The organism is Enterobacter cloacae complex sp. S1 (assembly GCF_014930525.1).
GTDB lineage: Bacteria > Pseudomonadota > Gammaproteobacteria > Enterobacterales > Enterobacteriaceae > Enterobacter > Enterobacter hormaechei_C.
Genome location: NZ_JADBRE010000027.1, coordinates 1 through 87,955, shown reverse-complemented (window position 1 = coordinate 87,955; position 87,955 = coordinate 1). Strand labels below are relative to the sequence as shown.

The following is an 87,955-nucleotide window of genomic DNA, read 5'->3' as shown; positions in this document are numbered from 1 at the left end:
ATTCAGAAATAAACTATTGCACTTTGTGCTATATAGCGCGCGAATATTGGCGCTGAATTAATTACCTGCGTTGTCAGTTTATGTCAATTTCCACAACACCTCTGGCTTTCTGACAGCACTCTATACAGAAATTTAATTACTCTCTAATGTTACGAATTATATTCGAGTGTGTGATCACGTATTAAAATATTGTTAATATTTTGCCGGGCATATTCGGTACCCGGCAAAAATAAAAATGCTATTTGCGGGTGGCATACCAGCACAATAACGATCCGGCGCACACCATCAATGCCCCTTGCCAGAATGAGAGTGAAAGCGGAGAACTCAGCAGAATAGCCGCCAGTGCGGCGGAAAGAACTGGCGTGAAATAAGAGACAGCCGCAAGCACCGTGACGTTACCGTGAAGAATACCGATATTCCAGGCGGCGTAGCCAAAGCCAAGCGCAACCCCACACATCAATAGCTTCACCACAACCGGGACGCTGAACACCATTTCGGGCTGATCGCTGACGGCATATTTGAGCCACAGGCTCAGGGCGGTCAGCAGGACGAAAAGGGTAATGCCATTTTGCCCTTTGGCATACTTGCTGGTGACGGTGCAGTAGGCGGCCCAGATAAAAGCGCCAGCAAACGCCAGCCCATAACTTAGCGGACTGGTAACGACGTTCTGCATGATGTCATTCAGTTGCAGACCGTTTTCGCCACCTAAAACCCAGCACACCCCCAACAGCGAGATGAGAAGCCCAGGGATCACCCACAGGGTGGTTTTTTGCCCGTTGAACAAAATCGCGAACGCAATCGTCAGGCTTGGCCACAGATAATTGACCATACCGACTTCAATCGCCTGTGAGCGCGTCGCGGCATACCCCAGCGACAGGGCCAGGCACATCTCATAGCTGACAAACAGGATGCTGCCCGCAATGAGATAGCGCGTGGAAAAACGCCGAAGATCGGGAAAACCCACCGTCACCAGACACAACAGCCCGCTGACGGTGTAAATCATCGCCGCGCCGCCCACCGGGCCCAGTCCTTCACTGACGCTGCGGATGAGACCCACCATGGTGCTCCACAGCAATATGGCCGCCAGGCCTGTCAGCGTTGCTCTTTTTCTGTCCATTACCCTGCCAGTCTTCTAAAAATCAAAGGGAAAACTTATAGCATCTATTTGCTACACCTGGCGAATTTTCAATGAGCCTGTTAACCCGAAAGGATTAGCAAATCGTACCGGCAGTGACTATTAAGGGGGCGAAGTCTGGCGACCTTGATTTGACGCAAAAAAAACAGGGGCTTTGCTGTTAGTTTGCGGCGCGAAGTCTTATTAGATAACGAGGACAGCAATGGACGTCAGCCGCAGACAATTTTTTAAAATCTGCGCGGGCGGTATGGCCGGAACAACAGCCGCAATGCTGGGATTCGCTCCCAAAATGGCGCTGGCTCAGGCACGCAACTATAAACTGCTGCGCGCGAAAGAGATCCGTAACACCTGCACATACTGCTCCGTGGGTTGTGGGCTATTAATGTATAGCCTGGGTGATGGCGCAAAGAACGCCAAAGAAGCGATTTATCATATTGAAGGGGACCCGGACCATCCGGTGAGCCGCGGGGCGCTTTGCCCGAAAGGGGCGGGGCTGCTGGACTACGTCCACAGTGAAAACCGTCTGCGCTACCCGGAATATCGTGCGCCGGGCTCTGACAAATGGCAGCGTATCTCCTGGGACGAAGCCTTCTCCCGAATTGCAAAACTGATGAAAGCGGATCGCGACGCCAACTTTATTGAGAAGAACGAGCAGGGCATCACGGTAAACCGCTGGACCTCCACCGGGATGCTGTGTGCCTCTGCGGCAAGTAATGAGACCGGCATGCTGACGCAAAAATTTGTGCGCTCCCTCGGCATGCTGGCGGTTGATAACCAGGCGCGCGTCTGACACGGACCAACGGTAGCAAGTCTTGCTCCAACATTTGGTCGCGGTGCGATGACCAACCACTGGGTTGATATCAAAAACGCTAACGTCGTGGTGGTAATGGGCGGTAACGCCGCTGAAGCCCATCCGGTGGGATTCCGCTGGGCGATGGAAGCAAAAAACAACAACGATGCGACGCTGATCGTCGTCGATCCGCGCTTTACGCGTACGGCATCGGTGGCTGATATCTATGCGCCGATCCGCTCCGGTACGGATATTACGTTCCTTTCCGGCGTGCTGTTGTACCTGATCGAAAATAACAAAATTAACGTGGAATACGTTAAGCATTACACCAATGCCGGCCTGCTGGTACGGGAAGATTTCGCCTTCGAAGATGGCCTCTTCAGCGGCTATGACGCCGGGAAACGTCAGTACGATAAATCGTCCTGGAACTATCAGTTCGACGAAAACGGCTACGCGAAACGCGATGAGACCCTGAGCGATCCGCGCTGCGTGTGGAACTTGCTGAAACAGCACGTTTCCCGCTATACGCCGGACGTGGTGGAAAACATCTGCGGTACGCCGAAAGCGGACTTCCTGAAAGTATGTGAAGTGCTGGCTTCCACCAGTGCCGCCGACAGAACCACTACATTCCTGTACGCGCTGGGCTGGACGCAGCATACCGTGGGCGCGCAGAACATCCGTACCATGGCGATGATCCAGCTGCTGCTCGGCAACATGGGGATGGCCGGTGGCGGCGTGAACGCCCTGCGCGGGCACTCTAACATTCAGGGCTTAACCGACCTCGGCCTGCTGTCGACCAGCCTGCCGGGTTACCTGACCCTGCCGTCCGAGAAGCAGACCGACTGGGAAAGCTGGCTTGACGCCAACACGCCAAAAGCGACGCGTCCGGACCAGGTGAACTACTGGAGTAACTATCCGAAGTTTGCCGTCAGTCTGATGAAATCGTTCTACGGCGACGCGGCGCAGAAAGAGAATGACTGGGGCTTTGAGTGGTTGCCGAAATGGGACCAGGCTTACGATGTCATCAAGTATTTCAACATGATGGATAAGGGCGACGTCACGGGGTATATCTGCCAGGGCTTTAACCCGGTAGCGTCATTCCCGGATAAAAACAAAGTCGTTCGCAGCCTGAGCAAGCTGAAGTACATGGTGGTTATCGATCCGCTGGTCACCGAAACGTCTACGTTCTGGCAGAACCACGGTGAATCAAACGATGTCGATCCGGCAGCGATTCAGACCGAGGTGTTCCGCCTGCCGTCGACCTGCTTTGCGGAAGAGGACGGTTCAATTGCCAACTCTGGCCGCTGGCTACAGTGGCACTGGAAAGGTCAGGATGCGCCCGGCGAAGCGCGTAATGACGGCGAAATTCTGGCCGGGATTTACCATCGTCTGCGCGAGATGTACCGCGCCGAAGGCGGCAAAGGCGCTGAGCCGCTGCTGAAGATGAGCTGGAACTACAAGCAGCCGGATCATCCTGAGTCCGAAGAGGTGGCAAAAGAGAACAACGGCGTGGCGCTGGCCGACCTGTACGATGCCAACGGCAATCTGGTGGCGAAGAAAGGACAGCTGCTCAATAGCTTCGCGCTGTTGCGTGACGACGGTACCACGGCCTCTTCCTGCTGGATCTACACCGGCAGCTGGACGGAGCAGGGTAACCAGATGGCCAATCGCGATAACGCCGATCCGTCAGGCCTGGGCAATACCCTGGGCTGGGCATGGGCGTGGCCGTTGAACCGCCGCGTACTGTACAACCGTGCCTCCGCAGACGTGAACGGTAAGCCGTGGGATCCGAAACGCATGCTGATCGAGTGGAACGGCACGAAGTGGACGGGGAACGATATCCCTGACTTCAACACCGCCGCGCCGGGCAGCAACACCGGGCCGTTTATCATGCAGCCGGAAGGGCTGGGACGTCTGTTTGCTATCGACAAACTGGCGGAAGGGCCGTTCCCGGAACACTACGAGCCGATGGAAACGCCGCTCGGCACTAACCCGCTGCACCCGAATGTGGTCTCCAGTCCGGTGGTACGCATCTATGAAGACGACGTGCTGCGTTTAGGTAAAAAGGACAAGTTCCCGTATGTCGGCACCACCTACCGCCTGACCGAGCATTTCCATACCTGGACCAAGCACGCGCGGCTTAACGCCATCGCGCAGCCGGAACAGTTTGTGGAGATAAGCGAAACCCTGGCGAAGGCGAAAGGCATTGCCAACGGCGATCGCGTGAAGGTCAGCAGCAAGCGCGGCTTTATTCGCGCGGTGGCGGTGGTCACCCGTCGTCTGCAAACGCTGAACGTGCATGGCCAGCAGGTGGAAACCGTCGGTATACCGCTGCACTGGGGCTTTGAAGGGGTAGCGCAGAAGGGCTACATCGCCAATACCCTGACGCCAAACGTCGGCGATTCCAACTCGCAAACGCCGGAGTATAAAGCGTTTCTGGTCAACATCGAGAAAGCGTAAGGAGCGATTAAATGGCGATGGAAACACAAGACATTATTAAACGCTCCGCGACCAACCCGATAACGCCCGCGCCTCGTGCGCGGGATTACAAGGCAGAAGTCGCCAAGCTGATCGATGTCTCCTCCTGCGTGGGCTGTAAGGCCTGCCAGGTGGCCTGCTCGGAGTGGAACGATATTCGCGACGAGGTGGGGCACTGCGTTGGTGTCTATGACAATCCTGCTGATCTGAGCGCCAAGTCCTGGACGGTGATGCGCTTTAGCGAAACCGACCAGAATGGCAAGCTGGAGTGGCTGATCCGTAAAGACGGCTGTATGCACTGTGAAGATCCGGGCTGCCTGAAGGCATGCCCGTCTGCCGGGGCAATCATTCAGTACGCCAACGGGATCGTCGACTTCCAGCAGGATAACTGCATCGGCTGCGGTTACTGTATTGCAGGTTGTCCGTTTAATATCCCGCGCCTCAATAAAGAGGATAACCGGGTCTATAAATGCACGCTGTGCGTCGATCGCGTCAGCGTCGGCCAGGAGCCTGCCTGCGTGAAGACCTGTCCTACCGGGGCGATCCACTTCGGTACCAAAAAAGAGATGCTGGAAGTGGCACAGCAGCGGGTGGATAAGCTCAAAGCGCGCGGCTATGACAAGGCCGGGATTTATAACCCGCAGGGTGTCGGCGGTACGCACGTCATGTATGTTCTGCACCACAATGACCAGCCGGAGCTGTATCACAATCTGCCGAAAGATCCGGCGATCGATACCTCAATCAACCTGTGGAAAGGGGCGCTTAAGCCGCTCTCAGCAGCGGGCTTTATCGCCACCTTTGCCGGGCTGATTTATCACTACATCGGTATCGGACCGAATAAAGAGGTGGATGACGACGAGGAGGAGCATCATGAATAAGTCGAAAATGATAGTGCGCACAAAATTTGTCGATCGCGCCTGTCACTGGACGGTGGTCATCTGCTTCTTCCTGGTGGCAGTATCCGGCATTTCGTTCTTCTTCCCGACGCTACAGTGGCTCACGGAAACCTTCGGGACACCGCAGATGGGACGCATTCTGCATCCGTTCTTCGGCGTGCTGATTTTCGTGGTGCTGATGTTTATGTTCGTGCGTTTCGTTCATCACAACATCCCTGACAAGCAGGATATTCCCTGGATTAAAGGGATTGTTGAGGTTCTGAAAGGCAACGAGCATAAAGTCGCGAAGGTGGGCAAATACAACGCCGGGCAGAAGATGATGTTCTGGACCATCATGAGCATGATTTTCGTGCTGCTGGTAACCGGAGTGATTATCTGGCGTCCGTATTTTGCCCAATATTTCCCGATCCAGGTGGTGCGCTACGCACTGCTGATCCACGCGACCTCGGCCATTATTCTGATCCACGCCATCCTGATCCATATGTATATGGCCTTCTGGGTGAAAGGATCGATTAAAGGCATGATTGAAGGGAAGGTGAGCCGCCGCTGGGCGCAAAAACACCATCCGCGCTGGTATCGGGACGTTGAGCGACTTGAAGCGCAAAAAGAGAGTTCGGAAGGGTTGAAGTAAACCTTGCGCCGTCGGCATTGTCCGGCGGCGCTGCACTTGCGCGGGCAGGAATAACTGCCTGGCAGGCTGGCGTCATGTGTTAGTCAATAAGCGATCAATTGCTGCTATAACATCCTGACGAGCGTTACGTAAATTACAAACAAAGTCTTTTGGATTAATTTTCTGGTTATTAATATTGGTTATCATTGGCGAATAAATCAGAAAGGTTTTAAATTCAATATTTATTCCTGGAGCCAGCTGGCTCTGCCATAGCGGTAGCCTGTTATTTCTCGCGAGGGGTACAATGACGCGAGTGGGGAGATCCTCATAATAATCATCCTGGATAAGCATATAATAAGGAAGCTGGTCCCGCTTTGCCGCAGACGTATTACGATAAACATTAAATTGTCTCAGCATTAAAGCACCCTGAAAAACTCATCATCAGTGATAGTTCCATGTTTCTCCACAAACTCATTCATTGCTCGTATAAATGCACGATCCGCTTCTGATAGCTGATGTGATGGTGTCGAGCCTGGCTTAGCATGGGTTGTAGGCTTTGTTGCTGCTTTAGGTCTGGAAGGGGGCGATTCTGCCGTGCGTTTCATCGGTTTCTCCTTTGTTGGTGCGGTCATTATCAACCGCAGCCAACAAAAAACAATACTGTTTCCCCTGGTAATCTACATTATGCGAGCCGTCTTCCAGTAATATCAAAATTGCTCTGCAATATACCGGAAGGGATATTTTGTAGGCTTCACTTTGCCGATCTTGCGTTTCGGTAAATCCACCTTGTCTACGTGAATTTCTTTATAGGGGATCTGGGAAAGCAGATGCGAAATAATATTCAGTCGCACCCTTTTTTTATCTTCTGAGCGCGCCACAAACCACGGCGCCCAGGCGGTGTCGGTCGCTTTAAACATCGCGTCGCGGGCGAGGGTATACTCATCCCATAGATTGAAAGATTTAATATCCATTGGAGACAGCTTCCAGATATTGCGACCATCATTAATGCGATCGCGCAGGCGGCGCTCCTGCTCTTTTGGCGTTACTTCAAGCCAGTATTTCAACAAAATGATCCCGGCATCGACCATCGCTTTTTCCATTACCGGCGTTCCATCAAGAAATTTTTCGGCCTGCTCCTCGGTACAGAAACCCATGACTCTTTCCACGCCCGCGCGGTTGTACCAGCTGCGGTCAAAAATAACGATTTCCCCGGCAGAGGGCAGATGGGGAACGTAACGCTGAAAATAGAGCTGACTTTTCTCTTTATCGGTGGGGGCCGGTAACGCAACAACGCGAAACACCCGAGGGCTGACGCGTTCGGTGATGGCTTTGATAGCGCCGCCTTTACCGGCGCCGTCTCGCCCTTCAAAAACAATACAGACCTTTAACCCTTTGGCGACCACCCATTGCTGGAGCTTAACCAGTTCAACATGGAGGCGGCGAAGCTCTTGCTCGTACGCTTTGGTTTTGAGCGGCGCGTTTTTAACGACATCATCAACAACACGGGTTTTCTTCTTACTGACCATGGTGGGTCTCCCTTTGTATCCGGTCGCGGGATCGAGGCCGTACTAAGAGTGTAATCGGCCTGAATGAATGGATTAATGTGTCAGAAATCTGATTTGAACTGGTTCACCATACAAGTTTAATCAATAATGCACGCTGCATTTTTTTAACAGTGGTCGCGGTATGAAAAAGACAATTTTTTCGTTAGCACTGGGTACCTTTGGCCTGGGGATGGCTGAGTTTGGCATTATGGGCGTGCTGACCGAGCTGGCTCATGATACGGGCATTTCGATTCCCTCCGCCGGAAATATGATTTCGTTTTACGCTTTTGGCGTGGTGATCGGCGCGCCGATTGTGGCGCTGTTCTCCAGCAAATTTTCGCTGAAAACAACGCTGCTGTTTCTGGTGGCGATGTGCGTCGTCGGTAACGCGCTCTTTACCTTCTCTGACTCCTACGTGGGACTGGCGGCGGGGCGCTTAATCTCTGGTTTCCCGCATGGCGCGATTTTCGGAGTGGGGGCGATAATCCTGTCAAAAATCGCGCCGCCGGGTAAAGTGACGGTCGCTGTGGCCGGGATGATTGCCGGGATGACCGTTGCCAACCTGCTTGGCGTGCCGCTCGGGACGTGGCTGGGACATGAATTTAACTGGCGTTACACCTTCTTTTTGATTGCGGTCTTTGACGCGCTGGTGATCCTGTCTGTTCTGCTGTGGGTGCCTGACATTCACGACACGACAACCACCCGGCTGGCAGAACAATTCCACTTCCTGAAGAAACCGGAACCGTGGCTGATTTTTGCCGCTACGATGTTTGGCAATGCCGGGGTGTTTGCCTGGTTTAGCTTCGTGAAGCCGTTTATGGTCAACCTATCAGGCTTTTCTGAGGGCGTCATGACCGCGATCATGATGCTGATGGGGCTGGGCATGGTGCTGGGAAATGTCTTCAGCGGCAAGCTGTCGTCACGCTTTAGCCCGCTGCGCATTGCTGCCACCACCGACCTGGTGATTGTGGCTTCGCTGCTGGCGTTGTTTGCCTTTGGCGAGCTTAAAACAGCTTCACTGGTCATGGGATTCATCTGTTGCGCCGGGCTGTTTGCGCTCTCTGCGCCTCTGCAAATTCTGCTGCTGCAAAATGCGAAAGGCGGCGAGATGCTGGGGGCCGCAGGCGGGCAAATGGCGTTTAACCTCGGCAGCGCAATTGGCGCCTATTTCGGTGGATTGATGATTACGCTCGGCTTTAGCTGGAGCTATGTCACGCTGCCGGCCGCGATTTTATCCTTCTCTGCGATGACCTCTCTGCTGATGTATGGTTATTTATGTGCCAAAAAGCGTCAGGCCAACGCAGGTGCGCTGGCCTGATTGCACACTTTGCCCGCTGGTCGCGGGCGCAGGAGGGGACTAAACGAATTTCGCCAGCGGGTCAGCGGCGGCAAAAGCGACCGCTTTGTCTGCTGCTGGCGGGTAAATCAGTTCGTTGGTGATGGCGACTTTGATCTTTTTGCCTTCCTCGCGCACGGATTTAACGCGCTGTTCCCAGCCCTCGGTGTATACCGCGCCCCAGCCACCTAAATCCAGACAGGTGACGTAGTTCACCTGACGGTAAGGGTACGGCTCCAGATTTAACAGGCTGGCCGCCGCGTTGTGTCCGGCGAATTTCCCCAGCTGGATCGCGTGCTGGCAGGTCATCAGCGCCGTGTTGCCCGCATCGTCCGTTTTGGCGTGCGCCATATCACCCGTCGCGTAAACCTCCGGATGCGCAGGAACCTGCAACGTGTCGTTGACGATCAGCCGTCCCTGAGTATCGCGTTCCCCGTCAATTTGCAGGCTGAGGAGGTTAGCTTCTACCCCTGCCGTCCACACTACAGTGGCGCTGGCAATGCGCTCTCCGTTTTTCAGCGTTACGCCGCTGGCATCGATGGCTTCAATTTCACTGTTTAAACGCCATTCAACGCCGAGCGCGTTGCTTGCTTCTTCAATTGTGTTACGCAGCGCCTCGCTATAACGCCCGCCGATGGTTGCACCTCTTTCAACTACGATTACTTTAGTCTTTGTATCAGCGCCGAAGCGAGTACGGAGTCGGGCAGGGAGTTCCGTTGCCAGTTCGATGCCGGTAAAGCCGCCGCCACACACGACCACGGTATTACGCTCCGGGGTGGAGGGGCGCGAAACCAGCGAATCAAGATGCTGCTCGAATAATCTGGCGGAGTCGAGTTGGTCGATATCAAAGGCGTATTCAGCCAGACCGGCAACAGGAGGACGTTTAGTCTGGCTACCGGTTGCGAGGATCAGACGTTCCCAGGCGACGTCAGCAATCGCGCCGTTTGAATCGCGATACAAAACGGTTTTAGACGAGGTATCAATACGTTGTGCTTCGCCCGCAATAAAGGCGATACCCAGCTCAGCATACAGTTCGGTCAGCGGCGCGACCATCGTCGACACGTTCTCTTCATAAAAGCGTGGGCGAACGCGCAGCTCCGCAACAGGGGCCAGCACGGCAATGCTGAGGCTATTGTTACCCGCCAGAGCAGAAAGGCGCGCGGCGCTGACCGCAGCCCACATACCGGAAAACCCACTACCCACAATTAAAATCTGCTTTTTCATACTCGATCCTTTAGTGCGTCAGGCTGTATGTCTGACATAACTGCCACTATACTTGTCGGAGTTAACTGCGACAACTTCTTTCTGAGTTAAAAATCGTTATAATGCAGCGAACAATGACCCGGAGTGAGCCATGGCGTTTTACAGTTCTGGTGTGGAATATGGCATTCATAGCCTGATGTGTATGGTGGATGCAAAAGGCAATGAACGTGAGATGAGCGTCCGGGAGATGGCGGCCTTGCAGGGCGTGCCGTACGACTATCTTGGAAAAATCTTCACCCGTTTATCACGCGCGGGGCTGGTCATCAGCACCGAGGGTAAAGGGGGAGGCTTCCGGCTGGCGCGTCCGGCAGAGCTGATCAGCGTGCTGGACGTGGCGCACGCCATCGACGGCGAGAAGAATATGTTTGAGTGTCGGGAAGTGCGTCAGCGCCTGGCGGTGTTTGATGAAACGCCACCTGCCTGGGTCTGTGACGGCCCGTGTGGGATGCGCTCGGTCATGGACAGCGCGCAGCAGCGGATGGAAGAGGAGTTAGGGCGCCATACCATCCTGGATCTGGCGCGGAAGATGTATCGAAAAGCGCCGGACACGTTCCAGATCGAGGTTCAGGAATGGATTTCCGATCGCCGTTCGTCCACGTGAAAAGCCGGGCAGGGCAGAGCCGCTACCCGGCCACCGCGGTTAAGAACGTAAATCAATCACCATACGGCCACGGATCTGGCCCTGTTCCATCTCTTTGAAGATGGCGTTGATATCTTCCAGTGGGCGCATTGTAACTTTCGGTTTCACCTTACCTTCAGCCGCAAACTGGAAGGCTTCGAGCAGATCCTGACGGGTACCCACCAGGGAACCCACTACCTGAATCCCATCCAGGACCAGACGTGGAATATCCAGGCTCATCGCTTCCGGCGGCAGGCCTACAGCCACCACGCGGCCTCCGGCGCGAACTGCGTCAACGGCAGAGTTGAAGGCCGCTTTCGCTACCGCCGTCACCACCGCCGCATGTGCACCGCCGGTTTTCTCCTGAATCACTTTTGCCGCATCTTCACTGCGGGAGTTCACGGTTAAGTCTGCGCCCATGCTGGCAGCGAGCTTCAACTGCTCGTCATTCACGTCAATGGCGATAACTTTCGCATTGAAGACATTTTTGGCGTATTGCAGCGCGAGGTTGCCCAGACCGCCCAGGCCATAGATCGCAATCCACTGGCCGGGTTTGATGTCAGAGACTTTTACCGCTTTGTAGGTGGTGACCCCGGCGCAGGTGATGCTGCTGGCCGCCGCAGAGTCCAGTCCGTCCGGAACTTTAACCGCGTAATCCGCGGTTACGATGCACTCTTCCGCCATGCCGCCGTCAACGGAGTAACCCGCGTTTTTCACGTCACGGCACAGCGTTTCGTTGCCGGTATTACAATATTCACAGTGGCCACAGCCTTCGAAGAACCACGCCACGCTTGCACGATCGCCTACTTTTAGCGACGTGACGCCAGGACCAATCTCTTTGACGATACCAATCCCTTCGTGGCCGAGGATCACCCCGGTTTTGTCGCCAAAATCGCCATTCTTAACATGGAGATCGGTATGGCAAACGCCACAGCACTCCATCTTCAGCAGCGCTTCACCATGTTTGAGCGCGCGTAAGGTTTTTTCTGTGACATTAACCTGATGATCCTGAGTGACAACAGCAGCCTTCATGTGTTTCTCCTTTCATGATGAGTATCTGCATAGCAGGTCTGATTACCCATTAAGGATTAATACTTTGGCGATGTAATGCAAGGTAACCGCAACATAATGTCATTATTTGATGCATTTTCGGATTAAGAAAAGGCTGTACCCCTCATAAATTGGGGTGAAAAACACTAGCCCGGCGACGTCACCGCCGGGCTCAGATTTACAGTTGCGCTTCTATCACCTCAATCTCTTTTCGCCATTGCGCCTGTAACTGCGGTTTTTGATGTTTTGGCTTGCGCGCCAAATCCTCTTCCAGCAGCGTTTCCAGGGCAACCAGGCGTTCGAGCAGATCGTCAGACGCTGAAAAGGGTGCCTTCGATGCGGCCTTCGACGCTTCAGGTACAACCGGACCGGTGTCCTCACGCAGACGCTCAAACGCCGCCTCCGCATCGTGCCATTCGCTCAGCCTGCCGTCCTCAATCAGCCAGAAGCGGTTACAGCTCTGGCTAATTAACTGACGATCGTGGCTCACCAGCAGCACTCCGCCTTCAAACTGTTGCAGCGTTTCCGCCAGCGCCTCTTTGCCTTCCATGTCCAGGTGGTTGGTCGGTTCATCCAGCATCAGCAGGCTATAACGGGCAAGCGTCAGGCCGACGAACAGCAGGCGCGAACGTTCCCCGCCGCTCAGCGTACTGACTTTTTGCCCGTGACGCGCCCACGGGAACCCGGCACTGATGAGCGCCATTTTACGTGTCTGCGGATCTGGCGCGAAAGGCTCCAGCGCATCAAGCAGCGCCGCATCGTCCGGCAACTGGTGCAGCGTCTGGTCGTAGTAGCCGGGTGAGACGCGCGGATGACGCTTAAGCCGCTCGTCCGCGATCTCGTCGCGAAAATGTCGCCAGATAAGCTTCAGCAGCGACGATTTTCCGCAGCCGTTACGACCCACAATCGCCACGCGATCGCCGCTCTTCAGCCGCGCGCTGTCGAGAGTAAACAGGTCTGGCAGACCCGGCGCCGGGGGGACGCCGAGGTGAGTCATTTCCAGCAGGCGGTCGGCCCGAAGAGCGTCCCCGCGCAGGGTTAAGGTCCACGGGCTTCCCGCCGTCAGTTCCGTCTGGGTCTCTTTCAGGCGTTCGACCTGTTTTTCCATCTGCTTAGCCTTACGGGAGAGATCTTCGTTGTCATAGACCTTGCCCCAGGTCGCGAGACGCCGTGCGCTGGCCGTGACGCGGTCGATCTCTTTTTGCTCTGCCTTATGGCGCAACGCATCGCTTTCGTCTTTTGCGTCGAGCGCCAGACGGGCGGCAGTGCAGGGAAGGGCAAAGGCGTGCAGCGTTTTATCGCGCAGGATCCAGCTGCCGTTGGTTACCGCGTCCAGCAGTTGCCTGTCGTGTGAGACCAGCACAAAGCTGCCGGACCAGTTTTGTAGAAACTGCTCCAGCCACAGCAGGGTCGGCAGGTCAAGGTGGTTGCTCGGTTCGTCCAGAAGCAGCAGATCCGGATCGCTTATCAACGCTCGTGCCAGCAGCAACCGCGTATGCTGGCCGCCGCTCAGCGTGGCGGAGGTTAACGCCGTTTCCTGCGTCGTGAAGCCCATTCCGGCCAGCAGCGTCTCGGCTTTCCAGCGCAAACTGTCGCGCTCACCAATCGGCAGCTGCGCCAGCACCGCATCCAGCATGGTCAGGGGATAAAGGGCCTCCGGCAGATGTTGTTCCACGCGCGCCAGCAGGCAATGCCCCGCCAGTGAAACGGTTCCGGCAGCAGGGGACTGCGTCCCGTCGAGGATTTTCAGCAGCGTACTTTTTCCGCAGCCGTTATCACCCAGCAGGCCGATGCGATCGCTTTTTTTCAACGTAAAGGAGAGAGAGTCGAAGAGCGTGCCGAACGCCGTATCAACGCGTAAAGAATGTGCAGTGAGTAAAGTGCTCATTGTTGCTTACCCAGGAGTTACAGGCATGTTTATGCCTCGTCAAACATCGCTGACGATAACTCAGTAAGCCCGAGAGAAGGGATTTCAGGGGTTGGTGTCTTCGCTCAAGCGGAAGTTATCGCAGCACGATACCGATAACGCTTGAGCTGGTGCGATCACCAAATGTATGTGAAACATTGAAAATTTCACAGTACAGCATAATTGGCCTCCTTATATATTCAGTAGGTTAATGGATGAAGGGAGTGTAGCGGGGGAAAATGGGTTTGGCTAGTGGGAGGTACCGTATATTCCCCTCACCCTAACCCTCTCCCCTTTGGGGAGAGGGCTGGGTGAGGGGCAATGCTTAAATCGAAGTACGACGATAGCTACGGTATTCCGGCATCCAGAAGTTATCGTCAATCGCCTGCTGCAACGCATCGGCAGAGGTTTTCACCGCGACGCCTTGCTGCTGCGCCATTTTGCCTACCGCGAAGGCAATTGCGCGGGACACTTTATGAATGTCTTTCAGCTCCGGCAGTACCAGGCCTTCACCGTTATTCACCAGCGGTGAGTGACCTGCCAGCGTTTCGCTCGCGGACATCAGCATTTCGTCGGTGATGCGTGACGCGCCGGAGGCGATAACCCCCAGACCAATACCCGGGAAGATATAGGAGTTATTGCACTGTGCGATGGGATAGAGTTTGTCCTTCCACAGCACCGGATCAAACGGGCTACCGGTCGCGACCAGTGCCTTACCTTCGGTCCAGGCGATGATATCCTGCGGCGTTGCCTCCACGCGTGAAGTCGGGTTAGACAGCGGCATCACGATAGGGCGTTCGCAGTGCTTGTGCATCTCGCGAATAATCTCTTCCGTGAAGAGGCCGGTCTGCCCGGATACGCCGATCAGAATGTCCGGCTTCACGTTGCGCACCACGTCAAGAAGCGAGAGCACTTCGTTATCCGTATCCCAGTTTTTCAGGTTTTCACGCTTCTGCACCAGTTTGGTCTGGAACGGGAGCAGGTTTGGCATACCGTCGGTCAGCAGGCCAAAACGGTCCACCATAAAGACGCGGGAGCGAGCCAGCTCTTCGCTTAAGCCTTCGCGCTGGGTCTGGGCAATAATTTGCTCGGCGATGCCGCAGCCCGCGGAGCCTGCACCCAGGAAGACAATTTTCTGATAGCTGAGCTGGCTGCCTGCCGCACGGCTCGCGGCAATCAGCGTCCCCACGGTCACTGCCGCAGTGCCCTGAATGTCATCGTTGAACGAGCAGATCTCATCGCGGTAGCGGTTCAGCAGCGGCATGGCGTTTTTCTGTGCGAAGTCTTCGAACTGCAACAGCACGTCCGGCCAGCGGTGCTTCACGGCCTGGATGAAATCATCAACAAACTGATAGTACTCGTCGTCGGTAATGCGCGGGTGACGCCAGCCCATGTACAGCGGATCGTTCAGCAGTTGCTGGTTGTTGGTCCCCACGTCCAGCACAACCGGCAGGGTGTAGGCCGGGCTGATCCCGCCGCAGGCGGTATACAGCGAGAGCTTACCGATGGGGATCCCCATCCCACCAATGCCCTGGTCGCCAAGGCCCAGAATACGTTCGCCATCGGTTACCACGATCACCTTGATGTTGTGATTAGGCACGTTTTGCAGAATGTCGTCCATGTTGTGACGGTTCTGATAGGAGATGAACACGCCGCGGGAACGACGGTAGATCTCTGAGAAGCGTTCACACGCCGCGCCGACGGTTGGGGTATAAATGACGGGCATCATCTCTTCGAGATGGTTCTGCACCAGGCGGTAGAAGAGGGTTTCGTTGGTGTCCTGGATATTACGCAGGTAGATGTGCTTATCGATTTCGGTTTTAAAGCCCTGATACTGGATCCAGGCGCGTTCCGCCTGTTCTTCAATGGTTTCAACCACTTCAGGCAGCAGACCCAGCAGGTTAAAGCTGCTGCGCTCTTCCATGCTAAAGGCGCTGCCTTTGTTCAGAAGGGGAAACTCCAGTAAAACCGGACCGGCGTAAGGAATATAAAGGGAACGATGTTTTTTCAGTTTGTTGTCCATGTCACTCACTCTTTTTAAGAAGATCCGTCCCTGACGCTGCTGTTTGTCATCTTTCTGGCCTGTGCTACGGGGTGCGGTCGGGGGGTATTATAAAGGAGCTAAATATTAATTACCGCAACACATAAACAAAAACACCACCGGGGTAACCGATGGTGTTGTGGATTTCGTACTGGAACTTACTTGCCTGCCTGACGTTTCCTGCCGGTGGTGTGGGTCACTTGCGTTTCGCTCCCCTCTTCAATAACCACTTTGCGCTGGTTAGAGAGCTTGTAGTTCAGTCCCAGAATGTGGCGTGCCTGACGGTTCGATTTCATATTAACTCCTCAATCCCGTTGATAGTTTTAAGGACAAGTTTGCTCACGCAAACGAAATGTAACCCCTTAGGTTGCAGATCCAGCTTAGCAGGTTTTTACAAAGGTGCATTTTGCCCGCTAACGACATAGTTGATGGTTTGCTGGTAGATGTCACTGAGGATGTCATTGTCTGTGGCTTCCACCCACCTGGTCAGTTCCATCAAAATGTCATCTTCGGTAACAACACCGTGCTCCGCCTGAAGCCCCTGCGCAATCGCGTTAACGAGTTCGGGTTGTGCTGCTGTGGTATGTGCCGGGTAATAAGTAAACATGCTGCCTCCGTGTCGTTTTCTGTTTAATGTTACGGCGTGCAAATTCGTAATTCGCATTCAGATTGGCAAATATTTTTGCCGTTGTGGTTCAGATTCGTCCTGGAAATAAAAATATCATCTCCCGTAGCACAGAAATAACATTCAGGGTTTCCAGCGGCGTAAATTTGTCGTTTTTTCAAAAGGCATGGGCGTTGGCCAGGAAATCAATTCTACAATGCTGCCCCATGGGGTTTGCCCATAGCAGAAAGCATTACCTTCACCTTGCTCATCCGGAAACGTGAGCGGCTTTGGCGCGGTAAACATCTCCCCGCCAGCAGCGGTGAAAGCGGCTATCGCCTTATCAAAATCATCAACATAAACAGCAAAATGCTGGAGGCCAAAGTCGCTGGCGCGGGTGGGCATTCCCTGTTCAGGGCCATGCATTTCGAAAAGTTCTATGCCGGGTCCGTGGGGCATGACGAGCATGCGAATGGCGTGAATTTTTGTGCCGGGAAATAATTTTAAGGTGTGCTGCTGGGCGGGCTGATCAATATTATCGGTTTGCGCATCGACAGAATGATATAAAACCTGGGCGTCGAAAGCGCGTTCAAAAAATAGGGTGGCTTTTTCAATGTCGGGCACCGTAATACCGATATGGTCGATGCCCCTTACTGAAGATGGCATAGTTAACTCCTGCTATAAAAAATTTAAATATAGCAGGAGATAATCAGGCTATTACCACTTCATTTCGCCGGTATTCACTTTGGCACTCAGTTCCAGCGAACTGGCTTCCGCCAGATTCGGCCACTGTTTTTTCATTGTGTTGATGACGCCGGTTGACGCTTTATCTGCCGTGAGGGCCTGTTCAAACTGCTGTAGATAGCGACGGGTAAAGTCGATAGCGCCGGTACCTGCTGGCGGTGTCCCCAGGTAGTGGCCCGGAATAACGTGTTCGGGCTTAAGGGCTGCCATGCTATCCAGCGTCTGCTGCCACTGTTTGCGGCTTTCCGGCGTTTGGGTATCTGCCGTCCAGACGTGAATGCCCCATGAGACGCCCGTGCCGCCGAGGATGGTTTTTGCGGATGGGATCCAGACATACGCCGCATAGCTCTCAGGCTCTTCAATATTCACTCTCTCACCGTCAATCATAAAGGTGGTTGAGGCAAGCACTTGCGGCACGTAGAGCTGCGTCGGCGCGCCGTCTTTCATCTGTGGCCCCCAGAAGGCGAGCTTCGCGTCTTTTGTGGCCTTGATATGGTCCACCACCTGTTGCGTGGCGACAACTTTGGCATTAGGGAAGGCTTTCACCAGCGGTTGCAGGCCGAAATAGAAATCCGGATCGCCGGAAGTGATCACGATTTTGTTCAGCGTTTTACCGCTGTGGCGAATTTTTTCTACCAGCGCTTCGCCATCTTTCACGCTGAACTGGGCGTCAAACAGTACCGCCTCTTTCGGGCCAGACACCAGGGTGGAAGAAACGGCAAAAATGCCTTTTTCCTGCGGGTTGTACGTATCAACGGTCAACGGCGCGGCAAAGACGGCCGGAGTGAAAAGGGTTGTCAGCAAAGCAAGGCGGGCGATGGTCATGGTCATCTCTCTGTTCTTCAGGAAAGTCTCTATTGTACGGATCTCTTCATTTGCCAGAATTCCTGAAACAGGAGATGCTTAGTTTCATAAATCGAGCAAATGGAGGTCAAAATGGATCGCGTTATTGCTGCCCAGGTGTACAACCGCATCTGTGAGCTGGGGAGTTTAAGCGCGGCGGCGCGGGCGCTGGGGATCTCCCGTCCGATGGTGAGCCGTTATCTGGAGCAGATGGAGAAGTGGGCCGGGGCGCGGCTGGTGAACCGCTCCACCCGCAAGCTGACGCTGACGGCGGCGGGAGAGAAGGTCCTGCAAAAGACGCGTACGCTCTCGCAAATTTCTCAGGAAATTGAAGATCAGTCAGTGAAGGATTTACCCTCAGGCACGCTTCGCGTCGCCTGCGCGCATTTCACTGCGATGCAGATTATCGCTCCGGTGCTGCCCGATCTGTTGCAGCGTTACCCTCAGCTGCGCATTGAGCTGGATGTTAATAACCATCCGGTAAGCCTGGTGGGCGAGCGAATTGACGTGGCGATCCGCATCACCGATAACCCCGAACCGGGCATGATCGCCCGCCGACTGGGAGAGTGTCGGTCCGTACTTTGCGCTTCGCCGCACTACCTTGCCAGCCGGGGCGTTCCAGAGCAGCTGGAGGACTTAGCCCGGCACAACTGCCTGCATTACAGCTTTTTTGCCGGTCAGTCGTGGCGTTTTTTGACGCCCGAAGGGGAGCCGATCACGACGGCGGTCAGCGGCAATCTCAGCGCCAGCATCTCGTCACTGCTGATGGAGGCGGCGATAAACCACTGTGGTATTGCCATGCTGCCCGAGCGCGAGGCGGACGCGGCGCTACGGCAGGGCAGCCTGGTGCCGGTGCTCAGCGCCTTTACGCCAAAACCAATCGGTATTTTTGGTATTTATCAGTCGCGAGACTATCAGCCTGCGGCGCAGCGTGTGTTCCTCGACGCGCTGGCAAACCACCTTGCCACGCGCTCGGACTAATCTGTCTTCCCTGCAAAATGGATTATGCGTCCTATACTTATCCCTTTGTAAGCCAAAAGGAGAGCAAGAATGACGATTCATAAGCACGGTTCAGCACACTGGTCTGGCGACATCAAACGCGGCAAAGGGACGGTCTCAACAGAAAGTGGCGTCCTTAACCAGCAACCTTACGGCTTTAACACCCGCTTCGAGGGCGAAAAAGGGACCAACCCGGAAGAGCTGATTGGCGCAGCGCACGCGGCCTGTTTCTCTATGGCCCTGTCGCTAATGTTGGGCGAAGCGGGTTATACCGCCGATTCCATCGATACCACGGCGGATGTCTCGCTGGATAAAACCGACAGTGGTTTTGCCATCAGCAAAGTGGCGCTGCAAAGCAAGGTGACGGTACCGGGTATCGATCCGCAGCAGTTCGACGGCATTATTCAGAAAGCGAAGGCGGGTTGTCCGGTGTCGCAGCTGTTGAAAGCCGAAATCACGCTGGATTACAAACTGAACTGATATCAGGCCGGGCAAATGCCCGGCTTATTTTTTAACGGTTACGCCAGCAGCGTACGCTTCGGTCTCCGGCTGCGGGCTGAAGCGGCTGCGGCCGTTCGCATCCTTCAGCTGCCAGCGGGCAGCGGTCGCGGAAGTAGCAGCCATCGGGCAGGCGGCGATTACCGGGGAGATCGGTTTTGCGTAATGCCAGATCTTCGTCCAGCGGTTCTCCGGTACGGGGAACGGAGTCAAGCAGCAGCTGCGTATACGGATGCCGTGGCTTGCCCAGCACCTGGTCCGCCGGACCCAGCTCCACGATCTGCCCCAGATACATTACCGCCACCCGGTCGCTCATGTGACGGACCACCGAGACGTTGTGCGAGATCAGCACGTAGGTCAGATTTCGCTGCTGTTGCAGGGCAACCAGCAAATTGAGGATCTGCGCCTGGACGGAAATATCCAGCGCGCTGGTGGGTTCATCCAGCACGATGATGTCCGGATCCGAAGAGAGCGCCCGGGCAATAGCGATGCGCTGGCGCTGTCCGCCCGAAAACGCATGCGGCAGGCGGTCAAGATATTCCGCCCGAATGCCCACCTGCTGCGCCAGCGTCTCAGCCAGCTGACGACGCTCCCGTTCGCTGCGGCGTTGCTGTATCCACACCGGCTCGGTGATGATGCGCCAGACCGGTAAACGCGGGTCGAGGGACGAGAGCGGGTCCTGAAATACCATCTGCATACCGCCTGCCGCATTCGCGCGCTGACAGGCACCGGTACTCGGTTTGAGCATGCCCATCAGCAGCTGCGCCAGCGTGCTCTTTCCACAGCCGGATTCCCCCACAACGCCCAGCGTTTCGCCGCGATGGATCCGGAGATCCATGCCGTTGAGGGCGTGTACCTGCTCCGTCACGCGCCCCAGCCAGTTTTTGCGCGCAGGAAAATTCACATGCACGCTATCCAGTTCCAGCAGTACCTCAGACATGTCGTGTCTCCTGTTGTGGGTACCAGCAGGCAGCCTGCTGGCCTTCTGCGCCCGTGGAAATTAAGCGCGGCGTTTCGCTGCATTTCGCCCCGGCAGCAAAACAGCGTTCGCGAAAGGCACATCCGCGCGGGAGGTGGCTGAGGTTAGGCACCGTGCCGGGAATGGCCGGGAGGATCTCGCGCGGTTCACCATTTTCCGGGGCACACCGCAGCAGGCCAATCGAATAGGGGTGTACAGGATGGTGGATCAAGGTCTGCGTGCTGCCGCTTTCGATCACGCTGCCCGCGTACATAACGTACATCCGGTCACAAAGCTGCGATACCACCGCCATATCGTGACTGATAAACAGCACCGACGTCCCGCTGGCGCGCGCTTTGTGTTTCAGCAGACGCAGCACCTGACGCTGAACGGTCACGTCCAGCGCGGTGGTCGGCTCATCGGCAATGATCAGCTCCGGCTCGCAGGAGAAGGCAAGGGCGATCATCACCCGCTGGCGCATGCCGCCGGAAAGCTCAAACGGATAGCGATCCATCACCTGTGCCGCATCCGGGATTTGCATCTCGCCCAGCAGGGCGATCGCCTTCTGCTGCGCGTCGCGGCGGGAAAGCGACTGATGCTGGCGTATCACCTCCACCATTTGCCTGCCAATCCGGCGCGTGGGGTTGAGCGCCGTCATCGGCTCCTGAAAAATCATCGCCACCCTGGCGCCGCGCCACTGACGAAGCTGTTTTTCCGACGCGTTCAGGACATCTTCCCCGAGGAGCGTGACCCGTCCATGATGAATATGGTAACTGCCTTCCGGCAGCAGGCGCATCGCCAGCATCGCGGTGACCGATTTTCCCGAGCCGGATTCGCCCACCACGCCGACAATTTCACCCCGGCCAATCTCCAGCGAAACGTGGTTGAGCGCGTGGACGTCACCGCGAAAAATGGGGAAGCTCAGGTGCAAATCTTCAATTGATAATACGGAATCACTCATGACTGCTTCCCTCCTGATTTGGGATCCAGCAGGTCGCGAAGACCATCGCCAAACAGATTAAACCCAACTGCCGTGATCAGAATTGCCGCCCCCGGAAACGCGCAGTACCACCACTGGTCAAGCACGTAGTTACGCCCCACGGCCACCATCGCGCCCCATTCGGCGGTGGGCTGCTGCGCGCCTAATCCAATAAAGCCCAGCGTGGCGGCCATCAGAATGGCGCTGCCGATATCCAGCGATGCCTGAACGATCAGCGGCGGCAGGGCGTTACGCAGGATATGCCAGCTGATCAGGTGCCAGCGCGACGCGCCAAAGGTGCGGGCGGCCTGTACGTAGGTGAACTGGCGCACCACCAGCGTTTGCCCGCGTGCCAGCCGCACGTAAAACGGAATGCGTACAATCGCAATCGCCAGCATCGCGTTAAACAGGCTTGGGCCGAGCGCGGCGGCCAGCGCCATCGTCAGCACCAGCGAGGGGATGGAGAGCATAATGTCCATGATACGCATAATGATGGCGTCGCCGCGTCCGCCGAGTACGCCGGACAAACAGCCGAGCAGAGAACCGATGCCGCCCGCAATCACCACCACCGCCAGCCCCGCCGTGATGGACTGCTGGCTGCCCACCAGCACGCGACTGAACAGATCCCGGCCCACCTCATCGGTGCCAAACCAGTGCTGGGCTGAAGGCGCCTGCAATCGCGCGGTCAGATCCAGTGCGTTCGGATCGTGCGGGACTATCCACGGCGACACCACCATCATCAGCAGCATCACGATCATAATCACCCCGCCGATCAGCGTGAGCGGGCTTTTGCGTAACATCCAGAACAGCTTTGCCCAGTTGATGCGCTGTTTGGCGGTGCTGACGGGGACGGGCGTTTCCTGAGTTAACATCATTCGGCACCTCCGCGCCCGATTCGCGGGTCGATCCACAGATACAGCAGATCCACCACCAGATTGACGAAGACATAGGCCAGCGATACCACGACCGCGAAGCCCATGACGGCAGGGAAGTCCAGCGCCTGAATGGAGGTCACCACCCAGGCTCCCATTCCCGGCCAGGCAAACACGGTTTCGGTAAGGACTGCCCCATACAGCAGATCGCCCAGCGCCAGCCCGAGCACGGTAATGGAGGGGATCATGGCGTTGGGTAAGGCGTAGCGCAGCACGATGTACCAGCCCGGCAACCCGCTCGCGCGGGCGGTACGAATATAATCCTCGCTCAGCTGCTCCAGCATCGCGGAACGCACCTGACGCGCCACAATACCCAGATGCACAAAGGCCAGGGTCAGGGAGGGTAGAATCAGATGCTGTAGGGCATTGAAAAACACCTCTCCGTTGCCTTCCAGCAGGGCGTCCAGCAGATAAAAGCCGGTAATGTGGGCAGGCGGATCGAGCCAGTCGTCCAGCCTGCCGCCGCCGGGCAGAATTTGCAGTTGCCCGTAGAACAGAACGATTACCCCCAGTCCCAGCCAGAAGGCAGGCGTCGAGATGCCCGTCATCGCTATCAGTCGCACCAGGTGATCCAGCCAGCGGTTACGGTACACCGCCGATAAAATGCCCAGCGGTACGCCAATCACCAGCGCCAGCAGCAAAGAGCAGAAGGCCAGCTCCAGCGTGGCGGGGAAAAAGGCTTTCAAATCTTCCGCAACGGGGCGACCGGTGCGAATGGAGGTGCCCAGATCGCCGTGCGCCAGCGCCTCTACATAGCGGCCAAACTGAATATAGAGTGGTTGATCCAGCCCCAGCTGCTGGCGGATGCCCTGCACGATTTCATCGCTGGCGCGGTCACCGGCCAGCAGGCGGGCCGGATCGCCGGGGATCAGGTGTGAAATAATAAAAGTAATAATACAGACACCGGCCACCACCAGGATTAACCCCCAGCAGCGCTGGCGCACGATGCTCCAGAACGTCATACACTTCCCCCCGGCGTGGGCCGTTACTTACTCATGGTGGCGATGTTAAAGACCTGCTCAAGCATCGGATTAAAGGTGAAGCCTTTGACCTCTTTGTTCATCGCCAGCTGGTAGTTCTTCTGGAACAGATAAACGTAAGCCGCCTCGTCAATCACCACTTTCTGCGCCTGCTGGTAATCTTTGGTGCGTTCCGCCTGATCGGTGGTTTTCAGTGCCGCCTGCAACAATGCATCGACCTCTTTGTTCTCATAGAATGAGCGGTTACCCGGCAGCCCTTTTTTGTCCGATTCGAACCAGTAGTTCATGAACATGTACGGGTCAGCGAAGTCCGGGCTCCAGTTACCAATCGCAATGTCATAATCACCTTTGCCGACGCGGTCGCGCATGGTGGCGTTCGCCAGTTTCTCGAGCTTGACGTTAATCCCCAGCTTGCCCAGGCTCGCCTGCGTGGAGAGGGCGATAGGCTCCCAGTTCGGGTCGTTATCGGAGTAGAGGAACGTCAGGCTGGCCGGTTTATCGTTGACTTTCTCCAGCGCCGCTTTGGCCTTAGCCTCGTCAAAGCTGTACTGCATGGCGTTCGCATCGAAGCCCCACATGCCCTCCGGGATCGGGCCGCGCATCTGCTTGCCGTTCCCGCTGAGAATGCCTTTCACCATCCCCTGATAATCGGTGGCCCAGGAGACCGCGCGGCGCAAATCCACCTGATTCATCGGAGGCTTACTGTTGTTCAGATAGAGGTAGGTCACCCGCAGGGACGGGTATTCCGCCACGGCCACTTTGCCTTCCTGCTTCAGAGCGGCAAGCTGATCCACCGGCAGGGCGTCGGCGATATCCAGATCGCCACGGGAAAGTTGCAGGCGACGCGAGGCGCTTTCACCGATAATCTTCACCGAGACGCGCTTGAAGTGCGGCTTTTCACCCGGCCAGTGTGGGTTGGGCACCATCACCAGCTGCTGACCTTTGCGCCAGCTTTTCAGCATAAACGGTCCGGAACCCGCGGTGTTTTGCGCCAGGAAACCGCGCGCGTCGTCGGCGGCATTGGCTTTCAGCACCGCCGGGTTGACGATCGACGCGCCGTCATTGGCCAGCGTGTAGAGGAACGGGGCGAACGGCTGGCTGAGGGTGAATTTCACCGTATGCTCATCCACCGCGTCCACTTTCAAATCTTTCGGGAACGCTTCGGAAGGTCCCTGATTAATTTTCAGCAGACGTTCAAACGACAGCTTGACCGCTTCGGCGGTCACCGGCCTGCCGTCGGAGAATTTTGCATTATCTGCCAGGGTGAACGTCCACTCTTTCTGGTCGTCAGACGCCTTCCAGCCCGTCGACAGATCGCCTTCCACCTCCGTGGTGCCAGGCTTGTATTTCACCAGACGCTGGTACGAGGGGTAGGTCACCGTCCAGTCGTTGTTATCGATAGTGACCGCCGGATCCAGCGTTTGCGGATCGGCAGCTTTCCCAATCACCAGCATATCTTTTGGCACCGCCGCCAGCGCGAGAGGGGCGCTCAGGGCGAGCGTAGCGGCAATCAGGGTTGTAAGCAGCGTAGTTTTCATGGCCGGGCTCCAGAATTAGAGTGAGTGTGTGGTCGGATAACAGGCGAACAGGTCATCTAACAGCGGGTAGCTGGCGGCGTTCGGCAGTTCGAAATGCCACCACTCGCTGCTGATGCCCACAAAACCGCCGCCGTACATCACGGCGTTCAGGAGCAGACGATTTCGCTGCGCCTCGGGCGGAACGGAAGGGTGCCAGGCATGAGAACGGTCGTGCATTTCGTCAAACCCGGCGCCCATATCCAGCACGTTGTCGTGTTCATCCATCAGCGTGACGTCAATGGCGGTGCCCCGGCTGTGGTTAGAGCCAATTGCGACATCCACCACGTATTCCGGATTGGGGCAGGCATCCCAGAGTTGCGACTGCGCCTGCTGGGGGCGGTAGGCGTCGTAAACCACCAGCTTCAGACCGGCCAGCGCGGCGATGCTGATCGCTTTCGCCAGCGCGGTGGCGGCATCCGTATGCAACAGGCACGCGGCGTGCTGGTAGATCGGGCGGCCAGTGATGTTATCGGCGGTCGCGTATTTCAGATCGATATGCAGCGTGGGAAAGGTTTTCGCCACATCAATCAGTTGACTCTCTTCAGGCATAGCTCCGCTCCTTTAGCGTTCAAATTGACCAAACTCTTGCTGTAGTTGTCGGTTGATTGCCAGACGTTCCGGCAGCGCATCGCCCAGCGCCTCCACAACGCCCGACAGCAGCAGGTTGAAGAGACAGCTCACCGGCGCCAGCGAATCCCAGAAATGGCCGGTATCGGTCTTCACCTGGAGCAAATCAATCGGGTAATCCCGCGCCCACGGGCACCAGATATCGGTGATCAGCGCCATCGCCAGGCCTTTTTCGCTCGCCACGCGGCAGTACTGGCGGGCAATGGCGGAGTAGGCGCGGGTATCCGTCAGCACGATATACGGGTTAGAAAAGCCGGAGTTAAGCGACTCCACCCAGCTACCGGAGAGCCCTTCGGAATAGCTCACCCGCGGGCGCAGATACTCAAGATGGCTGAAGAACGCATTGGCGATCCCGCGCGTGGACTGGATCCCCAGCACGAAGACGGCGTCGGCATGGGTAAGTTGCTGGACCACCTGCCTGAACGTTTCGCTTTGCGCCAGCTGGTAGACATGGGCAATGGCGTCCACCTCCAGCGACAGGGAGTGCTGAAGACGATCCGACAGCGGCTGTTGCTGCTTCCAGGAGTCGAGACGCTCGTTAATGCCCCAGGGCTGGTGGGGATTGCGCAGGCTTTTTTTGGCGTCGTCCAGGTTGCGATAGCCCAGCTTGCGCAGAAAGCGTCCGACGGTGATCCCGCTGGTGGCTGTGGCCAGCGCCACGCTCTCTGCCGTTTCGAAGGGGATCTGCCCGACGTGCGCCAGCATCCAGCTTGCCACCCGTTTTTCGCTCGGGGTGAGCTGGCTAAAGGTCGCTTCGATACGGCTCAACACCTCAGGTTTGGTCGTCATACCGCCTCGCTGTTAACTGGCTGTCAAAGGCCGGGTTTCTGTTACCGGATTAACAATGCAGGACGCGTGCCATGTTCACATTGCGGCGAAAACGCGCTGTGCAGCAAAGTTAATGCAATATTTGTTTAACAGATGCTCAACATTTGTGCAGCGTAGTTCACTTTTGGTGCAGTGTCCGGCACGAGCGGTATCTATTTGGTGAATACGTCAGCCTCTTCACATTTTTTGGTAAGATGAACGCTCTGTGGATAAGAGAGGGAGCCTCACATGGCGAATTTGCCCTGGCGGGTCAGCGTGCGCCTGATGGCTCTCGCAAAAAAAATAGCGATGGTCATCGGGATCATTGTGCTCGTGCTGCTGGCGGTGCGGGTTTATCTTTCGCAGCAGGGGCCGGCCCTGCATCACTGGCACACCTGGCGGGCTGACGAAATTTCCGTGCAGGAGATGGATAACGCGACCTTCGCAGCGTATGTCGCGCGGGAAAACGCCATCTTCACCGCTCTCGACGCTGAGGTGACGGCGAATGTCACACCCGCAGAGCGCACGCCGCTGAACCGTTATTACCGCCAGAGCCTGGTGTGGCCAGGACACTTTTCCCCGGATGCAAACCGGTCATTCGTGCTGATGCCTGCCGGAAAGCCGCGCGGGGCGGTGGTATTGCTGCACGGTCTGACGGACTCGCCCTACAGCGTCAGGCATCTGGCAGAGAATTATCAACAGCACGGCTTTGTGGCCGTAGTGCCTCGTTTGCCCGGACACGGCACGGCGCCGGGTGCCCTGACAGACGTTGACTGGGAGGCGTGGCTGGCCGCATCGCGCCTTGCGGTTCGTGAAGCGACACGCCTGACGGGGAACGATCTCCCCTTGCATCTGGTGGGCTACTCCAACGGCGGGGCGCTGGCGATGAAATACGCCCTCGACGCTCTTGATGCGCCTGAACTGCGTAAACCTCAGCAGATCGTTTTGCTCTCACCGATGATTGGCGTCACGGCGTTTGCGCGCTTTGCCGGATTCGCCGGGCTACCGGCCATGTTACCGGCGTTTGCCAAAGCCGCGTGGCTCAACATTTCGCCGGAATATAATCCTTATAAATACAATTCGTTCCCGGTGAATGCAGCACGTCAGTCCTGGCTGCTTACCCAGGCGCTGCATGAGCAGATAAACCGCGATGTTCATGATCACAAACTGGCGCAGCTTCCGCCGGTGCTGGCGTTTCAGTCGGTCATGGATTCAACGGTCAGTACCCGCGCCGTGGTCAGCGGGCTGTTTGACCAGCTTCCGGCAAACGGCAGCGAACTGGTAGTTTTTGATATCAACCAGGCCGGGAGTTTCCGTCCACTGTTCAGGCCATCATCCTGGACGGCGGTGGCTGACCTGCTGCCCGGGGCAAAAAGGCGTTACAGTGTCACAATTGTGACCAATGCCAGCCCCGACAGGTTTGATATGGTGGCAAAGACAACGCCTGCGGGTAGCACCCGGGAAACGGTGATGCCGCTGTCGGTCGTGTATCCGCAGGAGGTTTATTCCCTGTCGCATGTTGCTATTCCGTTCCCGCCTGATGACGATCTGTATGGCCGCCATCCTGAGGTGAAAAACCACTACGGTATCAGCCAGGGGACGATAGCCCTGTGGGGAGAAACATCGGTTCTGAGCGTCGGCAAAGATGCGCTGATGCGCGTGACGTCGAATCCGTTCTACGATTATATGCAGACGCGGATCGACAGCCGTATCGGGGATAATTAAGCCCGACGTGGAATAGATTAGGTCACACCGGGGAACTGTGTTAAACAGTACCGTTCAGGCGTATACCCTATACCGGACCCCGTTTCTGTGCTGACAACTCTTATTTATCGAAGCCAGCTGAGCTTAACCTGCACCTCCGCAGCGTTAAGCGCGCTGGTTGAACAGGCCAGGATCCGTAATACGGAGCAGGGCATCTCAGGCATTCTTCTCTCCCGTGGACGTGACGTTCTGCAAATTCTCGAAGGCACGGAACAGCGCGTCGTCGCGCTTTTTAACACCATCCGTGCGGATGACCGGCATACCGGCGTGGTGGAGCTGATGCGCGATTACGGCCCGCGCAGACGTTTCGAAGACGTGGGAATGCTGCTGTTTGACCTGGACGTTCAGACCCCGAAAGCGGTTCTGGCGTCGGTTCTGCATTACAGCAAGCTGGAAAGCTATCTGACTTCTGAGGATCGGGTCTTCAAATTTATTCAGACCTTTATCACCGGCAAAACCGCTATCCCACCCGCTTCGGACTATGAGCCTGATAAATGGACGCTTTCGCGAGAGCGCGCGCCGTTTGGTAAAGGGTTAGGTCTGCTGGCGGGACAGCCCTGCCAGTTTGCGCTGCAACCCATTGTCGAGCCGTCCGAAGGCAAAATCAGTTCTCTCGAAGCGCTTATACGCGGAAACGACGGCGGCAGCCCGGAGCATTTCTTCCGTAGTCTCGATCGTGAACAGATTTACGAAGTCGACCTGCAAACCAAAGCCTGGACCTTTGCGCTGGCGCAAAAGCTCGGCATCGGCAGCCACAAACTGGCGGTGAACCTGCTGCCAATGTCGCTGGTTAACGTGCCGGGCGCGGTAGAGTTCCTGGTAACGCAGATCAAAAAGTACAATCTACAGCCTGAGCAGGTGGTCATTGAAGTCACTGAGAGCGAGATGATTTCCGGCTTTAACCAGTTTAACAGCGCCATTAAACAGCTGCGCGCGGAAGGGGTTGGGCTGGCGATAGATGATTTTGGTTCCGGCTATGCTGGTCTTTCACTGCTCACCCGGTTTCAACCGGATAAGCTCAAAATCGACAGAGAGATCGTCAGCGATATCCACCTGAGCGGGCCCAAGCAGGCGATTGTGAAGTCGATAATCAGCTGCTGCACCGATCTGGAGATTACGCTGGTCGCAGAAGGCATTGAGAAGATAGAAGAGTGGTGCTGGCTTGAATCCGTCGGTATTCGCCGCTTCCAGGGCTTTTTGTTCGCCCGCCCGCAGCTCAATGGCGTAGGTGATATCCACTGGCCCCATCGGGTGGGTTAAGCAAATTTTCCGTCGCCATATTTCCCCGACACCCTGCCTGTGCTTAAATAGCTAAACCGGTTTAACATGATTTAGCTAAGAAGGTGATATGGAGACGATCTGGGTACTTGGCGATGCCGTGGTGGATCTGTTGCCCGACGGAGAGGGCAAACTGCTGCAATGTCCTGGCGGCGCACCGGCCAATGTCGCGGTAGGGGTTGCGCGTCTGGGCGGCAGAAGCGCCTTTATAGGCCGGGTGGGCGACGACCCCTTCGGGCGTTTTATGCAAAAAACGCTTGCGGATGAGCAGGTTAATACAGAATGGCTGCGCCTGGACCCGCAGCATCGCACCTCCACGGTGGTGGTGGATCTCGATAACGACGGTGAACGTTCCTTTACCTTTATGGTTCGCCCGAGCGCTGATTTATTCCTCGACTCTGCCGATCTCCCGCCATTCCGCACCGGGGAGTGGCTGCACGTCTGCTCTATCGCGCTCAGCGCCGAACCCAGCCGTTCCGCGACGTTTCAGGCGATGTCCGCTATCAGACTGGCGGGGGGATTTGTCAGCTTTGACCCCAATATCCGCGCCGATCTCTGGCACGATGAAGTCGAGCTGCGTCAGTGTCTTGAGCGGGCATTAGCCTGTGCAGATGTGGTGAAAATCTCGGTGGAAGAGCTGGCGTTCTTAACCGGAAATGCGCAGGTCCATGAGGGGCTGGCGGCGCTGATGCGCACCTGTCCGGCCAGGCTGGTGCTGGTGACGCAGGGAAAAGAGGGCGTAACCGCCTGGCAGAAAGGCGCGTTGACGCACTATCCTGCATCACCCGTGGAATGCATTGATACCACCGGCGCGGGGGATGCTTTCGTCGCCGGGCTGCTGTTCGGTCTGGCTCGTGATGGCCAGGCCCGTCTTTCAGAGGTCATCACGCTGGCGCAGCGCTGTGGGGCGCTGGCGACAACCGCAAAAGGGGCAATGACCGCGCTGCCTTATCATCACGAACTGTAATTCACCTCTCCAGGCCTCCGGTCGGCGGCCTGAATTGTCGTCTCGATCACACTTACTAAAACGGTTTAGCAAAAAACGTTGCCGATCCAAAATTCAACGGTTTAGTATCATCATCCTAAACCGGTTTAGCAATTTAGCACTTTCACCGATAGTTATTAGGGATGCGACAAAATGTATAAAAAACGCAGACTTGCCGTGATGATAGGCATGCTGGCCGGGAGTACCTCTGTTTTTGCCCAGACGGATATGACACGTATCGAAGCGCGCCTGGCAGCGCTGGAGCAGCGTTTGCAGGAGGCGGAAACCCGCGCGCAGGTTGCTGAAAAGCGCGCCACGGCAGCAGAACAGAAAACACAGCAGCTGGTGGCTGCGCAGCAGGAAGCGCAAACCTCCACACAGGCGGTGGCGCAACGTACCACGGTGCTGGAAGAAAAAGCCGACCGGACAGGCGGTTTTGAATTTCACGGTTACGCCCGTTCCGGCCTGCTGATGAACGACGCGGCCTCCAGCAGCAAAAGCGGCCCTTATCTGACGCCCGCCGGGGAAACGGGCGGGGCCATCGGGCGTCTGGGGAACGAAGCGGATACCTACGTTGAGCTGAATGTTGAGCACAAACAGACGCTGGAGAATGGTGCGACGACGCGCTTTAAGGCGATGCTGGCCGACGGCCAGAAAACCTATAACGACTGGTCGGCAGACAGCAGCGACCTGAACATTCGTCAGGCCTTTGCCGAGCTGGGCAATTTGCCGGACTTTACCGGTGCGCTGAAGGGCAGTACCTTCTGGGCGGGTAAGCGTTTTGACCGCGACAACTTCGACATTCACTGGCTGGATTCCGACGTGGTGTTTCTCGCCGGGACCGGCGGCGGCGTCTACGACGTGAAGTGGAACGATACGCTGCGCAGTAACTTCTCCCTTTATGGCCGTAACTTCGGCAGCGAAGAGGAGATCGACAACAACGTTCAGAACTACATCCTCAGCATGAATCACTTCGCCGGGCCGGTGCAGATGATGGTCAGCGGATTACGGGCAAAAGATAATGACGACCGTAAGGACAGCAACGGCGATCCGATTAAAACCGACGCGGCCAATAACGGGGTACATGCGCTGGTTGGTCTGCATAACGAGAGCTTCTACGGCCTGCGGGAAGGTTCCGCCAAAACGGCGCTGCTTTACGGCCACGGTCTGGGCGCCGAGGTGAAAAGCATTGGTTCAGACGGCGCGCTACTGTCAGAAGCCGATACCTGGCGTTTTGCAAGTTACGGTGTCACGCCGCTGGGCGGTGGCTGGCACATTGCGCCCGCCGTGCTGGCGCAAAGCAGTAAGGACCGCTACGTGAAGGGCGACAGCTATGAGTGGGTCACGCTCAATACGCGTCTGATCAAAGAGGTGACCCAGAATTTCGCCCTCGCGTTCGAGGGCAGCTATCAGTACATGGATTTAAATCCGGAAGGCTACAAGGATCGTAATGCGGTTAACGGTAGCTTCTACAAGCTGACCTTCGCCCCGACGTTGAAGGCGGGCAAAATTGGCGATTTCTTCAGCCGTCCGGAGCTGCGTCTGTTCGCCACCTGGATGGACTGGAGCAGCAAGCTGGATAACTACGCCAGCGATGACGCCTTTGGCAGCAGCGGCTTCAACGCGGGCGGGGAATGGAACTTTGGGGTGCAGATGGAAACCTGGTTTTAACCCTTCACGCTCCCGCATCGCGGGGGCGTTTCGAACACCATAAAAAGAGGTCAGGAAGAGGTATCTATGGATTTTAATCATATTGCGCGCGAGCTTATTCCGCTGCTCGGTGGCAAAGAGAACATTGCCAGCGCGGCACATTGCGCCACGCGCCTTCGTCTGGTGCTGGTCGATGATGCGCTTGCCGACCAGCATGCTATCGGCAAGGTTGAAGGCGTGAAAGGCTGTTTTCGAAACGCCGGGCAGATACAGGTGATCTTCGGCACCGGGGTTGTGAATAAGGTTTACGCCGCGTTTATTCAGGCGGCAGGGATTAGCGAGTCCAGTAAATCGGAAGCGGCGGATATTGCGGCCCGCAAGCTGAACCCGTTCCAGCGTATCGCGCGTCTGCTCTCCAACATCTTCGTGCCGATTATCCCGGCGATCGTGGCCTCGGGTCTGCTGATGGGCCTGCTGGGGATGGTTAAAACCTACGGCTGGGTTAATCCGGATAACGCGCTCTATATCATGCTGGATATGTGCAGCTCGGCGGCGTTTATTATTCTGCCGATCCTGATTGGCTTCACCGCCGCGCGGGAGTTTGGCGGCAACCCGTATCTGGGGGCAACGCTCGGCGGCATCCTGACTCATCCGGCGCTGACCAACGCCTGGGGCGTAGCGTCCGGCTTCCACACCATGAACTTCTTCGGTCTTGAAATCGCCATGATTGGCTATCAGGGAACCGTCTTCCCGGTGCTGCTGGCGGTGTGGTTTATGAGCATTGTGGAAAAACAGCTGCGCCGGGCCATCCCGGATGCGTTAGATCTGATCCTGACGCCGTTCCTGACCGTCATTATCTCCGGCTTCATTGCGCTGTTGATTATTGGCCCGGCGGGACGCGCGCTGGGCGACGGGATCTCCTTCATTCTTAGCACTCTGATTGCCCACGCGGGCTGGCTGGCCGGGCTGCTGTTTGGTGGGCTCTATTCGGTGATTGTCATTACCGGCATTCACCACAGCTTCCACGCCATTGAGGCCGGACTGCTGGGTAATCCGTCGATTGGCGTTAACTTCCTGCTGCCGATCTGGGCGATGGCGAACGTGGCGCAGGGCGGGGCGTGTCTGGCGGTGTGGTTCAAAACCCGCGATGCCAAAATCAAAGCCATTACCTTACCGTCGGCGTTTTCCGCGATGCTGGGCATCACCGAAGCGGCAATTTTTGGCATCAACCTGCGTTTTGTGAAGCCGTTTATCGCGGCGCTGATCGGTGGTGCGGCGGGCGGTGCCTGGGTGGTGTCGGTGCATGTCTACATGACCGCCGTTGGCCTGACGGCGCTTCCCGGCATGGCGATTGTCCAGGCCAGCTCGCTGCTCAACTATATAATCGGCACGGTGATTGCCTTTGGCGTGGCGTTCACCGTCTCTCTGCTGCTGAAATATAAAACGGACTCTGAATAATGACCTTATCTTCCCGCTGGCCTGCCGTGTTGCAGGCCGTTATGCAAGGCCAGCCGCGTGCGCTGGCGGACAGCCACTATCCGCAGTGGCATCCCGCACCGGTGACAGGGCTGATGAACGATCCGAACGGGTTTATCTGGTTTGCCGGGCGCTACCATCTGTTTTATCAGTGGAACCCGCTGGGCTGCGATCATCGCTACAAGTGCTGGGGGCACTGGAGCTCAGCAGATCTGGTGCACTGGCAGCACGAGCCAATGGCGCTGATGCCTGACGAAGAGTATGACCGCAATGGCTGTTACTCCGGCAGCGCCGTGGATAACAACGGCGTGCTGACCCTGTGCTATACCGGCAACGTTAAGTTTGACGATGGCGGCCGCACCGCCTGGCAGTGTCTGGCGGTGCAAAATGACGATGGCACGTTTGCCAAACTGGGACCGGTGTTGCCCCTGCCGGACGGGTACACCGGGCACGTCCGCGATCCGAAAGTATGGTGGCATGACGGGCTGTGGTACATGGTGCTCGGCGCGCAGGATCGACAGCAGCGCGGCAAGGTGCTGCTGTTTACGTCAGCCGATTTACACACCTGGGCGTCCTGCGGCGAAATCGCCGGTCACGGTGTCAACGGACTCACGGACGCGGGCTATATGTGGGAGTGCCCGGATCTGTTTGAGCTTGATGGCACACACGTCTTGATCTGCTGCCCGCAGGGGCTGGCGCGCGAACCGCATCGCTATCTCAACACCTATCCGGCCGTCTGGATGAGCGGGGCATTTGATTATCAAACGCCTGCATTTGCGCACGGCGAGCTGCATGAGCTTGACGCCGGTTTCGAATTTTACGCGCCGCAAACCACGGTGGCAGAAGATGGCCGCCGCATCCTCATCGGCTGGATGGGCGTGCCGGACGGCGAAGAGATGCTCCAGCCTACGCGGGCGCACGGCTGGATCCACCAGATGACCTGTCCTCGCGAGCTGCGCTACCGCGACGGTAAGCTCTGGCAAACCCCGGTCCGTGAGCTGGAAACGCTGCGCGAGGATGAACATCACTGGCAGGGACGCGCCAGCGATGCCCCGGTGCTGGCGGGAGCGAGTCTTGAGTTCGAACTGAGCGCATCGAGCGTGAACGTGGATTTTGCCGGCGCGTTGCGGCTGATTGTGGATGATGAGGGGATCCGTCTGGAACGCGCCAGTCTGAAAACCACAGACACGCTGACCCGCTACTGGCAGGGCAATGTTCATCATTTACGCGTGCTGTGCGACCGTTCCAGCGTCGAAATTTTCATCAATGACGGTGAAGGCGTCATGAGCAGCCGCTATTTTCCTGACCATCCGGCCCAGGTACGCTTCGAAGGTGCGTCCGATATCACATTACGCTACTGGTCGCTGCGCAGCTGCATGATAGAATAGAGGTTTTGGCAGCCGGATCTAAGTCGTTGTGAGAAAAACAAAACGCGTCACCATTAAAGATATCGCGGAGCTCGCGGGGGTATCAAAAGCCACCGCCAGCCTGGTTCTGAACGGCCGCAGCAAAGAGCTTCGGGTGGCGGAGGAGACACGCGAGCGTGTGCTGGCGATTGCCAAAGAACATCATTATCAGCCCAGCATTCACGCCCGTTCGCTGCGGGACAACCGCAGCCACACCATTGGTCTGGTGGTGCCGGAAATCACCAACTACGGGTTTGCCGTTTTTTCTCATGAGCTGGAGACCCTCTGCCGCGAGGCGGGTGTTCAGCTGCTGATCTCCTGTAGCGATGAAAATCCGGGCCAGGAGACGGTGGTGGTCAATAACATGGTGGCCCGCCAGGTGGACGGGCTGATTGTCGCCTCCAGCATGCTCAACGACGCGGACTATCAAAAGCTGAGCGAACAGTTGCCCGTTGTGCTCTTTGACCGTCATATGAACGACAGTTCTCTGCCGCTGGTTCTCACCGATTCGATTACCCCAACCGCCACACTGGTGGCCGACATCGCGCGCCAGCATCCGGATGAGTTCTACTTCCTCGGCGGTCAGCCGCGGCTTTCCCCGACGCGTGACCGTCTGGAAGGGTTTAAGCAGGGGCTGCGTGACGCTGGCGTCGAGTTACGTCCGGAGTGGATCATTCATGGTAATTACCATCCGAGCTCCGGCTACGAAATGTTTGCCGAGCTTTGCGCACGCCTGGGCCGCCCGCCAAAAGCCCTTTTTACCGCCGCCTGCGGTCTGCTGGAAGGGGTGTTGCGCTATATGGGGCAACATAATCTGCTGCAAAGCGATATGCGTCTGGCCAGCTTTGACGATCACTATCTCTATGATTCTCTGACCATTCCTGTCGATACCGTTCGTCAGGATAACCGCCAGCTCGCCTGGCACTGCTTTGATCTGATTGGCAAACTGATTGAAGGGGAAACGCCGGAGCCGATCCAGCGTAAGCTGGATGCCACCCTGCAACGGCGATACAAGGCCGTAGAGAGACAGGGTAACGTCTGAGGGTGACATCAATAACTTTAATTAATTAAAGATTGGATTCAGCCGATAACCAAAGGGAAATTATATCCCTGAGGTGTGTTATGTCGTTGAAAAAATCATCCCTGATTATCCTGTTTTCCCTGCTTTTCTTCTTTGTGGCCAGCACTATCACCAGCGTTGGGCTCATCATTAAAAGTAATACTTCGCTGGATAATGTGAACAAAGAAATTCAGGTGGTTCTGTCCATTATTGATCCCATTAACCACAGCCGAACCCTGCGGGTCAGGGTTATGGAGTATGTGAAAATGGTGGAAGCGGGGGACGCTACCGACCCGTCTGCGAAACTGGCCTCGGTTAAAGAGGCGCTGACCAAAGCCGATAGTGCATATTCGGCGTTTATGGCCTCGCCGCGTTTGCCGGACGAAGCCCCGCTGGTCACTGCCTACCAGGAGGCGTGGCAAAACTACCGTAACCAGGGACTGGCGCCTCTCATCGCCGCTGCCGCCGCTCACGATGTGTCGCGGTTCAACGCTCTTATTCCCGTGGTGTCTCAACTCGATCGCCGATATGAAATTGTGCTCGATCAGGTTCTCTCCGTTCACCAGAAGTACGCCAAAACGCTGAACGAGGATGCGAGCCATAATTTCGTGTCGGGTCTGGTTATTATCGCCTGCATTGCGGTGCTGTTCGTGGTGGTGATCTTCGCCGTCAGCCTGCTGATGAAACGCGTGGTCTTTGCGCCGGTGAACCTGGCGCGCGAGCACTGTCGCCAGATTGCGGCCGGGAAGCTGGACGTACCGGTACCGATCAAGCGTGATTCCGGGAATGAAATCGATCACCTGATGTCCTCGATGGAGCAGATGCGCCAGGCGCTGCTCTCCACCATTTCTCAGGTGCGCGATGCCAGCCACACTGTGACGCATGCGGCGCAGGAAATTGCCTCCGGCAATATCGACCTGGCCTCCCGTACCGAGCAACAGGCTTCGGCCCTGACCCAGACGGCCGCCAGCATGGAAGAGCTGAGCGCGACGGTGGCGAATAACACCGACAACGTTTTCCAGGCTGGTAAGCTGGTGCAGGATGCCGTGAAAAATGCCCATACCGGTGAAGCGGTAACCCGTGAAGTCATCGAAACGATGAATACTATCGCGTCCAATTCGAAGCGTATTGAGGACATCACCAGCGTCATCAACAGCATTGCTTTCCAGACTAATATTCTGGCGCTAAACGCGGCCGTTGAAGCGGCGCGTGCTGGCGCGCAGGGGCGAGGATTTGCCGTGGTAGCAAGTGAAGTGCGCACCCTGGCACAAAAAAGCGCGGTGGCGGCGAAAGATATCGAAAGCCTTATCGCCCAGTCTGTTTCCAGCGTGAAAAACGGTGCACAACTGGTGAATCGTTCGGGAGAGGTGATTGATTCTATTATCAGCTCTGTGAATAAAGTGCATACGCTGATGGAACAGATTTCGGTTGCCTCAGAAGAGCAGAGCCGCGGGATTGGTCAGGTTGGTCAGGCCGTAACGGAGATGGACGGTGTGACCCAGCAGAACGCGGCGCTGGTGCAGCAATCCGCCGCCGCCGCCGCCTCGCTGGAGGAGCAGGCGCAGCAGCTGTCCCAGAGTATCTCGAGCTTTAGTTTGCCTGCTACGGCGTGATGTTCAGAGAGGCTCCTGAGGGAGCCTTTTTAATGTCTGCATGTAGCCGCTGCACAATCTCCTTCAGCCATTACTGTTATCCGTACAAAGCCGCTATGACATAAATTTTATCTTTCCCCGGCAATATTTCTGTTCCTCATCCGTCTACCTCATCAGAGACCATAATCATTCAACATAAACGAGGTACACATGAGAAATTTTGATATGCACGGAAAAGGTCACGGGCGTGGTTTGGGCCGCCATCGTATGGGTAAGGGCATCGTGATTGGCGCAGTCCTGTTCGTGGTGCTTGGCCTGCTGGTCATGTCCCTGTGGAACGCGTTGCTCCCGGCCATCCTGGGGGTTAAAGCCATTGGCTTCTGGCAGGCGCTGGGGATCCTGCTGCTGAGCCGCATTCTTTTCGGTGGGCTGGGTTTCCGTCCTGGTATGTTCGGTGCGCACCGCCGTATGCACGAACAATGGATGAATATGAGCCCCGAACAACGTGAGGCCTTCATTCAGCAGCGTCGGGCGGGATTTGGGCGCCACGGTCATTGCCGGTGGCACGATGGCCGGGATGAAAAGCGAGATGATAACGGTGCGAAAGCGCCGGAAGCCGAGTGAGCGATATGAAAGCCGGTGAGGCGGGGGAATCATTACTGATCTCGGCACTCAATGCCTGCCGCGCGCGGCTAAAAGCCTTCATTCGCGGACGGACTGCGGTTCGTGATGATGTCGATGATATTCTTCAGGAAGTGACCTGGCAGTTGATGAAAGTGGAACAACCGGTCGAGAACGTCGCCGCCTGGCTGTTTCGCGCCGCACGAAATGAGATGATCGACCGGGCGCGAAAAAAGCACGAGGTTTCACTGCCGGGGTACCTGACAGCAGATGACGAAGACTTTCCTGAGCAGGAGATTGCAGAAACGTTATTCGGCGTACCGCAAACGCCGGAGGAAGAGTATCTCAACATGCTGCTATGGGAGGAGTTGGGGCAAGCCCTGTCGGAACTGCCGCCACCTCAGCGCGAGGTGTTTGAAAAAACGGAATTTGAGGGCTACAGCATGAAGATGCTGGCAGAGGAAACAGGCGACAGTGTGCAGGCGTTATTATCCCGCAAACACAAAGCCGTGCGATTTTTGCGTAGTCGCCTCAAGGATATTTATGAAGCGTTGACAGGGCAATAAACTTCGACCACTCTGAAAAACAATATTTTAAAGGGGTCGTTATGCTTCAACGGTTAGCAAAGAAAAAGGTGCTGTTACTCTCTGCTCTGATGGTTACAGGGCTGGTCAGGGCAGAGAAGTCGCTTCCGGATGTGGTGAAGCACTTCAGTGAACAGCAGGACATCAAAATCATCAAGAAAATTGACGCCCCCGGCGGCGCGCCAGCGTGGCTGGGGAAATATCAGGACATGGGCGTGACGCTCTTTCTGACCCCTGACGGAAAGCACGTCGTGTCTGGTTATCTTTATGATGAGAAGGGAACCAACCTCAGCGAGGCCTTTTTCCAGAAAGAGATCTACGCCCCGATGGGCCGCGAGATGTGGAAAAAGCTCAATGCGGCGCATCCCCTGAAAGAGGGCGCGGAGAGTGCCCCGCGCAAAGTCTTCGTCTTTGCCGACCCGTTCTGCCCGTACTGCAAGCAGTTCTGGGCTGAAGCACAGCCGTGGGTGAAGGCTGGCAAGGTTCAGCTCAACACGCTGCTGGTTGCATTTCTTAACCCGAACAGCGGGCGTAACGCCTCCGCGATCCTGAATGCGAAAGATCCGGTGTCGGCCTGGAAAACGTACGAGCTGTCCGGCGGGAAAAAGCTGCCGAAACCTGAAGCTGCGGCTTCCCGGGAAACCGTTGAGATCCTGCAAAATCACCAGACGCTAATGGACAGTCTTGGCGCGAATGCCACACCGGCTATTTATTACCTGAATGAGCAAAACGAACTGCAACAGGTCGTGGGTATGCCAGACGCAAAACAGCTTGAGGCGATGTTCGGGCCGAAGCCGTAAAAGAAAGGCAAAAACAGGACGTTTCTGCCTTTTTTCAGTCAACTACCCCAGCGTCCCCGGAGGTAATTTACTGCCTCCTGCGTCTGCGGCTGGTTAAGATAGTCTTCACGGAACAGGATGGTGCCCTTAACGTCTGGCAGTGAATCGTTGAGGTCGAGCTGTTTTTTCAGCTCCGGTACGCCGCCGTTCACCGTCCAGTCCGGTTCGTTTCTGGAAGGCGCGCCCACTTTGTAGAACGCGATCCCGATATACAGGCGGGTATGGGTCGGTTTCACCACGTCAGCCCACCATTTTGTCAGCACATCGTAACGTGCCGCGTCGCGGGCGAAGGGCCAGTAGATCTGCGGCGCAATGTAATCCAGTAAACCCTGCTGTACCCATTTGCGCGTGTCAGCGTAGGATTCATCATAGGCTGCGGCACCGCGCGTGTCCGAGCCTGCCGGGTCGAAGGAGCGATTGCGCCAGACCCCCGCCGGGCTAACGCCAAATTCGACCTCAGGTTTAGCCTGCTTGATCGCCCTTGAAACCTGCACAATCAACTGCTGCGTATTGTGTCGACGCCAGTCCGCTTTTGACGCAAAACCTTCGCCATAGCGCCTGAAGGTCCAGGCATCATTCAGGGTGGACCCCTGCGTCTCGGTGTAAAAATAGTCATCGAACTGAACGCCGTCGACAGGGTAGTGATTTACCACTTCCATCACCACCTGGGTTATCCAGTCCCGCACGTCGGGAATGCCCGGGTCGAGAACAAAACGATCCCCCGAGGTGCGGATCCACTCCGGATGCTGGACGTACACGCTGGAAGGATGAAGCGACGAGGTGCGGTTAAGCGCGGCGATGGTCGACGGCTTCGTGTTGGTGGAAACGCGGTACGGGTTAAACCAGGCATGAACCTTCATCCCGCGCTTGTGCGCTTCATCCAGCATAAACTGGAGCGGATCGTAACCGGGATCTTCCCCGATAGTCCCCGTCAGGGTATCTGACCACGGCAGTATTTTAGAGGCCCACAGCGCCGTACTGTCCGGTTTTACCTGAAAGAAGACGGTGTTGATCCCAAGTTTTTTCAGCTTATCGAGCTTGTCCGTCAGCGCCCGCTGTTGCTGGGCGATACGCTGGTCCGCGCTACGGCCATTCACCGATGACACAGGAGGCCAGTCGAGACGGGAGACGGTCGCCAGCCAGATCCCGCGCATGGGTTCGTTAGTCTGCTGTAGAGGTTTCGCCTGCGGCAGCGGGGTAACGAGTGATTTGGGTGGTTTGGAAGTGCAACTTACCAGTAAAAGCGCGCAGCCAAGCAGCGCGCCAGTCCGTTTTACGTGTCGCATCATTTGCGTGTTAGCTCCTGGGTGTCCGGCTATCCGTCCAGGGATTAAACGCCGGTTCGTCCTGTTCCCCGTTACCGTCATCGTGAAGTGAGTCGAGGTAGAGGGCTTCAACTTCCGCCCGCGCCCATGGGGTGCGGCGCAGGAACTTCAGACTCGATTTAACACTCGGGTCCTTGCGAAAACAGTTGATTTTGATTCGGTTGCCCAGTTCATTCCAGCCATATCGCGCAACCAGCGCGTTAACCTGCATTTCGAGCGTTACGCCATGCAAAGGATCGTTGGAAATATGTGCTGTCATAGGCGTCCGGTAGTCTCATTTTTTATGGGGATGTGATAAACGCTCAAAGGTTACAAGAAAGCAGGGGACGCGGCAATTTCAGCGTGAGGTTCTTCACCCGTGAAGAGTGAAGAAGATTTTCCGGTTAACGCTATTTTTTAAACAGTTCAGGCGCCCACGGCGTCGGGTCTACCTCCATAAAGGGCGCACGCTCAAAGCGGGACTTCAGCGCCCAGGGCACCGTACAGTCGAAAATCGTTTTGCAGGTGATCCCGTTGCCACGAATGGAGGGGCTGTAGTCCGGCGCCTGAGACGGATCGAGCTGGTGTCCGCGGATCCCCGGCAGATGGGTGATGCTGACATCGCCCTGCATACGGGTGGTCATCGCCCACAGGATGTCGTCGCTGTCGAAAATATCCACATCTTCGTCGACGAGAATAATGTTTTTAAGCTCGGAATAGGTGGCTAACGCAATGAGTGCCGCCTGACCCTGACGCCCTTCGTCAGAGGGCTGGCGTTTTTTCACCTGCAATACGCCAAGAAACTTGCCGCCGCCAGCGGTATGCGCATAGACGTTTTGCAGAAAACCGGGGATGGCTTCTTCCACCGCATTACGGATGCTGGCCTCCGTTGGCAAACCGGCCAGCGTGGTGTGCTCCTCGCCCGGTCCTACCAGGGTTTGCAGGATCGCCTGATGACGCATCGTGACGGCCTTCACTTTGATTACCGGTAAGGAGGGGTTAGCCTCCCCGCAGTAGCCGGGAAATTCCGGCATCGCGTGCCCGGTGTGGGTATGCTGATCTTCTTCTACACGCACGCCCGGCAGCAGTTCGCCTTCGATGATAATTTCCGCACGCGCTATCGCTTTTTCATTTACGGCCACACCCTGCACCAGCTCGACGGGGGTCTGACGTAACGCGCCGGCGACACCCAGCTCGTTGTAGCCGAAGGGCGTGGTAGGGGCTTCGAAACAGGCGCCAATATAGATAGCGGGATCGAGACCCATATTGATCGTGACCGGCAACGGTTTGCCCGCCTCCTCGGCTTTCTTACGGAACACTTCAATATGGCGGCCTGCGGCAAGGAACATGGAGAGCTCATCGCGCTCCTGCACGCAGAGACGGTGAATAGTGACATCGGTCAGTGAGGCATCTTCCGGATCGCTTGCCAGCACCAGCCCCAGACAGAAGAACGGACCGGCATCTATTGGCGTGTTGGTCGGTGCCGGAAGCAATTTACGCAGATCGAAGTCCGGATCGTCGGCATAAAACACCTGTTCCTGACACGGCGCCTGTGCCGCTGGAACCACAACGGGAGCAATCGGGTTTTTCACGGCCTGGCCGACATGTTTTGCCAGTTCAGAGGGCTCGCAGCCCAACAGGAGCGCCGCCCGCTCGCGGCTGGCGTGCATTCCGACCAGAATACGCGAGTCGGGATATCCCTTAATAGCGTTAAACATCATCGCCGGGCCAATGCGCGTCGGACGTTTTACCGTGCCGCCAGCACCAATATGCCGGTACACACCCGCCAGCTCCGCGTCAGGATCGACCGGATGGCTGGTTTCAAGGTATTGACCTTCATGGCGTTTGAGCAGTTCGATAGCACTTCTGAGATCGTTGATGTGGTTTTTCATATTTCCCTCCTCGGATGAAGGCTTCCATTCTTAACCGGACGAAGAGGGCTATCAATTGCATCATTTATGCTATTTTAATATGAATTTTATTATCAATAATAAAGGCATGGTATGCAGTTTCGACTGATGCGCAATTTTATCGTGGTGGCGGAAGAGCTTCACATGCATCGGGCGGCGGAGCGCCTTAACATGGCGCAGCCAGCGCTGAGCCAGCAGATAAAAACGCTTGAAGATCGTCTTGGGGTCTTGCTCTTTAGCCGGGCGAATCGTCGCCTGACGCTGACGCCAGCCGGTGAGGCATTTCTCAGTAAAGCCAGAGTCGCGATTTTAATGACCGATCAGGCGATTCTGGATGCCAGACAGACGGCCAGAGGGGAACAGGGCGTGCTGAATCTCGGATGTGTTTCAAGTGCGATATTCGACAGTAAGCTACCCGCCGCGCTGCGGCTTTTACATGAGAAATGGCCCGCCATCAGCCTTTCCATGATGACGGGTAACGTGCAAACCCTTTATACCAGCGTGCAAAGCAACCAGCTGGATGTGGCCATTATTCGTGCCCCGTTACCGCTATTGCCTGACGATCTGCAAAGCCGTCCATTTACAACGGAAAAGGCCGTGCTGGCCTTACCTCGTCAACACAGCCTGGCGGGCTCCGCCGCGCTGACGCTTGCGTCGGTGAAAGAGGAGAAGTGGATCGCCCTGCGCGACCCGGAGGGGATGGGGCTGGAGCAATATTTCTATGATGCCTGCCACAGCGCGGGCATACAGCCTGACGTTGTGCAAAATGCCACCGATGTCCCCACGGTGATAAGCCTCGTCTCGGCAGGGTTTGGCATCGCCATGCTGCCGGCTTCAGCGAAGGCGATATGCGTACAAAACGTCGTCTTTGTGGATATTCTTGACCGACTCCGGGAGAGCGAGCTGACGCTGGTTTGCCACCGGATTATTCGCTCTGAGGTCCTGAAAAAATTAATGAGCATCCTCGATCATACCTGACGTCCGGCGGCCTGAAGAAGCTGTTCTCGCAGCCAGCGGTTAGCCGGATCCTGGCTGTTTTTCGGGTGCCAGTACATACCGATGACGATCGGAGGGAGATCCAGCGGCCCCGTACCGCGCGGATGGCCTTTACGCTGGGCGGTGGCATATTCATCGTCAAACAGCTTGCGTCTGACCCATGCATCGTGCGCCCCCGCGTTAACGCCGACATAAATATCCACATCGCCATTTTCCATCTGCGCTGGCAGCAGCGGGGTTTCCGGGAGCGCAAAACGCAGGCGGATGCCTGGTGCTGCGCTGCTAATCTGATTCTGCAACTCTGCCCCCAGCATCAGCGCCGGGTTCTCGTGCAGGGCAATCACAAAGGTGCGGGTGCTGTTATGCGCGTTGAACGTGGTGGGTTCAAGCATCGCCGATATACCCTGCAAAACCGTCGCGACCTGCGGCCTTAACGCCTCGGCGCGCGGCGTAGGTAACACCCCACGTCCGTGTGGGGAAGGGATAAACAGCGGCTCATCGAACAGGACGCGCAGGCGCGCAAGGCGGGCAGACATCGCCGGCTGGCTGATGCCCAGCCGCGCGGCGGCATGGGTGATATTCTGATCCCTGAGTAACGCATCCAGCGTCAGGATCAGGTCCATATCCATATCGGAGGAGGGCATCTTATTGTGCGTCATAGCTTGCTGCCGTTGTTCAACAGGGATGGTTAGCCATTGCCAGAAAAGCAGTCACTGCATTACCTGGCTCCAGCATGCGGCTGATCATGACCAGATTTGCGGTCAGCGCCTGAGCATTCAGGTTGCGGTAAATCAGTCCGGGTATTTGCACCTGTTGCATGGGGGCGGGAACCAGCGCCAGACCGAGCCCGGCTGCGGCAAATGCCAGAACGCTTAGCGTACTGTTTGAACGATGTGCCACGCAAAAACCATCCCCGAGCTGCTGCGCCAGCAGCACAGTCAGATTTTCATTGGCGTCATGCGCGTCGTACAGGACCAGGGGATGACCGGCGAGCATTTCAACGGAGAGGTGCGGATGGATGGCTAAGGGATGATCGTCACACATTGCGATTATCATCTCCCAGTTTCCGGTTTTCTGCACCCTGATCTGCGGATCGGCTGTCGTACTGTTATCCGGTGTATAACCGACATCAATATGCCCTGCGAGGATCGCAGCTACCTGTTTCTGGGGAGCGATTTCCTGAATGGTGACTTCTGCATCCGGATGGGTTTTACGGAAGCGACGTACATCGGTAATCATTTTGCCACTAAAAATGGCGTTACCGGCAAAACCGACCCGTACACGCCCTGTCTCTCCCCGTATCGCACGCTGGACTGCCAGACGCGTGTGTTCCATCTGTTCCAGCATCAGTCTGGCTTCGCTGAGAAGAAGCGATCCGGCCTCAGTAAGTTCCACACGACGGCTGGTGCGGATAAACAGCGGACCGCCTAACTCGGTTTCAAGGGCTTTAATCTGCATGCTAAGCGCAGGCTGAACAATATGGAGTCGCTCAGCCGCGCGTCCAAAATGCTCTTCTTCTGCAACAGCCAAAAAATAGCGTAAGTGCCGGAGTTCCATTGCCACCCTGACTCATCATTAAAAATGATTGTTTAGTAAAATATATATATTTGAGTATAAACCGCTTCACGGCCAAACTGAACGCATCAACTCAAACAGGAATCAAACAATGCAAACTCACCAACTGCAAGACCGTCAGGATCTTAACGACCTCATGAATGGCTGGATGCACCGCGACCTGGGCGAATGGGAGCAGCTGCGTAATCTTTTTCATCCGGACGGCACAATCGAAATTACGTGGTTCGAAGGGCTCGCGAGCGATTTTGTCGAGGGTTCCATGCGTATGGGCGCTTCAGATTTGCGCACAAAACATATGATTGGCTCGCCCGTCGTCACTTTTAACGACCGCGGCGACAAAGCGATTCTTGAAACCAATGCGATGATCATCGCTGAAAATATAAAACTTAATATTGGATGCGAATGCCACAATCGTTTCTACGATCTGGCAGAAAAGAGAGAGGGCGTATGGAAGCTGTTCCATCGTCAGAGCATCTACGACATGGGTATTTTCACCTTTCCGCTGGGCCCGGTTGAGATTGATTCAAAAATTGCTGCCAACTATCCGCGGGAATATGCCGCGCTAGCTTATCTGCTGGAACAAAGCGGTTTCCCCCTCGGCCGCGTATTTGCCACGCGTGACAGTGAACTAGAAGCGAATATGAAAGCGAACGCAAAAAAATGGCTGGCTGTCTGACAGGTTGAGCGCAGGGCCGAACAGATTTCGCCGGCTGGTTAATACCCGGCCGCGGGGCCCTGGGCGTGAGATAGCGGTCCCAGGCTGACATATTTAGCCTGGGACGCAGAGACTCTCTTATTGGGCGTCCCGGTTGGTATAGGTCACCGGAACCCACGCGTAGCCTTCCCGCTCACCTTTCTTCACATACCCGATCCCGGGGAAAGGCAGATGTGGCGCCGCAATCAGATCTTTGTTTTTCACAAACTCAGCGAACGCTGCGTTGCGTACCCGGGCGGCTCCGTCCTGATCCTCATCGTAAGCAATCGTCACGTTGGGCTGTGGGAACTGAACCGCGGCAACGTGAATGATGTCGCCGACAAAGGTAATTTTTTCACCTTTGCTCTCCAGCGTGTAGAACGCGGACCCTGGGGTGTGGCCCGGGTGAACCGTACCGCTGATGCCCGGCAGAAGCTGTTCCGTCCCGGAGAAAGTCTTCACTTTCTCGGCATCCAGATAGGGCTTTAAGGTCTTGTGCGCGACGTCGAAGTAGTTCTGGTCATAGCCAGATTTTTTCTGGTTCTCGTCGTTAAAGAAGAAATCGATATCCGGTTTGCCGACATACACCTGTGCGCGGGTAAATACGCGCTGACCGTCTTTGACCAGGCCGCCTGCATGATCGGAGTGCGCGTGGGTGATCAGGATATCGGTGATGTCCTGCGGCCTGATGCCCTGCGTCGCCAGGCTTTCAATCAGCCGCCCGCCTTTGCCGGGGCCAAAGAGCTGACCGGAGCCGGTATCCACCAGAATTTTGTGGCCGGGCATAGCGATATAGAACGCGTTAATCGATGCTTCCACCGGATTGGCCTGGAAGTTTTTGGCCAGTAACGCATCGGTATTTTCCGCCGTCGTCCGGCGCAGTAAGGCGTGCAGGTCCTGCGGCACGCTGCCGTCCGTAAAGGCGGTGACAATCGTATCGCCAACCTGAACGCTGTAGCCGCCGGCCTGCTGTTTCACCACATGCTGCGGAACGCTGGCCACCGCGTGGATCGCGGGAAAGAATAAAACCGAACCGGTCAACAGGGTTGATAACGCAAGTTTTTTCACAGTAAACATGATGGGCTCCTCAATAGTAAGTTCATCATAGTTCAACTGAGATTTTTGAGAACAGCAGGGAAGTGAATGTGACCTATCCATGAAATGGATAGGTCTGAGAGGATGCTTTACAGCACGCCGGTACCGCCGTCAGAGCACCATACTTGTCCGGAGGCGTATGAGCAGGTATCTGAGGCAAAAAGCACATACAGCGGTGCGATTTCAACCGGCTGGCCCGGTCGGCCCAGGGGCGTATCTTCCCCGAATTTCTGAACTTTGGACTGCGGCTGACCGCCACTGGACTGAAGAGGCGTCCAGTATGGACCTGGCGCGACGGCATTCACCCGAATGCCACGCGGCCCCAGCTGCTGAGCCAGAGACTTGGTAAAGGCCACGTTACAGGCTTTGGTCTGCGCATAGTCCACCAGGATCGCGCTCGGTTTAAACGCCTGAACGGAAGTGGTGTTGATGATCACGGCGCCTTCCTGCAAATGGCGCAGCGCAGCTTTAGTGATCCAGAAGGGGGCATAGACGTTGGTTTTAAACGTCGCGTCAAAATCTGCAGTGGTGAGATCGTCGATCGATTCGCAGTACTGCTGGCGTCCGGCGTTGTTCACCAGGATATCCAGGCCACCCAGTTCCGCGACGGCTTTTTCCACCAGCGTATCGCAGAACGACTCCACGCGAATGTCGCCGGGAATGGCGACCGCTTTACGGCCTTCGGCCCGAATCAGCGCAATGACCGATGCCGCATCGGACTCCTCTTCCGGGAGATAGCCAATAGCCACATCTGCACCTTCACGGGCATAGGCGATCGCTACCGCGCGACCAATTCCGGAATCACCGCCGGTAATCAGCGCTTTTTTTCCCGCCAGTTTGCCTGATCCGATATAACTTGTTTCACCGTGATCCGGTATTGGCTTCATTTCCGATGCCAGCCCGGGGGCCCTTTGCGGTTGTTCAGCAAACGGTGGACGAGGGTAATGCAGCGTGTGATTATTTCCTGTAGACATACCGGCCTCCTTAATAGTGAATTCCAAGATTAGTCGTTAATTAAACGTAAGCGGGCAAAATTGACAAATTCAGACAAATCTATCTTCCGGTAGCGGATATAAAATATTTTCTCAAGCCAGCATGTAATACCAGAAAAGGGCGACCTCATCTTTTTCCGGCAGGGCGTTGTAAAGGTAGCGATCGTAACCGCCGAGAATAAACCCATAGTGACGATAGAACTGACAGGCAGAAACATTAACGTTCTGCGTCTCCAGCCGTAACCCGGGCGCATTGAGGCTTCGCGCCCAGACGTGGGTGGCGGACATCAGCTTGTGCGCCGCGCCCGTACGGCGTTTTGAACGCTCCACGGCAATGTAATCCACCGAAATAAATTTATTCCAGTTGCAGGACGCGGTAATAAAACCGGCGATTTCACCGTCATCCGTTTCGGCGATAAGAAATATTGAATCCGGATTAACGCAATGATTTTCCAGCGTCTGGAGATCAAGTTCATAGGTTTTAAGATAAGGTTCGGTCAGCGCCTCGATATGCAAATCACCATTGAGAAATGGCTCTCTGGCAATCTCATCAACCTTGAAAGAAAAATCACAACATTCAAGGCGGGCGAGGTCTGTACTTAATCCTTTTCGAATATGCATAGTGTTCCTTAAGTGGGAGTTATAAATAGATAATAGACGAAGCGGCATCCCCTGCTGGCATAACACTCTGTAGATCCTGGTCTAAGCTTGTATTTCGTTCCGCGTAAAAGGTGGTCATTCGAGGACAATGAATGGAATTCAGAACATGTCGCAGGCACTGGGGTGCTGAGTTTATTTCCGATGACGTTGTACGTTTTCGCGTCTGGGCAGAAGGGCAGAAAGATCTCACATTACGTTTAACCGATACCGACATTCCCATGGCGGCGGTGGGCGACGGTTGGTTTCAGATTGACGTGCCCGGCGTCAGGCACGGTACGACCTATCAGTTTGTTTTACAGGATGGAATGGCGGTGCCGGATCCGGCCTCACGCGCGCAGCAGGCCGACGTCAACGGCCCGTCGGTGGTGATCGACCCGCGTCGCAGCCAGCCCACTCAGCGGGAATGGCAAGGACGACCGTGGGAAGAGACGGTGATCTACGAGCTGCATATCGGCACCTTCACCGGGGAAGGAACCTTCAGGGCGGCCATCGACAAACTGCCTTATCTGGCCGGGCTGGGTATTACGCAACTGGAAGTGATGCCCGTGTCCCAGTTCGGGGGCGCGCGCGGATGGGGGTATGACGGCGTACTGCTGTATGCCCCGCACTCGGCTTATGGCACACCGGATGATTTTCATGCCTTCATTGATGCCGCCCACGCGCTCGGGCTTTCCGTGGTGCTGGATATCGTACTCAACCACTTTGGCCCGGAAGGTAATTACCTGCCGTTGCTCTCGCCAGCGTTTTTCCATCAGGATCGTATGACCCCGTGGGGCAACGGTATTGCCTATGAGGTTGAGGCCGTCCGGCAATACATCGCCGAGGCGCCGTTATTCTGGCTCTCGGAGTATCATCTTGACGGTCTGCGCTTCGACGCCATCGACCAGATCCATGACGACGCTGAGACCCATATTCTTCCCGAGATAGCGCAACGGATCCGCGACGCATTTCCGGATCGGCATATCCATCTGACCACCGAAGACAGTCGCAACGTGATTTTCCTGCATCCGCGCGATGAGCATGGTCAGACGCCGCTTTTCACCGCCGAATGGAATGATGATTTTCACAACGCCGCGCATGTCTTCGCGACCGGGGAATCACACGCCTATTATCAGGATTTTGCCTTTGAGCCGGAGAAAAAACTGGCGCGGGCGCTGGCAGAGGGCTTTGTCTACCAGGGGGAAATCTCGCTTCAGACCGGAAAGTCGCGCGGGGTAGAGTGTTGCGAGCAACCTCCGCAGTTTTTTGTCGATTTTATTCAGAATCACGACCAGGTCGGCAACCGTGCCCAGGGGGAGAGGTTTATCTCTCTGGCAGGCGCGGATAAAACGCGTGTGCTGTTTGCGGCGCTGCTTATGTCGCCCCATATTCCGCTGCTGTTTATGGGCGAGGAGTATGGCGAAACGCATCCGTTCCTCTTTTTCACCGACTTCCACGGCGACCTGGCGAAAGCCGTGCGGGAAGGGCGCGCGAAAGAGTTTACCGGCCATGCCGGGCACGATGAAACCGTACCGGACCCCAATGACGTAAATACCTTTATGCGGTCGAAGCTTGACTGGAACAAGGCAGACACGGAGGAAGGCAGGGCGTGGCTGCACGCTACGCGCCAACTGATTGCGCTGCGTCAGCGCTTTATCGTCCCGCTACTGAAACAGCGGGGCGCCGTGGAGGGTAACGTCCTGCAAACGGCGCTCGGCATGGTTGCCGTGAGCTGGCGTTTCCCGTCCGGTACGCTGTCGCTGGCGCTGAATATCGGCAAAAAGCCGCTCGCCTTACCGAACCTGCCCGGAAAAACAATCTTTAGCTGGCCGGAGGCAGTCGATAACCTGCCGCCAAACAGCATTGTTGTTCGCTTTGCTGATGGAGACGCAGCGCTATGATCCCTTCCTCTACTTACCGAATTCAGTTTCGCAACGGCATGACCTTCGATCGCGTGGTGGACCTGATTCCGTATATGAAAGACCTTGGAATTAGCCATCTTTACGCGTCGCCTGTTTTCACCGCAACCACGGATTCCACCCACGGCTATGACGTGACCGACCCCAACGAAATCGACCCGGCGATTGGCGGGCGGGAAGGGTTTGACCGCATGGCGGCAGCGCTGAAACAGACGGGGATGGGGCTGATTCTGGATATCGTTCCTAACCATATGTCGACCTCGCTGGAAAACCGCTGGTGGCGCGATGTTATAGAACAAGGCAGGCAGAGCCGCTATGCGGCGTATTTTGATATCGACTGGTCCCGACCGCTGACGTTGCCGTTTCTTGGCGACACCTTTGAAGCCGAGCTGGAGCGGGGGGCTATCACCTTAAAACGTGACAGCGTCACCAACAGCGCAGCGCTGGTTTACTATGATACCGCCTATCCGCTTAATCCCGGCACGTATGCCGAAGGCAAGAGCATCGCTGAGATCCACGAGGCGCAAAGCTGGCGGCTGATGTCCTGGCGGGAAGCGCCGAAACAGCTTTCATGGCGGCGCTTTTTTGAAATCACCGGGCTGGTCGGCGTGCGGGTAGAGGATGAGGCGGTCTTCGCAGACACGCACCGCCTGATCCTTGAGCTTGTTCACGCCGGGGTTGTCGACGGCCTGCGCATTGACCATGTGGACGGGCTTGCCGATCCGCTGGGCTATTTGCAGCGCCTGCGTGCGGCGACCGGACCGGATTGCTACATCACGGTTGAGAAGATCCTCGCCAAAGGGGAACAGCTTCCTCCGGAGTGGCCGGTCTCGGGTACTACGGGCTATGAGTTTATTGCCTCGCTGGCGGAAGTGCTGGTGGATGATACCAACCTCTCGCGACTGGAGACGCTCTACGACGAGACACTGGGTACGACCGTGGACAGGCAGGCGGAACTTCGCAAAGCCAAAGGGCTGATGACCGATCGTAATTTTGAAGGTGAATTTACCACGCTGCTCAAAATCGCCAGCGAGCTGGCCGGGCATAACGGCGCCGAAGTGGAGCATGAGGATATCCGCCATGCCCTGCGCGAGCTGCTTATCGCGTTTCCGGTGTATCGCACCTACGGCACCGGAGAAGGGCTGACGCCACCGGATGTGGCGCTGCTCAGTCGCGTGGTCGCCAGCGTCAACGCCTCTGAACCCGCGCTCAGCCTGATCGTGCGTATTCTTACCGGCGATCTGCCGGAGGATGACCACGCGCTGGCCTCGCTTTTCCGCACCCGTTTTCAGCAACTGACCGGGCCGCTGATGGCGAAATCGGTAGAGGATACGCTGTTCTTTCGCCATAACCTGGAGCTGGCCCTGAACGAAGTCGGCGCTGACCCGACGCCGCGTGCATTTTCACTTTCCCGTTTTCATCAGGAGATGCGCATTCGTCTTGCCCGCCAGCCCGATGCGCTGCTGGGAACCTCCACCCACGACACCAAACGCGGCGAGGATGCGCGAGCGCGACTATACACGCTGACGGAAGCGCCAGATCTGTGGGGGGAAAACCTGGCGCGCTGGCGCCAGATGAACCAGACGCAGGTTCGATTCCTCAACGACGGCACCGCGCCGAACGCCGCCGACACCTGGATGATCTTCCAGGCGCTGGCGGGCGTCTGGCCAGCCACGCTGTCGCCAGACGATCGTAATGGTCTTAAGTCACTGGAAGAGCGTTTCCTCGGCTTTATTGAGAAAGCCCTGCGCGAGGCCAAGCAGCGTACCGACTGGATCGACAGCAACGAAGGGTACGAGAGCGTGGTGCTGGACTACGTGCGCCATCTGCTCTCCCCGGATAACACCCTGTTCCTGCGTGATTTCAGTGCCGCACTCCAGCCGTTTATTCGGGCTGGGTTAATGAACAGCCTGAGCCAGACGGTGATCAAGCTGACTGCGCCAGGCGTACCGGACATCTACCAGGGCAGCGAAGGGCTTAACTTCAGCCTGGTCGACCCGGATAACCGCCGCGAACCGGATTTCACCGCGCTGGCAGAAAACCTCAGCGTAGCGGATGGAACCATTTTTAACGATGCGCAACGCTGGCGAGACGGCAGCGTGAAGCAGTACGTCACCGCCACGCTGTTACGGCTGCGGCCGCATTACCCCGCGCTTTTCCGCTACGGCGACTGGCTGCCGCTGAAGGTGACCGGCGAGCGGGAAGAGAATCTGATCGTTTATGCCCGCATAAAAGATGACGAGGCGCTGATCGTCGCCGTGCCGCGTCTGGTGTTTGACGTCACCGACAATGCGATGCTGTGGGCCAATACTACGGTGGCCATACCCCAGGAGCTGGCCGGGAAGCACTACCGGGATCTGTTTACCGGTGAGCGTCGCCTTCTGCCAGAGACGCTGGATTTAACGTCTGAAAAGGGATGTTTGTTGGTTCTGCTTACCTGCGAATAATCGAGGAGAACAAAAATGCCAAAGGATACAACGTTTGAAATTCGGGCCGGTCATGGCCAACAGTTGGGCGCAAATTATGACGGGAAAGGAGTGAATTTCGCCCTGTTTTCTGCCCATGCGGAGCGGGTGGAGCTGTGTCTGTTTGACCCATCGGGAAAAACAGAAATCACCCGCCTGGAACTGCCGGAATATACCCATGAGGTCTGGCACGGCTATGTGCCGGATCTGAAACCGGGGGCACTGTATGGCTACCGTGTATATGGCCCTTACGATCCGGAGAACGGTCACCGGTTCAACCCCAATAAGCTGCTTATTGACCCCTATGCCCGTGAACTGGTGGGTGACATTGAGTGGAACGATGCCCACTTCGGTTATGAGCTGGGACACGACGAGCTGGATCTCAGCTTTGATACGCGAGACAGCGCGCCGTTTACGCCCAAATGTAAGGTCATCGACCCCTATGCCGTCGACTGGCAAGACTCCCGCCGACCCGATATCCCGTGGCCGCATACCGTGGTTTATGAGAGCCACGTAAAAGGCTTTACCCAGCTTAACCCGGCTATTCCGCCTGAACTGCGCGGTACGTTTGAGGGGATGGGGCATAAAGCGTCGGTGGAGTACATCAAAAGCCTCGGGATTACCTCGGTCGAGCTGCTGCCGGTTCACTGGTTCCCTGACGATCAGCACCTGCTCGATCGCGGTCTGAAAAACTTCTGGGGCTATAACTCGCTCGGTTTCTTTGCGCCAGCGTCACGCTATTACGGCCCGGCGGGGATCCAGGGTTTCCGCGACATGGTGCGTGCCTATCATGACGCGGGCATCGAGGTGATCCTCGACGTGGTCTATAACCACACGGCGGAGGGCAACGAGCTGGGGCCAACCCTGTCGTTTAAGGGAATTGATAACTTCTGTTATTACCGCACCATGCCGGATCAGCACCGGTATTACATCAACGACACCGGCACCGGGAACACCGTTAATACTTCCCACCCGCGCGTATTGCAGATGGTCATGGACTCCCTGCGTTACTGGGCAGAATCGATGCAGATTGACGGTTTCCGCTTTGACCTCGGGACCATTCTCGGACGTGAGCCGGAGGGGTTCGATCCGCGCGGCGGCTTCTTCGATGCCGTGACCCAGGATCCGGTGCTGTCGAAGCTGAAGCTCATCGGTGAGCCGTGGGATATCGGCCCGGGCGGGTATCAGGTGGGAGGCTTCCCGCCAGGCTGGGGTGAGTGGAACGACAAATACCGCGATACGGTACGTGAATACTGGAAGGGGGATAACGTCTCTAACGATTTTGCCGCCCGTCTGTTAGGGTCCGGTGATTTGTACGATCTGCGCGGGCGTCGTCCGTGGGCCAGCGTCAATTTTATTACCGCGCATGACGGCTTCACGCTGAACGACCTGGTGTCGTACAACGAGAAACATAACGCCGATAACGGGGAAGATAATAACGACGGACATAACGATAACCGATCGTATAACTACGGCGAAGAAGGGCCGACGGAGAACCCGGATATCATCGCCACCCGCGAGCGGCAAAAGCGCAACTTCCTCACCACGCTCTTCTTCTCGCACGGTACGCCGATGCTGCTGGCAGGGGATGAGTTTGGCCGGACGCAAAAGGGCAATAATAACGGCTACTGTCAGGACAGCGAAATCTCCTGGGTAAACTGGAAAGGGCTCTCTGAAAACGACGAGAAGCTGCGCGACTTTACCCGTCGGTTGATTGCCCTGCGCGCGACGCAGCCGCTGCTGCGACGTGAGAACTGGCGCGACGGGCTGGAGATCCGCTGGTTTAACGCCGGCGGCGGACCGCAGCAGTCGGAACAATGGGACGAGGGTTCCACCCTTGGTCTTGCCATCAGCCGCCCGGATCTTAAGCAGGAAGAGGGCGTCTGGCACGACGTGCTGATGCTGTTTAACCCGTTTGAAGGTACGGTGCCATTCCAGATCCCGCAGTTTGGTGAAGGGGGTTGGGTGCTGGAGCTTTCGACGGCGGATGAGGCCCCAACAGGGGAAATCATCACGGAATCCGTCGATTATGAACTGGCCGGGCGGAGTATGACGCTTTTCCGCCGTCCTTAAAGCGAGGCCGCCGCGCGTGCGGCGGTATCATACAGGGAGGAGATCGCGCGGAGTAACTGCGCGGTCTCGCCAATTGATGCTCCCGGAATGCCGCTTTCCGCATGAATGTTGATCAGGCAGGTCTCCCGCACCTCCCGGTACTTCATGCACAGCGCTTTTCCCTCCTCCGTGGTGGAGAAAAAAAGCTCTTTTCCGGCTTTCTCGCTGGTGACATATCCCGCCTTGACCAGCTTTTTCAGCGCATACGTTACCACGTGGGTATCTTCCACGTTCAGCACGAAGCAGATGTCGGCCAGCTTTTTCTTGCGGTTGCGGTGATTCACGTGGTGCAGAAGCGAAACGTCAAAGGCCCCCATATCCGGTTCACCCGCTGCGGTCATGCAGCGCACCATCCATTTGTTAAACGCATTGCTGGTCATGATCAGCGCATATTCCAGCTCTGATAATTCAGCACACCGCTCTGAGACGAGATGACGGGAGGAGACGATTCGCCCGTCCGCAATATCGTCGTGGTTTAACGCTGTCGTCTTTTTCTTTACTGTCATAACGATCCTTCCCCCGAAATGTAAACCCGTCGATAAAATAAGAACATTTTATTGATAAATTGTTTACATGTTTTTGACGTTCAGATATAGCTTTTTAGTGCAGGTTCTGTGGAGCCTGACGCAAAACACAACATCGCGCGCCGTAATGCACCGGCTTCGCTCTGCTGCGAAGTATAAAAAATAGCCGTCGGCGCGCAACGCTCACTTTGGATAGGGTAACGTTTATGGACAGTTCTACACTGTTGCCACTTATCGGGATTCCGGTGGTGGTTATTGGTTTTGCACTGCGTTTCAACCCGCTGCTGGTTGTCGTGGTGGCGGGGCTGGCGACGGGCCTGCTGGTTGGCATGGATTTCGGTATGCTGCTGGAAACCTTTGGCGAAAAGTTCGTGAATAGCCGATCGCTTGCCACCTTCATTCTGATCCTGCCTGTGATTGGCCTGCTGGAGTATTACGGGCTGAAAGAGCGCGCCCAGGCCTGGGTCGCGAAGATCGCCAGCGCCACCTCGGCGCGTATCCTGATGCTCTACTTTGTCGCCCGCGAAGGGACGGCTGCGCTGGGCCTGATGTCCCTTGGCGGCCACGCGCAAACGGTGCGTCCGCTGCTGGCGCCGATGGCGGAAGGGGCGGCCCTGAATGAATACGGCGAACTGCCGCAGACTATCCGCGACAAAATCAAAGCCCATGCCGCCGCGTGTGACAATATCGCGGTTTTCTTTGGGGAAGATATCTTTATCGCCTTTGGCGCGGTACTGCTGATTGATGCGTTCCTGAAAGAGAACGGGATCGAGGGGATCGAACCGCTGCATATCGGCCTGTGGGCCATTCCGACCGCTATTGCGGCACTGATCATCCATATGACGCGTCTGCTGCGCCTCGACGCCAGCATTCGTCGCGACGTGATGGCCTGGAAAGCAGAGCAGGGTACGCAGGAGATCGCACCATGATGACCCTCATCACCATTAACCGCGTGTATTACCTGATCGGCTTCGTCGTGATGCTGCTGGTTGTGATGACCCTTCGCGACCGCGCTAACCCGAAACGCTATACCACGGCGCTGTTCTGGTTTCTGTTCGGCGGGATCTTCCTGTTTGGCGATCTGATGGTGCAGGAGCTGGGTAAGTCGCTGGCGTATCGCATTATTGGCGGCGCCGTTATCGTGATTGCGCTGCTGGCCGGTTTCGGGCTGGTCGGGAAGGGGCATTATAAAATGTCCACCGAGGAGGAGCGTGTTGCCTCGTCGAACCGGCTGAAAAACTGGCTGTTTTTACCGGCACTGATGATCCCCGTGGTAACGGTCATCGGGACGCTGTTTCTGAAAGGCGTGTCGATTGGCGGCGTTTATCTGCTCGACCAGAAACAGCTTACGCTGGCGGCGCTGTGCGTGGCCTGCGTGGCGGCTATCCTTACCGGCTGGTGGCTGACAAAAGGTACGCCGCTGCATGCGGTGCGTCAGTCGCGTCGGCTGGTCGATACCATTGGCTGGGCGGTGATCCTGCCGCAGATGCTCGCCATGCTCGGCGGGGTGTTTGTGGTGGCGAATACCGGCGAATCGGTACAAAAGGTGGTCAGCCTGTTTGTGAACCCGGACAGCCGCTTCATGCTGGTGGTCATTTACTGCGTGGGGATGGCGCTGTTTACCATGATCATGGGTAATGCCTTCGCAGCCTTCCCGGTGTTAAGCGCCGGTATCGCTCTGCCATTCCTGATTAACGTCCATCACGGTAACCCGGCGCCGCTGCTGGCTATCGGTATGTACGCAGGCTATTGCGGCACGCTGATGACGCCGATGGCCGCCAACTTCAACATTGTGCCCGCCGCGCTGCTGGAGCTAAAAGACAAATATCAGGTTATCAAGATCCAGATCCCGACCGCGTTAACCCTGCTGGTGGTGAACGTGTTCTTAATGTATTTCCTCGTGTTTCGCTAAGGAGCTGCAATGGAATTAACGCAACATCAGGCTGACGCCTTCGCCAGAATGCCGTTGACCTATTTACGTCAGGAATACCCGAACCACATTATGCATCTGCTCAACGATGACGGCGACGTTCTGCCGCCTCGCGAGCTGCACCCGATCTTTTACGGCTGTTTTGACTGGCACTCTGCGGTGCACGGCTACTGGCTGCTGCTGCGCTGCCTGCGTCTCTGGCCCGAACTGCCGTGCCGGGAAGAGATCATCACTCTGTTCGAAGAACACCTGACCGACGAGAAGGTGGCGAAGGAGCTGGCCTATTTTACCGCGCCGTTCCGCGCGTCGTTTGAGCGGCCTTATGGCTACGGCTGGCTGCTGGCGCTGGCGCAGGAGCTGAAACAGTCGTCACTGCCACAGGCGGAGCGCTGGTACCAGACGCTGCAACCGTTAACGCGGGATATTCGCCAGCGGCTGGTGGATTACCTCAGCAAGCTCACCTATCCCATCCGCGTCGGAACACATTACAACACGGCGTTTGCGCTCGCGCTGGGGCTGGATTATGCCCGGGCGGTGACGGATGACGGGCTTGAACAGGCGATCCTGGACGCGGCGACGCGCTTTTATCATACGGACACGCAATATCAGGCGCATTATGAGCCGGGCGGCGACGAGTATATCTCCGGGGCGCTGACCGAGGCGTTACTGATGAGTAAGGTGGTAGAGAATTTCCCGGCCTGGTTCGATGCGTTTCTGCCTGAAGTGGGTGCCGTTTCAGCGCTGATGAACCCGGCTGAGGTAAGCGACCGCACCGACCCGAAAATCGCACATCTGGACGGGCTTAACCTCAGCCGCGCGTGGTGTATGAAGCACATTGCCCGCGCTTTGCCGGAAAACCACCCGGCGCAACAGGCGTTACAGGATGCCGTTGCGCGCCATCTCTCGGCAAGCGTGGAACATGTTGTCGGCAGTCACTACAGCGGCGGCCACTGGCTGGCGAGTTTTGCGCTGCTGGCGCTGGAGTAGCGCTTAGTTATATTTTTCGTGCTCATCCTGTTTCCGCAGGATGAGTGATTTTACGCAACCGGCTCGCGCTGACGACGACCGCTACCGCAGAAGCTGCGGCGGCGACCCACAGCGCAACATGAATTGACCTTTCATCTGCGGCCAGCAGAACGGCCACGGCGGCGGCGCCCAGACACTGCCCGAACGTGCGCATAATGGATAAAACACCGGATGCATAGCTCGCATGCTCACGAATAACGTTGGAAAGCATTTCCCGGTTATTAGGACTCTGAAAGCAGCCAAACCCCACTCCGCACACCAGACTCCGCAGGCAGATATCCCACACTGAAGGGCGGGCGGGTAATGTTGCCAGCAGGATCAAACCGACGACAAAAATCATCAGCCCCAGGGTGGATATCGCCGGGGCTGAAATCGTGTCTGCCCACCGGCCTGCATGCGGCGCAATCAGTACGATCCCTAGCGGCCACGGCGTAAACAGCAGGGCAGACAACACCGGGCTGTAGCCGTATCCGCTCTGAAACAGGAAGGGCAGCGCAATAAAGGTGATCCCCTGGCTGACAAAAGCAATCATCGACGTGAAGGCCGCGAGGGTAAAACGTTCATTTTTAAACATCATCGGCGGCAGTAAGGGGTTATCCGCGCGGCGGATCTGCCAGATAAACGCCATGCCGCTCAGCGCAGCGAGCATTGTCCAGCAAAGACTGCCAAGGTGATAAGTCGCGTCATGGAGGCTGTTCGCCGCCATGATCGTCGACCCCAACAGCAGCGCCGACAATATGGCGCCCGGGGTGTCGAAAGGCGCTTGCTTTCGAACCGCATCCCGCGGCAGCGCTTTGACCGCCAGCAGTAAGGCGAGGGTGCCGGGAACAACGTTTATCGCAAACAGCCATTGCCAGCTCAGGGTGTGAAGGATCGTCCCGCCCAATACCGGGCCGATAGCGGAGCTGGAGGCGATGAGCAGGGCGTGCAACCCCAGAATGCGGCCAAGCAATCGCCCGGGAAATACGGACCGCAGGATTGCGGGGGCAATACTCAGCGTCGCCGCGCCGCCGATCCCCTGAAGCACGCGCATACCGATAAGCACTTCGGGTGTATTCGCCAGCGCGCAACCCAGTGATGTCAGGGTAAAGGTCGTCAGACCTGCGAGAAATACGGGGCGATAACCCAGGCGGGCCGCAAGCGCCGCGAATATCGCCAGCGTCATCGCAGCCGCCAGCAGATACCCGTTGGCGAACCAGACGGCAATACTGGCAGGTACCTGCATCTCCTGAGCCATGGAGGGCAGGGCAATGTTGATCATGGTGCCATCAAACACGCCCATTAAGGTGGTGGTCATAATTGCGGCCATCACCCGTGCGCGCGCCGGACCAGGCAGTACTTCGTCGCCGGGTTGACTGGAAAAGAGCATCATCATGTTGTCCTCTGAGAAGAGTGTATGGATGACAAAACTATAAAGATGGCTTTTACAGGGCGGAAGGCGCACCATTTGCACTTTATCGTTGCACGAAACGCCTTATCTGAATGAACAGGAATGAACGCTATGACCGATCCTGATTTTAATTTACTGATTGCACTCGACATATTGCTGAGCGAAGCGAGTGTCGCAGGTGCAGCACGTCGTCTGAACCTCAGCACCTCGGCCATGAGCCGGACATTAAGCAGGTTACGCGACGTTACAGGCGACCCGATCCTGGTGCGCGCCGGACGTAACATGGTACTAACCCCGTGGGCCGAAGCGACCCGGGATCGCGCCAGACGTGCAGTGCACGAGGCGAGGGCGGTATTGCAGCCCTCAACTGAAACGTTCAGTGCGCAAAGTCTGGCGCGCCTTTTTACCATCAGGGCAAACGATGGTTTTGTGGTGGCGTTTGGGCCTGCGCTTATAGCGGCTGTGGCCGACGCCGCGCCGGACGTTTGTATACGCTTTGCGCCTAAGCCGGAAAAAACGTCGCGCTATCTTCGGGAAGGGCTGGTTGATCTGGAGATTGGCGTCCAGAGCAATATGGGGCCTGAAATACGGCTGCAACGACTGTTTGAGGATCGGTTTATGGGCGTCGTGCGTAAGGGACACCCGCTGGCTAAGCAGGCAGAAATAGGCGTGAAGGATTATGTCGCCTGGGGTCATGTGGTAGCGTCACCCGAGGGCGCGTTGCACGGTTCCGTTGACGATGCGCTGGCCGAACTGGGGACAAAACGTAAAATCGCCAGCGTCGTACCGGGATTTCCGACGGCACTGTCCGTGGCGCTGGAATCAGATCTTATCGCCATGATACCCGCGCTCTATTTACTCAATCAGCAGGTAACGGACCAGATACACGTTTTCGAGCTGCCGTTCAGAAGCCGTCGTATTACGGTATCGCAGATGTGGCACCCAAGAATGGAACGCGATCCTGGTCACCGCTGGCTGAGAGAGCAAATTCTTGCGATATGCGGTGTGGAGAGGTCAGACATGATTAAGGGCTCTGTATAGCGATTGCTATACACGGCGCTTATGCTATGCTTGTAAAGCAATTGCTATACAAGAGGTATACCCATGAAATCAGATGTTCAACTCAATCTCAGAGCCAAAGAATCCCAGCGGGCGCTTATCGATGCCGCCGCAGAGATCCTCCATAAATCACGCACGGACTTCATTCTGGAGATGGCCTGTCAGGCAGCCGAGAATGTGATCCTCGATCGACGTGTATTCAATTTTAACGATGAACAGTACGCAGAGTTCATTGACATGCTCGATGCCCCGGTCGCGGACGATCCTGCCATAGAAAAACTGCTGGCAAGGAAACCACAGTGGGACGTGTAACAGCACCAGAGCCCTTATCCAGCGTCCATCAACTGGCGGAGTTCGTCAGCGGAGAGGCCGTGCTTGACGAATGGCTAAAACAAAGAGGTCTGAAAAACCAGGCGCTCGGCGCAGCCCGAACGTTTGTCGTTTGTAAAACGGGCACGAAGCAGGTCGCGGGATTTTACTCTCTGATTCCAACCTTAAGACTTAGATAATAGCAGCGTTAACTCAGCGATCAAATCACAAACTCATTATCACCACAGGTCATTTAACATAATATACATTATGCGCACCAATGTTGTAATAGCAAAGTTGTAATGTCCGTGCTGGGCTAAGTTAAGATATCCGTCACGTAGATTCACCATCGAGGGATTCTGATGACGGCACACGCAGCGGAGTTTTTCACTATGGACAAAGTTAACCGACTCAAAATCATTCAGGACGTTGTCGTCCAGCGTCTGACCACACTGATGGCCGCGCAGCGCCGTCAGTCACTGCCAACGCCTTCTATCGCGTTACAATGAATCTGGCCCACTGGGTATGGCTGGCCGTCGTCGTGGGAAACCCGGCAATAATCAACTACCTGATGGTCTTTGCCCGGTACGCATTCAATATTATCCGCGAACGCTATACTGACTTTGGGCCTACGCTGCCGGCGAGGAACACGACGAACTGCACGATGTTCACCTGTCCAAATATTGGGAAGTACATTGAGGTCTGGCATTACCCGGATGGCCGGAAAGAACTCAGGCTAAACGGAGTCATCTTTCCCTACTCCACTTATAATCGTCTTCAGGAAATTGATCAGGCTGCTATCGTGGACAACAAGCGCCTCGGGCAGATTCCTTAGTTTATTAAGCTGGTTCAGGACAAACGTTAGAAGATTATTTATACTCTGAATTCTTTTTCCGGTAGTGAGTAACCTGTATGGAAGAATGATTAATGCTCGACATGAGCGAAGAACGGAAGTTCTGAATGCTACTAACATTGAGATGCCTTGAGTCATAACAAGCAAGTCACCATAGTTGGCTTAAGGATAATGATCAATTTCAGCTGATAACTAATAAATGGAAATGTTTTACTATAATAAAATGTGGTTTTGAGGGGTTAGGGATTGAACTTATATGAAATTTTATAGCATAGATTATCTACAAATGCAGTCTAATATCAATGACTATTTAAAATACATAGTTATATTTAGTACTTTATTTATCTTGATCGTTGTTTTTAGCCTGTATATGCGTCATCGCCTGCAAACCAAATATCGTGACTTAACAATCATAGTTTTCTTGTTTTTGCTCTTCATTTCTGGTGTTCAGTATGCTGATTATACTGATAGTCAAAATATACATTCCCAATCCTCGCAAATGGTTAATTTTGTTAGGCTCCTATCACAAAAAAAAGATGTGAATGTAAATGCTATATTTTCCAGTTCCGTACAACTCTCTGATGGCATTATCGTTAAAATTAGTGATGTTTTTTATCGCGTCAATTTGAGCCCGGATCAAAAAACATACAATTTAGTAGAGGTTTCGTTAGTAAACCCAGAAATAGAAATCATAACAAACTGAGGTGTGGAAATGATAATTTATTTACCTATCATTATAAAGTTGGGCCTGGGGATACTGTGTTTAATTGTTCAAATAAATCTTATGGGGAAAGGAAATCTGGCCCCCTCATCTGCAATGGACCAGGTTCAAAACTATGTGCTGGGGGGAATTATAGGAGGCGTAATTTACAACGAATCTATAACGGTGCTTCAATTTATTCTGGTACTAATCATATGGACTCTTTTGGTCTTTGCTCTTAAATTCCTTAAGGAAAACAATCGATTGATTAAAAGGATAATTGATGGAAAACCGATTACCTTAGTACACAATGGCAGTGTTAATGTTAAGGAGTGTTTACGGAATGGTGTTTCTGCAAATGACCTAATGTTCAAATTAAGAGCAAATGGAATTTATGAGATAGAACAACTAAAACGCGTCGTACTCGAACAGAATGGGCAATTAACCATCATACAAAGTGGCGATGAAAATATACGCTATCCAATTATAGTGGACGGTTTGGCCAACCATGATCTGCTAGAAATCCTTAATAAAGACAGTGAATGGTTAGAAACTGAAGTTACAAAGAAAGGTTTCAGTAAAATCAGTGAGGTATATTTAGGTGAGTACTTGTCGGGTAGGATTAATTTATACGGGTATGAAAAATAATACCCAAACAATAACACCATTTTATCAGGAGGCAGCCATTTCTGGGGTGCCTCCGCCTGCGAACATTGACATTAAAATCCGCTCCTGGCACAGAGCGAATATTTGAGCTTTGCGCTGCCCCGGACATCTGGACCAGGCTGTGACAATGACGTGGAGACTCAATATTAATCTAAAACGTTATGATTAAGAGATCATATTTTTAGTTCTCGCCAGCAGGAATGCTGTAACTGATGTGGCGTCAGTGATTTTGCCGTCACGTATTAATTGAGCAAAGTCACTAATTTTAATTTTTTTCACCGTCAGGCCGTATTCTTCCTCCTCCAGTTGCTGGCCGGTAAATGTCAGCTCCGTGGCAAGGTAAATATGATAACCCTGGGCTGAATAACCCTGTGCGAGCTTTTGATAACCGACGTACTCCATTTTCCCGGCGCTTAACCCGGTTTCTTCTTTAAGCTCGCCTCTGGCAACGTCTTCAGGTGCAGCGTCGCGAGAACATTCCCAACTTCCCTGAGGGAGTTCTGTGGTTCTCTGGCCCAGAGGGTATCGGTATTGTTCAACCAGATAGATTTCATCATTCTCAACCGGAATGATGACCACGAAATCATCTTTTTCAATGACGGAATAAAGCCCCTCGCTCCCATCGGCTCTCAGAATCCGGTCTTCCTTTAGCGACATCCAGCGGTTACGATAAATCTGTCTCGATTCCAGTGTTTTTATCTCTTTCTTCACGGTAAGTCCCTGATTTCTTTGCTTGTTGCTCTCTAACAGTAACGTTAACGCCTTCACCGTGCAATACATCAACGCTCATAACTGTCGTTACGGTCTTGCGTGTTCTCTACGGCAGTCACTTGCACATCCTTAAAGCGCAACCCATCCACACCGGAAATTTTCCCGAACTCTGACGCGTCAATCAAAATTCCGTCCAGCGTTAACCCGGTCACAGGACGCTCCGGATACCCCTCAATGAAAAATGCACGCGAGAAATATTTGTTGTCTGAGCGATGCGCCGACATATTTTTAATCGTCAGTCCGCTGACCGCAGTAAGACCGGCTTCGCCCTCAACACCTTCAGCCAGCTTGCGCCAGTGTTCTGGTTTATCAGATAAATTTCCCCGGTCGCCATAGCTGTACTGCGGAAACCAGTTCAGCTGGATCAGCACCGGGAAACGTACGTCCGTAAGATGTAAATTTTGGACGGTGATATCACGGATAAATCCGCCCCGGTTGCGGGCCGACTTAATGCGAAACCCGACGCCCGTACCGTTAAACGCGTTATCTTCTATCAGGACGCGTTCAATGCCGCCTGAGGTTTCGCTCCCCAGCGTGATCCCGGACCCCTTATTCAGCGTACAACCGCGAATCACTATATCCCGTGCTGTACGTGCTTTTTGCGCCGCTTCGCGTCCTCGTCCTGATTTTATGCAGATATTGTCGTCATTACAGGAAACAATGCAGCGTTCAACCCGCACCTGTTCACAGGAATCGATATCAATCCCGTCGGTGCTCGGCCCCGCAGAATTGCTGATTTTCACGCCCTCTACCGTGATATGGCGCGAATAACAAAGGTGCATGTTCCAGAATCCGGACTCCCGACTGGTAAAATCATGCAGCAGAATGCTCTGGCTTTCAAAGACCAGAATATTGCGCGGGCGCTGACAGTCGTAATCAACCACCCAGCGCAATCCTCTGGCGCTGTAATCGCCGACCATGCCGCTGCGCTCGTCATCGCCCCAGAAGCGTCGCCACCAGATAACACCCTGCCCGTCTATCGTGCCTGTACCGGTAATACTGACGTTTTCACAATCGATGATATTAATAATGCCTGCCGGCCAGCGCATATCAATGCCCGCCACCCGGGTGTTTATCAACGGATAATCAGCCAGATCCTGGCTTCCAACGAGCTGTGCGCCAGCGTCCAGGCGAAGCGAAACACCGCTTTTCAGGAACAGTGCTCCGGTCAGAAAACGGCCTTGCGGAATAACAATGACATCGTTCTGTTGAGCGCTATTTATGGCCTGCTGAATGGCAGACGTTGACAGGCGTTGCGCGGTTGGGTCCGCGCCGCACGTCAGAATGGAGACCGCTTTCATGGCTTGTCCTTAAACAGATGAAAGCCTTAGTCTAGAAATCCGCGTGAAGGATAACCTTTGTCTGTTTGACAGCCACGCGGTCAGGCTGGCAAAAAAGCAGATATTTACTGGCTTGCGATCACCGCAACGCCCTTTTCTTTCAGAGCGCTCACCCAGCGTTCATCCGTTGTGTTTTCAACAACCAGCGTATTCACCAGCGACAGGTCGCCAATTACAAACGCCGAGGCCGTGTTGATCTTTTCCGGTGAGGCCAATACCACCGTTTCCGCCGCTCTGCCGGAAAATGCACGTTTGATGCACGCTTCTTCGTAATCTCCGGTGGTCAGCCCGGCCTCAGGATGGACGCCGGTGACCCCCATGAAGAACAGATCCGCATGAATATTATTGATGCCTTCAATAGCGGCCGCGCCGACCGTGACGATGGAGTGTTTATACAAACGACCACCAATCAGGATCACCTCTATGCATGGATGGTCGACCAGCCCCAAAGCGATACCCGGGCTGTGCGTCACCACGGTTATCCGTAAATCGGGTGGTAAGAACGTAATAAGTTCGGAGGTGGTCGTCCCGCCATCAATGATCACCACCTGCCCCGGTGAAATGAGCTGCGCGCCTCGCCGTGCCACGCGTTTTTTTGCATCCATTTTAACGGACTGACGCTCGGCAAAAGGCGCAATCGCTGACGATGCTGGCAGTGCGCCGCCGTGAACACGCTGCAAACGCCCTTCTGCCGCCAGTTCACGTAAATCCCGGCGGATAGTGTCCTCAGACACCGAGAAAAAGAGGCTGAGCGCAGTAGACTGGACCTGACCTTCCGCCTCCAGTTTTTCCAGAATCAACTGTTTACGCTGGCTTGTGAGCATGAATTATTCCTGTTGTTGCACGATATACCTTGTATTTGCACGATAGTGCTGTTTATGATGCTTACTCTACGAGAGGAGAGCCAAACGTGCAATCAAAACGTGCAGATATACGCATTATCAACAGCGAAACGTTGTCCGACAACTGGTATAACCTGAAAAAATACACTTTTGACCTCCAGCGCAGCGATGGCGACTGGCAGCGACAAGAGCGTGAAGTGTATGACCGGGGGAATGGCGCGACGATCCTGCTCTATAATCGCGACAGCAAAACCGTCATTCTGACGCGTCAGTTCCGTTTCCCGGTGTTTATAAATGGTCACGAAGAGGATCTCATTGAGGCGGCCGCCGGGTTGCTCGATAACCTTGACCCGGAAAGCCGGATTAAGGCCGAAGCGGAAGAAGAAACCGGGTATAAGGTGACGCGCGTAGAGAAAATTTTTGAGGCCTATATGAGCCCGGCCTCGGTTACCGAGAAACTCTACTTCTATCTGGCGGAATATCACCCGCAGGATCGGACCAGCGCGGGCGGCGGCGTTAAAGCAGAGGGAGAAGATATCGACGTACTGGAAATGACGCTGGACGACGCGCTTCGGGGCATTGAAAATGGGCAGATTGTCGACGGAAAAACCATCATGCTGCTCTATCACCTGGCCCTGAAAGGCATTTTATAATCTCACCATTAGCCAGATACCTGCCCCGGCGCAGGTATTTGCCTGTGCTATCCTTGCTGAACACCTCAACATGGAGATGCGAAAATGGCCGACTGGGATCCCTCTCTTTATCTACAGTACAGCGCAGAACGCACACGTCCCGCCGCTGAGTTACTCGCCCGGGTGCCGCTTGCTGACATAACCTCTGGCGTGGATTTGGGCTGCGGGCCAGGCAACAGCACCGCGCTGCTGAAACAGCGCTGGCCTTCTGCGCAGATCGCCGGCGTGGATAACTCCCCGGCCATGCTGGAGGAAGCCCGACAGGCCCTGCCAGACTGCCACTTTGTTGAGGCGGATATCCGGCACTACAAACCTGACCAGCCGCTCAGCCTGATCTACGCCAACGCCTCACTGCAATGGATCCCGGACCATTACCACCTTCTGCCACACCTGGTTTCACTGCTCCAGTTAAACGGCGTGTTGGCGGTGCAAATGCCTGACAACTGGCTTGAGCCGACGCACGCCCTGATGCGTGAAGTTGCCTGGGAACAGGGCTACCCCGATCGTGGCCGCGAGCCATTACCGGGTATCCATGCCTACTACGATATTCTGACGGAAGCGGGATGCGACGTAGATATCTGGCGCACCACCTACTTCCATCAGATGAGCTCTCATCAGGCGATTATTGACTGGGTCAGCGCGACGGGGTTACGGCCGTGGTTACAGGAACTCAACGAAAGCGAGCAGAAAAACTATCTGAAACGCTACCTTGAGCTGCTGGAAGAGCAGTATCCGCTCCAGGAGAACGGGCAGATACTGCTGGCTTTTCCGCGCCTGTTTATGGTGGCCCAGCGGGTTCCGTAAGCCGGATCAGGAACGCGCTTCCTTGAGCAACTGCTGAATGACGGCCTCCTGCTTGTCGTAGTTACCCTCGCCAAACGCGGTGTAACGCAGTTGCCCTTTCGCATCGAAATAGTAATGCGCAGGCCAGTACTGATTTCCGAACGCGCTCCATATTTTGTAGTTATTATCCGTCACTACGCGGTACGGCAGCTGCCATTTGTTGACCGCGTTTTTCACCGATGATAACGGCTTTTCCCAGGGGTATTCTGGGGTGTGGACGCCAATCACCACCAGACCTTCAGCCTGATATTTCTTCGCCCAGTCACGCACGTGCGGAAGCGTGTGCTGGCAGTTGATACAGTCCCAGGTCCAGAAATCGATAAGCACAACTTTCCCGCGCAAGTCCTCAGACGTGACAGCGTCACCGTTTACCCAACCCGTACCGCCGCTTAATGACGGTAGCTGGCTGCCCGGCGTTGCGTCAGCGACAGGTTGCAGTTTCACCTGTGTGGAGGATGGTTGCGCAAAGCTCAACAGGGCGTTTTCCAGCTGGTCGGCAACACCGTTGGCGCCTTTCAGGGCGGAGGTCATCCCGCTGGCGTTGAACGCAACGGCGGCTAACATCATCACTCCCGCTCCCTGACGCAAACGCGCCATCAATGCGGATTTGGCCCTCAGAGGGGATATCAGCTTACGGCCCCCCGCGACAAGCAGCCCCAGCATCAACGCGCACCCACTGCCGTAAGCGGCTAACAGCGCTCCGGTTGCGATAGCCGAGTGGCCCGCAATATTAATGCTGAAGATCGCCCCGAGAATCGGTCCGGCACAGGGGGACCACAGCAGCCCAACGGCCAGCCCTGCCAGAAAAGCCGAAACCAGGCCGCGTCGCTGCATGCTGTGGGTGTTGAGAACGTTTCCCGCGCTGACCGCCGGGCGGGCAATGCGCTGAGCGAACTGCGGGAAGATCAGGGCCAGGGCGGCAATGCTCAGTACCAGCAGCGCAATCCAGCGACCGATAATGGTGGCGTCAGCGATCCACTCGCTGGCAACCGTTACTACCATCGCCACCAACGTGAACATCACAATCATTCCCGCCAGAAGCGCCAGAATGTGTTTGCGCTGCCCCTGAAAGCCAGCGAACAGCAGAGGAATGACGGGAAGCGTGCACGGACTGAGCAGGCTAATCATGCCGCCTAAAAAAGCGATTATCAGAAACATAACGACCTCACGATACGGTTGCTGCGAAGATGCAGTGAGGTCATTTCATCGTATGAATGTGTTCAGGCCGTGTGTGAAAAGCTGGATTTTGTCTGCCTGCGTATCGGCGCGGTGTTCAGATACACAGGCGTACAATTAACCGCGCGGAAGGGTCACGATTACGGCCAGCCCTCCCTCTGCCCGGTTAGCAAGATGCAATTTCCCGTCAAGCTGGGCGGTGAGATGCGCGGCAATTGCGAGGCCTAACCCGGTGCCGCCCGTTTCCCGGTTGCGCGACGTTTCAACCCGGTAGAACGGCTGTAACACCGCCTCCAGTTCTGCCTCCGGGATACCAGGGCCGTTATCCATAATGCGGATCGCTACCTGCCTTTCATCTTCATCAATCGCTATTACCGCGCTATCGCCAAACTTCAGCGCATTATCGAGCAGATTGGTCATGACCCTGCGCAATGCCTGGGGACGAGTGACGATCGGCAGACGCGCATTGCGTGCATGAAACTGCACGTTTTTACCAATGTCCTGATAATCACTGGCAATGCTGTTAACCCACGCATTCAGCTCCAGTTTCAGCGTGGTCTCTTCCAGGGATTCTGATGACCGGGCATAGGCAATCCCCTCCCGTACCAGGCGCGACATATTATCCAGATCGCTCAGCAGCTTATCGCGGAGTTCGGGCTGATCCGCCATTTCGATCCTCAGCTTCATGCGCGTGATAGGCGTCTGAAGATCGTGAGAAATGGATGCCAGAATCTGCGCGCGTTCACGCAGATACGTCTGTATCCGCGACTGCATCTCATTAAAAGCATGCGCTGCCTGACGCACCTCAACCGGACCTTTTTCAGTCATCGGAGAATGGGCCGCAGGATCGAGGGAATCAACCGCGCGCGTGAATTGCAGGAAGGGCCGGACAACCTGGCGCACGGCAATCCAGGAGCAGAGCGCGACAAGTAACAGCTGAAGAACCAGCACCACGGGCAGCCAGCTGGCGACAGGCGGCATGCGCGGGATCAGATCGATAGTGAGCGGTGCGCCGTCGCGGAGCGTCAGATGGGCCTGAATATGGGAAACAGGCCCCGGCACCGCCGTAAACTGAAGCGGATATTGGGCTGAAAGCGTCTCTTTCAGAGTTCGAATCGCATCCCGCGAGCGCTTGTCCGTTGGCGCGGCGCCTGCCTCGCCGGGGCCAAGGATATAACGATAATTACCGCGACTGAGCCGTTCCAGCCACTCTGGCCGCTCTTTGGCCGGAAGCCGGTCGAGAATGGCCACGCTGGTCGCCACGTCGTTCTCAAGATTGCCCAGCATAACCGTACGCGCGCTGCGCATTCGCTCAACCATGACCAGCGTCAGGCTGAGCGCGTTAGCCAGCAAGAGCCCGAGCAGCACAATGATCAGCAGCCGGGCCAGTAAGGTGCGGGGCCACAGCGTCATTCATTGGCCTCGACGATGGTCACCGGCATGGTAAAAACGTAGCCTTCGCTGCGAACGGTTTTAATGTAGGCGGGCGTGCGGGCATCTTCATTCAGACGCTGTCGCACGCGGCTCACCAGGAGATCAATCGAACGCTCAAACAGCTCAGCATCACGTCCCTGCGTCAGGTTCAGCAGTTGGTCGCGGGTCAGCACCCGTTGAGGATGATCGAGGAATACGCGCAAAAGGCGATATTCCGCCCCGCTGAGCGCCACAACCATCCCCTCGTTATCAATCAGATGACGCGCCACGGTATCCAGCTGCCATTCCCCGAACACCACCAGGCGCCCTGCCTCGGTCACCTGAAGATTAGGCGGCATAGTACGAAAACGACGCAGGATAGCTTTGATACGCGCCAGCAGTTCGCGGGCCACAAACGGTTTGACCACGTAATCGTCGGCACCCATCTCCAGCCCCAGGATGCGGTCCGTGTCCTCGTTGCGCGCGGTGAGCATCAGGATCGGCAGATCCTTATGCCTGCTGCTGCGCAGCTGCCGACACAGCGTCAGGCCATCATCGCCGGGCATCATCACGTCCAGCACCACCAGGTCGATATGCTGTTTGTCGAGCACTACGCGCATCTCTTTCCCGTTCGCTGCGCCAGAGGCGTGATAGCCGGATTTCACGAGGTAATCGACAATCAGTTCACGAATATCCCTGTCGTCATCGACGACAAGGATGTGATCAATATGCTCCACCGCAGGCTCCTGTTTAAGAGGTAACGGATTGAAAATAGCACATATCAGAGTTTATCCGCGTCGACAACCGCGTTAACAAAGTCCTGCGGATCTTCCTGCGGCGGGTTGTGGCCAACCGTTGCGCCGAAAGTACGGTGCTCATATTTTCCGGTGAATTTCCCCGCATAGGCTGCGGGTGCAGGATGTGGTGCCCCGTTGTTACCGCCCTCGATGGTGATGGTCGGCACCGTAATGTTCGGCAGCTTAGCCAGCTTTTGTTCGTAGGCGTCATATTTCTGCTCCCCCTTCTCCAGCCCCAGACGCCAGCGGTAATTACTGAGCGTGACGGCAACGTGGTCCGGGTTATCGAGGGATTGGGCGCTCGCATTGAAGGTGGCATCGCTGAATTTCCAGTCAGGCGAAGCCTGGGACCAGATCAACCGGGCAAAATCGTGCGTATTTTTAGCATAGCCTTCCGCACCGCGTGGCGTGGCGAAATAGAACTGATACCACCACTGAACCTCTGCCTTCGGCGGTAAAGGCTGTTTGCCAATCGCCTGGCTGCTGATCAGGTAACCACTCACCGAGACCAGCGATTTCACCCGTTCCGGCCAGAGCGCCGCAACGATATCCGCCGTACGCGCCCCCCAGTCATAACCGGCAAACACCGCCTGTCTGATATTCAGGGCGTCCATCAGGTTAACGATGTCTTTTGCCATCGCCGAAGGCTGGCCGTTTCGCGGCGTTTTATCAGAAATAAAGCGCGTGGTGCCGTACCCGCGCAGGGACGGCACAATGACACGATACCCCTTCGCGGCCAGCGCGGGGGCCACCTCTGCATAACTGTGAATGTCGTACGGCCAGCCATGCAGCAGGATCACCGGTTGCCCCTCTTTTGGCCCGATATCGACGTAACCGACGTTCAAATCGCCAGCGTTAATCTGTTTTACCTGGTTGAAGGCCGACGCGTAATTCTTACCCGTCGCTTCTGCCTGACAGGACATCACGGTGCCAAGTGAAACGGTCAGGGCGACGGCTGAGTATGCGAGTTTATTAAACATGATGTTATCTCCGGATAAGTTGAGTTGACGGAGATATATCACCATGCGTTTGTATAGGAGATGTTTGGGGATACGGTTTTATTGCATACCTGTGTATGTACCGCAGAGGCAGATACAGTGTGATACAAACCCAGGTATTAAGCGACTAAAGCGAGATTCGGTACCGGACGTAATCGTCAGCTTCACCATAGTGGTCATACAGCTTACGCGCCGGATTGTTCATGCGGGTTACCCAGTAGAGTTTTGACCACCCTTCCCGCTTGCCTTCATCGATCAGGGCGTCGATAAGCGCTTTACCCGCCCCTGCGCCACGTTCGGCAGCGTCAACAAACAGATCTTCCAGATAGCAAACGGGCGCGGTTGACCAGGTCCCTTCATGCAGGACACACATGGCGAAGCCGATGACGCTGCCGTCTTTCTCCACGACCCGGCAAAACAGGGATGATGAACCTGCGAGCGCCCTGTCCCAGGTGGCCGTGGTAACGGACTCGTCAAGGTAGCACTCATAAAAATGGGTATAGCCATCCCACAGCGGTCGCCACTGTGGGTAATCTTCTGCCTGTAACGGGCGTACGATGAGTGTCATGTGTTCCTCACATTATTCTTACCGCTCTTTAGGCGCATGATGCGAGCCAGCGTGGCAAGACGCTTCGAACGACAATATAGCGTGAACAGCACAAAGCCTCGACTGTTTAACACCATACGGCTAATTACCAAAGCGATCGTTGCAATGATCAGCTGCCAGCTTCTGCCGTCAGACATCGTCAGATAGTGAAGCCATTGCAGTACCGTTAATGTGAGCAGGATGATGAAAAGCGCTAAAAATACTGTTAGTCCTGAAGTGTATCCCCGGGCAAGGAAGGCACTCGCGAGCATCAGGAAGATAAGTATCGCTAGCGATGGGACAAAAAAACTGAGTGCATGTAGCGATGGCGACATACTGGATATTGTCTGGAGAAATGGCAGCAAATTAAACGCAAAAATCACCAGAAATAGCGGTAATAATATCGCTACCGGATAAGCATTTTGCCGTGGCAGCTCACTAAGCGGGCGTGAAAAATACCGCTCCAGTTCGGGGGTGGAATGGTTTAATAAGTCATTGTCATGACGGGCAATAGCGTCCTCAATCCGTTTTCCGTGTTGCAGGAGCTCGTAAGAAACGTGTCCGGTTAACAAGCGCAGAATTTTCATTAAAAAACCGCCAGTGACTGGATAGTACCAATAATGTATTTACTGGTACGAGGTATGTTCCCCGGAGCGGCAATAACTCCGCTTACAGCGCTTCCTGCAAGCGCCGCGGCACTTGTTACAACTTGACCTAATTGCCTGGTGAGCTCAACCTGAACAGGACCAGATGGGAATCGTTTTGGATAAAAGCCAGCTCGAATAAGCGCTTTGACTTCTTTATTGCTTATACCAGGGTTTTGAGCGCGAATAATTAATTCAGTCAGTCGAGCACGGTCCTGACGAGGATAATTTTTTAGCCACTCGGTTGCTTTCAAGGACGAAACGGATTTCATTGCGCGCCAGGTAGTGACAGCCTCTTTAAGTGCACCGCCTGCGCTTGCCAGAGAAATGACATCTAAGGAAGTGGATGTGGCGACATACCAGTCCTGGGTATCCAGCCAGGCAACATTGGCACCGTCATTTTCAACCAAATCATAAATTCGATAAAGGCCATTCACACATTGCAGACCGGTGGCAGCCGTTCCGGCGTAGCCAATAGCGACCAGTACGCTTCCCCCGCCTGCGGTAAGGGGAGTTGCTGCTGTTCCAGCAAGCATCACTCCGCCAGTTATGATCATCGCGCCACATGACAGAACGGTTGAGGCAATTTCAGTTCCCATGGAAGTAGATGAAACTGCATCACTCAATACTTTTCCTGCTGTGGAAGCAGACGGAAACGAGGAGGCTTTGGTCACGATAACATGCGTTACTATTCCACTTTGCCCTTGAGGATGTCTTTTGCCGGGTCGCACCAGGAAGCGTTGGGGGCCGTCAGAGTAAATGATACCCGCGTGAGCAAATTCACGATGACAGTCCATGGCGGCACCAAGCGCTTTAAAATCGAAATCCGCAGCCCCAACTCCCGACATTTTCGCAAAATCGTAGCCCGGTAAGTTTTTATCAAGGTTTATCCCAGGTAAAACCATACCCTTCTCCTTTTCAAGCAGGTTGATTACGTTAACTCAACATCGTTTTAGTACAGTACATCGCAACAGAATGTTATTAAGATGAAAATACCAGAACCCAAACAAAAGCATAACGCTTAATTATGGAGATCAGAGGATGACCATACCCACGCTTACCACCGAGCGCCTGATATTACGCCCCCTGATTGCAGAAGATGCCGTCCAGATCCAGCAACGCTATCCGCGCTGGGAGATTGTCCGCTATATGGTGGCTTCAGTCCCCTGGCCCTACCCGGAAAACGGTGCAGAAAATTATGTCAACAACGTTGCACTGCCCGATATGGCCAAAGGGATTGCGTGGTTCTGGACGATTCGCCGTCGTGAAGCGCCTGACGAACTGATGGGGTTGATTTGCCTGTATGACGTGGAGGACAACAATCGGGGCTTCTGGCTCGCGCCGGAATTTCAGGGCCAGGGATATATGCGCGAGGCGAGTATTGCGGCCACGGATTACTGGTTCAATACGCTCAATAAACCGGTGTTACGCGCGCCGAAAGCGGCGGCCAACAGCCGCTCCCGACGTATTTCAGACAGCAGCGGCATGCGGCTCATCAGGACGGAGAAGAAAGCCTATGTCAGCGGCCTGCTGGATTCGGAGCTGTGGGAAATCACCCGCGACGAGTGGAATGCCCGTCAGGTCAGCTGATAATGCTTATCCGGCATCAGTCTTTCAGGGATGTTCTCTTCATCGTTCATCTGCAACAGATCGCGCTCCATCATGTTGCAGATGGCGTCCAGCGGCAGATCGTTATCTTCCGTCCCAAACGGATCTTCCAGCTCTTCCGCCAGCGTGTCCAGCGAGATAAAGGTGTAGGAAATCAGCGCAGAGACAAAGGGCGTCATGTAATGCAGATCAACTACCAGCGCAAACGGCAGCATAATGCAGAACAAATACACCGTCCGGTGCAGGATCAGCGTATAGGCAAACGGGACTGGCGTGTTGGCGATACGCTCACAGCCAGCCAGCACGATGGACATATCGTTCAGGCGGTTGTTAAGGCTGTGAAACAAGATGTCTGAAAGGTGCCCGCTGCGCCGCCGCACGGCCAGCCACTCCCCCATGATCAGCAGGATACGGTTCGCCGGCGAGTTGGCGTCCATCACTTTGCGTAAATCGTCTGGAGCCAGATAGCGGGACAGCTGATCGGCATTGGTTTCTCTGCGCAGGGTCATTCGCAGACAGTTAGCAAACGCGATTTGCAGGCGAACAAATTCTCCAAGATGTTTATCATCCGGTAAGGTGTTTTTTACCTCGCGAAACAGCGAGCGCGCCGCTATCATCAACTGCCCCCAAAGCAGACGCGCCTCAACGTAGCGCGAATAACAGGCGTTATTGCGAAATCCCAGGAAGATGGCGATAGCCACGCCCAGAATGCTGAACGGCGCGACGGTAAACCGGATACCCAGCGAGGTGTACCACGGCAGCATGACAATCACGGCGATGGAAAGCAGGAAGTTAAGCAGCAGTCGGGTATAAATTTTGGGAAGTACCGAACCATGCCAGACAAAAATCAGTTGCAGCCAGTGCTGTTGAGGACGAACAATCATAATCAGCTTCAGAAAAGTAAAGAGCGCGGCTATTAAACGTGATCCCCCTCACGGTTGCAAGCATGTTAATAACTCATTGCATTTTCTGACCTGTTAAGCCTCAACCGCACGGTGCTGCATGTGCTTTTTAAAAAAAGAACGTATAGTATGTTGTAACTAAAGGTAGTCTGTAAAAAACCCGGCCAACGCCGGGCGTATGATTAGCAGAGCGGTTTCACCGCATCGCGCATACCTTTGCTTAAAATTGCATCCAGATCCAGCACAACCTGGTCTACCAGTCCGTTCACCAGAGTGAGATCCTGTTCCCAGTGCTCGCTCACGCTTAACACTGACGATACCAGTTCACGGGTAGTGACCTGTTTGTCGTGATGTTGCGTCCACAACTGCTGGTAACGTTCAAGCCAGTGCGCATCGTCCTGCACCGGATAGCGCTCACCGTTGCGCTCGGCACGGTAAAATGCAATCAGCGCCGCCAGAGCAAAGGTCAGACGTGCTGGCAGTTTGCCGGTCGCCTTCTGCCCTGCCAGCAGTTGCGGCAGAATGCGGGTGCGGTACTTGGTCATCCCGTTCAGTGCAATCGACAGCAGCTGATGCTTAATGTACGGATTACGGAAACGCCCCGTTACGGCACTGGCGAAGGAGTGCAGCTCGTCGCGCGGCAGATCCAGGACCGGAATAATCTCCTCATAAATAGCCTTCTCTACGAACGCGCAAATTTCCGCGTCGTTCATGGCTTCCCCTACCGTATCCAGGCCGGCCTGAAAAGCGACCGGAACCAGCGCCGTGTGCGCGCCGTTGAGGATCGCCACCTTACGCTCTTTATACGGTTTGATATCGTCAACAATCAGGACGTTGAGTGGGTATTTATCCAGGCGCAGTTCAGCTGCAAGTGATTTCGGCCCCTGAATAACAAACAGATAGAAATGTTCCGCCGTGTCGAGGAAGCTGTCGTGATAGCCCAGCCCGGCTTCCAGCTCTGCCACCTCATCACGCGGATAGCCGGTAACAATGCGGTCAACCAGCGTCGAACAGAAAGTGTTAGCATCATTCAGCCACGCAATGAATGCCGCCGGCAGCGCCCACTCCTGTGCATAGCGCAGCACCAGTTCACGCAGGGCATCGCCGTTGTAGTCGATGAGTTCGCAAGGAATGATAATCCAGCCTTTATCCGCTGCCCCGTTAAAGTGGGTAAAACGCTCGAACAGCAGACGCGTCAGTTTGGCCGGATAGCTTACAGCTGGCGCATCGTCAAACTTATCCCCCGCGTGATAGCTGATCCCCGCCTCCGTGGTATTGGAGAAGACAAACCGCATGTCCGGGTTATGGGCGAGCTTCAGAAATTCATCGTACTGGCTGTAGACGCTGATTTCACGATTCACGGAACGAATAAGACGCGCATCGCTTACCGCTTCTCCCTGCTCATTAAGACCACGAATAATCGTGGTATACAGACCATCCTGGGTGCTCAGCGACGGGGGAAAATCGCTCTGGATCGGCCGCACAATCACCACACCGGCATTGAGATCGGTATGCTCGTTTAAGAGGTCGATTTGCCAGTCAACGAACGCGCGCAGGAAGTTACCTTCGCCAAACTGGATGATACGTTCAGGATAGCGCGCACCGGGGAAATCACGACGGTTGAGTGTGTTCACAATGGAGGTCCTTTATGATTAGTCATACAGCATGATAAGATTGGTGTGATAACTTATCAAAACTTCAGGACCAGAACCCCTGTCTGGATCAACTCAGGACATGATGGTGAAAAATAATCACAGAAATTTATAGAACACCGAGGTCGCCGTCATGTCCCCGTTCGGCATCAGGGCGTAGCGTGGGACCTCCCCCGCCTTTTGCCAGCCCGCACGTTGGTAAAACGTCTCCGCGCCGCTGCCGGTCGAGGTATCAAGCACCAGTACCGTAAGCGCTTTTTCACGTGCAACCGCCTCCAGGGCTTCCATCAGCGCCATTGCCGCCCCTTTACGGCGCGCCTTCTCATGAACCAGCAGTTTTGCGACATCTGCCCGGTGTGGCTGGTTTTCAGGCTGATCGGTGATCAGCTGGACCGTGCCAACCAGCCCCTGCTCCGCATCAAAACAACCCAGGACGGTACGCTCGTCGCGCCCGACGCTGTCAGCGACGCTGAGCCAGAAGGTTTGGGCTTTCCCGGCAGAAAAAGGCAGCATAAAGCTGACGGAGGCGCCGCCGTTGACACAGTTGACGAGAATATCGTTCAGGGCATCAATGTGGGTGAGGATGTCCTGCCGGGAGAGAGGTTTAATCAGCATGGGAGAGTTCATTGTGCGTCCTTAGGTTGAATCTCTCCACTTTGCTATTAACATTTTTGTAACGCAATAAGTGATGACATAGGATTTCGTTATGTCATTTCTCGCCGTGGTGTTGCCGCTTCATGGCGTACATTTGCGCATCCGCGTGTTTTAGCCATGCCTTCATATCGTTGCGGTGATGATCGAACTCGCTCAGCCCCCAGGAGAACTGTAACGACCAGGGATGCAGTTGACGCGCGTTATACTTTTCCGTTTGTTCGACGAGATACTGCATGGCGATCCAGGCGCCAGGCTCATCGGTATCCGCAAACAGCACCGCGAACTCATCTCCCCCGAAACGTACCAGCAGATCGGCCTCGCGGAAGGAGGAACGCATCAGGGCGGCCATCGCTTTCAGAGCTTTGTCCCCCTCCTGATGCCCGAAGCGATCGTTAATGGTTTTGAAATGGTCCAGATCCAGCCAGCCAAGGGTTAAGGGTTCTGCCCGACGCTGCGAAACCGACAGTGCAAACTGCGCAAACTGGTTAAACCCGCGACGGTTAAACAGCCCCGTGAGTTCATCGGTTGTGGCCGCGCTAACGGCCGCAAATTCATCCTCTGCCAGCGCGCTGAGATCGGCCAGTACGGCGGCATCCACCGCGGTAAACTCACGAGGCGCGTAATCAATGAGACACAACGATCCCGCGCACGCCCCGTCACGTAAACGCAGCGGGAAACCGGCGTAAAAGCGCACGCCCGGATCTCCCACCACCTGCGGATTATCCGCAAAGCGTTCGTCCAGCAGCGTGTCACTCACCACCAGCGGCGCGTCACCCAGGATCGTATGACCACAAAACGAGAGATCGCGAGGCTGGGTGGCAGGTACCTGGCCGTCGGCAGACTTCACGATCGCGGCGTGATCATCCACCAGCGTAATCATTGCCAGCGGCACCCTGAAAAAGCGTGTTGCCAGACGCGTCAGACGGTCAAACGCGGGATAATTGTCGATCTCAAGCAGACCGGACTCGCGCAGAGCATTCATACGCTCCGCTTCATTCATGGGAATTTGAGGTGCCTTCATAACGTCTCCTGACGCTGAGCATTAGTAAAAGCGTAGCTTAAACAGAGACATTGTCAGTTCAGGAGGCACGATTTACCTCTATGACCAGCCAATGATGGATTACGTTGACGATATACTGTTGTTGCTGCGCACTCAGCGGCACGCCCTGCGGGATAGCGTGCCACTTAGCCAGACAGCCCCGACAGCAGGTTGCCGTGGCATGCTGGGCGATAAAAACCGGATGGCCGCGCATTGGCGTCTGCTTACCGTCATTCACCGGGTGTGCAGGCGCCAGCCGCGCGGCGACAAAATCAGCAGCATGCTTATCGATAGTCTCCGCGCCCTTATCCCAGCAGTATTGCCGCTCTTTCGTCCCTAAATGAAATCGTGAACGGAACGTGGAGCGAGCCAGGCGCGCGAAGAGAGGATCTAACGTGGACATCAGTATACGGACCGTCCAAGGCGTTTGGTCAGCTGTTCCAGCGCCGCCACGCCCGCCAGTGAATTTCCGGTCTCGTCCAGTTCCGGGCTCCAGACGGCAATCGCCATCTCGTGGGGGACAATCGCCACGACCCCACCGCCAACGCCGGATTTAGCCGGCAGCCCCACGCGCCAGGCAAACTCCCCGGCATTCTGATACATTCCGCTGGTTGCCATTAAGGCGTTGATCTGCCGGGCCTGCATCGGGGAGACAACGTCCTCGCCCAGATGCGGGGCATGGCCCTGATGCGCCAGAAACAGAAAAGTCTGCGCCAGTTCGACGCAGTTCATCTTCAGCGCGCAGTAATGAAAATAGTTTTGCAGCACCGTGGCAACGTCATTATGAAAGTTGCCGAAGGACTTCATCAGCCAGGCGATGGCGGCGTTACGTGCCGAGTGTTCAAACTCAGAGCGCGCAACCACCGGATCGTAGGCGATGTCCTGCACGCCGGAAAGCTGCCGCACAATCTGGAGCATCCGCTGGCGCGGCGCGCTCAGCCGGCTTTGCAGCATGTCGCACACCACCAGCGCCCCGGCGTTAATAAACGGGTTACGCGGCTTACCCTGTTCGATTTCCAGCTGGAGAAGGGAGTTGAACGGCTGACCGGACGGATCTTTGCCCACCCGCTGCCAGATCTCCTGCTCGTCATACTGGCGCATGGCGGCAACGAGGCTAAGCACTTTTGAGATCGACTGAATCGAAAAGCGCTCCAGCGCGTCTCCCGCCTGAAAACGCTGACCGTCGACAGTACAAATGGCAATGCCGAGCTTATTACCGCTGATCGAGGCCAGCGCGGGAATGTAATCGGCAACCTTACCCTGCCCCAGTAACGGACGAACCTGCGCCAGAATCTCGTCCAGCATCTCATTATGGATGACCGCAGCCACACTTTGCTCCTTGCCCTCAGGCTAAAACGGGCAGCGAGTATAACAGAGGCTGATACGTCACGTCAGGCAGGGAGACGGAAACGCGAGACGGCCTGCAACAAAAGATCGGACTGCTGATGCAGGCGCTCAGAGGCATTTGACGCTTCGCTAACCAGCACATCTGTCCGACGCGATACCTGATTCAGCGCCTGAAGCTGACGGGTCATCTGATGAATGCTGTCCCCCTGATTCAGGGTAGCCAGCGAAATATCATTCAGCAGGCTGCTCAGATTCGCCACCAGCCCGGTGACCTGTTGCAAATTCTCTTCCAGACGGTTTACCACCTGAGAACCTTCTTCAATGCCCTGTAGCGAGTAGTTAATCAGCGCCTGGATGGTTTGCGTAGAGTGACTGCTTTTTCTGGCAAGTAACCCCACTTCCCGGGCGACCACCGCAAATCCGCGCCCCTGCTCTCCTGCATGGGCGGCTTCAATGGCAGCATTGAGGGCGAGAATGTTGGTCTGAAACGCCACGCTGTCGATCATCGCGACGATCCCGCGCATCTCTGAGGATCGGTCGACGATCGTCTGCATCGAGCCATTCACCGCTGACATCATTTGCTCCCCACCAGCGGCAGCCTGTCGGGCTTCATCCGCGCGCGCGCGGGCGAGTTTTGCATAACCCGTGTTTCCCTCAACGTGGGTTTCGAGATCGGCGATGTGTGCGGTCACCTCCTCCAGCTCTTTGGCCTGTCGCGTAGACTGCTGATAAAGCTTCTGATTCCCCTGCGCAAGCGATCCGATATTTTCAACCATGGAGGTAGTGGCCTCGCTGACCTGGGTCACCAGTTGCTGGAGCCCGCGCTGCATGGCGGTAATACTGCCGCTGAGCTGGCTGATTTCACGGTTAAAGCGCACAACGTCAGGCGGCGTGCCTGACAAATCCCCTGCCGCAAGCTGGTTAATCTGGATAATCAGACGGCGTAGCGGGGATATCACCCACTTCGCCATTCCGAACCAGACGGCTATGGCAATGGCCAGTAGCACCAGCGGCGCAAACAGGAACAGCCGTTGCAGGCCTGAGAGTTGTTCCATGAGCGACTGACGCCCCTGTATCGCCTGCTTCTCACTCCGTTGCTGATAGTGTGCGAAGTTGTCATTAAAATCGGTCTGAAACGCCTGGGCAGGTACGGCGAAAAAGAGGTCGATGCTGTTGGTTTTCACCAACCCCTCCGCCTGCTCTCGGATGGCGTCGAAAAACAGCTGATAGCTGTTAACCAGCCCGTCGTCTTTCGGCGGGTTAAGCGCGAGCCAGGCCTGCCATGCCTGCTGTGACGCCGCCAGAGATTTTTGCGCCTCGTCCATCAAGCTATGCCAGCTCCCTTCCGAGCCGGTCTCTTTATCCTGCATAAAGTACACGCCAGAGCGGTTGAGCAGATCGCTGGCCGCCAGTAGAGAAATACGGGCCTGATCCAGCCTGCTCTGCTGCTGCCAGGCCAGCTGATTGCGCTGTTCGTTACGCTGGGCTTCATTCAGGGAGGCGGTCAGCAGGAAGGATGAAGAGAGTTGCAGGGCGGAGAAAAGGCCAATAATACAAAAGATGCCGGTCAGCAGGCCAAACTGACGAGGGATAAAGCGCGGCGCAAGACGGCGAAAAATTTGCGTTAGGTTCATAATTTTCTTCTGTAACAATACGTTAGGCGCGAGCGAGTCTACGAAACGAAAATGACAGAACCATTACGCAAAAATGACAGGAAACGTGAATTGCCGGGTAGCGGCCTGGCCTTACCCGGCAACAAGACTAGACGCGATCCTTCCACACGGTCTGCACATTACAGAACTCGTGCAGACCGAAATGAGAAAGCTCTCGCCCGAAGCCGCTCTTCTTCACCCCGCCAAACGCGACGCGCGCATCGCTGGCGCTGTAGCCGTTGATAAAGACCCCGCCGCACTCCAGCTCGCGCGCAAAGGTTTCAGCCAGCGCATCGTTCGCGGTAAAGACCGTCGCCGATAAGCCAAAATCGCTGTCGTTAGCCAGCTGCAACGCATGAGCCGCATCGTTCGCAACGGTAATTGCCGCCACCGGACCAAACAGCTCCTGACGGAAGGCCGTCATCTGTGGGGTGACGCCGCCGAGTACGGTTGGGGCATAATAGTTACCGGTCCCGGACATCTTCTCTCCGCCCAGCAGCAGGGTCGCCCCTTCCGCCAGCGTAGCCTGCACCTGCTGATGCAGTTCATCGCGAAGATCAAATCGCGCCATCGGGCCAATATAGTTATCTTCCTCATCCGGTGCGCCCATCTTCAGCGCCTTGACCGCGTCAACAAAGCGTTGGGTAAAGGCGTCCGCCACGCCCGCTTCCACAATAAAGCGTTTTGCCGCCGCACAAACCTGCCCGGTATTCTGATAACGTCCGGCCACCGCCGCGTTGACGGCCAGATCCAGATCGACATCGTTCAGAACGATAAACGGATCGGAGCCGCCCAGCTCCAGCACGCATTTCTTCAGCGCCGCGCCCGCCTGCGCGCCAATTGCCGCACCAGCCCGAACGCTGCCGGTTACGGTCACCGCCGCGATACGACGATCGTTAATCGCCTGGCTGACGCCGTCATTCGTCGCGTTCACCCAGCCAAAGACCCCCTCCGGGAAACCGGCATCCGCGAATACCTTCCCGATCAGCTCCGCCGAGCCGAGCACATTAGGCGCATGTTTAAGCAGATAGCTGTTCCCTGCCAGCAGGATCGGCACCGCACCGCGCAGCACCTGCCAGAGCGGGAAGTTCCACGGCATCACCGCCAGAACGGGCCCAAGCGGACGGTACTCAATCACCGCATTTTCGACCTGGGTAGATTCCGGGTGCAGCATCGCCGGGCCGTGTTCAGCGTACCAGTCGCAAAGGCTGGCGGACTTAGCCACCTCCGCACGCGCCTGCATAATGGGCTTGCCCATCTCCCGGGAGATAGTCTGCGCCATCTCTTCCGCACGACTACGCAGCGCCGCACCCAGATCGCGAAGTTTTTGCGCCCGGTGCGCCACGCTTTCGCGTCGCCACTGACGAAAACCGGTATCCGCCTGCGCAATGGCACGCTCAACGTCACCGGACGTTGCCCACGGGTAAGCAGCCAGCGTTTCGCCGGTAGCCGGGTTGACAGAGTGGGCATGGGTAGCAGATGAATAAGTCATGATGTTCTCCACGTAATAACAGTTGATTGATTGTGGCCTACTCTGCTATTTCTTAAAAATGAATAATACTCACCACCTTATTCACAAATCGAGAACGGTATGGACTTAACTCAGCTTGAGATGTTTAACGCAGTCGCACTGACCGGCAGCATTACCCAGGCGGCGCAGAAGGTACACCGGGTGCCGTCAAACCTCACCACCCGCATCCGACAGCTAGAAGCGGATCTCGGCGTGGAACTGTTTATTCGCGAGAATCAGCGCCTGCGGCTTTCCCCCGCCGGGCACAATTTTTTGCGCTACAGCAAGCAGATCCTGGCGCTGGTCGACGAAGCGCGAATGGTCGTCGCCGGGGATGAACCGCAGGGATTATTCTCGCTCGGCGCGCTGGAAAGTACCGCCGCCGTGCGCATTCCGGAAAGTCTGGCGCGGTTTAACCAGCGCTATCCGCGCATTCAGTTTGCGTTATCCACCGGGCCTTCCGGTACGATGATTGACGGCGTGCTTGAGGGGACGCTCAGCGCCGCCTTTGTCGACGGGCCGCTCTCGCACCCGGAACTGGAAGGGATGCCGGTTTACCGGGAAGAGATGATGCTGGTCACCCCTGCGGGTCACGCAGAAGTATCAAAAGCCACGCAGGTGAGCGGCAGCGACGTGTATGCCTTTCGCGCCAACTGTTCTTACCGGCGTCATCTGGAGAGCTGGTTCCATGCCGACCGCGTCACGCCGGGAAGGATCCACGAGATGGAGTCCTATCACGGGATGCTCGCCTGCGTGATTGCCGGGGCAGGCATTGCGCTGATGCCCCGCTCCATGCTGGAGAGCATGCCGGGCCATCATCAGGTGGCGGCGTGGCCGCTGGCGGAAAACTGGCGCTGGCTCACCACCTGGCTGGTGTGGCGACACGGGGCGATGACCCGCCAGCTTGAGGCGTTTATAGGGCTGCTAAACGAACGTCAGCCACCAGCGTCTTCTCCATAAACAGGCTCAGCGGATCCTCATTGTAGGGGGCAAACGCGGCGCGCCGTTCGTATCCACACTGTTGATACAGACGAATGGCGGCGTGTTGTTTGATCCCCGTCTCCAGCCGGACGGTGTGGCAGCAGCGGCTGAGGGCTTCATCTTCCAGCGCCGCCAGTAATTTATCACCCAGCCGTTGCCCGCGATGGGTTGGGTCAATATAGACCCGTTTCATTTCCCCGGTCCCGTCCCCGTTCAAAACGACAGCGCCACACCCGACGGCGTTAAGCTGAGTGTCACGAATAATCATCAGGATCAGCGAGTCGTCCGGCAGTTCGGTTAAATCCAGCAGATGATTACTTTCCGTGGGATAGAGAACGCTTTGATAACGGTCCAGCGCCGTAATCAGGGCGAGAATATCTGGATGATGGGCGGATTCGGCGGTAATAGAATACATGGCAGGCTCCTTGTCGTTTTCGTTCAACATACCGCCCGCCCTGTATTCCGGCGTCATAGTTTTTAATGATGACCGTAATCCTGGAGTCGAAGGAAGATTTTCCCCTTCATATACAGTGTGGCCTGCCCGCCAATCAGCACGCGGTCGCCTTTCAGCTCGCAGCGCAGATCCCCGCCGCGCAAGGAGACCTGGCGGGCCGACATCTGCGTTTTTCCGAGCTTTTCGCTCCAGTACGGGATCAGCATGCTGTGAGCTGATCCCGTCACCGGATCCTCCGGCACCCCTTCCCCCGGGCAGAAGAAGCGGCTGACGAAATCATACTCATCCCCCGGCGCCGTAACGCAGACCATTTTCCCCAGCGGGAGCATGGCCGCGATATCCGGCGTCAGCGCCTCCACCTGCCGCTGGCTGTCGAGCACTACCAGGTAATCACGCCCCACACGCACCTCTTTTGCCGCGTTAATGCCCAGCGCGCTGAACAGCACCGCTGGTGGAGTATCGACCACCTCGGTTGACCACGCCGGGAAATTAAGCGTCAGCCAGTCGCCGCTGCGTTGTACCGTCAGTTCGCCGACAAAGCGCGTGGTGAAGGTGATTTCCGTATGCGGATAATCCAGGTATTCGAAAATAACGTGAGAAGCCGCGAGGGTTGCGTGGCCGCAGAGGTTAATTTCATCCTGCGTGGTAAACCAGCGCAGTTCAAACCCGTTATCCGTTCGGACAAAGAACGCCGTCTCTGACTGATTATGCTGCTTCGCCATCTTCAGCAGCGTCTCATCCGGCAGCCACGCTTCCAACGGACACACCGCCGCCGCATTGCCGCCGAACGCCCTGTCGCTGAAGGCATCTACCAGATAAAAATCAATTTCCTGCATTGAGTTACCGCCTGTTTTTGTTGTGTTGTTCTTTATCTTCGATGAAAACAACCCCGTTCGCTACCGCCGCATGAAGGTAAATCTTGTGATTCATATCACATAACGGTTGAGTTTTCGCCGTTTAAGGCTTTAAGATCGTCTCCTCATCTTTCAGGCAACGAATCCCAGATATCCCTATGACAACACACACGGTTTCCCGCAGGGTCGCGTGGCTACGCGTGGTCACGCTCGCCATCGCAGCGTTTATTTTCAACACCACGGAATTTGTTCCGGTTGGGCTGCTGTCCGACATCGCCGCCAGCTTCCATATGGAAACGGCACAGGTTGGCATTATGTTAACCATCTATGCATGGGTGGTGGCGCTGATGTCGCTGCCGTTTATGCTGCTGACCAGCCAGATGGAACGTCGTAAGCTGCTGATTGGGCTGTTTGTGGTGTTCATTGCCAGCCATGTGCTGTCATTTATGGCATGGAACTTTACCGTGCTGGTCATCAGCCGCGTCGGCATCGCGTTTGCCCATGCCGTTTTCTGGTCGATCACCGCGTCGCTCGCCATTCGTCTGGCCCCGGCGGGAAAACGCGCCCAGGCGCTGAGCCTGATTGCCACCGGAACGGCGCTGGCGATGGTGTTAGGCCTGCCGATCGGGCGCATTGTGGGACAATACTTCGGCTGGCGCACCACCTTCTTTGCCATCGGCATGGGGGCGCTGAGCACCCTGGTGTGTCTGATCAAACTGCTGCCAAAACTGCCCAGCGAACACTCCGGCTCGCTGAAAAGTCTGCCGCTGCTGATGCGTCGACCGGCGCTGATGAGCATCTATCTGCTGACCGTGATTGTGGTGACCGCCCATTACACGGCCTACAGCTATATTGAGCCGTTTGTTCAGGTTGTGGCGGGCTTTAGCGCTAACTTCGCCACCGTTCTGCTGCTGATCCTGGGCGGCGCGGGGATTATCGGCAGCATCCTGTTCGGTAAGCTGGGCAATCAGCACGCGTCTGCGCTGGTAAGCAGTGCGATTGGTCTGCTGCTGGCATGCCTGCTATTACTGATGCCTGCGGCAGGCAGCGAGAGTCATCTGGCGATCCTCAGTCTGTTCTGGGGCGTGGCAATCATGATTATTGGTCTGGGAATGCAGGTCAAAGTGCTGGCGCTGGCCCCGGACGCCACGGACGTAGCGATGTCGCTCTTCTCCGGGATTTTTAATCTGGGGATTGGCGCCGGTGCGCTGGTGGGAAATCAGATCAGCCTGCATGTATCGATGTCGGCCATTGGTTATCTCGGGGCGATTCCGGCGCTGATCGCGCTGATCTGGTCGGTGCTTATCTTCCGTAAATGGCCGGTCGCGATGGAAGAACAGTCCAGCCACGGTTGACGTTTGTTATGCCGGGTGGCGGCTTCCGCCTTACCCGGCCTACGAAGCATTAATATCCGTGTTCTTCATCACCGCCAAGATAACGGAATCTTTCATCTGTCATTTTGGTCTGACAATCATAGATACCGATTCTCGTTGCCAGAGGAGTGGTTGCAGAAGACGCATCGCTTTATATTCATAAGAATTATATCCATTGCGAGTAGGCCGGGTAAGGCG

84 protein-coding genes and 3 pseudogenes are annotated in these 87,955 nt (G+C 55.8%); 38 read left to right on the top strand and 49 right to left on the bottom strand.

All coding sequences use genetic code 11. The annotated features are described in order from the left end of the window. Positions 1-238: 238 nt before the first annotated feature. The gene (yddG, locus tag IM290_RS17905; RefSeq protein WP_193042478.1) at positions 239-1,117 is read right to left on the bottom strand and encodes an aromatic amino acid DMT transporter YddG; all 879 of its coding nucleotides are present in this window, start codon (positions 1,115-1,117) and stop codon (positions 239-241) included. A gap of 220 nt (positions 1,118-1,337) precedes the next feature. Between yddG and fdnG the strand changes: the two genes are divergently transcribed. Genes fdnG through fdnI form a run of 3 tightly spaced genes read left to right on the top strand, consistent with a single transcriptional unit; the run spans position 1,338 to position 5,930 of the window. Further along, positions 1,338-4,385, top strand: coding sequence for a formate dehydrogenase-N subunit alpha (fdnG, locus tag IM290_RS17900; protein ID WP_193042477.1), 3,048 nt, complete (start codon positions 1,338-1,340; stop codon positions 4,383-4,385). Positions 4,386-4,396: 11 nt separating this feature from the next. Then, positions 4,397-5,281, top strand: a complete 885-nt coding sequence (gene fdxH, locus IM290_RS17895) for a formate dehydrogenase subunit beta (RefSeq protein ID WP_003857048.1) — start codon at positions 4,397-4,399, stop codon at positions 5,279-5,281. After that, entirely contained in the window at positions 5,274-5,930 is a 657-nt protein-coding gene (gene fdnI / locus IM290_RS17890) for a formate dehydrogenase-N subunit gamma (RefSeq protein WP_032102982.1), read from the top strand. Before fdxH ends, fdnI begins: the two co-directional genes overlap by 8 nt. A gap of 72 nt (positions 5,931-6,002) precedes the next feature. On the opposite strand, the gene IM290_RS17885 is transcribed toward fdnI, so the two are convergent. The 3 genes from IM290_RS17885 to ppk2 all read right to left on the bottom strand — a co-directional run bounded on the left by IM290_RS17885 (position 6,003) and on the right by ppk2 (position 7,435). Continuing rightward, positions 6,003-6,326 (bottom strand): CcdB family protein, encoded by a 324-nt coding sequence (locus IM290_RS17885; protein ID WP_193042476.1) that lies wholly within the window; start codon positions 6,324-6,326, stop codon positions 6,003-6,005. Then, on the bottom strand, positions 6,326-6,514 hold the full coding sequence (locus IM290_RS17880; RefSeq protein WP_109937657.1) for a hypothetical protein: 189 nt from the start codon (positions 6,512-6,514) through the stop codon (positions 6,326-6,328). Before IM290_RS17880 ends, IM290_RS17885 begins: the two co-directional genes overlap by 1 nt. A 102-nt stretch (positions 6,515-6,616) precedes the next feature. Continuing rightward, complete coding sequence (gene ppk2 / locus IM290_RS17875; RefSeq protein WP_193042475.1) at positions 6,617-7,435, bottom strand: polyphosphate kinase 2; 819 nt, start codon at positions 7,433-7,435, stop codon at positions 6,617-6,619. 160 nt (positions 7,436-7,595) lie between these two features. Between ppk2 and araJ the strand changes: the two genes are divergently transcribed. After that, the gene (gene araJ / locus IM290_RS17870) at positions 7,596-8,771 is read left to right on the top strand and encodes an MFS transporter AraJ (protein ID WP_193042474.1); all 1,176 of its coding nucleotides are present in this window, start codon (positions 7,596-7,598) and stop codon (positions 8,769-8,771) included. 39 nt (positions 8,772-8,810) lie between these two features. On the opposite strand, the gene IM290_RS17865 is transcribed toward araJ, so the two are convergent. Further along, a complete protein-coding gene (locus tag IM290_RS17865) occupies positions 8,811-10,013 on the bottom strand; it encodes an NAD(P)/FAD-dependent oxidoreductase (protein ID WP_086626139.1) in 1,203 nt (400 codons plus the stop codon). A 130-nt stretch (positions 10,014-10,143) separates the two neighbouring features. Between IM290_RS17865 and IM290_RS17860 the strand changes: the two genes are divergently transcribed. Beyond that, on the top strand, positions 10,144-10,653 hold the full coding sequence (locus IM290_RS17860; protein WP_193042473.1) for an Rrf2 family transcriptional regulator: 510 nt from the start codon (positions 10,144-10,146) through the stop codon (positions 10,651-10,653). Between the two features lie 39 nt (positions 10,654-10,692). On the opposite strand, the gene adhP is transcribed toward IM290_RS17860, so the two are convergent. The 7 genes from adhP to IM290_RS17825 all read right to left on the bottom strand — a co-directional run bounded on the left by adhP (position 10,693) and on the right by IM290_RS17825 (position 17,841). Next, positions 10,693-11,703, bottom strand: coding sequence for an alcohol dehydrogenase AdhP (gene adhP, locus IM290_RS17855; protein ID WP_006810706.1), 1,011 nt, complete (start codon positions 11,701-11,703; stop codon positions 10,693-10,695). A 196-nt stretch (positions 11,704-11,899) separates the two neighbouring features. Further along, a complete protein-coding gene (locus IM290_RS17850; protein ID WP_193042472.1) occupies positions 11,900-13,609 on the bottom strand; it encodes an ABC-F family ATP-binding cassette domain-containing protein in 1,710 nt (569 codons plus the stop codon). 343 nt (positions 13,610-13,952) lie between these two features. Next, positions 13,953-15,650, bottom strand: a complete 1,698-nt coding sequence (locus tag IM290_RS17845) for an NAD-dependent malic enzyme (protein WP_006810704.1) — start codon at positions 15,648-15,650, stop codon at positions 13,953-13,955. Positions 15,651-15,826: 176 nt separating this feature from the next. Then, positions 15,827-15,964 carry a stationary-phase-induced ribosome-associated protein gene (gene sra / locus IM290_RS17840; protein WP_193042471.1) on the bottom strand — a complete coding sequence of 46 codons (138 nt, stop codon included), beginning with the start codon at positions 15,962-15,964 and terminating at the stop codon, positions 15,827-15,829. 95 nt (positions 15,965-16,059) lie between these two features. After that, positions 16,060-16,275 carry a biofilm-dependent modulation protein gene (gene bdm, locus IM290_RS17835; protein WP_015570485.1) on the bottom strand — a complete coding sequence of 72 codons (216 nt, stop codon included), beginning with the start codon at positions 16,273-16,275 and terminating at the stop codon, positions 16,060-16,062. Between the two features lie 141 nt (positions 16,276-16,416). Continuing rightward, positions 16,417-16,938 carry a VOC family protein gene (locus IM290_RS17830; protein ID WP_193042470.1) on the bottom strand — a complete coding sequence of 174 codons (522 nt, stop codon included), beginning with the start codon at positions 16,936-16,938 and terminating at the stop codon, positions 16,417-16,419. Positions 16,939-16,989: 51 nt separating this feature from the next. Continuing rightward, positions 16,990-17,841 carry a Vmh family MBL fold metallo-hydrolase gene (locus IM290_RS17825; protein ID WP_023296660.1) on the bottom strand — a complete coding sequence of 284 codons (852 nt, stop codon included), beginning with the start codon at positions 17,839-17,841 and terminating at the stop codon, positions 16,990-16,992. Positions 17,842-17,952: 111 nt separating this feature from the next. Between IM290_RS17825 and IM290_RS17820 the strand changes: the two genes are divergently transcribed. Beyond that, positions 17,953-18,840: a LysR family transcriptional regulator gene (locus IM290_RS17820; protein WP_023303768.1), complete on the top strand. Its 888-nt coding sequence runs from the start codon at positions 17,953-17,955 to the stop codon at positions 18,838-18,840. A gap of 69 nt (positions 18,841-18,909) precedes the next feature. Continuing rightward, entirely contained in the window at positions 18,910-19,338 is a 429-nt protein-coding gene (locus tag IM290_RS17815) for an OsmC family protein (RefSeq protein WP_003857069.1), read from the top strand. A gap of 31 nt (positions 19,339-19,369) precedes the next feature. On the opposite strand, the gene IM290_RS17810 is transcribed toward IM290_RS17815, so the two are convergent. The 7 genes from IM290_RS17810 to IM290_RS17780 are packed head-to-tail and all read right to left on the bottom strand — an operon-like array spanning position 19,370 to position 26,198. Next, entirely contained in the window at positions 19,370-20,296 is a 927-nt protein-coding gene (locus IM290_RS17810) for an ABC transporter ATP-binding protein (protein ID WP_015570491.1), read from the bottom strand. Beyond that, the gene (locus IM290_RS17805; protein ID WP_032648372.1) at positions 20,289-21,275 is read right to left on the bottom strand and encodes an ABC transporter ATP-binding protein; all 987 of its coding nucleotides are present in this window, start codon (positions 21,273-21,275) and stop codon (positions 20,289-20,291) included. Before IM290_RS17805 ends, IM290_RS17810 begins: the two co-directional genes overlap by 8 nt. Next, positions 21,272-22,168, bottom strand: coding sequence for a D,D-dipeptide ABC transporter permease (gene ddpC, locus IM290_RS17800; RefSeq protein ID WP_006810694.1), 897 nt, complete (start codon positions 22,166-22,168; stop codon positions 21,272-21,274). The genes IM290_RS17805 and ddpC overlap by 4 nt, the downstream gene beginning before the upstream one ends. After that, positions 22,165-23,187 (bottom strand): ABC transporter permease, encoded by a 1,023-nt coding sequence (locus IM290_RS17795; protein WP_193042469.1) that lies wholly within the window; start codon positions 23,185-23,187, stop codon positions 22,165-22,167. The genes ddpC and IM290_RS17795 overlap by 4 nt, the downstream gene beginning before the upstream one ends. Positions 23,188-23,210: 23 nt before the next feature. Further along, positions 23,211-24,743: an ABC transporter substrate-binding protein gene (locus tag IM290_RS17790; RefSeq protein WP_150325876.1), complete on the bottom strand. Its 1,533-nt coding sequence runs from the start codon at positions 24,741-24,743 to the stop codon at positions 23,211-23,213. Between the two features lie 15 nt (positions 24,744-24,758). Further along, positions 24,759-25,331 (bottom strand): D-alanyl-D-alanine dipeptidase, encoded by a 573-nt coding sequence (ddpX, locus tag IM290_RS17785; RefSeq protein ID WP_193042468.1) that lies wholly within the window; start codon positions 25,329-25,331, stop codon positions 24,759-24,761. Between the two features lie 12 nt (positions 25,332-25,343). After that, entirely contained in the window at positions 25,344-26,198 is an 855-nt protein-coding gene (locus IM290_RS17780) for a MurR/RpiR family transcriptional regulator (RefSeq protein ID WP_015570496.1), read from the bottom strand. A gap of 267 nt (positions 26,199-26,465) precedes the next feature. Here IM290_RS17780 and IM290_RS17775 point away from each other — a divergent pair, with 267 nt between their 5' ends. The 11 genes from IM290_RS17775 (at position 26,466) to dsbG (ending at position 39,432) form a co-directional block, all read left to right on the top strand. Beyond that, positions 26,466-27,941: an alpha/beta hydrolase gene (locus tag IM290_RS17775; protein ID WP_193354486.1), complete on the top strand. Its 1,476-nt coding sequence runs from the start codon at positions 26,466-26,468 to the stop codon at positions 27,939-27,941. A gap of 87 nt (positions 27,942-28,028) precedes the next feature. Further along, positions 28,029-29,240 carry a diguanylate phosphodiesterase gene (locus tag IM290_RS17770; protein ID WP_032671162.1) on the top strand — a complete coding sequence of 404 codons (1,212 nt, stop codon included), beginning with the start codon at positions 28,029-28,031 and terminating at the stop codon, positions 29,238-29,240. An 88-nt stretch (positions 29,241-29,328) separates the two neighbouring features. Next, entirely contained in the window at positions 29,329-30,225 is an 897-nt protein-coding gene (locus IM290_RS17765; protein WP_047726569.1) for an aminoimidazole riboside kinase, read from the top strand. Between the two features lie 171 nt (positions 30,226-30,396). Next, positions 30,397-31,914, top strand: coding sequence for a carbohydrate porin (locus IM290_RS17760; RefSeq protein ID WP_047365060.1), 1,518 nt, complete (start codon positions 30,397-30,399; stop codon positions 31,912-31,914). Positions 31,915-31,980: 66 nt separating this feature from the next. Beyond that, positions 31,981-33,351 (top strand): sucrose-specific PTS transporter subunit IIBC, encoded by a 1,371-nt coding sequence (locus IM290_RS17755; protein ID WP_193042466.1) that lies wholly within the window; start codon positions 31,981-31,983, stop codon positions 33,349-33,351. Further along, positions 33,351-34,757: a sucrose-6-phosphate hydrolase gene (locus IM290_RS17750; protein WP_193042465.1), complete on the top strand. Its 1,407-nt coding sequence runs from the start codon at positions 33,351-33,353 to the stop codon at positions 34,755-34,757. Before IM290_RS17755 ends, IM290_RS17750 begins: the two co-directional genes overlap by 1 nt. A gap of 28 nt (positions 34,758-34,785) precedes the next feature. After that, complete coding sequence (locus tag IM290_RS17745) at positions 34,786-35,817, top strand: LacI family DNA-binding transcriptional regulator (protein ID WP_193042464.1); 1,032 nt, start codon at positions 34,786-34,788, stop codon at positions 35,815-35,817. 80 nt (positions 35,818-35,897) lie between these two features. After that, on the top strand, positions 35,898-37,448 hold the full coding sequence (locus IM290_RS17740; RefSeq protein ID WP_193042463.1) for a methyl-accepting chemotaxis protein: 1,551 nt from the start codon (positions 35,898-35,900) through the stop codon (positions 37,446-37,448). A gap of 189 nt (positions 37,449-37,637) precedes the next feature. Continuing rightward, the gene (locus IM290_RS17735; RefSeq protein WP_015570500.1) at positions 37,638-38,051 is read left to right on the top strand and encodes a hypothetical protein; all 414 of its coding nucleotides are present in this window, start codon (positions 37,638-37,640) and stop codon (positions 38,049-38,051) included. A 5-nt stretch (positions 38,052-38,056) separates the two neighbouring features. Next, on the top strand, positions 38,057-38,614 hold the full coding sequence (locus IM290_RS17730) for an RNA polymerase sigma factor (protein ID WP_023296645.1): 558 nt from the start codon (positions 38,057-38,059) through the stop codon (positions 38,612-38,614). A gap of 41 nt (positions 38,615-38,655) precedes the next feature. After that, entirely contained in the window at positions 38,656-39,432 is a 777-nt protein-coding gene (dsbG, locus tag IM290_RS17725; RefSeq protein WP_193042462.1) for a thiol:disulfide interchange protein DsbG, read from the top strand. Positions 39,433-39,470: 38 nt separating this feature from the next. Here the strand turns inward: dsbG and IM290_RS17720 are convergent, their stop codons facing one another. The 3 genes from IM290_RS17720 to IM290_RS17710 form a co-directional block, all read right to left on the bottom strand. Next, the gene (locus IM290_RS17720; protein WP_193042461.1) at positions 39,471-40,760 is read right to left on the bottom strand and encodes a glycoside hydrolase family 10 protein; all 1,290 of its coding nucleotides are present in this window, start codon (positions 40,758-40,760) and stop codon (positions 39,471-39,473) included. Positions 40,761-40,767: 7 nt separating this feature from the next. Next, positions 40,768-41,055 (bottom strand): VF530 family DNA-binding protein, encoded by a 288-nt coding sequence (locus IM290_RS17715; protein WP_000123965.1) that lies wholly within the window; start codon positions 41,053-41,055, stop codon positions 40,768-40,770. A gap of 130 nt (positions 41,056-41,185) precedes the next feature. After that, the gene (locus tag IM290_RS17710) at positions 41,186-42,667 is read right to left on the bottom strand and encodes a UbiD family decarboxylase (protein WP_017382330.1); all 1,482 of its coding nucleotides are present in this window, start codon (positions 42,665-42,667) and stop codon (positions 41,186-41,188) included. Between the two features lie 111 nt (positions 42,668-42,778). On the opposite strand from IM290_RS17710, the gene IM290_RS17705 reads away from it, so the two are divergent. Continuing rightward, positions 42,779-43,663, top strand: a complete 885-nt coding sequence (locus IM290_RS17705) for a LysR substrate-binding domain-containing protein (protein ID WP_063859226.1) — start codon at positions 42,779-42,781, stop codon at positions 43,661-43,663. On the opposite strand, the gene IM290_RS17700 is transcribed toward IM290_RS17705, so the two are convergent. Together IM290_RS17700 and IM290_RS17695 are read right to left on the bottom strand one after the other, a co-directional pair. Further along, positions 43,654-44,340 carry a LysR family transcriptional regulator gene (locus IM290_RS17700; RefSeq protein ID WP_193042460.1) on the bottom strand — a complete coding sequence of 229 codons (687 nt, stop codon included), beginning with the start codon at positions 44,338-44,340 and terminating at the stop codon, positions 43,654-43,656. The two genes, IM290_RS17705 and IM290_RS17700, sit on opposite strands and share 10 nt — an antisense overlap. A 16-nt stretch (positions 44,341-44,356) precedes the next feature. After that, the gene (locus IM290_RS17695) at positions 44,357-45,238 is read right to left on the bottom strand and encodes a LysR substrate-binding domain-containing protein (protein ID WP_193042480.1); all 882 of its coding nucleotides are present in this window, start codon (positions 45,236-45,238) and stop codon (positions 44,357-44,359) included. Between the two features lie 109 nt (positions 45,239-45,347). Between IM290_RS17695 and IM290_RS17690 the strand changes: the two genes are divergently transcribed. Then, on the top strand, positions 45,348-45,932 hold the full coding sequence (locus IM290_RS17690) for a nuclear transport factor 2 family protein (RefSeq protein WP_015570507.1): 585 nt from the start codon (positions 45,348-45,350) through the stop codon (positions 45,930-45,932). Positions 45,933-46,049: 117 nt separating this feature from the next. Here IM290_RS17690 and IM290_RS17685 read toward each other — a convergent pair whose 3' ends face one another. The 3 genes from IM290_RS17685 to IM290_RS17675 all read right to left on the bottom strand — a co-directional run bounded on the left by IM290_RS17685 (position 46,050) and on the right by IM290_RS17675 (position 48,658). Next, the gene (locus IM290_RS17685; RefSeq protein WP_193042459.1) at positions 46,050-47,027 is read right to left on the bottom strand and encodes an MBL fold metallo-hydrolase; all 978 of its coding nucleotides are present in this window, start codon (positions 47,025-47,027) and stop codon (positions 46,050-46,052) included. A gap of 107 nt (positions 47,028-47,134) precedes the next feature. Beyond that, the gene (locus IM290_RS17680) at positions 47,135-48,019 is read right to left on the bottom strand and encodes an SDR family oxidoreductase (protein ID WP_017382335.1); all 885 of its coding nucleotides are present in this window, start codon (positions 48,017-48,019) and stop codon (positions 47,135-47,137) included. A 111-nt stretch (positions 48,020-48,130) separates the two neighbouring features. After that, complete coding sequence (locus IM290_RS17675) at positions 48,131-48,658, bottom strand: GNAT family N-acetyltransferase (RefSeq protein WP_032653615.1); 528 nt, start codon at positions 48,656-48,658, stop codon at positions 48,131-48,133. Positions 48,659-48,789: 131 nt separating this feature from the next. Here IM290_RS17675 and treZ point away from each other — a divergent pair, with 131 nt between their 5' ends. Genes treZ through glgX form a run of 3 tightly spaced genes read left to right on the top strand, consistent with a single transcriptional unit; the run spans position 48,790 to position 55,133 of the window. After that, positions 48,790-50,577, top strand: a complete 1,788-nt coding sequence (gene treZ / locus IM290_RS17670; RefSeq protein ID WP_193042458.1) for a malto-oligosyltrehalose trehalohydrolase — start codon at positions 48,790-48,792, stop codon at positions 50,575-50,577. Then, a complete protein-coding gene (gene treY, locus IM290_RS17665; protein ID WP_193042457.1) occupies positions 50,574-53,042 on the top strand; it encodes a malto-oligosyltrehalose synthase in 2,469 nt (822 codons plus the stop codon). The genes treZ and treY overlap by 4 nt, the downstream gene beginning before the upstream one ends. A gap of 15 nt (positions 53,043-53,057) precedes the next feature. Further along, positions 53,058-55,133 (top strand): glycogen debranching protein GlgX, encoded by a 2,076-nt coding sequence (gene glgX / locus IM290_RS17660; protein WP_045906686.1) that lies wholly within the window; start codon positions 53,058-53,060, stop codon positions 55,131-55,133. On the opposite strand, the gene IM290_RS17655 is transcribed toward glgX, so the two are convergent. Further along, on the bottom strand, positions 55,130-55,678 hold the full coding sequence (locus tag IM290_RS17655; protein WP_193042456.1) for a winged helix DNA-binding protein: 549 nt from the start codon (positions 55,676-55,678) through the stop codon (positions 55,130-55,132). The two genes, glgX and IM290_RS17655, sit on opposite strands and share 4 nt — an antisense overlap. Before the next feature lie 224 nt (positions 55,679-55,902). Here IM290_RS17655 and IM290_RS17650 point away from each other — a divergent pair, with 224 nt between their 5' ends. Genes IM290_RS17650 through IM290_RS17640 form a run of 3 tightly spaced genes read left to right on the top strand, consistent with a single transcriptional unit; the run spans position 55,903 to position 58,613 of the window. Next, positions 55,903-56,625 carry a DUF969 domain-containing protein gene (locus IM290_RS17650; protein ID WP_003857121.1) on the top strand — a complete coding sequence of 241 codons (723 nt, stop codon included), beginning with the start codon at positions 55,903-55,905 and terminating at the stop codon, positions 56,623-56,625. Continuing rightward, positions 56,622-57,608, top strand: a complete 987-nt coding sequence (locus IM290_RS17645) for a DUF979 domain-containing protein (RefSeq protein ID WP_017382341.1) — start codon at positions 56,622-56,624, stop codon at positions 57,606-57,608. Before IM290_RS17650 ends, IM290_RS17645 begins: the two co-directional genes overlap by 4 nt. Before the next feature lie 9 nt (positions 57,609-57,617). Next, complete coding sequence (locus IM290_RS17640) at positions 57,618-58,613, top strand: DUF2891 domain-containing protein (protein ID WP_193042455.1); 996 nt, start codon at positions 57,618-57,620, stop codon at positions 58,611-58,613. Positions 58,614-58,635: 22 nt separating this feature from the next. Here the strand turns inward: IM290_RS17640 and IM290_RS17635 are convergent, their stop codons facing one another. Next, the gene (locus tag IM290_RS17635; RefSeq protein ID WP_193042479.1) at positions 58,636-60,024 is read right to left on the bottom strand and encodes an MFS transporter; all 1,389 of its coding nucleotides are present in this window, start codon (positions 60,022-60,024) and stop codon (positions 58,636-58,638) included. A 129-nt stretch (positions 60,025-60,153) separates the two neighbouring features. Between IM290_RS17635 and IM290_RS17630 the strand changes: the two genes are divergently transcribed. The 7 genes and pseudogenes from IM290_RS17630 (at position 60,154) to IM290_RS17605 (ending at position 63,611) form a co-directional block, all read left to right on the top strand. Next, positions 60,154-61,083, top strand: a complete 930-nt coding sequence (locus IM290_RS17630) for a LysR family transcriptional regulator (protein ID WP_193042454.1) — start codon at positions 60,154-60,156, stop codon at positions 61,081-61,083. A 63-nt stretch (positions 61,084-61,146) separates the two neighbouring features. Further along, positions 61,147-61,413 carry a DUF1778 domain-containing protein gene (locus tag IM290_RS17625; protein ID WP_003857131.1) on the top strand — a complete coding sequence of 89 codons (267 nt, stop codon included), beginning with the start codon at positions 61,147-61,149 and terminating at the stop codon, positions 61,411-61,413. After that, positions 61,401-61,586, top strand: a pseudogene (locus IM290_RS17620) (GNAT family N-acetyltransferase); the annotation flags it as partial. The gene IM290_RS17625 and the pseudogene IM290_RS17620, both read left to right, overlap by 13 nt. Positions 61,587-61,772: 186 nt before the next feature. Next, a pseudogene (locus IM290_RS17615) lies at positions 61,773-62,091 on the top strand (ISNCY family transposase); the annotation flags it as partial. Between the two features lies 1 nt (position 62,092). Further along, positions 62,093-62,242: pseudogene (locus IM290_RS21825) on the top strand (ISNCY family transposase); the annotation flags it as partial. A gap of 277 nt (positions 62,243-62,519) precedes the next feature. Then, positions 62,520-62,966, top strand: a complete 447-nt coding sequence (locus IM290_RS17610; RefSeq protein ID WP_014069654.1) for a DUF3290 domain-containing protein — start codon at positions 62,520-62,522, stop codon at positions 62,964-62,966. A gap of 9 nt (positions 62,967-62,975) precedes the next feature. Continuing rightward, a complete protein-coding gene (locus IM290_RS17605) occupies positions 62,976-63,611 on the top strand; it encodes a DUF421 domain-containing protein (protein ID WP_014069653.1) in 636 nt (211 codons plus the stop codon). Between the two features lie 183 nt (positions 63,612-63,794). On the opposite strand, the gene IM290_RS17600 is transcribed toward IM290_RS17605, so the two are convergent. The 3 genes from IM290_RS17600 to IM290_RS17590 form a co-directional block, all read right to left on the bottom strand. Continuing rightward, complete coding sequence (locus tag IM290_RS17600; protein WP_193042661.1) at positions 63,795-64,409, bottom strand: NUDIX hydrolase; 615 nt, start codon at positions 64,407-64,409, stop codon at positions 63,795-63,797. Beyond that, positions 64,409-65,701, bottom strand: coding sequence for a glycoside hydrolase family 28 protein (locus IM290_RS17595; protein WP_193042662.1), 1,293 nt, complete (start codon positions 65,699-65,701; stop codon positions 64,409-64,411). Before IM290_RS17595 ends, IM290_RS17600 begins: the two co-directional genes overlap by 1 nt. A gap of 104 nt (positions 65,702-65,805) precedes the next feature. Beyond that, entirely contained in the window at positions 65,806-66,564 is a 759-nt protein-coding gene (locus tag IM290_RS17590) for a DeoR/GlpR family DNA-binding transcription regulator (protein ID WP_015570520.1), read from the bottom strand. An 86-nt stretch (positions 66,565-66,650) separates the two neighbouring features. On the opposite strand from IM290_RS17590, the gene IM290_RS17585 reads away from it, so the two are divergent. Both IM290_RS17585 and tam read left to right on the top strand, forming a co-directional pair. Further along, positions 66,651-67,235 carry a GDP-mannose pyrophosphatase gene (locus tag IM290_RS17585; RefSeq protein WP_193042663.1) on the top strand — a complete coding sequence of 195 codons (585 nt, stop codon included), beginning with the start codon at positions 66,651-66,653 and terminating at the stop codon, positions 67,233-67,235. An 84-nt stretch (positions 67,236-67,319) separates the two neighbouring features. After that, complete coding sequence (gene tam / locus IM290_RS17580; RefSeq protein ID WP_023296628.1) at positions 67,320-68,078, top strand: trans-aconitate 2-methyltransferase; 759 nt, start codon at positions 67,320-67,322, stop codon at positions 68,076-68,078. Between the two features lie 6 nt (positions 68,079-68,084). On the opposite strand, the gene IM290_RS17575 is transcribed toward tam, so the two are convergent. From IM290_RS17575 to IM290_RS17545, 7 genes are all read right to left on the bottom strand, one after another. Beyond that, positions 68,085-69,275, bottom strand: coding sequence for a cytochrome c biogenesis protein/redoxin (locus IM290_RS17575; RefSeq protein ID WP_193042664.1), 1,191 nt, complete (start codon positions 69,273-69,275; stop codon positions 68,085-68,087). Between the two features lie 135 nt (positions 69,276-69,410). After that, a complete protein-coding gene (locus IM290_RS17570) occupies positions 69,411-70,706 on the bottom strand; it encodes an ATP-binding protein (RefSeq protein ID WP_193042665.1) in 1,296 nt (431 codons plus the stop codon). Next, positions 70,703-71,443, bottom strand: coding sequence for a response regulator (locus IM290_RS17565; RefSeq protein ID WP_022651194.1), 741 nt, complete (start codon positions 71,441-71,443; stop codon positions 70,703-70,705). The genes IM290_RS17570 and IM290_RS17565 overlap by 4 nt, the downstream gene beginning before the upstream one ends. 44 nt (positions 71,444-71,487) lie before the next feature. Further along, complete coding sequence (locus IM290_RS17560) at positions 71,488-72,483, bottom strand: alpha/beta fold hydrolase (RefSeq protein ID WP_193042666.1); 996 nt, start codon at positions 72,481-72,483, stop codon at positions 71,488-71,490. Positions 72,484-72,628: 145 nt separating this feature from the next. After that, entirely contained in the window at positions 72,629-73,069 is a 441-nt protein-coding gene (locus tag IM290_RS17555) for a GNAT family N-acetyltransferase (protein WP_193354485.1), read from the bottom strand. Beyond that, complete coding sequence (locus IM290_RS17550; RefSeq protein ID WP_063932389.1) at positions 73,066-73,674, bottom strand: hypothetical protein; 609 nt, start codon at positions 73,672-73,674, stop codon at positions 73,066-73,068. Before IM290_RS17550 ends, IM290_RS17555 begins: the two co-directional genes overlap by 4 nt. After that, positions 73,674-74,636 carry a hypothetical protein gene (locus IM290_RS17545; protein ID WP_193042667.1) on the bottom strand — a complete coding sequence of 321 codons (963 nt, stop codon included), beginning with the start codon at positions 74,634-74,636 and terminating at the stop codon, positions 73,674-73,676. Before IM290_RS17545 ends, IM290_RS17550 begins: the two co-directional genes overlap by 1 nt. A 136-nt stretch (positions 74,637-74,772) precedes the next feature. On the opposite strand from IM290_RS17545, the gene IM290_RS17540 reads away from it, so the two are divergent. Beyond that, a complete protein-coding gene (locus tag IM290_RS17540; RefSeq protein ID WP_022651192.1) occupies positions 74,773-75,321 on the top strand; it encodes a GNAT family N-acetyltransferase in 549 nt (182 codons plus the stop codon). Here the strand turns inward: IM290_RS17540 and IM290_RS17535 are convergent. From IM290_RS17535 to sad, 8 genes are all read right to left on the bottom strand, one after another. Beyond that, complete coding sequence (locus IM290_RS17535) at positions 75,309-76,223, bottom strand: bestrophin family protein (RefSeq protein ID WP_003857155.1); 915 nt, start codon at positions 76,221-76,223, stop codon at positions 75,309-75,311. The genes IM290_RS17540 and IM290_RS17535 overlap by 13 nt on opposite strands. Before the next feature lie 200 nt (positions 76,224-76,423). Beyond that, positions 76,424-77,875 carry a tagaturonate reductase gene (locus IM290_RS17530; protein WP_193042668.1) on the bottom strand — a complete coding sequence of 484 codons (1,452 nt, stop codon included), beginning with the start codon at positions 77,873-77,875 and terminating at the stop codon, positions 76,424-76,426. Positions 77,876-77,992: 117 nt separating this feature from the next. Beyond that, complete coding sequence (locus IM290_RS17525; protein WP_193042669.1) at positions 77,993-78,520, bottom strand: GNAT family N-acetyltransferase; 528 nt, start codon at positions 78,518-78,520, stop codon at positions 77,993-77,995. Positions 78,521-78,602: 82 nt separating this feature from the next. Then, on the bottom strand, positions 78,603-79,568 hold the full coding sequence (locus IM290_RS17520; RefSeq protein WP_193042670.1) for a sensor domain-containing diguanylate cyclase: 966 nt from the start codon (positions 79,566-79,568) through the stop codon (positions 78,603-78,605). Between the two features lie 58 nt (positions 79,569-79,626). Next, complete coding sequence (locus tag IM290_RS17515) at positions 79,627-79,989, bottom strand: DUF4186 domain-containing protein (RefSeq protein WP_003857163.1); 363 nt, start codon at positions 79,987-79,989, stop codon at positions 79,627-79,629. After that, on the bottom strand, positions 79,989-80,915 hold the full coding sequence (gene glsB, locus IM290_RS17510) for a glutaminase B (RefSeq protein ID WP_003857165.1): 927 nt from the start codon (positions 80,913-80,915) through the stop codon (positions 79,989-79,991). The genes IM290_RS17515 and glsB overlap by 1 nt, the downstream gene beginning before the upstream one ends. A 62-nt stretch (positions 80,916-80,977) precedes the next feature. After that, the gene (locus IM290_RS17505) at positions 80,978-82,567 is read right to left on the bottom strand and encodes a methyl-accepting chemotaxis protein (RefSeq protein ID WP_193042671.1); all 1,590 of its coding nucleotides are present in this window, start codon (positions 82,565-82,567) and stop codon (positions 80,978-80,980) included. Between the two features lie 127 nt (positions 82,568-82,694). After that, positions 82,695-84,077, bottom strand: a complete 1,383-nt coding sequence (sad, locus tag IM290_RS17500; RefSeq protein ID WP_193042672.1) for a succinate-semialdehyde dehydrogenase — start codon at positions 84,075-84,077, stop codon at positions 82,695-82,697. A 99-nt stretch (positions 84,078-84,176) separates the two neighbouring features. Here sad and IM290_RS17495 point away from each other — a divergent pair, with 99 nt between their 5' ends. Then, positions 84,177-85,055: a LysR family transcriptional regulator gene (locus tag IM290_RS17495; RefSeq protein ID WP_193042673.1), complete on the top strand. Its 879-nt coding sequence runs from the start codon at positions 84,177-84,179 to the stop codon at positions 85,053-85,055. Here IM290_RS17495 and IM290_RS17490 read toward each other — a convergent pair. Further along, positions 85,009-85,491 carry a GNAT family N-acetyltransferase gene (locus tag IM290_RS17490; protein ID WP_193042674.1) on the bottom strand — a complete coding sequence of 161 codons (483 nt, stop codon included), beginning with the start codon at positions 85,489-85,491 and terminating at the stop codon, positions 85,009-85,011. The two genes, IM290_RS17495 and IM290_RS17490, sit on opposite strands and share 47 nt — an antisense overlap. Positions 85,492-85,553: 62 nt before the next feature. Then, complete coding sequence (locus tag IM290_RS17485) at positions 85,554-86,366, bottom strand: PhzF family phenazine biosynthesis protein (protein WP_047741288.1); 813 nt, start codon at positions 86,364-86,366, stop codon at positions 85,554-85,556. A gap of 176 nt (positions 86,367-86,542) precedes the next feature. Here IM290_RS17485 and IM290_RS17480 point away from each other — a divergent pair, with 176 nt between their 5' ends. Then, entirely contained in the window at positions 86,543-87,739 is a 1,197-nt protein-coding gene (locus tag IM290_RS17480) for a sugar transporter (protein WP_193042675.1), read from the top strand. The last annotated feature ends 216 nt before the right edge of the window (positions 87,740-87,955 follow it).

Coding starts and splice junctions, on each gene's coding strand:
- yddG (WP_193042478.1), bottom strand. CDS start 1,117: ATGGACAGAAAAAGAGCAACGCTGACAGGCCTGGCGGCCATATTGCTG.
- fdxH (WP_003857048.1), top strand. CDS start 4,397: ATGGCGATGGAAACACAAGACATTATTAAACGCTCCGCGACCAACCCG.
- fdnI (WP_032102982.1), top strand. CDS start 5,274: ATGAATAAGTCGAAAATGATAGTGCGCACAAAATTTGTCGATCGCGCC.
- IM290_RS17885 (WP_193042476.1), bottom strand. CDS start 6,326: ATGCTGAGACAATTTAATGTTTATCGTAATACGTCTGCGGCAAAGCGG.
- IM290_RS17880 (WP_109937657.1), bottom strand. CDS start 6,514: ATGAAACGCACGGCAGAATCGCCCCCTTCCAGACCTAAAGCAGCAACA.
- ppk2 (WP_193042475.1), bottom strand. CDS start 7,435: ATGGTCAGTAAGAAGAAAACCCGTGTTGTTGATGATGTCGTTAAAAAC.
- araJ (WP_193042474.1), top strand. CDS start 7,596: ATGAAAAAGACAATTTTTTCGTTAGCACTGGGTACCTTTGGCCTGGGG.
- IM290_RS17865 (WP_086626139.1), bottom strand. CDS start 10,013: ATGAAAAAGCAGATTTTAATTGTGGGTAGTGGGTTTTCCGGTATGTGG.
- IM290_RS17860 (WP_193042473.1), top strand. CDS start 10,144: ATGGCGTTTTACAGTTCTGGTGTGGAATATGGCATTCATAGCCTGATG.
- adhP (WP_006810706.1), bottom strand. CDS start 11,703: ATGAAGGCTGCTGTTGTCACTCAGGATCATCAGGTTAATGTCACAGAA.
- IM290_RS17850 (WP_193042472.1), bottom strand. CDS start 13,609: ATGAGCACTTTACTCACTGCACATTCTTTACGCGTTGATACGGCGTTC.
- IM290_RS17845 (WP_006810704.1), bottom strand. CDS start 15,650: ATGGACAACAAACTGAAAAAACATCGTTCCCTTTATATTCCTTACGCC.
- sra (WP_193042471.1), bottom strand. CDS start 15,964: ATGAAATCGAACCGTCAGGCACGCCACATTCTGGGACTGAACTACAAG.
- bdm (WP_015570485.1), bottom strand. CDS start 16,275: ATGTTTACTTATTACCCGGCACATACCACAGCAGCACAACCCGAACTC.
- IM290_RS17830 (WP_193042470.1), bottom strand. CDS start 16,938: ATGCCATCTTCAGTAAGGGGCATCGACCATATCGGTATTACGGTGCCC.
- IM290_RS17825 (WP_023296660.1), bottom strand. CDS start 17,841: ATGACCATCGCCCGCCTTGCTTTGCTGACAACCCTTTTCACTCCGGCC.
- IM290_RS17820 (WP_023303768.1), top strand. CDS start 17,953: ATGGATCGCGTTATTGCTGCCCAGGTGTACAACCGCATCTGTGAGCTG.
- IM290_RS17815 (WP_003857069.1), top strand. CDS start 18,910: ATGACGATTCATAAGCACGGTTCAGCACACTGGTCTGGCGACATCAAA.
- IM290_RS17810 (WP_015570491.1), bottom strand. CDS start 20,296: ATGTCTGAGGTACTGCTGGAACTGGATAGCGTGCATGTGAATTTTCCT.
- IM290_RS17805 (WP_032648372.1), bottom strand. CDS start 21,275: ATGAGTGATTCCGTATTATCAATTGAAGATTTGCACCTGAGCTTCCCC.
- ddpC (WP_006810694.1), bottom strand. CDS start 22,168: ATGATGTTAACTCAGGAAACGCCCGTCCCCGTCAGCACCGCCAAACAG.
- IM290_RS17795 (WP_193042469.1), bottom strand. CDS start 23,187: ATGACGTTCTGGAGCATCGTGCGCCAGCGCTGCTGGGGGTTAATCCTG.
- IM290_RS17790 (WP_150325876.1), bottom strand. CDS start 24,743: ATGAAAACTACGCTGCTTACAACCCTGATTGCCGCTACGCTCGCCCTG.
- ddpX (WP_193042468.1), bottom strand. CDS start 25,331: ATGCCTGAAGAGAGTCAACTGATTGATGTGGCGAAAACCTTTCCCACG.
- IM290_RS17780 (WP_015570496.1), bottom strand. CDS start 26,198: ATGACGACCAAACCTGAGGTGTTGAGCCGTATCGAAGCGACCTTTAGC.
- IM290_RS17775 (WP_193354486.1), top strand. CDS start 26,466: ATGGCGAATTTGCCCTGGCGGGTCAGCGTGCGCCTGATGGCTCTCGCA.
- IM290_RS17765 (WP_047726569.1), top strand. CDS start 29,329: ATGGAGACGATCTGGGTACTTGGCGATGCCGTGGTGGATCTGTTGCCC.
- IM290_RS17760 (WP_047365060.1), top strand. CDS start 30,397: ATGTATAAAAAACGCAGACTTGCCGTGATGATAGGCATGCTGGCCGGG.
- IM290_RS17755 (WP_193042466.1), top strand. CDS start 31,981: ATGGATTTTAATCATATTGCGCGCGAGCTTATTCCGCTGCTCGGTGGC.
- IM290_RS17750 (WP_193042465.1), top strand. CDS start 33,351: ATGACCTTATCTTCCCGCTGGCCTGCCGTGTTGCAGGCCGTTATGCAA.
- IM290_RS17740 (WP_193042463.1), top strand. CDS start 35,898: ATGTCGTTGAAAAAATCATCCCTGATTATCCTGTTTTCCCTGCTTTTC.
- IM290_RS17735 (WP_015570500.1), top strand. CDS start 37,638: ATGAGAAATTTTGATATGCACGGAAAAGGTCACGGGCGTGGTTTGGGC.
- IM290_RS17730 (WP_023296645.1), top strand. CDS start 38,057: ATGAAAGCCGGTGAGGCGGGGGAATCATTACTGATCTCGGCACTCAAT.
- dsbG (WP_193042462.1), top strand. CDS start 38,656: ATGCTTCAACGGTTAGCAAAGAAAAAGGTGCTGTTACTCTCTGCTCTG.
- IM290_RS17720 (WP_193042461.1), bottom strand. CDS start 40,760: ATGATGCGACACGTAAAACGGACTGGCGCGCTGCTTGGCTGCGCGCTT.
- IM290_RS17715 (WP_000123965.1), bottom strand. CDS start 41,055: ATGACAGCACATATTTCCAACGATCCTTTGCATGGCGTAACGCTCGAA.
- IM290_RS17710 (WP_017382330.1), bottom strand. CDS start 42,667: ATGAAAAACCACATCAACGATCTCAGAAGTGCTATCGAACTGCTCAAA.
- IM290_RS17705 (WP_063859226.1), top strand. CDS start 42,779: ATGCAGTTTCGACTGATGCGCAATTTTATCGTGGTGGCGGAAGAGCTT.
- IM290_RS17700 (WP_193042460.1), bottom strand. CDS start 44,340: ATGACGCACAATAAGATGCCCTCCTCCGATATGGATATGGACCTGATC.
- IM290_RS17695 (WP_193042480.1), bottom strand. CDS start 45,238: ATGGAACTCCGGCACTTACGCTATTTTTTGGCTGTTGCAGAAGAAGAG.
- IM290_RS17690 (WP_015570507.1), top strand. CDS start 45,348: ATGCAAACTCACCAACTGCAAGACCGTCAGGATCTTAACGACCTCATG.
- IM290_RS17685 (WP_193042459.1), bottom strand. CDS start 47,027: ATGTTTACTGTGAAAAAACTTGCGTTATCAACCCTGTTGACCGGTTCG.
- IM290_RS17680 (WP_017382335.1), bottom strand. CDS start 48,019: ATGTCTACAGGAAATAATCACACGCTGCATTACCCTCGTCCACCGTTT.
- IM290_RS17675 (WP_032653615.1), bottom strand. CDS start 48,658: ATGCATATTCGAAAAGGATTAAGTACAGACCTCGCCCGCCTTGAATGT.
- treZ (WP_193042458.1), top strand. CDS start 48,790: ATGGAATTCAGAACATGTCGCAGGCACTGGGGTGCTGAGTTTATTTCC.
- treY (WP_193042457.1), top strand. CDS start 50,574: ATGATCCCTTCCTCTACTTACCGAATTCAGTTTCGCAACGGCATGACC.
- glgX (WP_045906686.1), top strand. CDS start 53,058: ATGCCAAAGGATACAACGTTTGAAATTCGGGCCGGTCATGGCCAACAG.
- IM290_RS17655 (WP_193042456.1), bottom strand. CDS start 55,678: ATGACAGTAAAGAAAAAGACGACAGCGTTAAACCACGACGATATTGCG.
- IM290_RS17650 (WP_003857121.1), top strand. CDS start 55,903: ATGGACAGTTCTACACTGTTGCCACTTATCGGGATTCCGGTGGTGGTT.
- IM290_RS17645 (WP_017382341.1), top strand. CDS start 56,622: ATGATGACCCTCATCACCATTAACCGCGTGTATTACCTGATCGGCTTC.
- IM290_RS17640 (WP_193042455.1), top strand. CDS start 57,618: ATGGAATTAACGCAACATCAGGCTGACGCCTTCGCCAGAATGCCGTTG.
- IM290_RS17635 (WP_193042479.1), bottom strand. CDS start 60,024: ATGATGCTCTTTTCCAGTCAACCCGGCGACGAAGTACTGCCTGGTCCG.
- IM290_RS17630 (WP_193042454.1), top strand. CDS start 60,154: ATGACCGATCCTGATTTTAATTTACTGATTGCACTCGACATATTGCTG.
- IM290_RS17625 (WP_003857131.1), top strand. CDS start 61,147: ATGAAATCAGATGTTCAACTCAATCTCAGAGCCAAAGAATCCCAGCGG.
- IM290_RS17610 (WP_014069654.1), top strand. CDS start 62,520: ATGAAATTTTATAGCATAGATTATCTACAAATGCAGTCTAATATCAAT.
- IM290_RS17605 (WP_014069653.1), top strand. CDS start 62,976: ATGATAATTTATTTACCTATCATTATAAAGTTGGGCCTGGGGATACTG.
- IM290_RS17600 (WP_193042661.1), bottom strand. CDS start 64,409: ATGTATTGCACGGTGAAGGCGTTAACGTTACTGTTAGAGAGCAACAAG.
- IM290_RS17595 (WP_193042662.1), bottom strand. CDS start 65,701: ATGAAAGCGGTCTCCATTCTGACGTGCGGCGCGGACCCAACCGCGCAA.
- IM290_RS17590 (WP_015570520.1), bottom strand. CDS start 66,564: ATGCTCACAAGCCAGCGTAAACAGTTGATTCTGGAAAAACTGGAGGCG.
- tam (WP_023296628.1), top strand. CDS start 67,320: ATGGCCGACTGGGATCCCTCTCTTTATCTACAGTACAGCGCAGAACGC.
- IM290_RS17575 (WP_193042664.1), bottom strand. CDS start 69,275: ATGTTTCTGATAATCGCTTTTTTAGGCGGCATGATTAGCCTGCTCAGT.
- IM290_RS17570 (WP_193042665.1), bottom strand. CDS start 70,706: ATGACGCTGTGGCCCCGCACCTTACTGGCCCGGCTGCTGATCATTGTG.
- IM290_RS17560 (WP_193042666.1), bottom strand. CDS start 72,483: ATGTTTAATAAACTCGCATACTCAGCCGTCGCCCTGACCGTTTCACTT.
- IM290_RS17555 (WP_193354485.1), bottom strand. CDS start 73,069: ATGACACTCATCGTACGCCCGTTACAGGCAGAAGATTACCCACAGTGG.
- IM290_RS17550 (WP_063932389.1), bottom strand. CDS start 73,674: ATGAAAATTCTGCGCTTGTTAACCGGACACGTTTCTTACGAGCTCCTG.
- IM290_RS17545 (WP_193042667.1), bottom strand. CDS start 74,636: ATGGTTTTACCTGGGATAAACCTTGATAAAAACTTACCGGGCTACGAT.
- IM290_RS17540 (WP_022651192.1), top strand. CDS start 74,773: ATGACCATACCCACGCTTACCACCGAGCGCCTGATATTACGCCCCCTG.
- IM290_RS17535 (WP_003857155.1), bottom strand. CDS start 76,223: ATGATTGTTCGTCCTCAACAGCACTGGCTGCAACTGATTTTTGTCTGG.
- IM290_RS17525 (WP_193042669.1), bottom strand. CDS start 78,520: ATGAACTCTCCCATGCTGATTAAACCTCTCTCCCGGCAGGACATCCTC.
- IM290_RS17520 (WP_193042670.1), bottom strand. CDS start 79,568: ATGAAGGCACCTCAAATTCCCATGAATGAAGCGGAGCGTATGAATGCT.
- IM290_RS17515 (WP_003857163.1), bottom strand. CDS start 79,989: ATGTCCACGTTAGATCCTCTCTTCGCGCGCCTGGCTCGCTCCACGTTC.
- IM290_RS17505 (WP_193042671.1), bottom strand. CDS start 82,567: ATGAACCTAACGCAAATTTTTCGCCGTCTTGCGCCGCGCTTTATCCCT.
- sad (WP_193042672.1), bottom strand. CDS start 84,077: ATGACTTATTCATCTGCTACCCATGCCCACTCTGTCAACCCGGCTACC.
- IM290_RS17495 (WP_193042673.1), top strand. CDS start 84,177: ATGGACTTAACTCAGCTTGAGATGTTTAACGCAGTCGCACTGACCGGC.
- IM290_RS17490 (WP_193042674.1), bottom strand. CDS start 85,491: ATGTATTCTATTACCGCCGAATCCGCCCATCATCCAGATATTCTCGCC.
- IM290_RS17485 (WP_047741288.1), bottom strand. CDS start 86,366: ATGCAGGAAATTGATTTTTATCTGGTAGATGCCTTCAGCGACAGGGCG.
- IM290_RS17480 (WP_193042675.1), top strand. CDS start 86,543: ATGACAACACACACGGTTTCCCGCAGGGTCGCGTGGCTACGCGTGGTC.